Source organism: Micromonospora sp. NPDC047074, from assembly GCF_040643815.1.
Classification (GTDB): Bacteria; Actinomycetota; Actinomycetes; order Mycobacteriales; family Micromonosporaceae; genus Micromonospora.
In genome coordinates, this window is record NZ_JBEYVB010000005.1 from 1 (window position 1) to 115,343 (window position 115,343).

Genomic DNA, 115,343 nt, shown 5'->3' on the forward strand with positions numbered 1-115,343 from the left:
CTCATCCACCGCGTCAACGCCGTCAAACGGGCACAGACCCGCGAGCGGAAGATCGGCGAGTTCGTCGCCATGCTGGCCCGCCACGAGACGATCTATCCGCAGAAGGCCAAGCCCCCGAACTCGCCGCAATCGACATCTTCATGATCATGTGCACTTTCCGCCGCACCGGGGTGTCGAACCCTGAGGCTCCGTCACGCCCCGTCTGGCCGGCCATGCTTCTCGCCTGTGTAGGGCGCGACCCGGGGGCATAATCCCCACGTGTCACACGCTGACCTCACGTTGTCCGCTTGGTTGGACCTTTCCGACGGAGCCGCCGCCCGCACCGCGGCTGACATCGCGCGAAGCACCGAGGCCCATTTTGCTGGCACAGGTCTACAGAGCTACGTCGGCCGGACCGTCCGGGTCGGGTTCTTCGATCGCGACAGGGCCACCAGCCTGTTCCGCCGGGGTGACGAGTATCCCGAGGGCGAGCCCTACGGCGAGGTGCCCCTCATCCGAGAACCGAACCTGTTCGGCCTGGTCATCGGCGACGACCCGTACCGGGCCGAATCCACCACCGACCCCGCGGTCCTGTGCGGCGGCGACGGCGGTGAGGCTATGTGCGGCGGCTATGGCAGCTTTCTGAGCTGGCTCACTCTCGCCACCGCCTACCGTAATCCAGACCTGGCGGAGGCTGTCCACGACGGCGGGCTTGCCGGAGAAACTCCGGTACGTCCCGTCCCGCACATACCTTGATCAGCCAGCCGGTTCGGGCGTCGATCGGGCGTGAGGACAGGCGTCGGGCCGTCACGCAGCGCAGGTCACTTCGTTGCGGCTCAGCATCCCGGACCTGCCGATGAGCGCGCACCCCTGGCATCCGGAGCGACGTCACCCGGCCAGCACAGCGGTGAGCATCGTGAGATACGACTCGTGGGCGAGGCGCAGGCTGTCCAGGTCGGACGTCTCGAACCACGCCACCGCGTCGTGCTCGTCCGGCGCGGCGTTGACGGGGGTTCCGGTCCACCTGTCGACCAACCAGATCTGCATGGCGAACGTCGCGGTCCGGATCTCATGCATCGGCGGGCTGGACGGCTCCGTCGCCGTGATCCCCAACTCCTCCCGAAGCTCGCGGACGAGGCTCTCTTTCGGATCCTCTCCCTCCTCGACGTGACCGCCCGGCAGGTCCCACACGTCGGGATACCAACGGCGTCCGGCGCTTCGGTGACACAGCAACACCCGATCGCCGTCGCGAAGAACAGCCGTCACGATCCGGACCGGACCGGATTCGTCAGCGGAGATCGTCATCGGCACATTCTGACCCATCCGGATCTGCCGCCGACCGGGCGCTGGGAAGGGAAGCACTTCGAGATGGTCCGTCATAGCAAACGCCTGCTCCCTCACATTCTCGGATGCCTTTGCCTGACCCGGATGTCATGATGCCGCAGTGGAGGGATTCTGGTGTGCGAGCTGCGGGAACGCGCTGAGCGTCCCAGTCCGGTTGGTGGAGCTGCCGGCGGGCCCGCACTGGTCGCTCCTGGATTGCCATCACGTGAACCCGCCGCTCCTCGACCCCGGCACCTATGCGATCGACGAGGCCGCGTACGGCCGTGATCAGGTCGTCGGCACCTTCGTCCTCTCACCCGGCGACGTACGCGGGACACGTATTGTCCACAACCTTGTTCACACGGGCTGCTGGTCGTTGGTGGGGTGGAACCCGTGTGTGGCTTGCGAAGGCTGCGGCGCCTTGGTCGCCTCCCGGACAGATGACTGCAGGGTGGCTCAGGAGACGCGCTTCTACCCAGCGTCGGTCGTCCGGGAGCCGTGTGGCGATGAGCCTGATCGCGCCACGGATCCTTTTGCGCTGATCGCCGACTGGGACTGCCCTGCGCCCGACACCAGACAACATGGCTGGGTGCCCGAGCCGACCCGCCCCCGTCCCGAACTCGTTGCGACCCGCTGGGGCGGCCGAGGTGTGAAAGAGCATCTCTTTCGAGATGATCCGCCAGCCTGACCGGCCGGCCGATATTGGATCTCGACGGTCGGCGCAAGGAGCGAGGGGTCAATGTGCCGTCGGTGCCGGCCTGCGGCGAACCCGCCACCACACCTCGACGAGGATCGGTGGTAGCGCGATCGCGGCGCCGGCGAACGCAAGTGCCCGGGTACGCCGTTGCTGGATTTCTTCACGTAGTTCTTCGTAGGTGGCCTGGTGTTCAATGACGTCGCCGCGGGACCGTACGCATTCGTCGCCGGGCCCGATCAGGACATCGTGGTTGGCCGGGTTGGCCTCGAAGCAGGTGATCCTGGCCGGCTTCAGTTCCCAGTTGACGCGGTTCCAGTCGACGTCGACCCACGACTGCGACGTGCACGCGTCGCCTGAGCAGGAGACTCGCACCGGCAACTCCCAGCCGGAACGCAGCATGAGAGCGCCGACGAACAGGCCCAACAGGACGGAACTCAGGGAGACGACCGCGCGCATGTCAGATTGGACCGTCGGCAATCGTGCCTGGTTCCACCAGAGGCCCTCCAGAGGATCCTTCAGCCTCACACTTGCCGATCAACGCGGCGAGCCGGGCTTGTTGGCGGGAGTCGGTGGTAGGTTGGCGGGCATACGTTCTTGACGATCCGAGCCTGTCTGGACGTGCCCGGGCAGTTCTCGCGCGGCGGTCCCGCCGGATGCAGTGCATGGCCGCTTCCGACATCCGCTCGATGGCCGTTCTCCGCGTCAACGACCGGATCGAGGCGGCGCCCTACGATCTGGTCGAAGCGATGATCAGGTTCGAGGAGCGCTACGGGGGCCTTTGGTACCCGGTCATCGGCTCCAATGGTATGGAATACGGACTCGACGGTGATGTGGTGGCTCATCGCAGTCCGCTCGGGCTGGCCTTCACGGGCATCCTGGACGGCGACTGGACCTGGGGCGTCGACGTTCTTGCCGACGGCCGCACTGCTATGGGACCCGGCCAGTGGTCTTACCGCGTGATTGACCGCTCCGTCGATCAGCGTCTGGAGCGCCACGCCCTGCTCGTGACGGTCAGTGGCTGGTTCCACCGGACCTTCACCTGCTACACGCCGCGTGACGTCGTTCCTGTACTGGACGAGCGACGTCTACCGCAATGCGTACCCGAGGCGACCGGCCCGACCGAGCTTTGGTGGCTGGACGAGGACACCGGCGTCGCCGTCCAGGCGCAGCTAAGCGCCTGGCCACATGACCAAGACGAGTGGACCATGCGGTACTTCACTCGGACACCGGCGCAGGCCGCCGACGCAAACCCGGTCGTCTTCAGCGCAACAGTCCACGAGACGGTACCCGCACTGTGGTGCACGCTGTGTTCCCACCTGGTCGAACCGGGACGTACCTGCCACCGTGGCACCCGCAATCAACGGGTGGTTGGGGGCGGCTAGTCCGCGAACAGAAAGCGACACCGCAGACGCGCCGAGTCCACGACAGCGGCGGAGGACCGCTGGCAACGGATCTGGTACCGAGAGCCCGATGACCGACTGGCTGCGGTGGAGGGGTCACAGCCTGCTGGCATGATGGGCGAGATGTTGGCCGCCCGGCGTGCCCGCCATGACCGCATCTCCGCCTCGCTCGCGGCCCGCAGCGACGCCGAGTTGGCGGCGCTTCTCGGCATCGCGCCCGCCATCGCCGTAGGAGTGGGCGGGGGCTGCGTCACGCTTGACATCGACGGCGTGCCAGTACTCGCCAAACGGATCCCGATCACCGACCGGGAGCTGGCCCACCCCCACAGCACGGGGAACCTGTCCAACCTGCCGTCCTACTGTCAGTACGGCATCGGCGGGCCGAGTTTCGGCGTGTGGCGTGAGCTGGCGGCGAACCTGATTGTCACCGAGGGAGTCCTGGCCGGTGACACGGGCTCGTTTCCACTGCTGCACCACTGGCGGGTGCTACCCGGCCGTCCGCCGACAGCGCCCGAGCACATCGACATCGACGCGGCCGTCGCCCGGCTCGGCGGCACTCCGGCCGTCCGTAGCCGCCTCGAGGAGTTGGCCGGCGCGACCTCCAGCCTCGTGCAGTTTTTCGAGTACGTCCCCTATCCGCTGCTTGACTGGCTGAACGAAGATCCGGTCGGCAGAGCAGAGACGACCGAACAGCAGCTGTCCGAAGTCGTGGCGTTCCTGCGTGACCGCCACCTGCTGCATATGGACGGGCACTTCGGCAACATGCGCTCCGATGGTGACCGGATCTACCTCGTCGATTTCGGGCTGGCCACGTCGCCCCGATTCGACCTCTCTGACGCTGAACGCGACTTCGTCGGGTACCACGTCGACCACGATGCCGGGTACGCGGCGATGGGGCTGGTGAACTGGCTGGTCACCACCGTGTGCGGAGTGCCGGTGCCGGCCAGCGGCGGCCCCGTCGCCCGCAACGAGTACGTGCACCGATGCGCGAGCGGCAACATCCCGCACGGCGTGCCCGTGACCGTGGCGAAGATCCTCGCCCGACACGCTCCCGCAGCGGCACGGATGAACGATTTCTACTGGCGGCTGTTCGGCGGCGAGGTGCACGCCGAATATCCCGGCCCATAGCCTGGGCTCGCAACACCGCCGAGGGCGGGTGGTCGGGCGACCGAGCAGGTCACGCCAAGGCGTGCCGGTCCGCAACTTCCACAGGATTCCGTTGCTGACCTGGCGGTTGTCGCGCCCCTGCCGTTACGCCCGTCCGAGCGCGGCAGCAACGTCTCGATCACCGCCCCAGCCTTGTCTGTCAGCTCACCACGCCCGACGAGGCGGAAACTGAACCGAACCGTCCCTGGACGACAAGGCAGGCCGAGGGCGGTCCTGTCGATCATCTACTAAGCCAGGCCAGATTGCCTTCGCCGGCGTAGGTCCGGCCGTCTGGCCGTGAAAACATATCCCCTGGTCTGCCCGGAGTTTCCTTCAGGCGGACTCGAGGACGAAGAAGAGGAAACCTACGAAGGACCCGGAGCCCAAGTCGGGGGGAAGCAGCTCCGCAGGAGTGTCCGGAGAAGGGGGCGGCTCGCTGATCGTCGTGATGCGGAACCCCGCAGCAGCAAAAGCATCTGCCATGGCATGCAGCGGCCGGTGCCAGAAGGTCAGCCACACAGTCCGGCCGTCCATGACGTAGTCCTCGGAGTACTTCGTCAGCGCGAAGTAGTCGGCCTCGGGATACTCGACGAGATAGCCGGCGGGGTGGTTGACCGAGAGCAGCAGGCGACCGCCTGGCTTCAGCACGCGACGCAACTCGGCGAGGGGGCCGGACCAGTCCTCCAGGTAGTGCAGGACCAGGGATGCGACGACGTCGTCGAACTCGGCGTCTGCGAACGGCAGCGGCGCGCTCAGGTCCGCCACGTGCAGGTCGGCGTCCTCACCCAGTCTCTGGCGGGCCAGGTCGACCATGGCCGCACTTACGTCGAAGCCGGTGACCACGGCTCCCTTTGCGCGCAGCGCGGCTGACAACGGGCCGGAACCGCACCCCGCGTCGAGGATCCGGCGGCCCGAGACGTTGCCAGCGAGGCGAAGGATCGCGGGTCGCTCGTAGTAGGCGTTGAAGAGGCCGGACTCGTTTTCCGCCGCATAGGCGTCCGCGAAGTTGTCGTAGTCGCTGGTTGGCACCGTTACCCCATTCCGACGAAAAGCGAGGGTGCATTCCTACCAAGGCCGAGTGGGTGCGGCAAAACAGGACCCGGCTCATGCGCGTGGGCCAGGACCGGTCCCCACGTCCCGCCCGCCGTCGACCGCCGCAACCGGTCATGGCAGGTTTCCATGGCCCCTAGCCTTCGGGCAAATCCCGTCATGGCGCCCCAGTCCGCAGCTTCTGCGAAATCAGTGCCGGTGATCCGGCCCGGACGCCGATCCGGCGCGGGCAGCAACGGCTCAACAACCGTCCACCTGACGTGTCGACGATTTCACCGCGCGCCATGGACCGCGCAGGCGATCTCCTGCCGTAACAGCACCGCCTCCTCGTCGCGGTCGCACAGCAGCAGCACCTTGAACGGGACGCCCCTGCCGTCCGGTCTGCCGAGCGGGTCAGCCCAGTGCCGAACGACCCGGGACAGGATCCGGAACATCGTGCGCTGATCCTCGGCACTGCTCGACAGCAACCGGGGCGCGTTCTCGACGACGATCAGATAGCCGTCCGCGGGCAACCAGTTCAGATCCCGGAGACAGTCGGACAACGCGTCCCAGTTCCAGCCGAAGTAGCCAGGAAAGAGCAGCGCGTCGGAGAGCTCGTAGAAGGCGTGGTCGGCATCCGGCATCCTCGTTGCGTCAAGCCGGGCGACGACGAACCTGCCCGTTGCCGGTAGCACCGCCGCCAACTCCACCAGGGTGCTGCGCGAGCAGACCGCAAGCTGACCAGTGGAGCCGTTCCACCAGTCGTTCATCATCCAGCCCACCGGGGCCGACGTGGTTCCACGATCTCGGCGGCCCCGCGCATGCCGTGTCTCCCATGGTCTTCAAACTGCCGTGCATCACCCCGCTGGCGCCACGGTGACGTATGACTGGTGCCGCACCGGCCAATCACCTCGTTCTGGGCGCCACCGTTGCCCGCGCGGCGGTCGGTCATGTCCGGGTTACCGGCACGATCCCCGCGACCAGTGCGCGTAACGCGGCCAACGACTGGCCGATGTCGACGCGGTCGGGCGCCACCAACCACTGCTGGTGGATGCCGATCCCCGCCCCGACGATCGCGACCGCCAGCGCGTCGGTGGACAAGGCAACTGTCGGCGCGAATCGGTCCAGCCAGCGCTTGCAGTGGCCGCGCAGGGTGTCGTGGATCTCGACGTAGCGGTCGTGGATGGGCGAGTCCGGCTCCAGCGCCTCGACCAGCAGCGTGACGAACAGTTTGGTGGTGGGCTGCGCGAACAGCGTGTCGAGCCCTTTCAGCATGTGGTCCAGCCCCGTCTCCACGCCCGGGCCGGGCGCGTCGTCGAGGCTCGTGCGGACCAGGTCCACCGACCGTTCGAGCACCGCCATGAGCAGGCCTTCCTTGCTGCCGAAGTGCCATGGAATGGACCCCCGGCTGATCCCGGACCGCTCGGCCACATCGGCGAACGTCGTCTGCCGGTAGCCCTTGGTCGCGAACAGCTCTGCCGCCGCGGTGAGGATCAGCTCGCGGCTCTCTCCGCTGATCTGCTCCCGTCGTGTTGTCACGCCACCCCCTCTATGCTAGACAGCATATCCTATGCTGGCCAACACAGGAGATCATCTTGCGGGATCAGCGAGGTGACGAGAGCTTCGGGAGGACGCACCCGTGAGACTTCCCCACACTGCGCACACCGGCATTCCGTGGCGCGTCCACGAAGTCACCGCTGACTTCACTGTCGAGGACGTGTGGGCGTTCCGTACCCCCGGGGCCGGGCTTGACGACTTCCCGATCATGCTGACAGCGATGCGGACGGCCGGCGGGTTCGCGAGACAGGCCTGGCCGGTGCGGTTCCTGTTCGCCGTCCGGTGGAAGCTCGGCGCACTCCTCGGTTGGGACAACCCCACGGCCGGTGTCGGCGTACGGGTCGCCTCGCTCCGTGACCGGCTGCCCCGCGACCTCGGCGAGGCCCCCAGGGGCGAGGACAACGACAACATGCCCCTCAAAGGGGTCTACGAGCTTTCCCTGGAGTCCGCTCGGGAACTGGCGAACAAGACCGTGCACACGGTGATGCACCTCGGCTGGGTGCAGGGAATCAACGGTGACTACGAGCTACGGATGGCCGTCCTCGTCAAGCCCAACGGATGGTTCGGGCGGCTCTACATGGCCGCCATCGCGCCCTTCCGACACGTCATCGTCTACCCAGCCCTGGCCCGGCAGTGGGAACGAGCCTGGCGCGACCACAGCAGTCGCGCAACGCAGCACGGTGAACGGGGCTGACGGTGGACTCTGGTAACCGGCTGCTGCGCTGGGCGAGCGGCATCATGCTCGCACTGGGGACAGGGCACCTGGTGTTGCTGACGCTTGTCGCCTGGGAGGACATCACCGGCTGGGTGGATCGGGGGATGTGGGCAGCCGTCCCGCTCGCGGTGACCGACAGCGGCGCCGATCAGACGGTGGAGTCCCTTCAGAATGAGCTCACCTTCTGGGCCGGCCCGGGAGGCTTCGCCGTACCCCTGATACTCCTGGGCTACCTGACGTGGCACCTCGCCAGACGCGGGATGACCATGCCCGCCGGATTCGGCTGGGGCCTCGCGGCATGGTGTTTCGTCGGCGGCGTCCTGCTCGTGCCGTCCCCGTACTTCGCGGGCATCGTCTCTGGCGCACTCATCATCCTGGCAGGACGGAAAGAAGACCGGTCGCGCGCGGCGTGCGGCCGAGAGACCGATCCGGCGTGATCCACGCCCGGCCGGTCGGCCAGGGTCATGCACGCTCCCGCCGCTGGTCGGGGGTTCGTTCTGCGGAGCTGTCCCTGGGACGATGTTGCCGTGTCCGACCAACGCGCCAGTCTCGAACTGCTTGGCAACGACGTCCTGGAACAGTCGGCGGTGGTGGCCAACTGCACCATGAACCGCGAACGGCAGCTGTCCGGGGTGAACAGCTACACCCGGGAGCTGGGGTTCAACCCTGTGGACGTTCTCGTCGCCGGTCTTGCCGGCGACGGTCGGGCCGAACATTCGGCAGCCGCCGGCTGGTTGGATCTGTGCTGTGGCACTGGTCGGGCACTGATCCAGGCTGCCGGGGAGTTGCGCCTGGCAGGGCTGGCCGAGCGGACACTCCTCGTCGGGGTCGACCTGGTCGACGCCTTCGATCCCGCACCGGCACCACCCCTGAACCTGGAGCTGATCTGCGCCTCCGTCGCCACCTGGGCACCAACGCGGACGTTCGACCTGATCACCTGTCTGCACGGACTGCACTACGTCGGGGACAAACTCGCCGTCCTGACCCGGGCGGCCGGCTGGCTGACTCCCACCGGCCGGCTCGTGGCCGACCTGGACCTGTCCAGCATCCGGCTTCCTGACGGGCGACCCGCTGGGCGGCGCCTCACCGCCCGACTCCGCGCCGCCGGATTCTCCTACGACCCCCGTCGCCGCCGGATCGGCTGCACCGGCCGCCGTGAGGTCCGCCTCCCGTACAGCTACCTTGGCGCCGACGATCGCGCCGGCGCCAACTACACGGGACAACCCGCCGTGCATTCCCACTACGCCGAAGGGCACTGACCGCACCGGCGACGTCTGCGGGTCGCCCGTGGCCGCGGGCTGGTGTTGACTACGGTGCCGGCCAGTCGTGCGACCGCCCGGTTCAGCCGGCTGTCCCAGGCGTAGCCGACATACGCCGCGGCGACTTCCCGGGTGATGGCTCGCCAGGTTCGGGCACCCCGACCACCCTGCGGGCATCGCGGGCGTTACGCGAACGGCTGTGGCGGGTCCAGATCGCGACGTCGAGCAGGCGTAGCAGGCTGGGTGAGTCCACGCCTGCTGGGCGGAGCCCTTCGATCTCATCACGAAGGGCGGATTCCTTCAGCGCGGTTGCTAGCGTCACCCAGAGCTGCTCCTTCGGCGCGCCGAGCACACGAAGCACGATTCCGTCATGGACGGGCACAAGCCGCGGCCGTTTGCGGGCAAGGAATTTGCTCGCGATCACTGGACCGACCCCCGGCAGGTCGTCGAGCCACCGATGCAGTACCACTACTGGCTGAAGGTCGTGATGATCTGCGTTCCACAGATCCAGGTCGACGCGGATCGCAGCGAGCGCGGCGCTGACATGGTCGCCTTTGGCGAGGAGCGTGCGGATGGCGAGCGGGCGCCAGGAGATGTCCAGCAGTGTGGTTGCGAGCAGGTCGTCGAGGGTCAGCACGTCCCGTGGGTTCTCACCGACCAGATCGAACGACGTACCGGCGAACGGTCCGTCGTGACTGAAATAGGCGGCCACGAGCCCGTTGATGCCGGGAACGGCGAGCACATCGCGAATCCGGGCGCGAACCAGATCCTCAGTCTGCATCGCGGAAGCATGTCACGCCGGGCGTCGTGGATGCAGATCACGTCGGACCCTGGGAAGCCGATCGACCGCTCCACTGCGTTGGTCTATCCAGTTACCGGGAGCACCCGGATCTGCCGCCGACGGTGACGAACGAGAAGGGCTTGTCCATGTTGGAACTTGACGACTATTGGGTTCGGCTAAAGTTCCGCATCTACGCAAAGTTCCAAGGTTTCGATGACCAGCAGCTTCGCCGGCACTGGTGTGACGGGCCGGTCACCGAGCGATACGACTTGCTACCACCGCAGCCCAGAATTCGCGGTCGCGCCTGGTCCGGGCCGGACGGGCAGGAGCCTTGGGCGTTCACACTGATCGTCGATCGCAACGCTCGCCTGCGTGCGGACATCAACTGGCGTACGGGCACCGCAACTGCAGCGAGGTCAGCGGCGCTGGCGAATGGGCCTGCCGTCACGGAAAAGGCCCATCCGCGGATATCTCGTCGCGTGTGCTGGTGACGGCTGCCACGATGGTGCGGTGGTGGACATCAGCAAGCTGTTGCCACGCTCGCGTTCGCCGCGCGATTACCTCGATCTCATCGCGGATCCACGGGTCGACCGAGAGGTGCTGTGCACCCTGGCCGCCAGCCCGTACTCGTTCGTGCGTATGGCTGTCGCCGAACACCCGCTCGCGGACGCCCATACCCTGGCCACGCTGTCGACCGAGGATCTCGGCGGCTGGGATCGCCGCTGTCTGCTGGCGACGATCGCCCGTCATCCGAACGCCGACCGGATGGTGCTGCTACGGGTCCTGGGAGAAACGCGGGCATTGTTGCGACAACCTGGCGGCAGGCCGTATGCCGCGGCCCTCGCCCTGGCGAAACGCCCCGAGTTGGCCGCCGAGGAGATCCTCACCCTCGCTACGCAGCCCGGTGCTTCCCGCAGAATGCGCCGCGGACTCCGGCGCAACCTGGCCGCGCGGACATGCGCTTGCGGCTCAATGTCCTGCTGAACGAGCGGGTGCGTCCCGGGAGTTTCTGCCGACGGTGGACTACTCACCGAGCCACGCCAGGAACGTCGCCGGCCGTTCGTCCACGCCCCCGTCACGGACCTGCCAGCTGGCGGCCCCGCCGCGTTCGTCGGTGATCAGGAACAAGCCGGCAGGTCGATCACCGTCATCGTCGACCGGTGGCATCGCGGCCAACTCGGTGACCTGTTCTCGGAGCCAGGGCACCTCCGCCTCGCGGATGTCACCACCGTAGAAGAGGTACAGCGTCCAGTTGAACGGCGCTTCCGGGAACGCCCACCCGCCGGAGTAGAGATCGTGATGGTGCCGCCGGACGATCTCCTCAGCAGTGCTGCGCCGCTTGAAGTCGATCTGCAGCCAGCCACGGGCCGACGCGTACATCCCCATGTCGTCCCACTGTAGGGCGGCCCGGGGCTTCAGCATGGCGATGGCCCCGGATCCTCACAGTCCATGGAGGATCGAAACGGCTTACTGTGCCGTGCCGGCGAGCAGCCAGCGCCGGACGGGAATCTCGAGCAGCAGCCGGCCGTTTCCCGGACTGACCTGCGTGGAGATGTCCCAGCCGTCGTACTTGCTCGCGAACGCCTCGACAACCGTGCTCGGGAACCCGCTCCGGTGCGCCCTGGCGACGCCCTCTGCCACGACGGGAGCGTCCCCGCCTTCCAGAGCCAGGGACACCCGCGGGTCAGCCACGACGTTGCGGGCCTTGACGCTGCGGCTCTCGCAGCAGATCCACCAGGTCCCGGCGGCGTAGACGAACCAGACCGGAGTCAGGTGCGGGGAGCCGTCGCGCCGCAGCGTACACAGCCAGACGTTCCACTCCTGCGACAGCCGCGCCTCGACATCCGTCGTCGGCGCCGGGAGAGGTGGGGTCACCTGACAAGGAAACCACGATCGCAACACCCACATGCCCCGCCGACCGGGCGCCAGCCGCCGCGACCGACTCTCGCGGAGGCTGCACGTCCGATCGTGCCGATGACAGAGTGGTGGTCGTGGGCAGTGCGATCGAGGTCGGGATTCGCTGGGTCGAGTCGGCCTGGCAGCGTCGGATCACCAGGGTGCGGCGCCTCACAGGTGGTTGGACGTCCACCATGCTGGGCTTGACCGGGCACGACGGCGAACAGGCCGTGCTCCGGCTGATGGCGAAGGAGCCGTGGCGCCGACACGCTGCCGGCCTGCTTTCCAGAGAGGCCGCTGTCCAGCAGCAACTGCAACGGACATCGATCCCGGTGCCCCGGAGTATCGCCCTCGACCTGTCCGGGGACACCGCCGGGGCACCGGCCCACCTCATGTCCTGGCTGCCCGGACGGCTGTGCTTGACCTCTGCCGCGGACGGCATCCTGGAGGAAGTGGCGCAGGTTCTCGTAGGCATCCATCAGTTCGCGCCCGGGCGGGACAGGCCACGGCCGTACCAGTCGTGGGCGGCGCCGGGCAAACGATTCGTGCCGCCGTGGGCGCAGCGGCGACAGCTATGGCATCAGGCGTTCGAAGTGCTGGAGCAACCCGTGCCGGCCCATACCGGCACGTTCCTGCACCGGGACTTCCACCTGGGGAATCTGCTGTGGTCGCATGGGCGGGTCAGCGGCGTGGTGGACTGGGTCGAGACGTCGTGGGGACCGGCGACCCTGGACGTCGCGCATGCCGCGACCTATCTGGCCATGTTGCACGGCGTCGAGGCCGGGGCCAGATTCACGGACGCGTACCGGCGCCGGACCGGTGGCCGTCACGACGGGGACGAGTTCCGGTACTGGAACGTCATGGACATCGTCGGCTATCTGCCGGACCCGGCGAAGGTCGTCCAGCCATGGCGCGACTCCGGGCTGGACATCAGTGACGGCCTCGCTCGCGGCCGACTCGAACAGCGGCTCGAGCACGTCCTACGCGCTCACTGAAGACCCGACCGGTTCGACGGCACCGCTTGGTCACCTGCGCGGACGAGCGGACGCCGTCGGTCGAGAGGCCGGGGTCGGTCCCCTGGCTGCCGCGGCGTGTCTGTCGGGGTCGCTGCCTAGGGTGTGGGGATGGTTGATCCGCGTCAGGTGATGAACTTCCGCGTTCAGGCACAGCAGCTTGACCGGGTCGAGGGCACGCTCGGAGACACCGCGGTGCTTGACATCGGGGCGCAGGAGACCGGTCCTGACGGCGGCAGGTGGGCGCTGGCCATTCGCGGGGTCGATGTGGCGGCGTTGTCCGTGGCGGATGTGATCCTGCTCTGGACCGTGCGAGGTGCCCCTCACCTCTACCGTCGCGCTGACGTGGGGAAGGTGGCGGCCGCGGTCGAGCCGTTCTCGGACGCTGACGCCGGCAAGCGCATCTACGACGCCGCCAAGCCGTTGAAGGCGGCTGGCATCGGCATCCTGGCCGCCCTCGACGAGGTGGCCGCCCAGATGCGAGCCATCGTCACCGAGCCGATGGTCAAGGGGGACGTCTCCGGGCGCCTGGCCGAGGTGATGCCCGAGCCGTACCTGCGGTCCTGTCGGCCGTGCGACGCCACCCACCTCTACGAGATGCCGTTCCGGTTGGCCGCCGTTCGGGCCGGGCTGGAGCTGCGGCTGGACACGTCGCCGCCAATTTTGCAACGCATCGCGAAGTTCGAGAAGGCCGCCGCCCCGGGCGACAGGTTCGACCTCGTCCGCACGTACCTTCGCCTGCTCGGCCCGGCCACCCCCAGACACGTGGCCGACTACCTCGACGCGCCGGTCAAGGAGGTGAAGGCGCGCTGGCCCGCAGATGTGATCGAGGTGACGGTCGGTGGCGAGGCACGCTCGCTCCTGGCCGCCGACCAACCGGCGCTGGAATCGGCCGAGGCAAACGGAACCCGGCTGCTCGGCCCGTTCGACCTCTTCCTGCAGGCCAGGGACCGGGCAACGCTGGTGCCGGACCCGGCCCACGCCAAGGAGTTGTGGCCGGTGCTGGGCCGCCCCGGCGCCGTCCTGGCCGACGGTGCACTGGTCGGCACCTGGCGTCCCCGCAGGTCCGGCAGGACGTTGAAGGTCGCCGTCCAGCCGTGGCAGAAGCTGCCGGCCACCACGCGCGACAACATCGTCGAACAGGCTGAACGCCTCGCCGCGTACCGCGCTGTCCCCCTGGGCGACGTCGAATTCACCACCTGACGCATGATCGGCGACGCCCACGCCCGCCCGCTTCCCGGGCGGCTGGCCGTCAGGACGCCTGGCGGATGGACATGTCGGCCAGCCAGACTTCGGCCAGGTCGCCGAGGGGGACGTCGAGGGCCTGGCTGAGGCAGACCACAGTGCCGAACGCCGGTGCGGGAAGGCGGCCCGCCTCGATCTTGCGCAGCGTCTCGGGGGAGATGCCGGCTGACAGGGCCACCTCGACGAGGCTGCGGCCGGCCCGCGCGGCCCGGAGGGCTGCTCCGAGACGCTGGCCCGCTGCGATCTGTTCGGCGGTGAGTGGTTGGCGAACCATGCCAGCAGGATATCCCTCCGGAGCGCCGCACCCGGCGTGGTATAAAAATCCCGGTATTAAAATACCGCAACGGGAGAGGGAGGCTGTCGTGATCGAGCTCAAGTCCGCCGAGGAGATCGGCCGCATGTCGGTGACCGGCCAGTTCGTCGGCGAACTGCTCGCCGAGCTGAGCGGCGCCGCCGCGGTCGGCGTCAACCTGATGGACCTCGAACACCACGCCCGCCGCCGGATCACCGAACGCGGCGCCGAATCCTGCTACTGGGACTACGCTCCCTCGTTCGGCCGCGGCCCGTTCCGCAACGTGCTGTGCCTGTCGGTCAACGACGCGGTGCTGCACGGCCTGCCGCACGACTATGTCCTGCGGGACGGTGACCTGCTCAGCATCGACATGGCTGTCGGCATCGACGGCTGGGTCGCCGACTCCGCGCTCTCGGTCGTCGTCGGCACTCCCGACCCGGCCGACCTGAAGCTGATCGAGGCCACCGAGGTCGCACTGGAGGCCGCCATCGCCGCCGCCCAGCCCGGCGGTCGCCTCGGCGACATCTCCGCCGCGATCGGCGAGGTCGCCCGCTCCTACGGCTACGGCGTCAACGCCGAGTTCGGCGGCCACGGCATCGGTCGCACCATGCACGAGGCTCCGCACGTCTCCAACGACGGCCGCGCTCGCCGCGGCATGAAACTCGCCCCCGGCCTGACCATCGCCATCGAGCCCTGGTTCTGCCGCTCGACCGACAAGATCAAGTTCGACAAGGACGGCTGGACGATCCGCTCCGCCGACGGCTCCCGCACCGCCCACTCCGAACACACCGTCGCCATCACGGCCGCCGGCCCCCAGGTCCTGACCCGCCGGCCCACTCCCGGCGCCACCTCGGCCGCTCCCGGCAGAAGGCCCGCCGCGGCGTCCTGACCCACGGCCGACCGGGGGCGCGGCCCGGGCGCCGTTGCGGGTGTGGGCCTGCCGCGGCGTCCTGAGCTGTCTCAGCCGCCGCACCCGGCGCCTGCCGATCGGCAGGCGGCTGGCGGCGCACCACCGGATCCCTGACACGCCAGATCCCGCGATCGGTGTGGCGTCAGACCAGGCGGGCGTCGCGCAGCAGTTTCCACAGGCCGGCGCCGTCGGGCGCGGAGAGCCACTTCTGCCCCACCGGCCCCGCCGACGACTCCCCGGCCGGGGCGGGCAGGCTACCGGCCAGCACCGCCTGGGTGGGCGAGAGCCGGCGGATCGCCACCCCGGCCACGTTCTGCGGGTGGGCCGCCGCGAACTCGCGGTAGATCTCCTGGTCGTGCTGCCCGTCGTCGCCGACCAGCAGCCACTTCACGCCGGGAAACTCCCGCGCCAGCCGGGCCAGGGTGACCCGCTTGTGCTCCCGCCCGCTGCGGAACCAGCGGTCGGCGGTCGGCCCCCAGTCGGTCAGCAGCAGCGGCCCGGCCGGGTAGAGGTGCCGGGACAGGAACCGGGTCAGCGTCGGCGCCACGTTCCACGCGCCGGTGGAGAGGTAGAAGACCGGGGCGCCGGGGTGCGCGGTGACCAGCCGCTCGTAGAGCACCGCCATGCCGGGCACCGCGTTGCGGGCGTGCTCGTCGAGGACGAACGTGTTCCAGGCCGCCAGCAGCGGGCGGGGCAGCGCCGTGACCATCACCGTGTCGTCGATGTCGGAGAGGACGCCGAAGCGCACCTCCGGGTCGAGGATGCGCACCGGCGCCTCGACCGGCTCGGCGTCCGGCAGGCTGATCCGCACCGAGCCCCAACCGGGCGGCAGGTCCGCCGCCACGACGACGTCGACGAACCCGCTGCGGTCGGCCCGCGCCTCGTGAGCCACCCCGCCGGCCTCGATGTGCACGGTGACGTGCTTGGCCGGCAGCGTGGTGAAGCTGCGCCATCCGCGTACCTTCTCCAGCCGGCCCCGCTGGCGGGTGTCCAGCCGCCCGAGCAGCACCCGGCACATCACCCGTACCCAGCCGGGCGCGCCGTAACCGGTGTACGCGACGATGTTCGTCCGCCAGCCGGTGCGCCGCAGCCGACGCTCGACCAGCGAGTGCACGGCGTCCTCGATCCGCGCGGCCCGGTGCAGGTTCGGTACGGCCAGTTGGCCAGCGGGAGTGGGTGGCACGTCAGCAACCCTGCCACAACCCGGCCACCTCGGCCACGCGAGGCGATCTTCCCGGCAACGGGCTGCGCCGATCCGCCCCGCCCCGCCCCGGCCCCGTGAAACACTCCGGTCGGGACGACGACGGGGGCGTTGGTCGTGTCGCAACCAGTACGCAGGCGTGGGCGGTGGCGCCCGCAGCTCGACCGGCCGGCGCTCGTGGCGCTGCTGTTCGGGCTCGTCGGGGTCGGCTACCGGCTGGTGCTGACCCTGCACACGGTGCCCGTCTCCAACAGCGACGAGGCCACCTTCGGGCTGGCCGCGCTGCACATCGCGCAGGGCCGCGAGTGGCCCGTCTTCCTCTACGGCCAGCGCTACATGGGGGTGCTGGAGTCGTACCTGGCCGCGCCGCTGATCGCGGTGGCGGGGCCGAGCTGGCCGCTGCTGCGCCTGCCGCTGCTGCTGCTCTACGCCGTCTTCCTCTGGCTGATCCACCGGCTGACCCGGCGGATCGCCTCGCCCTGGTTCGCCACCGCGATCGTCGGCCTGCTGGCGCTCGGCGGGGAACGGGTGGTCCGGGACCAGCTCACCGTGGTCGGCGGCCGTCCGGAGGTCAAGGCGGCGGTGCTGCTGATGCTGCTGATCGCGGTGGGGCTCGCCCGGGGGGCGGTGCGGCACCGCCGGCTGGCCGTCGGGCTCTTCGGCCTGCTCGCCGGGGTGTCGGCCTGGTCGGACTGGCTGATCCTGCCCTACCTGCTGGTGGCCGCGCTGGTGCTGGTGTGGGTGGCCCGCCGGGAGCTGCTCGGTTGGGCCGGGGTGCTGCTGCTGGCCGGGTTCACCCTCGGGATCGCGCCGATGATCCGCGACAACCTGGTCGCCCCGCCCGGGGAGGACTCGCTGTCGGTGTTCCGCGAGATCAGCACCCGGGCCGGGCCGACCCCGCCGTGGTCGCGGCGGCTGGACGGCGGGCTGCTGGAGGGGGTGCCGCTGGCCGCCGGCCTCTGCCCGGTCGACGGCTGCGCCCGCTGGCAGGGCTGGTTCGGGTTGCTCTACCCGCTGCTGCTGGCGGTCGCCGCCGCGCTCGCCGTCGTCGCGTACCGCCGGGCCGCGGGTGCCGACCGCGGCGCGCGGGTCGGCCCGGTGGTGCACCTCGCGCTGGTCGGAGGCGCGGCGCTGACCCTGCTGTCGTACGTACGCAGCCCGCTGGCCGCCACCAGCCCGCTGGACAACGCCCGCTATCTGTCGGTGCTCCAGCTCTCCCTGCCGGCGGTGCTCTGGCCGCTCTGGGTGGCCGCCGTCGCCTGCTGGCGGGGCACGGTCGGGGTACTGGGCCGGCTGGCCGGAGCGCTGTCCACCGCCGTGCTCGCCGCACTGGCCGCGACCACGCTGGTGGTCACCGTGCTGTTCGCCGCGACCGGCACCGAGGCGTCCCGGGTCGAGGAGCGGCAGGCCCGCGAGCTGGCCGACACGCTGCGCGCGGGCGGCCCCCGCGAGGTGTACGGGGACTACTGGACCTGCAACCGGCTGATCTTCAACACCGGGGAGGAGGTGGTGTGCGCGGTGCTCGACGGTGACCTCACCCCCGGGCAGAACCGCTACCGGGCGTACTGGCGGCAGGTGGGTCGGGCCGCCCGGCCCGGGTACGTGGTGCGGGTCGACTCGGCGGCGGAGCGGCGGCTGCGCCGACTGCTGGGCGAACGGGCCGACGCCGAGCCGGTCACCGAGGTGGGCGGGTATCGCGTGTACCACCCACGGGAGCCGGTGCGGCCGTGGCGGTAGGGGCGGCCGTACGCTGGCCGGGCCGGCGCCCGGACGCCGCGCCGAGCCGAGCCGAGGAGTCCCGTCGATGCTCATCCTGCTGCCGCCCTCCGAGGGCAAGGCCGACGCCGGCACGGGCCGGCGGCTGGACCTCGCCCGGCTGTCCCTGCCGGAGCTGACCGGCGCCCGCGACGAGGTGTTGACGGCGCTGGTGACGCTCAGCGCCGACGGCGACGGGGAGGCGGCCCGGGCGGCGCTGGGGCTGAGCGAGGGCCAACGCGGCGAGCTGCGGCGCAACGCCCGGCTGCGGGTGGCGGCCACCGCGCCTGCCGGCAGCGTCTACACCGGCGTGCTCTACGAGGCGCTCGGCCTCGCCGTGCTGCCGGCGGCGGCGCAGCGGGCGGCCCGCCGGTCGGTGCTGATCAGCTCGGGGCTCTGGGGCGCGGTCCGGCTCACCGACCGGATCCCGCCCTACCGGTGCCCGATCGGGGCGAGGCTGCCGGTCCTCGGCGCGCTGTCGGCGTACTGGCGGCGGGCGCTCGCGCCGGCGATGGCCGCCGCGGCCGGCGACGGGCCCGTGCTCGACCTGCGCTCCGGCGCGTACGCGGCCACCTGGGCGCCCCGGGGCGAGGTGGCCGACCGCACCGTGACCGTCCGGGTGTTGCACGAACGCGAGGTCGACGGCGTGCCCGTCCGGTCGGTGGTGAGCCACTTCAACAAGGCGACCAAGGGCCGGCTGGTCCGCGACCTGTTGACCGCCGGCGCCCGGCCCCGGACCGTCGACGGGCTGCTGACCGCGCTGCGCGACCTGAAGTACGAGGTGCTGGAGCAGCCCGGGCCGCGAGGTCGACCACGCCTGGTCGACGTAATCGTCACGGAGCTGTAGGACTGCCGCAAGATTTCCTCAAGCCTGGGGCGGATCGGTTTCTTCGTCGGCGTCGAAGGGCCACGGTAGAGGGCACCCCGACGCCGACAAGGAGTGCCTGAGTTGGCTCCCGAACAGATCCTGCTCGAACGGCCGTGCCCGACCTCGCCCCCGGCCCCGCCGCCGATGGACTGGTCGACCCTGGCCGACGCGTTCGAGGCCGCCTGCCTGCTGCGCTGCACGCCCCCGCCGACCGTCGCCGGCACCCGCCGGCCGGCCGAGCACCGTCCCGCGTCGGTGGAGTTCAACCGGGAGGACGCGGCGCAGCGGATGCGGCAGCTGCTCGGCCGGCTGGACGTCCCGAACGAGCACGAGATGACCGTCGGCGGGCTGCGCCGCCGGTACGAGCTGCACCGGCTCTCCGTGCCGCGCCAGCACCGGCCCGCGTACGCCAGGTTGCTGGAGACGGGCTGGCGGCAGGGCCGGCGCGAGCTGCTGGGTGGGCCGGTCCCCGGCGCGTCGACAGTGCGGCGGGCGTGGCGCCCCCGGTTGGCCGCCGCCGCCTGGCGGGCCGCCCTGCTCGCCGGGGGGCGCCACGTCCGCCGGCACATCCTCGGCGTCCGCATCACCGACCGGGAACTGGCCGCCATCCTGGTACGCGGGGCCGCCCTGCTGGACGTTCCGGCGCTGCTGCGCCCGGGCACCGGATGTTTCCTGGTCTGCGTCGCCGACGGCCCGGACCGCCAGCGGATCCTGCACAGCACCGCCCTGGGGACCGCCCAACTGCCCGATCGGGGGTGAACCTGCTCGGTCCGCCGACCGGGCCGTAGTCCGACCGGTGGGTTGTGGGTTGCGGTGACGGCCCCGGGCGGCGCAGAGTGCTGCCCGTGAGTCGTACCCGGTTCCGCCGCGTCCGCCCGCGTTCCGCCCGCCCGCCGGCACTGCTGGCCCTGCTGCTGGCGGTGACGTTGCCCGGCCTCGCCGGCTGCCAGGACTCTCCCGATCCGCCGGTGCCGATCCGGATCGCGACCGGCAGCCCGACGGCGGTCTACCACGCCTTCGGCCAGTCACTGGCCACCATCCTCAACCGGGAGCTGCGGGGCGTCCACGCCAGCGTCGTGGTAACCGCCGCCTCGGCCGAGAACGTCCGGCTGGTCGGCGCGGGTGCGGCCGAGCTGGGATTCACCCAGGCCGACGTGCTGCCCGCCGCACCGGCAGCGCACCCGTCCGTGGTCGCGGTGGCCCGGGTGTACGACGACCTGCTGCACCTGGTGACCACGGCCGGCGGCGGCGTCCGCACGCTGGCCGACCTGCGCGGGCGGCGGGTGTCCGTGGGCGCGCCCGGCTCCGGCACCGAGATCACCGCCGTCCGGCTGTTGGAGGTGGCGCGGCTGGGCGGCGGCAAGGTGATCCAGCAGCGGCTCGGTCTCGACGACTCTGTCGCGGCGCTGCGGGCCGGCACGATCGACGCGTTCTTCTTCTCCGGTGGGCTGCCCGTCCGGGCGGTGGAGCAACTCGCGAGCGACAGCGCCACCCGGATCGTCGACCTCGGCGAGTGGACCGGGCCGCTGCGCGAGAGCAACCCGGAGGTCTACGTCACCCGGGACATCCCCCGCTCGGTGTATGGCACCGAGCCGGTGACCACTGTGGCCAATCCGAACTTCCTGATCGTCCGGGCCGACCTGCCGACGCCCTTGATCCGGGAGGTGACCCGCCTGCTGATGGAGCGCCGCCAGGAGTTGGCCGCCGCGCATCCGGCCGCCGGGCGGATGAGTCCCCGCTCGGCCATCGCCACCGCCCCGCTGCCGCTGCACCCCGGTGCCGCCGACTGGTACCGCGCCACCAAGCCCTGACCGCCCCGGCCCGGCCCGGCGGGCTCGGCTGCCGGCGGGCTCGGCTGCCGGCGGGCTCGGCTGCCGGCGAGGCGGGCGCGGGCACGCGGGGGCTCGGCTGCCGGCGGGGCTCGGGTGTCAGCCCTCGGCCGTCCCTGCCGGCTGCGGTGACCGGCCGGTCCCCGAGGGCGCGACGGAGGTCGGTGCGGCGGCACCGGCCACGTCCACCGCCGGCGCGGAGTCCCCCACCGGCGGCGGGAAGTCGTCGACGGAGGCGGGATCGGCGGCATCGGCGCGGGTGTCGGGGGTGGAATCGGCCGGGGCGGGAAACCAGAGGCCCGCGACCAGGCCACGGGGGTCGCCCCGGCGCATGGTGAGCCGCCCGTCCGAGGCGTCCACCAGCACCGCGACGATGGTGAGGCCCAGCCCGGCGCCGTCGACGTTCTGCACCTCCGGCGCCCGCCAGAAGCGCTCGGTCGCCTGGCCGAGCTGGCTCGGCGTCATCCCCGGCCCGGTGTCGCGGACCTCCAGCGCGATCCCGCCGTCGTTCCGCCGGACGGTCACCGTCACCTCCCCACCGGCGTCGCTGAACTTGACCGCGTTGTCGATCAACGCGTCGAGTGCCTGGTCGATGGCGGTCGGCACGGTCCGCGCGTACGCCGGGGCGTCCCCCGCCGCCAGCCGCAGGGCGATGCGGCCGTGCCGGGCGAGCGGCTCCCAGGCGGCGACCCGGGACGCGGCGACGGCCGCCGCGTCCACGGTGACCCGCTGGTTCTCCCGACGCTCGGCACGGGCCAGGGTCAGCAGCGCGTCCAGCACCAGGGCCAGCCGGTCGGTCTCCTCCAGGGCCAGCCGGTGCTCGGCCCGCCCGTCCGCGTCCGTCAGGCTCGGCCCCAGCTCCTCCACCCGCAGCCGCAGCGCGGTCAGCGGGTTACGCAGCTGGTGGCTGGCGTGCGCGACGAACGCCCGCTGCCGGTCCACCACGTCGGAGACGACGTCGGCCATGTGGTTGAAGCTGATCGCCAGCCGGCGCAGCTCCGGCGGCCCGAGCCGGTGCTGCACCCGGGCACCGCGGTCACCCTCGGCGATCTCGTGGGTGACCGCGTCCAGCTCGGTGACCGGGCGCAGCACCCAGCCGGCCAGCCCGAACGCGGTCAGCACGCAGGCCAGCACGGCGAGCAGACCCATCCCGGCCAGCGCCAGCCACCAGACGGTGACGGCGCGCCGGACCCCGTCGGCCGGGGTGGCGATGACCACCGCCCCGAGCACCTCGCCGCCGTCGTTGATCGGCACCGCCACCACGATCGGCCCGTCGACCCAGGGCCAGACCGAATCCGGCCCGCTGGCCTGCTGACCGGAGAGCGCGGTGTCCAGCGCCTCGCGGGTCCCCGCAGCCGGCTGCCAGCCCTCCGAGGCCGTCACCGTCCGGCGCTCCCGGTCGACCACCGCCGCGCCGATGCCGTACAGGGCGTCGTAGCTGCGCAGCTCGTTGTCGAGCGGGCCCGGGGTACCGCCGCGCAGGGCGGGGCCGGCCAGCGAGGCGAACCGGGTGGCGTCGGCGAGCCGGTCGGCCCGCACCCGGTCGGTCTCCCGGCTGGCCAGGGTGGCCGCCAGCGGGGTCTCCAGCGCGATCAACACCAGCACCATCAGCAGCAGGTAGCTGATCACCAACCGACGTCGCACGGCGTCCCCTCACTCGCCGCGCAGCCGGTAGCCGACCCCACGGACGGTCTCCACCAGGCGGGGGTGGCCCAGCTTGCCGCGCAGCGACCCGACGTGCACCTCGACGGTGTGCCCGTCCCCCCAGGTGGTGCCCCAGGCGTCGAGCAGGATCCGCTCCCGGGCCACCGCCACGCCGGGCTGCCGCGCCAGGGAGAGCAGGACGTCGAACTCCTTACGGGTCAGCGCCACCGGCCGGCCGTCGACCGTGACCGTGCGGGCCGCCACGTCGATGCGTACGGGCCCCACCTCGATCAGGTTGCGCTCCGGCACGGCGTGCGCCGCGCGCCGCAGCACCGCCTCGATGCGGGCCTGGAGCTCGGTCATGGAGAAGGGCTTGACCACGTAGTCGTCCGCGCCCAGCCGCAGGCCGAGCACCCGGTCCCGCTCCTCGCCCCGGGCGGTCACCGCGATGATGCCGAGCTGGCTGCTGCGCCGCCGCAGTTCCCGGCAGAGGTCGGTGCCGTCCCCGTCGGGCAGGGTCAGGTCCAGCAGGACCAGGTCGCAGGGGGCGGCGGAGAGGGCGGCGGTGACGGTCGCGGCGTGCTCCACCTCGTAGCCCCGGCGGGTCAGGGCGGAGGAGAGCGCGGCAGCCACCCGACGGTCGTCCTCGACCAGCAGGATGCGCACCCGGGGCCCCCATTCGTCGGCTCTTCGCCCCGAATGGTGGCAGAAGGCGGCCCACGGCGGGAGGCCGGTCCCACGCCGGCCGGCCCCCGGTGCCGGGCGCGGACGCACCGCCGGCCCGCCGACGAGGGCGGGCAGAGGGCACCGTTCAGCCGACCGGCCCGGCGGCCGGTCAGGGTCAGAGCCCGAAGACCTCGTCGGCCGTGGCGTCCCGGACCCCGTCGACGAAACCCCGGTAGCCGGGGTCGTCGTGGCTGGCGGGCACGCTCGTGACGTTCTCGCCGGTGGCCTGGGTGACCGCGTCGACCAGGGGCGGGTAGTCGGTCTCGGCGTCCGGGAGGGTGTCGTCGTCGGCCTGGCCGAGGTTGATCACGTGCTGCACGTCCTCCGTCGGCGTGTCCGGGTCGCCGGCCCACTCGCCGCCCGCCCGGTAGCACTCGTCGTACAGCGCGCGCTGGCTGTCGGTCCAGTCGTCGTCGTAGCTCTCCATCGTCCACCCCTCCCGCGACCGCTCACCCCAGAGCATGCCGGCCCCGGCGGGTGGCCGGGTCGGTACCGGGGAAAACCGGGCCGGCCGTGCGTACGCTGCCTGGATGATCTACAAGCTGCTGACGACAGTCGAGTGGGACGACGCCCGGGCCGCGGGGCATTTCGCCGGTACCGCCATGGACGTGCAGTCGGGCTTCATCCACCTCTCCGGCGCCGACCAGGTGGTCGAGACGGCGCGGCGGGTGTTCGCCGGGGCCACCGGGCTCACCCTGCTCACCGTCGACCCGGCGCGGCTGGGTGCCGCGCTGCGCTGGGAGCCCTCGCGCGGTGGCGCGCTGTTTCCGCACCTCTACGGCCCGCTGCCGGTGCCGGCGGTGGTGGCCGCCGAGGCGTTGCCGGCGGACATGCCGGTCGCCGACGCGGTGGCGGCGTTGCTGGGCTGAGCGGGTCGCTATGCTACGCCGAGTCCGCGCGCCCCGGCCTCACTCTCCGTGCCCGGGGCCGACGCGGCAGCCCGGACCCGCGCGGGCGACCGCCGCTGCCGGCGCACGCCGAACGCGGGTCACCGACGGCGCCCGGCGCGCCCCGCGACCCATGCGAGTTGAAGGATGACTGACAGCAGTTCCCCGTCCCCCTCGGTCTTCGTCCACCCGACGGCCGACGTCGAGGAGGGTGCCCAGGTCGGCGACGGCACCAAGGTCTGGCACCTGGCCCACATCCGGTCGTCCGCGCGGGTGGGTGCCGGCTGCGTCATCGGCCGCAACGTCTACGTCGACGCCGGCGTCACGGTCGGCGACCTGGTGAAGATCCAGAACAACGTCTCCGTCTACCAGGGCGTGACCCTGGAGGACGAGGTGTTCGTCGGCCCGTGCGCGGTCTTCACCAACGACTTCCGGCCGCGCGCCCAGAACCCGGACTGGAAGATCACCCCGACCGTGGTACGCCGGGGCGCGTCGATCGGTGCGAACGCGACCCTGGTCTGCGGCATCGAGGTGGGCGAGTACGCGATGATCGCGGCGGGTTCCGTGGTGACCAGGGACGTCGCGCCCTACCAGTTGGTGGCGGGCAACCCGGCGCGGCCGAAGGGCTGGGTCGACGAGCGCGGCGAGGTCGTCTCGCGGGACGTGGACACGCCGCCGCAGCGGGGCTGAACGGACACGGGGGCGGCGACCGGCACCGCCCGGACACCGCCCCCGCGTCGACACGTCAGCCGCAGAGCCGGTCGACCTCCGCCCGGAACCGGTCCATCGGGTTCGGCTCGTCCGGGCCCAGCAGGTACGTCTTCAGCTCCCGCCGCGCCTCGGTCATCGGGTCGTCACCGGCCCGGGTCACCGCGACGATCTTCGCCAGCTCGCCGCAGTCCGCCCCGAGCAGGTAGGCGGCCCGGGCCGTGGGGTAGCGGCGACGGAACTCGTCCTCGGGCAGCCCGGCCGGGTTCGCCACGACGTACGGCCGCTGGCTCTGCATGAAGTCCGAGACCACGCTGGAGATGTCGCTGACCAGCAGGTCGGTCTGGTTGAAGCAGTCGAACAGCCCCGGCGCGCGGCCGGCGACCACGAGGTGCGCGTCGCCGGCCAGCGAGGTCGCGTCGGTGTTCCCGCCGGCGGCGCGGATCCGGCGGAGGATCCGGTCGTTGGCCGACCGCGCCTTCGCCGACCGGCTGCCGGTGAGCGGGTGCGGCTTGTAGATCACCCGTACCCCGGGGGTGGCCAGCAGACCGGCGACGATCCGCTCGCCCATCAGCACCACGGAGGTGTGGTAGACCTCCTCCTCCAGCCAGCCCTCCCAGGTCGGGGCGTACAGCACGGTGAACGGTCGGCCGGTGGCCTCGGAGCCGAAGGTGTGCACGCCGGCCAACTGCGGCCGGCCGACCTCGACGATGTCGCGGTCGAGCACGCCGACGCCGCTCAGGGCGTACCGCTCCCGCCCGGCCGGACCGGCCACCCAGACCTCGTCGTACACCTTGCTGTACGGGTTGACGCTGGCCTGCTTGTCGCTGTCGCCGTGACCGACGAAGACGTGCTTCACGCCCGGCTCGCGCAGCAGGTGGATGTTGGCGCCCACGTTCGCCACGTAGAGGGCGGCCCGGAGGCTGCCCAGTTCGAGGTTCATGAAGTCGGTGCCGGCGGGTACGCAGATCACCGGCAGCCGGGTGTCGGCGAGCGCCCGGAACGCCTCCTCCTGGCGCATCAGCACCACGGCCCGGCGGCCCGTCGCCTCGACCGGGGCGAGCCACATGTTGGCCTGGTAGACGTCCTTGACCGGGCCGGCGAAGTAGAGCGCGAGGTCCGGCTGTTCCCGGGCGAGCCAGTTCTGCACCACCGGCAGCGCCGAGGTGGCCCGGCCGCGCCCGCGCAGCCAGGTCAGCGCGAGCACGGCGGCGACGAGTGCGCCCGCCACCAGGGTGACCGCCGCGGTGAGCACCACCGGCGTCACCTCGTCGATCAGCGCGGCGACCACGGCCGCGGGCACCAGCAGCAGGTTGAGCAGGGGCAGCCGGTCGCCCTCGACGGCGGCAGCCCAGGCCGGCGGTCGCTGTGCCCCGGAGGACCGCCCGAGGTCGATGTTGCGGACGAAGGCGACGGCGGCGGCGCCACGCTCGCCGAGCCGCGCCAGCACCCCCGTGCCGAGGGCGAGTGCCAGCAGCGCCGCGGGCAGCAGCAGGACCAGGACCAGTCCCGCCGGGCCGGAACGGACCGTCGTCACGATCAGCAGGACGACCGACAGGTCCCGGGCCAGGTGTCGGTGGAACTGCCCGATCCCGGCCTTCTCCAGCAGTTCCCCGCCGGTCGGGCGGCGCAGCATGGTGAGTTCGCTGGCGATCACGGCCAGACCGGCGACCGCGAAGGGGATGACCCAGCCGAGGGCTCCGGCCAGCACCATGACGGCGTACGACAGCAGCAGCGCGCCGATGAGGCCGACGTCCGGATGCCTACGCAGTTTGCTGAACAAAGACACACTCCCCTATCGATGGCCGACGAATCCGGGCAGGTGCGACCTTAACGTGGCATGTCCTGCGGGTATTGCCGGGGTGTCGCGTGGCTTGCCGGCACGCCGCGTCCGGACCCGGACGCGTCCCGGTTCACGACGGGGCCCCGACCGATCCCGGTCGGGGCCCCCGTGACGTCGGACGGCTGTCAGCCGCCGATGACCACCCTCCGTACGCCGGCCCAGCGGGCCGGGTCGGTCACCCGGCGCCCGTCCACCAGGACGGTCACGCCGGGCAGGTCGGCCGGGCTGAGGGTGCGGTACTCCGCGTGGTCCGCCTGCACCACGGCGGCGCCGAGCGACTCACCGGCGTACGGCGGCAGGCCGTGCGCGGTGAGTTCCTCGGGCGTGTACATCGGGTCGGAGACGTAGGCCCGGGCGCCCCGCCGCCGCAGCGCGTCCACGGTCGGGAAGACACCGGAGAAGGCGGTCTCCTTGACTCCGCCCCGGTAGGCGGCGCCCAGCACCAGCACGCCCACGTCGGTCAGGTCCCCGTACGCGGCGGCGAGCAGGTCCACCGCGTACTCCGGCATGGCCGCGTTGGCCTCGCGCGCCGAGCGGACGACGGTGGCTGCCGGGTCGTTCCACAGGTACATCCGGGGGTAGATCGGGATGCAGTGCCCCCCGACCGCGATGCCCGGCTGGTGGATGTGGCTGTACGGCTGGGTGTTGCACGCCGCGATGACCTTGGTGACGTCCACGCCGACAGTGTCGGCGAACCGGGCGAACTGGTTGGCCAGCCCGATGTTGACGTCGCGGTAGGTCGTCTCGGCCAGCTTGGCCAGCTCGGACGCCTCGGCGGAGCCGAGATCCCAGACGCCGTTGGGGCGGTCGAGGTCGGCCCGCTCGTCGAAGTCCAGCACCGCCTCGTAGAAGCGCACGCCGTGCTCCGCCGACGCCTCGTCGATGCCGCCGACCAGCTTCGGGTAGCGGCGCAGGTCGGCGAAGACCCGGCCGGTGAGCACCCGCTCGGGGCTGAACACCAGGTGGAAGTCCTTGCCCGCGGTCAGCCCGGAGCCCTCCTGGAGCATCGGCGCCCAGCGGCTGCGGGTGGTGCCGACCGGCAGGGTGGTCTCGTAGCTGACGAGGGTGCCCGGCTTCAGGCCGGCGGCGATGGCGCGGGTCGCGTCGTCCATCCAGCCGAAGTCCGGCACGCCCTCGGCGTCCACGAAGAGCGGCACGACCACCACGACCGCCTCGGACTCGGCGACCGCGGCGGCGGTGTCGGTGGTGGCGGTAAGCAGCCCGGCGGCGACCGTCTCCTTGAGCTTGACGTCCAGGTCGGTCTCGCCCGGGAAGGGCACCGCCCCGTCGTTGACCAGCCCCACGACCCGCTCGGAGACGTCGGCACCGATCACCCGGTGACCCTTCGTGGCGAACTGCACGGCGAGCGGCAGTCCGATCTTCCCCAGCGCGACGACGCAGATGTTCATGGAACTACTTTCCTCCTGAGGGCCAGATTCGGCGGAGACGGGCGATGAGCCGACGAGGAGTCACCGGGGTGACCGCGACGATCACCTGGCCCTTGTGGTTGACGGCGGGCGTGACGAGATACAACCGGACCCCCTGTCGGACGACGACGCGCGGCGCGGCGAGCCGCCGCTCGGCACGGACGGGAACCGGGCCGGACCCGCTGCCCTCGGCCGTGGCCCGCACCACCTGACGCCCGCTGCCCACGGCCCGCACCAGCTCACCCGCCGGGAGGTCCGCCCGAACGACGGTACCGTGCGCGCCGCCCGAAACCGCACCGTCGACGGTCAGCTCACCCACGACGACGCGCAGCGGCCCGTACGTGTCGGTGCCGGGGCCGGTCCAGGGCGGCCGGGCGGTGACGGTGAGCACCCTCTCCCCGGCGGCATCCTGCTTCCAGGTCAGGTCGGTGGCAGTGAGCCTGGCCATGATCTCGCCGACGCGGGCGGTGACGTCGTAGAGGTCGTCCGGGAGTGACAGCTGTGGATCGCGGAAGCCGACATACCGCGCGTACCACCGGCCGTCCTCGATCGTCACCGGGGGCAGTTCCTTGTCGGCCTCCTGGCGGACCAGCTCGAGCAGGTGGCTGAGGTCGCCATGCTGTGCGACGGACAGCCGCCGCAGGACGTCGACCGGAAGCCGGCCCCGGATGCCGGCGGTGAGGTGCTGGTCGGCCAGCTTGCGGATCCGCGTGTGCACCTGCTGCTGGACCTCCTCGGGCAGGTCGAGGAAGTCCTTGCGGAGCAGCTTCGCGACCTCCCACGTGAAGTGCCGCACCAGCACCGCGTCGCGCCGCTCGCCGGGTTCGATCAGGCCGGCGACGAAGTCGACGATCTCCTCCGCGCAGCGCAGCCGCTCCTCGTGCCGGCTGCGATAGGTGATGTTCTGGGCGTTCTCCCGGCGTACCGCGTAGTAGTAGTCGTAGTCGGCGAGCACCGAGATCCGCCGGGCGCGGAAACAGGCCTCCAGCGTGAACGGCTGGTCGCTGCCCATGGGCATGTCCTCGCGGAAGCGCAGCCGATGCCGCTCGACGAGGTCACGACGGAACAGCTTGGTGTTCGACAGCGACCAGGGCAGCTCGCTGTCGAACAGGTCGACGTCGGGCTCGCTGCTGGCGTAGATCGCCTGGTGGACGTACCGCTTGTTGGTGCCCACCATCCGGCCGAGCACGACGTCCGATTCCCACCGGTCCGCTGCGGTGACCAGTCGCTCCAGGGCCTCCGGCCCGAGGTGGTCGTCGGAACCGATGAAGAACACGTACCGCCCGGTGGCCCGCTCCAACGCCCGGTTGCTCGGCACCGCCGGCCCGCCCGAGTTCGCCTGGTGCAGCACGACGAAGGTCTCCGGATACCGCGCCGCGAAGCGGTCGAGCTCCTCGCCGCTGCCGTCGGTCGAGCCGTCGTCCACCGCGACGACCTGCAGCCGGTCCCGGCCGATGGTCTGCTCGACCAGAGAGGTCAGGCAGGTGGTCAGGTAGGGCATCGTGTTGTAGACCGCGACGACGACGCTGACGTCCGGCGCGCTCGTCCGGCCGCTCTCCCCGTCGAACCTCATCGTCTGCCTCTCGTGTGGCGGCGGCCCGGGCGGAACCTCGGCGAGTGTACGGCACGAGAGTGCCCGGCCGGTGACACCCGAGCACGGCCGGTCGGGCGTGCGGTCGGGGCGGCCACCAGACGGGCCTGTCGCAGCCGGTGACGGCCCCTCACGGACATTCCCGGCCGCCCGGCCCGAGCCGTCGTGTCGCTGTCGGTGCCCTCCCGCCACGCCCTGATAGTCTGCCGCGCGGGCGCAGGTCGATCACCGGAGCACCCGGGCCTCGGTTGCGACCCGCCCGGCGGTCGGCGCGGGGGGACAGCCGTCGAAAAGGCAGGTCATGAACGTCAGCACCGACCCTGATCGGAAGACCCGTGCTGCCGGCACCACCGCGACCGCCACGCTCGGTGACGGCGTCCGGCGGCTGCGAAGCGCCCTGCTCCTCGCCTGGCCCGCCCTTGCCGGCTACGCCGCGATACGTGCCGTCGGACTGGTCGTCCTGGCGGTGTGGGGAGATGCGAGGGACGCGCGGTTCGGTCAGCTCATCGGCATGAGGGCGGACGCCGGCTGGTACCTCCGGATCGCCGAGCGGGGCTACGACTCCGGCGAGCAGTTGCAGAGCGACATGGCGTTCTTCCCGCTGTACCCCTATCTGGTCTCCTGGCTGGAGCCGCTGTCGCCGCTGGCCATGCGGAACACTGCCATCGCGGTCGCCTGGATCGCGTCGCTGGCGGCCGCCTGGGGGCTGTTCGCCGTGGGCAACCACCTGTACGGGCGGCGCACGGGTGTCCTGCTCGCGGTGCTGTGGGGTCTGTTGCCACACGCGATCGTCCAGTCGATGGCGTACACCGAGTCGCTCTTCACCGCCCTCGCCGCCTGGTCGCTGTTCGCCGTGCTGACCCGACGCTGGCTGACCGCCGGCGTGCTGTGTCTGCTCGCCGGCCTGACCCGCCCGACCGCCTCCGCCCTGATCCCCGTGGTGATGCTCGCCGCGCTGATCGCCCTGGTCCGCCGGTACGGCGGATGGCGGGCCGCGACGGCCCTCGTGCTGGCCCCGCTCGGGTGGGTGGGGTACCTGGCCTGGGTGGGATGGCGCATGGGCCGGCCCGACGGGTGGTTCCACATCCAGGACGCCGGCTGGGGTTCCACCTTCGACGCCGGTGCGGCCTCACTCGAGGCGCTGGGGAAGGCACTCGACGAGGACGCGTCCCTGCAGTGGTACGTGGTGGCGACGGTGGCGTTGGTGTCCATCGCCCTGTTCGCGCTGAGCTGCCTCGATCGGCAGCCGTGGCCGCTGTTGATGTTCAGCGGCCTGTTGCTGCTGACCACCCTCGGTTCGTCCGGTTACTTCTATTCCAAGGCCCGGTTCCTGCTGCCGGCGTTCGCCCTCCTCCTGCCGGTGGCACGGGGGCTGGCCGGGACGACCCGGGCGCGGATGGCGGTCGTACTGGTCACCATGACCGTCATGTCCGTCTACTTCGGCGCCCACCTGCTGCTGATCTGGCGCTCGTCGCCCTGACCTCTCACCGGCGTCCTCGGGGATGCCCTGCTCGACCTTGCCGACCAGGTCGGCGCCGGCGGCCGGCCGGGCGCCGGCCGCCGGTGACGGTTTGCCTAGCGGGTCAGCGGTCGCACGTCCCAGACCCACACGTCCTGCACACGCCGCGCCGGGCCGAAACAGGCCTCGAGAACCGTCCGCAGCTCGGCTTCCCTCGGATGTGACGGCAGCACGACCGCGTCGGCCTTCCACCATCGCACGTCGGCCACGGCCTGCTCCCGCTCGGCGGCGGTGACCGTTGGTTGACGGGTGCCCGCCCCGACGCCGGTGAGCAGGACCGCGGTGGGGCGGGGTGCCACACCCCACCGGCCGGTGTCGTCCGTCGGCGAGGTGGGACCGAGGAAGTAACCCTGCGGCACGGCGAAGCCGGTCAGGCTCGCCGCCCCCCAGTGGACCGAGGTCATGTTGTGCACGGGCACAGGCACCAGGGTCCTGCCCTCGGCGACGTGGTCCCGCCACGCTCCCGAGGTGACGAAGGCCGGCACCTCGACACGGCCCTTCGCCTCCAGCGGCGTCGGCAGCATCGGCAGCAGCGCCGCCGACAGCGCCGCGCCTGCCAGCACCCGCAGCGGCCCGGCGGCGCGGCTGTCCGAGTCCGCGGCGATGGTCGCGACCCGGTCCACGGCGAACGCCAGCAGCAGCCCGATGACGACTGTGGTGATCAGCGCGAAGCGGGCGATCACCATCGCGTCGATGATCGGCAGACCATGGATCAGCGCGAACGGGGCGGGAATGTCGCTCTTCCGCGCGCCCCAGCTGAACGTCGATCCCAGCGCGAACAGACCGGAGGCGATGGCGACGAGGGCCAGCACCCGCACTCCCAGTTGTCGTCGGAACGCGGCGACTGCCACGGCCACCAGCACCAGGACCGGCCAGCCGTAGAAACTGGCCTCCTCGGTCGTATTGGCGGACAGGCCCTTCGCGCTGGTCGGCCCCCCACCGATGGACTCGGTGGCGTAGGCGACGAACGACCCGAGCTTGAGCGAGTAGACGTCCGGATTGCCGGGGTGGCCGACGCGGTGCTGCGGGCCGGCGAACTGCATCCACAGCGGGTAGGCGGTGACGGCGAGCACGAGCGCTCCGGCGATCCCCAGGGCGGCGAGCGCGGACGGTGCGCGTCGCAGCGCTTCGCGCGGCCGGAGCAGCACGTAGGCGATCGTCGCCATCGCGGCACCGAGCGCAACCAGGAAGAGGATCTCCAGACCGACGTAGAACTGCGCGGCGACCAGCCCGCCCAGGACCAGGCCGTTACGCACCACCGAGCCGGGCCGGGCCAGCAGGATGATCCGCCAGACGATGAACGGCACCAGCCACTGGGCGGTGATGTGCGGATGTCCGTTGCTGTGCGCCACCATCGCCGGCGCGAAGGCGCAGAACAGACCGCCGACGAACGCCGCCACCCGGGATTCGACCAGGTGCCGGGACAGCACCCAGTACCAGGCGAACCCGGTGCCGACGAGGTTCAGGGTGAGCAGCAGCAGATACGACACCGAGGGGCCACCCAGCACCGTGACCGGGGTGAGCAGGATGCCGGTCAACTGCATGCCCACGTTGGCCACGAGGTTGACGCCTTCGGGGGCATTCTGCAGCGTGGTGAAGAAGGGATTCTTCAGGTGCGTCGTCGCGTGCGCGGCATGCGCCAGCATCCACTCGTTGAAGCCCTGGTCGTCGGGCCGGGTGCCGAGCAGGCGGCCGTCCGGGTCACGCCAGCCCCGCGCGGTCAGCATGAGCGCACCGAGGAGATACACGGCCGCCGCGAGCAGGTCGGCCAGTCGCGACCGGGTCAGCCACGGGACACCGGGCCGCACAAGCCGGCTGGGCGCGGACGTACGGGCGTGCCGTTCCGCTTCCTCCTGGGCCGTGGCGTCCCGATGGCCAGCGCCGGCAAGGGTGTCCGGCTCGGCAGGCCGGCCCACTGTCGGGTCGGGCCGGGGCCCGTCGGACGTCGATATGCTGGTCGCTTCTTCCGTGGGCCCTGTGGTCACGATCGCGGATCCTAGTCGTGCCGGCCGATCGGGATCCGCACGGCGCGCGGCCGGTGGATTGGGGCCATTGGCACCCGGGCATTCGCCGCAAGCTGGGTCAGTCAGGGATTTCGGCGCTATTCGCAACAGCTGGATACACCGGGGGACGTATCGCGTCACGCACCGGTGGTTCCCGCGGACGCGGCGTAGATTTGGAACGGCCTGCTGGGCTGAGGCAGAATTCGTTGGCATCCAGGGACCGTGCCGAGGGCGCGCGGCTGCCCTTCACGAAACCACTCGGAGGAGCCACCCAAGTGAAGGTCATCAGCGTGGTCGGGGCGCGTCCCCAGCTGATCAAGCTCGCACCCATCGCCGCGGCCTTCGCCCGCACGGAACACGAACACGTCATCGTGCACACCGGGCAGCACTACGACGCCGATCTCTCCGACGTCTTCTTCTCCGGGCTCGGCATCCCCGACCCGAACGTCCACCTGGGTATCGGCTCCGCTTCTCACGGGGTGCAGACCGGCAAGGCCCTCGCCGCGCTGGACCCGGTGTTCCTGGCGGAGAAGCCCGACTGGGTCCTGGTCTACGGCGACACCAACTCGACCCTCGCCGGCGCCGTCTCCGCGGTCAAGCTGCACCTGCCCGTCGCACACCTTGAAGCCGGACTGCGCTCGTTCAACCGGCGGATGCCGGAGGAACACAACCGGATCCTCACCGACCACGCCGCGGACCTGCTCCTCGCACCGACCGAGGAGGCCATGCGGCACCTCGCCGCGGAGGGGCTCGCCGACCGGTCGGTGCTGGCCGGCGACGTGATGGTCGACGTCTGTCTCGGCGTGCGCGACGCGGTGCTGGCCGGCCGGCACCCGGCCCCCGCGCTACCGGAGGGCATCGACCCCGGCGGGCCGTACCTGCTGGCGACCGTGCACCGCGCCGAGAACACCGACTCCGCCGAGCGGCTGGCCGCCCTGGTCGACGCGCTGGCCGACCTGCCCCTGCCGGTCGCGCTGCTGGCGCATCCGCGCCTGGTGGCCAAGGCCGAGGAGCACGGCGTCAAGCTTGCCCGGGGCGCGGTGCACGTCGGGCGGCCACTGCCGTACGCGGGCATGGTCGCCGCCGTCATCGGTTCCGTCGGTGTGGTCACCGACTCCGGCGGCTTGCAGAAGGAAGCCCACCTGCTGGCCCGGCCGTGCACCACGCTGCGTCCCGAGACGGAGTGGATCGAGACCCTCGAAGGTGACTGGAACCGGCTGGTCCCCGAGCCGGACGCGCTGAGCCGGGCGGAGTGGATCGACGTGGCGACCCGGCCGGCCCCGACCGCCGACCGCGGCGCCCCGTACGGCGACGGTCGGGCCGCGGAGCGGGTCGTCTCGATCCTGGAATCGAGGTAAACATGCCGGACAACGCGAAGACGGACGTATCTCACCTGCCCGTGCTACCTTCTCCCCCCGTGTCAGCATCCTCTGGAAACGGCCATTCGTCGTACTCCGCCCGCCTGGGCCGGCGCGACGAGCGCGTCCGGCCCCACCTGATCTACCTCGCCATCGGGTTTCCTCCAGCGGCCAAGAGCTGCGCCTACCGGATGAGGGAAACCGCCAACCAGTTCCGTCGGCTCGGCTGGGATGTCACCGTCGTGACGATCGCCGCCGCGTCGTGGGAGCGGGACTCGGGGCTGGACTACACGCTCTCGGAGAACGTCGATCCGGGCATCGAGATCGTGGAGCTCCCGCTCGCCAGGGAAGACCTCGAGACCGACATCCGGAAGTTCAGCGAGGAGCGTGCGCTGCGCCCGGACAAGTGGCTGGCCAGGCTGCGCAAGCGGGAGCAGACGATATTCCCGGAGCCGGTTTTCGGCGGCTGGCGCGGCACCCTCGAGCAGGCGGTGGTCGACGTCCACCGCCGGCACCCGGCTGACCTGCTGCTCGCCAGCTGCGTCCCCTACGTCAACCTGGCCGCCGCCTGGAAGCTGTGGAAGGAGTGCGGAGTCCCCTACGCCGTCGACTTCCGCGACGGCTGGTCCATCGACGTGGTCAACGGCGGCGAGGCCTTCACCCCGGACTCCGAGGCGGGCGTCTGGGAACGCAGGATCATGGACCACTGTCTCTCGCTGTGGGTGGTGAACGACCCCATCGCCGAGCACTACCGGGCCCGCTATCCGCACGTCGCCGACCGGGTCCACGTGGTGCGCAACGGTTACGACAAGGACAGCGTCCCGGCCCGGCCGCGCAAGGCCGACCTCGACGCCGGGCTCACCTTCGGATATCTGGGCACCGTCAACTACTCCCGGCAGCAGTTGAGTGTCGTGCTGGACGCCTGGCGGGCCGCGCGGCAGCAGGAGCCGATGCTGCGCAACGCGAAACTCGACATCCGGGGCCACATCGGCGCCGGGGCGAGCCGGGAGGCGAACAGCCTCACCGAGTTGATCCGCGACGCCGAACAGGACGGCGTGTCCTTCGGCGGCCCGGTGCGCAAGGCGGAGGTGGCCGACACCTACGCCGGTTGGGACGCCCTGGTGCTGATCCTCATCGGCGGTCGCTACGTGACCTCCGGCAAGGTCTACGAGTACATGGCGACCGGCCTGCCGATCGTGTCGGTCCACGAGATCGACCACGACGCGTCCCGCGTGCTGACGGGGCACCCGCTCTGGAGCGGCGCCTTCGGGCTCGACGAGATGAAGCTGACGAACGCCTTCCGGGAGGCCGCGCGGGCGACCCTCGAGGCGACCGACACCGAACGGGCCGCGGTCCGCGCCCACGCCGACCCCTTCACCCGGGAGGGTCTGATGACCAGGGCCGTCCAGCAACTGGCCGAGTACGCGCTCAGTGACGCGCGCGACCTGCCGGTCAACAACGCCGCCGTCCATCCGTCGGACGGGGCCGCGACCGGCGGTCAGTCCGAGGCCGTCCGGGCGGGCGGTGTGAACGCATGACCGAGGTGCTGCTGGTCGCGGGCACGCCGCCCCAGCCCGGAATCCTGGCCGGCGCGGTGCGGCGGCTTCGGGAGAAGGGCGCGCGGATCTACCTGGTCGGCGCGCTCAACCAGGACGAACTCCCCGCCGACCTCGGCGTGGACGGCCTGTACGCGTTGCCCGAGGCGATCGCCAAGACCCCGCACAGCCGGTCCGGGCTGCGTGCGGCGCCCGGCGAGCGGGTGTGGGCGCGGCTTCGCCGTGAGCCGTGGTTGCGGGAGCGTTACCGCAGCGCCGACGTGCTGGTGGCGATGGACGCCCACGCCATCTACACGGTGTGGCGGCTCGCCCAGCGCAACCGCACCGCCGACGCCCGTTACGGGGTGGCGGCCGCGGTGCAGGCCATCGCCGAACGCAAGACGCGCCCCGCGCCGAGCCCGCTGCAACGGTGGACGAACGGGCTTCCGACATCCGAGATCGTCCGGCAGGGCGTGAGCCGCCTGGTGCAGGCCGCTCCCCATGTGGCGGTGTCGGCCGTCACCGCCCGGCCCCTGATGCGCAGCAAGATCGGCACGCAACTGTGGCTCACCGCCGTGCAGGCACCGCGGATGCCCGACTCCCTGCGTGCGAAGGTCGCCCACCAGGTGGCGGACAGCATGGCGTGGGCGGGCCGCCCCGACGGCGAGGCGCTGATCCTCAACGCCACGGCGCGCAAGCTCAGCCAGCCCGCCGCGCGAGCGGGGATGCTGGCTGAAGCCGCCAGCCAGCAGCTCAAGGCCGGCATCGCCCCACACGACCTCAAGCCCGCCGTGGAGGCGTTGCTCTCGGTCGCGGACCAGCGGCACCGGGTCGACGAGAACGCCGCCGCCGCCAACCTGCTCAACCGGGCCATGACGCTCGCCTTTGACCGGGTGCTGCACATCGACCAGCTCACCTCGCCGCTGGCGCAGGATCCGGAAGGCTTCATCGCGCCCTTCCGACGCTCACTGACGGCGACCACCGTGGCCGCGCCCCGTGGGCGGTTGCAGCCGGCGGCGCCGCCGCCCACCGGGCGACCGTTGCGGCTGCTCATCGCCACCAGCGCCAACGACAATTTCCTGAAGCTGATCCGGGCGCACTACGAGGCGCACCCGGGCGTCGAGGTCCGTTTCGTCGACCTCGCGGCGAACGCCGCGCTCAAGAAGGTGACCTGGGCCGCCAAGTCGATGCTCGAGCACCGGCTGTCGGCGGACGAGACGGCCTACGGCGCGAAGGTCGAGGAGCGGTTGCGCCCGCACCTCGACTGGGCCGACACCGTGTTCGTCGACTGGTGCGTCGCACCGGCCGCGTTGTTCACCATGATCGATCCGGGCACCACCCGCATCATCGCGCGGCTGCACAGCTACGAGGCGATCTCGCGCTGGCCCCACATGGTCGACTTCTCGCGGATCGACGACCTCATCTTCGTCGCCGACCACATCAAGGACCTGACCACGACCCTGGTTCCGCAGTTGCAGGCTGCCGACGCGCCCCGTACGCACGTGCTGGACAACGCGATGGACCTGCGCGGCTTCCAGATCGACAAGCCCGCCGAAGCCCGTTTCCAGCTCGGCATGGTGGGAATCAACCAGGTCGCCAAGGACCCGCGGTGGGCGATCGAGGTGCTCCGGCTCCTGCGCCGGCAGGACGACCGTTACCGGCTGCTCCTGGTCGGCGGGGAGATGAACCCCGACGTGAGCATCGCCACCCGCGAATACCTCAAAGCCTTCCACCAGGACCTCGCCGAGCTGGAGCCTTCGGGCGCGGTCCGCAGACTCGGTCCGACCAACGACGTCCCCAAGATGCTGACCGACATCGGTGTCATCATCAGCTCTTCTGTCCGTGAGGGTTGCCACTGCGGCCTGATGGAGGGGGCCGCGAGCGCCGCCGTCCCGGTCGTGCGGGACTGGCCCTTCTTCGCCGGCCGCCCCCACAGCGCCCGCACGTTGTACCCCGAGGGCTGGGTCATCGGCACCCCGGAGGAGGCGGTCGAGCGAATCCTCACCACCACGGCCACCGAGGAGGCGTGGCGGTCCGCCGGCCGTGCGGCGTCCGAGCACGCGCTGCGGGAATGGGACTGGTCCGTGGTGAAGCACCGCTTCGACCGGCTGATCCTCGGCGACGGGCAGACCAGCTGACGCTCCTGGAACAGCACGAGGCCCCACACCGGTTCCCGGTCGTGGGGCCTCGTCGCGCTGTGGCTGCTCCTGAAGGTCAGGCGGACGGCGTCAGGGCATGATCGTGAGCGGTCGCTCCGACGTCGGCGGCCGACTGCTCCTGGTCAGCGGGGCCGAGTCGGCTGTCGCGCAACTCCGCCCACTGCAACGAATGCCGGATGCCGTCCTCCAACGACAGCCGCGGCTGCCATCCGAGCAGCTTGCGGGCCCGCTCGCTACGGGTGTACGTGCCGGCCGAGTCGCCGGGGCGCCGGGGCGAGAGCCGGGTCTCGATCGGCCGGCCCAGCACGTTGGTGAACGCGGTCAGCAACTCGTGGACGGTGGTGCCGTTGCCGGTGCCCAGGTTGACGACCTCGTAGCCGGAGTTGCCCGGCGCGAGGACGGCGTCGAACTGGCGCAACGCCTCGACGTGCGCCTCGGCAAGGTCCCAGACATGCACGTAGTCCCGGATGCCGGAGCCGTCGCGGGTCGGCCAGTCGGTGCCCGTGACCTGGAACGGCACACCGGTACGCGTCGCCTCGATCATCTTGCCGAGCACGTGCGACGGGCGGGCCAGTTGCAGGCCGGTACGCATCCGGGGGTCAGCCCCGACCGGATTGAAGTAGCGCAGCGAGATGACCCGCAGCGCGTACGCACGCGCGCTGTCCTGGAGCACCTGCTCCACCATGGCCTTGCTGTGCCCGTACGGGCTGGTGCCGGCCACCGGGGACGTCTCGTCGACCGCGAAGTCGTCACCGGGCTGGTAGATGGCCGCCGAGGAGCTGAACAGGAACCGGTCGCACCCGTTGGCGACCAGCGCGTCGAGGAACTCGACCGACTTGCCGACGTTCTCCCGGTAGTAGCGCAACGGATGCGCGACCGAGTCCGGCACGACGATCAGCGCGGCACAGTGGACGGCCGCCTCGATGTCCGGGTGCTCGGCGAAGATACGGTCGACGAGCTGCCGGTCGGCGATGTCACCCCGGTAGAAGATGCGGTCCCGCACGAACTCGGCCCGGCCGGTGCTGAGGTCGTCCAGGATCACGGGTGTGAAGCCGGCGTCCAGACACGCGGAGGCGATGGTGCTGCCGATGAAGCCGGCGCCCCCGGCGATCAGGACCTTCATGCGTTGACTCTCCCGACCGAGGCGATCGGCACCGTGACGCCGTCGCTCGCGGAGCGCAGCACGGCGCCGGCCACCTCGACGGTACGCAGACCCTGGCGCAGGGTCACGATGTCGCTCTCCTTGCCCTCGACCGCGTCCCGGAAGCGCTCGTGCTCGACCAGCAGCGGCTCCCGCTTCGGGATCGCGTAGCGCACCATGTCGCCCTCGGCGACCCCCCGGAAGGCGCGCAGCGCCTCCCACTCGGTGTCGATGGCGCCGTTGGCGTAGAAGGTGAGGTCGGCGGTGAGGGTGTCGGCGACGAAGCAGCCCCGGTCACCGGTGATCACCGTGGACCGCTCCTTGAGCGGGCTCAGCCAGTTGACCAGGTGGTTGACCATGGTGCCGTCGGCGAGCTGCCCGACCACGGCGACCATGTCCTCGTGCAGCCGGCCGCTACGGGAGACCGTCCGGGCCGACACCGAGGTGTACTCCTGGCCGGTCACCCAACTCGTCAGGTCGATGTCGTGGGTGGCCAGGTCCATCACCACGCCGACGTCGGCGATGCGGTGCGGAAAGGGGCCCTGCCGGCGGGTGACGACCTGGTAGACCTCGCCCAGCTCGCCCGCCTCCAGCCGGGTGCGCAGGTTCTGCAGGGCGGGGTTGTACCGCTCGATGTGCCCTACCCCGGCCACCAGGCCGGCGGCCTCGAAGGCCTCCACGAGCCGCAGCGCCGCGTCCACGCTCTGCGCGAGGGGCTTCTCGATCAGGGCGCTGACGCCGTTGGCGGCCAGCTCCAGGCCGATCCGTTCGTGCAGCGCGGTCGGGCAGGCCACCACCGCGTAGTCGACGCCGAGGGCGAGCAGGTCGCCGAGCTCGGGCACCACCGGCGCCCGCAGCGTGCCGGTGGTGTCGCCCGCCGGGTCGACGATGCCGACGAGCTCGACGCCGTCCAGGCCGGCGAGGACGCGGGCGTGGTTGCGGCCCATCGCGCCGAGGCCGATGAGTCCGGCGCGCAGCCTGCGTCCAGCGGTCATCGGGCACCCCCGGCCAGGTTCGCGCCCTCGGCGATGCGCTCCAGCTCGGCCTCGGTCAGCGAGGGGTGGATCGGCAGGGAGACGACCTCGGCGGCGGCGCGCTCGGTCTCCGGCAGGTCCCAGGGGCCGGGCTTGCCGTCCTCGGTGAGGTAGGGCTTGAGCCGGTGGATCGGCGTCGGGTAGTAGACGGCGTTGCCGATGCCCAGCTCGGTCAGGCGCTGCTGGGCGGCGTCCCGGTTGCCCTGCACCCGCACCGTGTACTGGTGGTAGACGTGCCTGGCGGCGTCGGCGACCGGCGGGGTGACCATGCCGGTGATCTTCGAGTCGAGGAACTTGGCGTTCGCCCGGCGCTGCTCGGTCCACTCGCCGAGCTGGCCCAGCTGCACCCGGCCGATGGCGGCGGCGACGTCGGTCATCCGCATGTTCGCGCCGACGATCTCGTTGGCGTACCGCTGCTCCATGCCCTGGTTGCGCAGCAGCCGCAGGGTGCGGGCGAGCTCGGCGTCGGCGGTGCTGACCATGCCGCCCTCCAGGGCGTGCATGTTCTTGGTGGGATAGAAGCTGAAGCAGCCGGCGGTGCCGAAGGCGCCCACCGGGGTGCCGTGCAGCGCGGCGCCGTGCGCCTGGGCGGCGTCCTCGACGACGGCCAGGTTGTGCCGCTCGGCGATCGCCATGATCCGGTCCATCGCGGCGGGGTGGCCGTAGAGGTGAACCGGCATGATCGCCACGGTGCGCGGGGTGACCGCGGCGGCGACCGCCTCCGGGTCGAGGCAGAAGCTGCCCGGCTCGATGTCCACGAAGACCGGCTCGGCGCCGACCAGCCGGACGGCGTTGGCGCTGGCCGCGAAGGAGAACGACGGCACGATGACCTCGTCGCCCGGGCCGAAGCCGAGGGCCATGAGGGTGAGCTGCAGGGCGGACGTGCCCGAGTTCACCGCGACGCAGTGCCGCCCGGCGACCAGCTCGCCGAACTCCTCCTCGAAGGCCGCCACCTCGGGACCCTGCACCACCCGGCCGCTGCGGAGCACCCGGACAGCCGCCTCGATCTCGGCGTCGCCGATGATCGGCCGCGCTGGGGGAATGAACTCTGGGTGCGGCCCAGCCATGGGGCATCCTCCTGTGTCAGATGGTGCTCGGGTGGGGGTTCGGGGTGCGATACTAGCCCGTTGCGAACTGGGTCGAGACCGACGAAGTCAACGTTCACGCACCGGCCCGGCGGGGTTCAGAAGCGGTCAGGGACCGGGTGTCCCACACCGCTGGCTCGTCGAGGGACGGACCGGTACATGCTACCCGCAGGGCCGCGACGATCGCGGCGGCCATCCGAGCGATCTCCGGCGTGTCAAGTGGCGTGCGGGAGATGGCCAGCCGCCAGTAGACCGGTCCGACGATCAGGTCCGCCGCGCCGCGCCGGTCGGCCCCCGCCGGCAGCTCTCCCCGCTCGACCGCCCGACCGATGACCAGCTCACCGACCCGGTCCTGATAGCCGGCCACCGCCCGCTGGAGGGTCTCGGCGATCTGCGAGTTGCGCGCCGCCTCGGCGAGCAGGTCCGGGATGATCTGCGAGGCCAGCGGATGGCGTAGCGCCCCGGCGGCGACGAGCAGCAGCAACTCCACGTCCCCGTGCAGGCTCCCGGCATCCACCATCGGCAGCTTGCGGCCCGCGACCGCGGAGACCATGTCCAGCACCAACTCGAGCTTGGAGCGCCACCGGCGGTAGATGGCCGTCTTGCTGACCCCGGCCCGCCGGGCCACCGCCTCGATCGACAGCCGGCCATAGCCGACCGCCGCCAACTCCTGCGTGACCGCGCGGCGGATGGCCGTGGTGATGTCGTCACGGAGCACTGCCGCACCGGCCGGCACCCGCCTCTTGTCGGTCTTCACGTGCAACAATGTAGCGCAGCGACGGTACGGTTGCGTCCCGACGTGTTTTCCACTACGGTTCGCCCGGCGACGAGGCGGCGCTCCGCACCGGCCACGCTCTCCCCGTCGCCGCGCGCATCCCGTTGGCACGAAAAGAGATCGGAGCGCCTAACCATGGCCAACACCACGGTGGCCGACCCGGATTCCGGGCTCACCGGGGCCCAGCTCGCCCAGCGGTACGGGCTCCGGTTCGCCGGCGAACGGCCGTCCCTGGGCGCATACGCCGGGCAGCTCTGGCACTACCGGCACTTCATCGCCGCGTACGCCAACGCCAAGCTGGTCGCGTCGTTCAGCAACGCCCGGCTCGGGCAGCTGTGGCAGGTACTCACCCCGCTGACCAACGCGGCGGTCTACTACCTGATCTTCGGTGTGGTGCTGGAGCAGAACAGCATCCCGAACTTCATCGCCTACCTCTGCACCGGTCTGTTCATCTTCAACTTCACCCAGACCGCGGTGCAGAACGGCACGCAGTCGATCACCGGCAACCTCGGCCTGATCAGGGCGCTGCACTTTCCCCGGGCCTGCCTGCCGCTGGCCGTCACGGTGACCCAGTTCCAGCAGCTCCTCGGCTCGATGGTGGTCCTCATCGCCATCGTCCTGGTGACCGGCGAGCCGATCACCCTGAACTGGCTGATGCTGGCGCCGGCGATCCTGCTCCAGACGGTCTTCAACGCCGGGCTCAGCATGGCGATGGCCCGGATGGGCGCGAAGCTGGCGGACCTCAAGCAGGTCATGCCGTTCGTCATGCGCACCTGGATGTACGGCTCCGGGGTGCTCTACAGCGTGGCACTCTTCGAGCAGCAGCTGCCGTCCTGGGCCTCCGGGCTGGTCGAGCTCAACCCGGCGCTGGTCTACATCGAGCTGGCCCGGGTCGCGCTGCTGGAGAACGCGCCGGTGCTCAGCTCCTCCCTGCTCCAGCTCTGGGTGACGGCGGTGGGTTGGGCGATCGTGATGGGCGTCGGGGGTTTCATCTACTTCTGGCGGGGCGAACAGGAGTATGGCCGTGGTTGAGCAGTTCGAGTCGTCCAACGACGTGACCGTCACGCTGCCGCGGGTGCAGGAGCGGATCCCCACCGTGGTGGTGGACGACGCGCACGTGATCTACCGGATCCACAAGGGCGCGAGCGGGGGCGGCGGCCCGGTCGGTGCGCTCAAGCGGATGGTGAGTCGCACCTCGGCGCCGAACATCCGCGAGGTGCACGCGGTCAAGGGGGTCAGCTTCACCGCGTACCGGGGCGAGGCGGTCGGCCTGATCGGCAGCAACGGCTCGGGGAAGTCGACCATGCTGCGCGCGATCGCCGGACTGCTGCCGGTCAACCGCGGCGCGGTCTACACCCATGGTCAGCCCTCGCTGCTCGGGGTCAACGCGGCCCTGCTCAACGACCTCTCCGGCGAGCGCAACGTCGTGCTGGGCTGCCTGGCCATGGGCATGCCGCCCGAGGAGGTGCAGCGGCAGACCCCGGAGATCATCGAGTTCTCCGGGATCAACCAGCGGGGCGACTTCGCGTCGCTGCCGATGCGCACCTACTCCTCCGGCATGGCGGCCCGGCTGCGCTTCTCCATCGCCGCGGCCAAGAGGCACGACGTGCTGCTCATCGACGAGGCCCTCGCCACCGGCGACAAGATCTTCCGCAAGCGCAGCGAGCAGCGGGTCCGGGAGCTGCGGGAGGGCGCCGGCACGGTCTTCCTCGTCAGTCACCAGCTCTCCTCGATCCGCGACACCTGCGAACGGACTATCTGGCTGGAATCGGGCGTCCTGCGCATGGACGGCCCGACTGACGAGGTCGTCCGGGCGTACGAGGCGTTCACCGGCAAGTAGCGCGGCGCTCGTACGGCATCGCCCGGTGACCCGACCGACCGCGTCGCCCTGTGGGGGCGGCGCGGTCGGCGCGTTAAGGTTCATCCGGTCGCCACGAGGGCGGGACCTTCTGTTCACGCACCCTGAGAGTGAGGCTTCGGCAATGACGCAGGACCACACCACTGGCCCGGACGCCGCACCGGAGAATCCGGCACCGTGGCGGCCCTCGCGGACAGTGGCGGTGGTGCTGGCCGGCGGCACCGGGACCCGGCTGGGTCTCGGCATCCCGAAGCAGCTCCTGAAGATCGCCGGCAAGCCGATCATCGAGCACACCCTGGCGGTCTTCGAGGCGGCGCCGGAGATCGACGAGATCATCGTGCTGATGGCCGTCGGTCACGTCGCCGACGCCCAGCAGATCGTCGACAAGGCCGGCTTCCGCAAGGTCACCAAGGTCGTCGAGGGTGGCGACACCCGCAACGCGACCACCCGGATCGCGCTCGACGCCGTCGGCGAGGCCGACTGCAACATCCTCTTCCACGACGCGGTGCGACCCCTGGTCAGTAGCCGGATCGTCCGGGAGTGCGTGAACGCGCTCTGGACCTACGCCGCGGTCGACGTCGCCATCCCGTCGGCCGACACGATCATCCAGGTCGACGAGAACGACTGCATCACCGACATCCCGGTGCGCTCGTCGTTGCGCCGGGGCCAGACCCCGCAGGCGTTCCGCTCCGGGACCATCCGGGAGGCCTACCGGCTCGCCGAGGGCGACCCGCACTTCGCCGCGACCGACGACTGCGGGGTGGTGCTGCGCTACCTGCCCGGCACCCCGATCAAGGTCATCGACGGCTCCGACGAGAACATCAAGGTCACCCACCCGGTCGACGTGCACCTGGCGGACAAGCTCTTCCAGCTCGCCGCCGCGCAGGCGCCCCGGGTCACCGACGAACGCAGCTACACCGAGGAGCTGACCGGCCGGACCTTGGTGATCTTCGGCGGCAGCTACGGCATCGGCCACGACCTGGCCGAACTGGCCCGCCGCTACGGCGCGCAGGTCTTCCCGTTCAGCCGTTCCAGCACCGGCACGCACGTGGAACGCGCCGAGGACGTGGAGGCCGCGCTGCGGACCGCCTTCGAGGCCACCGGGCGGATCGACCACGTGGTGGTCACCGCCGGCATCCTGGAGAAGGGTCCCCTGTCCGAGATGGACCAGGAGACGATGGACCGGGTGCTCCAGGTCAACTTCGTCGGGCCGGTCATCGCCGCCCGCCAGTCGCTGCCCTACCTCCAGCAGACCAAGGGCCAACTGCTGCTCTACACCTCCAGCTCCTACACCCGGGGCCGGGCCGACTACGCGCTCTACTCGTCCACCAAGGCGGCCCTGGTCAACCTCACCCAGGCGCTCTCCGACGAGTGGGCGGAGTTCGGCGTACGGGTGAACTGCATCAACCCCGAGCGGACCGCGACCCCGATGCGCACCAAGGCGTTCGGCGAGGAGCCGGAGCACACGCTGCTCGCCGCGGAGACCGTCGCCCAGTCCTCGCTGGACGTGCTGGTCTCGGAGCTGACCGGTCAGGTCATCGACGTACGCCGCGCGCCGGGCGAGGTGCCGGCCCAGCCGGTGCCGGGGCAGGCCACGCGGGACGCCAGTCCGGCCAACGCCGGCTGACGCGGGTCTCGGAGCACGGCGGGAGACGGAGCCGACATGCGTGGTGATCTGGTTCGGAAGTTGCTCGCCCGCGCCCTGGCCACCGGCCTGGCGGTGCTGGCGTTCCTCGTCGTCGCGCTGACCGGCGCGACCGGCTGGGGACTGGGACTGGCGGTGGCCGCCCTCGCGGCGGCGGCCTGGGAACGGCGGGTCCGGCCCGGCGCCGACACCGCGGCGGAGACGGTGCTGGTCGCGGCGGCGGTGCTGGTCGGCTACGCCCGGCGCCTCGACGCCGGCTTCGACCCCGCGCTGGCCGCGACCGCGCTGGTCCTGCTGGGGCTGGTGCTGCTGGTGGGTCCGCTGCGGGACGCCGGCGGCCTGGAGCTGCGGGCCGCGAACCTGCCGGTGCGCGCCTGGACGCCGCTGGTCGCCGCCCGCCTCGGCGACGCGCTGTCGGGGCTGCTCGCCGTGCTCGCGCTGGCCGCCGCCGCGACCCTGCCGGCCGGTGTCGCGCTGGCCGCCGCCGTGCTGGCCGCCGCCGGGGCCGGAGCGGTCGGGCTGGACCTGGCCCGGCGCCGGTTCCGGCCGGGGGCCGGCGGCTCGGCGGTGTCCCGGGCGCTGCGCCGGCACCAGCCCGAGTTCCTGCTCTACTTCTCCGCCCCGCCCGGCTCCGAATACCAGGTCACCATGTGGCTGCCGTACCTGGAGCGGATCGGCCGGCCGTTCCTGGTCATGCTGCGGGAGCCGGAGTTCCTGTCCACCGTGGCGGCGGCCACCAGCGCGCCGGTGGTCTACTGCCCGACGCTGAAGGCGATGGACGAGGCGCTGGTGCCGAGCCTGCGGGTGGCGTTCTACGTCAACCACGGCGCGAAGAACAGCCACTGCATCCGGTTCACCCAGCTGACCCACGTCCAGCTGCACCACGGCGACAGCGACAAGGCGCCCAGCGCCAACCCGGTCTCCGCCATCTTCGACCGGATCTTCGTCGCCGGTCAGGCCGCCATCGAGCGGTACGCCCGCGCCGGCGTCGACATCCCGGCGGAGAAGTTCGTGGTGGTCGGCCGGCCGCAGGTCGAGGCGATCGAGGTCCGCCAGCAGCCGGCGAGCCGGCCCGCCCCGACGGTGCTCTACACACCGACCTGGACCGGCCACCACGCGGACGCCAACTACTGTTCCCTGCCGGTCGCCGAGACGCTGCTGCGCGGGCTGCTGGCCCGGGGCGCGACGGTGATCCTGCGGGCCCACCCGTACACGTCACAGAACCCGGCCTCGGCGCGACAGTTGGGCCGGCTCACCGAGCTGCTCGCCGCGGACCGGGCCCGCAGCGGCCGGCAGCACGTCTTCGGCGCCGCCGCGAGTCGTGAGCTGACCCTGACCGAGTGCGTGAACCGCTCTGACGCGCTGGTCTCCGACGTGTCGGGGGTGATTTCCGACTACCTCTACTCCGGCAAGCCGTACGCGGTGACGGACATGGGCGGCGAGGGTGACCGGTTCACCGAGCGGTTCCCGCTGGCCGGCTCGGGCTACGTGCTGCGGCGCGACATGTCCAACGTGGACGAGGTGCTGGCCGCGCTGCTCGACACCGATCCCCTGGCCTCGGCGCGCTGGGTCACCCGGACCCGCTACCTGGGCGACTTCCCCGCCGAGTCGTACGCCGAGGCGTTCCTGGAAGCCGCCCGGCACCAGCTCGACCGGGGCTGGAACCCGCCGACCCCGCGTGCCGCCGACGGGGCCGGCCGTCCCGTCGACCCGGACGACGCGTCGCTCTCCCCCGCCACCTGACGTACCTGCCCGGTCCCGCCGCGCGGCTTCGGTCAGCGGTACGCGTCGACGAGGTCCAGGACCGCCTCGGGGGCCTCGACGTGGGCGTTGTGCCCCAGGCCGGGCAGCGTCGCGACCGGCACGCCCAGCTCCGCGAGCTGAGCGTCGGTGACCATGGGATCGTGTTCGCCCCGGGCCAGCAGCACCGGCACGTCGGTCGCCGCCAGCAGGGCGGGCAGCTCCGGCTCGCCCACGGCGAACGCGGCCGGGTCCATCGCCAGCCGCCAGCGACCGTCGACCTGCCGCAGTCCGGCACCGACGACCGGGTGGTCCGGGGCGAAGAGCCCGGTCAGGCCGGCCACCCGCAGGTGACGGCGGGCCGCCTCGTCCCGGCTGGCGAACCAGGCCACCGGCCGGACGGCCAGTTCCCCGGCCTTCGCCAGCTCGGCCGGCGACCAGACGGCCTTGATGCCGAGCCCGACGACGGCGTCGACCGGCAGTCCGGCGCCACGGGCGGCCAGCGCCAGCCCGACCACGCCACCCAGGGAGTGCCCCAGCACGACGAGCCGGTCCCCGGGCCCGAGGCCGGTGGCGACCCGGGCGGCCAGGGCGGCGAACGAGTACTCCGGCAGCGGCGGCGACCAGCCGTGACCGGCGAGGTCCGGCGCCAGCCACCGCCCCGCCCACCGACGCTCCAGCAGCGGCGCCCAGGGCAGCCACACGTCGCCGGTCGCGCCCATGCCGTGCAGCAGCAGCAGGACCCGGCGGCCGTCCCGGTCATCCGATTCGTCGACCATGGGGCGCAGTGTGCCATCCACCGGATGCCTCGGCGAGGGCCCTGACCCGCAGCCGACAACGGGCGCCGGCCCCCGGGTGGGGGCCGACGCCCGTCGAGGTCGTCGGTCAGGCGGAGTAGCCGCGGGTGGCGGCCCAGTTCGCCAGGGCGATCGTGCTCATCCAGTACGACGCGGTCGCCGGGTTCGCCGAGTCGGCGATCTTCACGAGCCGGCCCTCGTCCTGGTAGCCGACCACCGCGATGTAGTGGCCGCCGGGGAACGAGTGCCAGCCACCGCTGTTGTCCGTGGCGCTGCCGGCGACGTTCACCACGACGCCCCGCCCACCGGTGATGGCGGCGACGACATCGTCCTGGAGCCGGTCCATCTGGGCCGGCGTCGCGGCGCCGCCCGGGATCATGCGGGTCCGGTACGGGTCACCCTTCACCGTCGCGTTCAGCACCCGGGTGGTGTCCTCGGCCGAGTCGGTGCCCATCTCGTCGGTGCCCAGCTGCGCACCGAGGGCGTCCTGGCTGCGCGCGATCCCGGCGGCGCTGAGGGCGTGCCGGACGGCGGCCGGACCGCAGTTGTAGAAGGTGGTCTGGGCCTGGTAGTCGTAGTCCAGGATCTTGGACTTCGGCGGCTTCGGCGGCTCCGGCTTGCGGGTCAGGTCCGGGTCCGGGGCGGCGGTGGTGGCCTTGGCCGACGGGGCGGCGCTGGACGTGGCCGGCGCGCCGGTGGACGGGACGGTCGCGATCCGGGCCTGGCCACGCGAGGCGGCGGTGTCGTCCCGCTGCTCGGTCGCGGACACCGGGGCCTGCGCGGCGGCGGGGTCGTCGTCGGTGCCGGCCAGCAGCGCGCCGGTGCCCGACGCCAGCACCAGCACCGCGGCGGACGCGGCGGCCACCTGGTACGGGCGCTCGGACGTGAGGCGACGCAGGTGTCGCTTCAGGTGGTGCTTCACGGTTTCCTCCACGGGCTCGGGGGGTGAGCGGCTCCGTGCCGAGGGCAGGGCGGACCGGCCGCGTGGACGGGCGTCCGTGCGGACGGTGGAGCACTCAGGGGATGCGCCCGGAATGCCGGGCGGCGGACGGTGACCGGTGGCTCAGCTCGCGGCCTGTGGCCGGACGAGTACGGGCACCACGGCCCCGTGGAGACGGCGGGCCGACCGAGGGGTGTATTGGTGCTGCACGAGGATGGAACTCCTTCCGGCACCGCCGACCGGGTTAGCTGACGGATTCGGGCGGGAAGAACGCCCTACCGCGGGCCGTAGGCTCGCGGATTCACCCCATGGAGCAGTGGGTCCCCGGTTCGTATTCACGATTAGGCGGGTCGGCGCGGCGTCGCCTCTTGCGATCGGGTACCGCACCGGACGGGCCGACACTACTGTCCGTCACGCGCCCTGCCAACCCTCCTCCACCTGCTTAAACCTTGATCCGAAGACATTTTTTGTGGTCACCTCGGCACTGACTTGACTCAATGGGACGACCGTTTTCAGAGGCGCTAAGGGGCAACAACGGGACGATTGGCGGACATCGGCGTCGAACCCCCGACGAGAATCACCCCCACCACACCGGAATGACCGTTTCTCCACCGCCGTGACCGGCGTCACCAAAACGTCGGGACCAGCCCGGCCCGCCGCCTCCCGCGATCTTGCACTTTGGGCCCGTGAATTGCGGCGAATGCCGTGTTCGCCGGGGCGGAAACTGCAAGATCGCCGATTCGGGGGGCGGGCGTCGCCGGGTGGAGACGGGAGGCTGCCGTGTATGCCTCCCGGGCCAGTGCGCGCGCCGCTTCGGCCGCCAGGTCGGCGTCGCGCCACGCCGCCCTTTCCCGCTCGGCGGCGGCCCGGTGGCCGGCCCGCTTCGCGTCGCGCACCGCGCGGGCCAGCACGATCTCCTGCTCGACCGGGTGCCGACGGGGATCCCAGCCGGCCCGGCGGCCGAACACGTCGCCGGTCTGGCGGCCGGTGAGGTCGCCACGCCAGTGGGCCGCCAGCGCGGCGTGGTGCAGCCAGCGCTCCCGGGCGGCGTACTCGGCGGGCGTGCTCGGGGTGCGCGGGACGGGCAGGCCGGCGGCCCCGGTGAACCGGCGGGCGACCGTCTCCGCCTCGTCGTACGCCCGCCAGGCCCGATCGGCCTCCTCCTGCGCGGCGAGCCAGTCGGCCCGCCGTCGCCGGGCGGTCCGGGCGGCCCGGGCCGCCGCGACGGCCACCTCCCCGGCGTAGCGACGCAGGTCGGCCGCCTCGGTGGCGGGGTCGTCGACCGGCACGACGGCCGACTCGCCGACCGGACGGGTGCCCTCCGGGCGGGCGACCAGCACGGCGAGCACGGCCAGGGCCAGCAGGAGCAGGCCGGACCAGATGGCGACGGCCCGCGGCACCTCGATCAGGAACTGGTAGAGGACGATCTCCATGGTCGGCACCTCACGGCAGCGAGTGCGGCAACGGGGCGCACGCGGCGCCCGGGCGGGCGTGGCGACGCCACGGGCCGCCGTCGGGCGGGTGCGGTGATGAGCTTCGGCGGACGCGGTCGCGGGGGCACCCCCACGGGTGGCACGGCTCAGCGGCGCGGCGGGGCCCGGGAACCGGAGGCACCTGGGGCGGCTCCGACCAGCACCCGGTCGGGGCCGGCCGCGGCCGGGCAGGTCGGGGCCGGGGCGGCGGGCGCGCCGGGTCGGGTGCCGGCCTGGGCGGCCTCGTCGTCGGCACGATCGACCCGGACCTCTCGGCCGTCGGCCCGATCGACACCGCCGGCGTAGACGGCACCGTCGGCGTGGACGACACTGCCGGCGCTAGCGACGCCGTTGGCGCTAGCGACGCCATCGGCGCAGGCGACGCCATCCGCGCGGGCGACGCCATCGGCGCGGGGGAAGGCCGGTGGCGTGGAGTCGACCGCCAGGGCGCCGGGCACCCCGAGCTGCGACGCGGCGGCGGGGAGCACCCCGGCGCCGACGGTGAACGCGACCGCGACCGCCAGGCCGGTCAGCAGCCGCACCGCCCAGCGCGCCATCCACCACAGCGGACAGGTGGAGGCGGCGGCTGGCACGCGACCAACGCTACCGTCACCGACCGCGGCCCGCAGCGTCACCGGGCGTGTCGACGCGCCGCACCGGCCAGGATGGACCGAGCCGGCCTGTCAGCGCGAGTCGACGTACGCCTGCTGGTGGTCGGTCCGCGGGTCGGCGGACCGGGGCCGCGGGACGGCGCCGCCCCGCGCTTCCGCAGGTGCGCCCGGCCCCCGATCGCCGGGCTGCTCGCCGACGGCGTCCGCGCCCGGCGGCGTCGCCCGGGCCGGCCGGCGCGGGGTGAGCAGACGCATCATCGGGGTCTCGACGTACCGGTGCACCAGCCCGGCGAGGACCAGGTTGACCAGCAGGAAGCCGAGCACCACCGCCGGCCCCCACCAGCCGGGGAAGCCGACTCCCCAGTCGCCGGTGAGCCGGAGCACGCTGATCATGACGAGGACGTGCACCAGGTAGAAGGCGAAGGAGACCTCGCCGAGCCAGACCATCGGTCGGGACCGCCACGGCGAGCGCCGCCCGCGCACGTCCGCGTCCGCCGCCGCCGCGATGATCAGGATGTACGCCACCGAGAGCAGCGCCGCCCACAGCTCGGCACGGACCCACTGGGCGGCGATCACCCAGGTGGCCACGAAGAGCAGGCTGGCCACCGGCAGGCTCGGCCCCCGCCACCGGCCGCGCCGCATCAGCTCGGCGGCGGCCACGCCCATCCAGAACTCCAGCGACCGTACGGGCGGGAAGATCTGGGTGAACCACCAGCGGCTCTCCTCGGGCACCAGGGCCTGCGCCGGCCAGAGCGCCAGGATCAGCAACGGCACCGCCACCACGACCGTCCACAGTGCCCATGGCCGGGCCCGGCGGATCAGGGGCAGCGCCAACGGCAGGCACAGGTAGAAGAAGAACTCGCAGGACAGCGACCAGCTGACCGTGTTGATGCTGTAGAAGTGGCCCGGGCGAGGGTCCCAGGCCTGGAGCAGGAACAGGTTCTCCAGCGCGACGAGCCGGTCCACGGGGTCGGCGAACCAGGCCGCCGCCGCCAGGGCCAGCGCCCACAGCAGCACGTGGCTGGGCCAGATCTTGGCGACCCGGCGACGCCAGAACGCCCGGCGGGTGTCGGTCGGCCTCGCCGACCAGACCAGCACGAAGCCACTGAGGATGAAGAAGAACTGCACGCCGGAGAGGCCGAGGGTGAAGACGAAGTCCACCACCGCCTTGTGCCCGGGCTCGGCGATGATGCCCATCGTCCCGGCGTGGAAACCGAAGACGAGCAGCGCGGCGACCCAACGCAGCCCGGTCAGCGACGGCAGGCGGCCGGCCGACCGGGTGGTCGCGGCACCCGTCGCGCCGGCCTCCCGACGATCCGCGGGATCACCCAGCACGTACGTCTCCTCCTCGGCTCCGTTGTCGGACGCCCACGAGGACGCTCCGTGGCGGCTCCGGGTCGGCACCGCCCGCCGGGCACCATACCCGCCGTCCCCGGCGATCCTTCCGTCCCGTCCGGTAGCTACCGTTCCGCCCCATCCGGGAGTGATCGAACCGTCCCGTCCCGTGGCGGGCATGACAGGTCGCTATGCCCACGTCCGCTCGTGGCCTACTATTCCGTGACCCCAGGGTGACGAGAGGTGGGCACAGATGCATCGGCGGATCCTGATGCGGGCCAAGAAGGGCCCCTTCGACAGCTACTCGCCCGAGGAGACCCACGCGCGCAACTGGATCGGCGAGAACAACGGCAACCTCGTCTTCAGTCACGCCGCGCACAAGCTGCTGCGCACCGCGACCGCCGAGATCACCTCGACCGGGTTCAAGGTGAACCCGCGCGACGCCGACATGATCAACGAGCGGTACGACGTCTACGTCGTACCGCTGGCCAACGCCTTCCGCCGCAGCTACGCCCACCGCGTCGAGACGATGACCAAGCTGATCGAGCGGCTGAAGATCCCCGTGGTGGTGCTCGGGGTCGGCGTGCAGACCAACATCCACGGCGACCGGGAGTACCTGCGCCCGATCGACGACGTGGTGACCCGGTTCGTCCGGGCGGTGCTGGACCGCTCGCACAGCATCGGCGTACGGGGCGAGATCACCGAGAGTTACCTGCGCACCCTTGGCTTCTCCGCGGTCGACGTGATCGGCTGTCCGTCGATGTTCCTGCACGGCGACAGCTTCCGGGTGGAGAAGAAGAAGGCCGCGCTGGCGCCGGAGGACCGGCTCGCGCTCACCATCTCGCCGTACGTCAAGTCGATGGCGGAGATCGTCGAGTGGCACCACAAGCGCTACCCGAACCTGCGCTACCTGCCGCAGGACCTCAAGACGCTCGGCACCCTGCTCTACGGCGACGCCCCCGAGGACCGGGGAAAGTCCAGCGCGATCCCGATCCACACCTCGCACCCGCTGTTCACCGAGGACAAGGTGCGGATGTTCGTCGACCCGTGGACCTGGATGAACTACCTCTCCGGGTTCGAGTTCGCGTTCGGCACCCGGATCCACGGCACCATCACCGCGCTGGTCGCCGGCACGCCCGGCTACCTCTTCGCGCACGACTCGCGCACCCTGGAACTCGCCCGGTACTTCGACATCCCGCACCGCGTCATGCCGGAGGTGCCGGCGGACATCGACGCCGCCCAACTCTACGACGAAGCGGACTACACGGCGCTCAACGACGGCCACAAGGCGCGCTACGAGACGATGCTGGCCTTCCTCGCCAAGCACGACCTGGGCAACGCCTTCGCCGACGGCGACAGCGCGGCCCGGTTCGACGCGCAGGTGCGGGCCACCACCTTCCCACCCGCCGTGCGCCCGGCCGGCGCGACCGATCCGCAGGTGCTGCTGGAGCGCATCCAGTGGCTGCGTGACCGCAACGCCGAGTTGCAGACGACCGTGGAGACGCTCCGCGAGCCGACCCTGCGGACCCGGGTCAAGCGGGCAGTCGGCGGCCCGGTACGCCGGATCCTGAACCGCTGACCCACCCGCCCCCTCCCCAGCCCTCTCCTCCCCCGCTCTCTTTCCCCGTCGATCTTGCACTTCCTGCCCAGACAGATAGGGCATTTGCCACACACTGCGGGCACAAAATGCAAGATCGACGGGGAGGGATCGGGGAGAGAGCGGGGAGGGATCGGGGCGAGGGCGGGAGAGAGCGGGAGAGGGGGCGGGGAGAGGGGCGGGTGGGTCTGCTAGAAATGGCTCCTGGGTCTCAGTGGTGCCCCCGTCACCTCCTGACGACGCGAAGGGCGTGCCATGACCCAGTCCCCCACCGAGCCTCGCTCCCGTTGGTCCGCCTGGTCGGTCCACGGCGACGGCCGGTCCGTCCGCCCCGGCGACGTGGTCCACCCCGACGAACGGCTCTCCTGGCCGCGCACGCTCGGCATCGGCGTGCAGCACGTCGTGGCGATGTTCGGCGCCACCTTCACGGTCCCGCTGATCACCGGCTTCCCGCCGGCCACCACGCTCTTCTTCTCCGGGCTCGGCACCCTGCTGTTCCTGTTGATCACCGGCAACCGGCTGCCCTCGTACCTCGGCTCGTCCTTCGCCTTCATCGCGCCGGTGCTGGCGGCCAAGGCCGGCGGGGACATCGGCCCGGCGCTCGGCGGCATCGTCGTCGCCGGCGTGGCGCTGGCCGCCGTCGGCCTGGTCGTCCAGCTCGCCGGGTCGCGCTGGATCGACGCGCTGATGCCGCCGGTGGTCACCGGGGCGATCGTCGCGCTGATCGGCCTGAACCTCGCCCCGGTCGCCTGGGACGGTGACGGGAGCGGCACGGGGGTGAAGGCGCAACCGCTGATCGCGGTGGTGACCCTGGCCGCGATCCTGCTCGCCACGGTGCTCTTCCGGGGCTTCCTGGCCCGGCTGTCCATCCTGCTGGGGGTGGTGGTCGGTTGGGGCCTCGCCGCCGCGCTCGGCGACCTGGACCCGAAGGCGGTCGACGGGCTACGGGACGCCGCCTGGGTGGGCCTGCCGGAGTTCCACGCGCCCAGCTTCAGCCTGCGCGCGGTCGTGCTGGTGATCCCGGTCGTCCTGGTGCTGATCGCCGAGAACGCCGGGCACGTCAAGGCGGTGGCGGCGATGACCGGCCGCAACCTGGACCGGGACATGGGCCGGGCGTTCATGGGCGACGGGCTGGCCACCGTCCTCGCCGGCTCCGGCGGCGGCTCCGGCACCACCACGTACGCGGAGAACATCGGCGTGATGGCGGCGACCAGGGTCTACTCCACCGCCGCGTACTGGGTGGCCGGGCTGACGGCGGTGCTGCTCGGCCTCAGCCCGAAGTTCGGCGCGCTGATCCTGACCGTGCCGGCCGGCGTGCTCGGCGGCGCCACCACCGCTCTCTACGGCCTGATCGCCATCCTCGGCGCCCGGATCTGGATCGAGAGCCGGGTGAACTTCCACGACCCGGTGAACCTGATGACGGCCGCCGTCGCGGTGATCGTCGGCGCGGCCAACTACACCCTCACCGCCGGCGACCTCTCGTTCAACGGCATCGCCCTGGGCACCGCCGCCGCCCTGGTCGTCTACCACGGCATGCGCCTGGTGGCCCACCTCCGCGGCACCACCACCCCCACCCCGACCCCCTGACCGCCGACCACCCTCCCCCTCTCCCCCTGCTCCCGGACCCCGTTGATCATGACGTTAGCGGCGCGAAATATCCGTTTCACGCAGGGCAACGTCATGATCAACGGGGTCGGGGGGGGTGGGGAGAACGGCAGGGAGGGCCGGCTGCAGCGCAGCCGGCCCTCCCTGCCGTTGTCAGTCGCGTTCGATCTGGTGGCCGATGACGGTGGGGCCCAGCATCACTGCGAAGCCGGAGCCGTCGCGGCGCGGGTCCGCCGCCGGCAGCTCCACCGGCTCACCGGTGGCGGTGGCGCCGACCGGGCGCGGCCCGACCCAGGCGACCGCCACGTCGGTCTCACCCTTAAGGAAGCGATGGGCGCGCACGCCGCCGGTCGCCCGCCCCTTCGCCGGGTACGCCTGGAACGGCGTGACCTTCACCGTCGCGCCGGTGGAGGTGACCACCATCGGCTCGCCGTGACCCGGGTCGTCGGTGCGGACAGCGCCGAAGAAGACCACCCTGGTGTCGGCCGGCAGGTTGATGCCCGCCATGCCGCCGCCCTTGATCCCCTGCGGACGGACCAGCCCCACGGCGAACCGCAGCAGCGACGCCTCCGAGGTGACGAAGGTGAGCGTCTCCGCGCCGTCGGTGAGCCAGGTCGCCCCGACCACCTCGTCACCGTCGCGCAGCCCGATCACCTCGAACTCGTCGGAACGGACGGGCCACTCGGGCGCGCAGACCTTGACCACGCCCTGCCGGGTGCCCAACGCCAGCCCCGGCGAGCCCTCGGCCGTCGGCCCGAGCGGCGCCAGGCCGACCACCGTCTCCCCCGGCTCCAGCGGCACCAGCTCGGCGGCGGCCATCCCGCCACGCAGCGACACCGTCCCGGCCTGCTCGGGCAGGACCGGCAGCGGCAGCACGTCGACCTTGAACGCCCGGCCGGCGCTGGTCACCAGGAGCACCCGCCCCCGGGCGGTGGAGTGCACGACGGAGCGTACGGCGTCGTGCTTGACCCGGCCGTGCCGCCGGCGCCCCTCGGAGGCCTCCTCCGACTCGGCGGCCGTCCGGGCGACCAGCCCGGTCGCGGAGAGGATCACCTGGCACGGGTCGTCGGCGACCTCCAGCGGACCGGCCGGCGCGGACGCGGCCAGCACCTCCTTGAGGTCGCCGTCGACAAGCGTGGTGCGGCGGGAAGCGCCGAACTGCTTCACCACCGCCGCCAGCTCGTCGGAGACGACCTTCTTCAGCACCTTCGGGTCGTCGAGGATCGTGGACAGCTCGGCGATTTCCTTGCGGAGCTTCTCCTGCTCGGCCTCCAGCTCGATCCGGTCGTACTTGGTCAGCCGGCGCAGCGGGGTGTCGAGGATGTAGGTGGCCTGGATCTCGGAGAGCCGGAACTTCTGCATCAGGCCGTCCTTGGCGGCCTGGGCGTCCTCGCTGGCCCGGATCAACTTGACCACCTTGTCGATGTCGAGCAGGGCGATCAGCAGGCCGTCGACCAGGTGCAGCCGCTCCTCCCGCTTGCGGCGGCGGTAGGAGCTGCGCCGGGTCACCACCTCGTAGCGGTGGGCCAGGAAGACCTCCAGCAGCGCCTTCAGCCCGAGGGTCTGCGGCTGCCCGTCGACAAGCACCAGGTTGTTGACGCCGAAGGACTGCTCCAGCGGGGTGAGCCGGTAGAGGTCGGCGAGCAGCGCCTGCGGGTTGACCCCGACCTTGCACTCGATGACCAGGCGGGTGCCGTTCTCCCGGTCGGTGAGGTCCTTGACGTCGGCGATGCCGGTGAGCCGCTTGGTCTTGTTTACCTCGTTGGTGATGGCGGCGATGACCTTCTCCGCGCCGACGCCGTAGGGCAGCTCCACGACGGTGATCGCCTGCCGGCCCCGGCTGCCCTCCAGCGGGCCGGTCTCCACCCGGCCCCGCATCCGGACCACGCCGCGCCCGGTCTCGTAGGCCCGGCGCACCTCGTCGAGCCCGAGCAGCAGGCCGCCGGTGGGCAGGTCGGGCCCGGGCACGAACTCCATGAGCCGGTCCAGCGTGGCGTCCGGGTGGTTGATCAGCCAGCGGGCGGCGGAGACGACCTCGCCGAGGTTGTGCGGGATCATGTTGGTCGCCATCCCGACCGCGATGCCGGACGCGCCGTTGACCAGCAGGTTGGGGAAGGCCGCGGGCAGCACGGTGGGCTGGGTCAGCGAGCCGTCGTAGTTGGGCTCGACGTCGACCGTGTCCTCGCCCAGCTCGCCGACGAGCAGCATCGCCTCCCGGGACATCCGGGCCTCGGTGTAGCGCGCCGCCGCCGGCCCGTCGTCCGGGCTGCCGAAGTTGCCGTGCCCGTCGATGAGGGGAACGTTCAACGAGAAGCTCTGTGCCAGCCGGACCATCGCGTCGTAGATGGCGGTGTCACCGTGCGGGTGGTACTTGCCCATGCAGTTGTGGACGACGTAGCCCTCAGCCACGAAGGCGTGCTCGGCGGAGCCGACCTGAATGTCGTAGGTGGTCGCGGAAGCCACGGCCTCGACGGAGACGACCCGCAGGAAAGACCGCCCAGCCAACGCCTCGAGTCGGCCGGCGAGGGGCGAGCCGAGACGCCGAAGCTTGCGGATCCAACCGTCCCGCTCCGCACGCCACAGCGGAAACGACCGTTCCGACAAGGGTCGGCCGTTACGGTCCTTGCCGTACCGCACCCTGCTTCCGGGGCCTGACAGGGACGCCCGGAAGGCGGTTCCGTTCTCGTCGCGGAACCACCCGCCGCCCTGATGGGCGTTGGTGAACTCCTGCATCACCGGCCGGCTCGGCAGGCGGTCGTTGCCCTGTTTGCCGCCGTATCGGTAGCCCAGCTCGACCACCCGCCGAAGGCCGTCGCTCTTGTAACCGATTCGTACCCAGGGCAGGAGCATCTCGGCGACGGCAGCAGCGTCCCGTCCGGTGACGGAGAGGCCGATGAGCGGGCGGTGGCCGTCGCGTGCGCTTCTCCAGTGGTGACCGTGCACCCCCAGGTCGGCGAGCATGGAGTAGATCTGGCGCACCAACACCTCGCTGGTGCTGACGAAGACGAGTTCGCGGAAACGCTTGCGGATGTAGCCGTCACCATCGAAGAAACCGGCGAGGAAAGGCGCCCATGCGGAACGGTTTCCGAGCACGTCGTCGGGCACGCGCTTCGCGTGACTGAGTGGCATGCCGCTCTCCAGCAGCCCCTCGTGCCTCGCGAATGTGAGGATGTGCTGGTCGCGATGGCGCGGATTGCTCGCTTCGCGCTTGCCCCGGGAGGCGTTCAACCCGTTCGCGATGGCCCACCCGTGGGCGACGTCGAGCGGTTCGACGTCGCACATGTGCAGCCGTACGCGGCCGTCCGCGTCGCGAGACCGATCGACGGCGAAGCCTTCGGCCACCACGAGCCCACGGACGTAGTCGTACAGGTCGCCGCCAGATGCGGGTGCCGCCTTCTGGCGCGTCCCGTACGCGACGGTGAGATGTCCAGTCAGGTCTCGGGCTTCCACCCACCGGACAACCAGGTCTTCATCCACCACACGGAACCGCTGCCCGGGCGTCACGACCATGGTGTGGCCGTTGTTCCACGTGACCCGGACCAGGGCCGAGTCCGGGTTCCGGTAAGTAGCGACCACCGGGATGGCAGCCCCGTCGCCGTCCCACACGAGGTCGCCGACTCCGACATCCTCGATCGGCCGCAGGCCCTCGGGCGTCGAGACCAGGGTCCCGGCGACGAAGCAGTCGCCGACGATGCGGGCGGACTTCACGTGCCCCCGGTCGGGGCGGTGCCCCTGCTCGTGCATTGACCAGAGGATGCGCCGGTGCACCGGCTTGAGGCCGTCGCGGGCGTCGGGCAGGGCCCGGGAGTGGATCACCGAGAAGGCGTACTCCAGGTAGGAGTCGGAGACCTCCGTGACCAGCGGGTTGTCGAAGACCCGCGCGCCGGCCTGGTCGAAGGCGGAGAGGTCCACCTTGGCGCGGTCGTCCTTGCGGCGTGCCATCGTTCAGCTCACTTCCCGGCGGGTGGTGGCGGGCAGGGTCATGCGTCGATCGCCTCGCGGTCGACCCGGTCGGCGGAGTCGATCAGCCAGTTGCGGCGCGGCTCGACCTTCTCCCCCATCAGCAGTTCGAGGATCCGCTCGGCGGCGTCGACGTCGTCGATGGTGATCCGGCGGACCGCCCGGGTGGCCGGGTTCATCGTGGTCTCCCACAGCTCGTCGGCGTCCATCTCGCCGAGACCCTTGAACCGCGGGATCGGGGTGACGATCTGCTTGCCGGCCTTCTCCAGCTTGCGGACCGTCGCCTCCATCTCGGCCTGCGTGTAGGTGTAGATCGTCTGCGGATTGCGCCCCCTGGTGGTGATCTTGTGCAGGGGCGGCATCGCCGCGTAGAGCCGGCCGGCCTCGATCAACGGACGCATGTAACGGGCGAAGAGCGTGATCAACAGGGTACGGATGTGCGCGCCGTCCACATCGGCGTCCGCCATGATCAGGACCCGGCCGTACCGCATCGCCGACAGGTCGAACGTGCGGCCGGAGCCGGCGCCGAGCACCTGCACGATCGCGGCGCACTCGGCGTTGTCGAGCACCTGCTGGAGGTTGGCCTTCTGCACGTTCAGGATCTTGCCCCGGATCGGGAGCAGTGCCTGGTACTCGGCGGAGCGGGCGAGCCGGCCCGTGCCCAGGGCGCTGTCGCCCTCCACGATGAACAGCTCGCTGCGCTCGATGCCGGCCGCGCGGCAGTCGACCAGCTTGGGCGGCATCGACGCGCCCTCCAGGGCGGTCTTGCGCCGGGCGGCGTCCTTCTGCTGCTTCTGGGTCAGCCGGACCCGCGCCGCATCGACGATCTTCTGCAGGACCGTGCGCGCCTCGGCCTTGGTGCGGCGGTCCTCCAGCCACGCCTTCAGGTGCTGCTCGACCAGCCCCTGGATCACCTTGGTGATGCCGGCGGTGGAGAGCTCGTCCTTGGTCTGCGAGGTGAACTGCGGCTCGGGGATCCGGACGTGCACGACCGCGGTCATGCCCTCCAGGACGTCGTCGAGCGTGGGCGGGTCCTCCTTGGCCTTGAGCAGCCCGCGGGTGTTGCGGACGGCGTCGGCGAGGGTACGCGCCAGGCCGCGCTCGAAGCCCTTGCGGTGGGTGCCGCCGTGCGCGTTGCGGATGGTGTTGGTGAAGCACTCGACCGTGCGCTCGTAGCCCGTGCCCCAGCGGAAGGCCACCTCGACCTCGGCCCGACGCTGCACGTTGGACTGCATGACCCCGTTGGCGTCGGCGGCGTTCTCCCGGTAGGTGCCCTCGCCGGTGACCATCAGCATGCCGGAGACCGGTCGGTCGCCGGACGGGGCGAGGAACTCCACCATGTCGGTCAGGCCGTTGGGATAGTGGAAGCTCTCCTCGGTCGGCTCTTCGCCGGTGCGGTCGCGCAGGGTGTAGCTCACGCCCGGCACCAGGAACGCCGTGTTGCGCAGCTTCATCCGCACGGCGTCGGCGTCCAGGCTGGCGCCGGTCTCGAAGTAGCGCGCGTCGTGCCACCAGCGGATCGAGGTGCCGGTGCGCTGGCCGCGCTTCGTCGCGCCGACGACCTGGAGCCCGGGGCCGGGGGTGAACGCCGCGTCGGGACCGTCGCCGTCGAAGATGCCCGGCACCCCGTGCCGGAACGACATCGCGTGGACCTTGCCGCCGCGCCGGACGGTGACGTCGAACCGGCGGGACAGCGCGTTGACCGCCGAGGCGCCCACGCCGTGCAGGCCGCCGGAGGTCTTGTAGCCGGAGCCGCCGAACTTGCCGCCCGCGTGCAGCCGGGTGAGCACCAGCTCGACGCCGGAGATGCCGGACTTGGCGTGCACGTCGGTCGGGATGCCCCGCCCGTCGTCGTCGACCTGGACCGAGCCGTCGGCGTGCAGCGTCACCTCGACCTTCGTGGCGTGCCCGGCGACACCCTCGTCGGTCGAGTTGTCGAGGATCTCGTTGACGAGGTGACCCACGCCACGGCTGTCGGTGGAGCCGATGTACATGCCGGGCCGCTTGCGGACGGCGTCCAGCCCCTCCAGGTGCGTGAGGTCGTCGGCCCCGTACAGGGTCTCAGGCTCTGCGGTCAACTGGTCGTACTCCCAGGTCTCGGCGGTGTGGTGCCGCGTGCGACGTCATCGGTCGGCCGGCGCGCCGCAGCGAGCCTAACCGGCAGTTGCGACAGGACGACGGCGCCCCGCAGCGGGACCCGCCCCACGTCGCGGCGCCGGCCCCGTGCGCCCTGCCCGGATCCGGCCCGTCAGTGACGCGATGACCGGTTCGCCGGGCAGCCTGCCGGCACGGGGCTCACCTGGTCAACACCGGGGCCGCCACCGGCCTTCCCGAACCGGCGGGTCCCCGGCCGCAGCAGCCGGGTGGCCGACGCCGGGATCGGGCCGGGCGCGCGGGTCGACGAGGTGTGCCGCGCAGCCGCCGGTCCCCGCCGTCCCCGCGCCGACGTGCGGATTGCCGGGCGCCCGGCGGGTGTGTCCTTCATAGAACGATTTTGTTACGGGGCATTGACGCCCGTCGCACGGGAGTGATCTGATCGCGCCCTCGGAGGATCTTTCACGTTTCGATGGACAGATGGAGGACGTCATGTCCAGGTTCCGTCGTACCGCTCTGGCGGCGGCGCTCACGGTGGTCACCGCCGCCCTGTCGACGGCGGTGGGGCTGCCCGCCCCGGCGACCGCGGCACTGCCCACCGCCGCGGTGGCGCTCGGCGACAGCTTCATCAGCGGCGAGGGTGCCGGGGCGTACACCCCGGTGACCGACGCCAACGGTGTCGCCCAGGGCTTCCCGGGGTGGACCGCCCCGAACGACAACGCGTACTTCTGCCACCGCTCGGCGAACGCCTCGGTGCACAAGGCGAACCTGCCGGGCATCCAGGACCGGTTCAACCTCGCCTGCTCCGGCGGTCAGCCGCACGACATCGCCACCGCCTCGGGCGCGCGGGCCAAGGGACGCCAGGTGGCCGCCCAGCTCGACCAGCTCCGCGCGGTCGGCCGGACCCACGACATCGACCTCGTGCTGCTCGGGCTCGGCTCGAACAACAGCTCGTTCACCTTCGGCGACGTCGCGGTGAAGTGCGCCAACCGCTTCATCGCCGACGCCTGGACCGGCTGGTGGGAGTTCTGGGCCTACCTCGGCGGCCCGGTCCCGCAGGATCCCTGCACCGACGCCGACCTGGCCACCGCCGCCCAGTGGAGCGCCGCGACCGCCGAGACCACCTCGGCCGTCCGGCAGCTCCTCGCCACGCTGCGTGAGATCGACGCCGACGGCCAGCACCGGATCGTCTTCCAGGACTACACCAACCCGCTGCCGTTCGATCTCGCCCCGGGCTTCCACGAGGAGGACAGCCGGGACGACACGCGGGACAAGTTCCGCGCGCTCGGCGCCGAGCGGTACGCGGCCGGCTGCCCGATCCACCGCGCCAGCCTGCTGCCCGGGCACCGCTTCTCGCAGGGGCTGGGCACCCTCGTGAAGTCCACCCGGGACACCGTGGCCGCCGAGTTCCCCGGCGCGGACCTCGTCTACCTCAACGTGCAGCGGGCCTTCGACGGCGCCCGGCTCTGCGAGGCGGCGACCAGCCCGACCGGCGCGCTGGCCACCCCGATCCGGCTCCAGGACAACCCGCCGAACGGCGCCTTCGTCACCAGCCTCTCCGGCAAGGACAAGATCGCCATCCAGCGGATCGCGAACACCTGTGTGACCTACTTCCAGACCTGCCAGGAGTCGTGGCACCCGAACGCCGCCGGTCACCAGGTGCTCGGGCAGTGCCTGACGGGCGCGGCCGCCACCGGCGCGCGTGCCGTGAGCTGTGTCCGCGCCGGGGACGGCTCGATCACGGTCTCCTGACCCCGACCCGACCTTCGACCGCAGTCCCGGAACCCCGCGCCGGCAGGCCGCCCGGCGCGGGGTTCCGCCGCGTCCGGGTCCAGGTTGGCCGGGTCGGTCGCGGGCAGACCGGGGTCGGTCGCGGAGAAGCCGGGTCGGTCGCGGGAAAGCCGGGTCGGTCGCGGGAAAGCCGGATCGGTCGCGGGAAAGCCGGGTCGGTCGCGGGAAAGCCGGATCGGTCGCGGGAAAGCCGGGTCGGTCGCGGGAAAGCCGGGTCGGTCGCGGGAAAGCCGGGTCGGTCGCGGGAAAGCCGGGTCGGTCGCGGGTGGGCCGGGTCGGTCGCGGGTGGGCCGGTCGGTCGCGGGGACCGGCCAGTCGCGGGTGGACCGGTCAGTCGCCGGTGAACCCGTCAGTCGCCGGTGAACCCGTCAGTCGCCGGTGGACCCGTCAGTCACGGGTGGCCGTGCCGAGCACGTGCGGCGCGGCGGGGCCGGGGAGCGGGGTGTCGGGAAAACGGAAGTGGTCCAGCTCGGCGACGGCGAACCCGGCGGCCCGAATCGCGGCCACCGTGTCGCGACCGGTGTGGCAGCCGCCGCAGAACAGCGGCCACACCGTCGCGTCGGCCAGCCGCTGGACCCGGCGCAGGCCAGGAGTCTGCGCGCGTACGTGCTCGAAGAAGCGCAACTGCCCACCGGGCCGCAGCACCCGGCGGGCCTCGCGCAGCGCGGCGGCCGGGTCGGCCACCGAGCAGAGCACCAGGGACAGCACCACCGCGTCGGCGTCGCCGGCGGGCGCCGGCAGCTTCTCGGCGAGGCCGTCGGTCACCTCCACTGGTACGGGCGCCCCAGCCGCCGCCGCTCGGGCCGCCGCCCGGAGCCGGGGTTCCGGCTCGACCGCGAGCACGCGGTCGACAGTGCGCGGGTAGTGCGCGAAGTTGCGTCCGTTGCCGGCGCCGACCTCGACCACCCGGCCCGCGAGACCGGCGACGAGCCGTCGGCGGTGGGCCGCCGCGCCGGCCCGGTCCATCGTCACGACCGCCCGCGCGAACACCCGGGCGAACACCGGGTGGGAGACCTTGCCGGCCATCGTCACTCCTCCGGTCGACGTGGTCCCGGCCGGCCCGCCGGGACCGCCGGCAGCGGGCCGCGGGACGCCGGGCGGGAGCGGGGCAGGCCGAGCGCGAGCAGTGCCGGACCGGCCGGCCCGTCCACGAGGCCACCGAGGGTCACGCCGTCCAGCACGGCGAGGAAGGCGTCCCGGGCCCGGCGCAGCTCGCCCCGCAGCCGGCAGGCCGCGCGCAGGGAGCAGGCCGGCTCGTCACACGACACCACCTCGTCGTCGCCCTCGAACGCCCGGACCACGCGCCCGACCGTGACGTCGCCGCCGCCCTCGGCGAAGGCCACCCCGCCGGATCGGCCCCGGATGGTGACCAGCACTCCGAGCCGCTGCAACCGCTGCACGACCTTCGCGACGTGGTTGCGGGGTAGGTCGAGCTGGTCGGACAGCTCGTCCACGGTCATCCGCCGCGGCTGCGCGGCGGAGAGCATGGCGATGCGCAGTGCCATGTCGGTGGACCGGTTGAGCTTCACGTACCGACCCTAGCCAGGGCGGTCGACCGCCCACCACGGCCTGATGGCGGTAAGGAAGGGCCCCTTCCTAACCCATTGGGTTAGGAAGGGGCCCTTCCTTACCGCACGGCCGCGGGTGTGACCCGGACTACTACCGACCCGGGACCTTCGGCCCTGAAGAGGTATTTGGAATGCCTGTTTTCCTGTCAGGGCAAGAGCAGTTCGCCCAGAAGGAGACAGTCGTGCTCTCGGAGTCCTCAGCAGCAACGGTGACCGCGACCCTGCCCGTCGTACAGGCACACGGCGAGGCGATCACCGGCCGGTTCTACCAGCGGATGTTCGACGCGCACCCCGAGCTGCTCGACATCTTCAACCGGAGCAACCAGGCGACCGGCACCCAGAAGGCCGCCCTCGCGTCCGCCGTGGTCGCGTACGCGGAGCACCTCACCGGCGGCAGCGGCGCGCCGTGGGGCCCGATCCTGGACCGGATCGCACACAAGCACGCCTCGCTGGGGATCACCGCCACCCAGTACACGATCGTCGGCCGGCACCTGCTCGCCGCCGTCGGCGAGGTCCTCGGCGACGCCGTCACCCCGGAGATCGCGGCGGCCTGGGACGAGGTCTACTGGCTGCTGGCCTGCGAACTGATCGCCCGGGAGGCCCGCCTCTACACCGTGGCCGGGCTCGCCGAGGGCGAGTCGGTCTGGCGCGACTGGCGGGTCACCGGCCGGATCGCCGAGGCCGTCGACGTCGTGTCGTTCACCCTGGTCCCGGCCGACGGCGGCCCGGTCCCCACCTTCGTCCCCGGCCGGTACACCTCCGTCGCGGTCGACCTGGGCGGCGGGCGCGGCCAGCAGATCCGCCAGTACAGCCTCTCCGGCCGGCCCGGGGCCGACCACTGGCGGATCACCGTCAAGCGGGTCCGCGGCACCGGCGGCGCGCCCGACGGCATGGTCTCCACGTTCCTGCACGAGCAGGTGGACGTGGGCGACGTGCTCCGGCTCAGCCCGCCCTTCGGCGAGGTCAGCGCGGTGGCCGGCGAGGGCCCGCTGCTGCTGGTCAGCGCGGGCATCGGCCTCACCCCGGCGATGGCCGCGCTGGAACACCTGGCCGCCACCGAGCCGCAGCGCCAGGTCGTGCTGGTGCACGCCGACCGGGCCGGCGCGGCGCACCCGTTCCGCGGCGAGCTGCCGCGCCTGCACGCCGCGCTGCCCAACCTGCGCACCGCGCTCTGGTACGAGGATCTCACCGACGGCGAGCTGGCCGGGGTGACCGCCGAGGTGGCCGCCGGCCGGGTCGACCCGGCGCTGATCCCGCTCTCCCCCGACGCCCACGTGCACCTCTGCGGGCCGCTGCCGTTCATGTACGCGGTGCGGGGCGGCCTGCTGAACCGGGGCGTGCCGGCGGAGCGGATCGCCTACGAGGTCTTCGGGCCGGGCATGCTGCGCGACGACCACTCTTGACGACCGGGTCCCGGAGGCGGGCCGCCGGTCGCCGGCAGCGGCACGTGACGAGCACCACCCTGCGGTTACCCGCCGGTAGCCTCGGGCCGTAGCCTGGGGCGGTGAACGCGACGGGGGATTACCAGCAGGAGTTCGTCGAGGTCGACGGGGCCCGCCTCGGGCTGCAGATCCACCCCGAGCCCGAGGGTGTCACCGACGCGCCGCTGGTGCTGATCACGCCCGCGATGGGCGTCCGGGCGCGCTACTACCGGCCGTTCGCCGCCGCACTGCGCGACGCCGGCCTGGCCGTGGCGGTGGCCGACCTGCGCGGCACCGGCGAGAGCACCCCGACGCCGAGCCGCGCCTGCCGCTACGGCTACCCCGAACTCGCCGCGGACGTGGGCGCCGTGCTGGCGGCGCTCAAGTCCCGGCGGGACGGGCGGCGCACCGTGCTCCTCGGGCACTCGCTCGGCGGGCAGGCCGCGCTGCTGCACCTCGCCACACACGACGGGCACGACGTCGACGGGCTGGCCCTGGTCGCCGTCGGCGTGCCATGGTGGCGCAGCTACCCGGGCCTGCGCGGGTACGGCGTCCTGCCGTACACCCAGGGGATCGCCGCGACGGCCCGGCTGCTCGGTGTCTGGCCCGGCTGGGGCTTCGGCGGCCGGCAGGCGCGCGGCGTGATCCGGGACTGGGCGTACACCGCGCGGACCGGGCGCTTCCCGCACCTGGACGGGGTGGACGCCGAGGCGGCCGTGCGGGCGCTGCGCACTCCCGTGCTCGCGGTCAGCGTCGACGACGACCAGTACACCCCGCACGGGACCGTCGACCACCTCTGCGCGAAGCTGGCCGCGGCGCCCGTCGCGCGCGAGCGCTACACCGCGGCCGAGGCGGGCGCGCGGATGGACCACTTCACCTGGGTACGCGCCGGCGCGCCGCTGGCGGCCCGGGTGGCCCGGTTCGCCACCGACCTGCCGGCGCGCTGACCCCACCCGGCGTCCCCGTCCCCGTCCGGGCCACGACACCACCGGTCGCCGGTGTTCCCCGATATCCGCGCCACCGTGCCGTATCGGCAGGTGACGGGCGCGATTAGCCGACCGGGCGGCGGGTATGCCGCACCGCCCGACACGGTGGAAGGGGATCAGATGTCCGAACGACACACCGCACTGCGCTCGATGCACGATCTGGGTCTGGCGGCCTGGTTCGGGGGCTCCCTGATGGGAGCGTTCGGCGTCAACGGCGCGGCGGCCCAGATGAACGACTCGACCCAGCGGTTGCCGATGGCCTCGGCCGGCTGGGCGCGCTGGACGCCGGTGAACGCGGCGGCGATCGGCGCCCACCTGGCGGGAGCCGTCGGGGAACTCGTGACCGAGAGCCCCCGGGTGGCCGCCCAGTCGGGAGTGGCCCGGGTCAGCACGCTGAAGACCGCGCTGACGGTCGGGGCGCTGGCCGTGACCGGCTACAGCCGGCTGCTCGGCATGCGGTTGGAGAAGGCCGGGGGCCCACCCGTCGAGGGAGTCACCGAACCCAACTCGCACACGCCGTCGAACGTGGCGTCGTGTCAACGGCAGATGCGGATGCTCCAGTGGGCCGTACCGGCGCTGACCGGGGCGCTCATCGTGGTGACCGCGTACATGGGCGAGCAGCAGAAGCCCGGCGAGGTGTTCCGGGGGATGCTCGGCCGCGCGGGCGGGCTGCCGAAGGGGATGGGCCCGCTCATGGCGATGGGCACGTCCGCCAGAAGGAAGCGGATGGCGATGTCGGGCCGCTGACCGGCGCGACCGGGCCGACGCCGGGGCCCGCCGGCGAGGCATGACCCGCCCCGGGACGGGCATTCGGAGCCGGTACCGGCGGACCGACCAGCGAGGTGGCCATGACGGCAGGAGACGGACGCGGCGGGGACGGACGCGAACCCGAGTCGGCTGTCCCGTGGGGGATCCGGGACGGACTGGACGCGGAGCCGCCATGGGGCACCGGCGAGGACGATCCGATGGACGAGGGCAGCGAGGAGGCCGCCGTGCCGGAGGGGCGGCGTGGGGAGCGACGCGCCGACGAGCCGGCGGGAACCTCCGGACCTGCCGGGCGGCACGGCTTCGGCCCGGTCGAGCCGACCCCGACGCGGCCGGCGGGTCCGGGGGCGCCCCCGGACCCGGCACCGGCCCGGCGGTCCTTCCCCGACGCCGCCGACGTCGAGGAACGGACGCGGGACGCGCTACAGACCCGGGGCCGGCGCTCCTGAGCCGGTCAGGCCCGACCCGACCGCCGCTCCTGGGCCGGTCAGGCCCGACCCGACCGGCGTTCCTGAGCCGGTCAGGGCCGGCCCGCGGCGCGCAGCAGCCGCAACTGCCCGATCTCGGCCACGTTCTTCATCAGCTCGGCGTTGACCCACCCCACCGTGTGCGTCACGGTGTGGGCGGGGTCGTCCTGCCACGGGAACGGCGCGATGCCGTCGAGGTCGGCGTCGGTGAGACGGTCGAGCAGCTCCAGCCACTCGGTGCGCAGGCCCCGTAGCCACGCGACGGCCGGTTCGCCCGGGCCGGGCCACTGCACGTCGGCCCGCTGCCGGGCCGGCCGGCCGCCGAGCTGGTCCATGGCCACCGTCCACCACCAGCCGACGTGCCACGTCACCCAGCCGAGGGTCGGCACCGGGATCGGGTCGGGTTCCGTGTCGGCCCAGTCCGGCGTCCAGCCGCCGGGGCCGCGCCGCATCGTCCAGCAGTGCGCGGCCGGCTCCCAGAGGAAGTCCGCCGGTTCGAGGCGGTCGAGGTGGTATTCGAACAACGACCACGTGAGGTCGAACTGCCAGCGCAGGAGGGCTCGGGACGCTGTCGACATCCGGAAATCATCTCAGCCCGCCGACCCGGCCCCGGTCCGGGCCGGCTGCGCCCGTCCCGCGGGCTCCACGCCCAGCAGACCCGCCAGCCGGGCCGCGTCGCGTTGGGCCTGGTCGCCGCAGCAGTTGTTGAACAGCACGTGCAGCTCGCCGGCCTGCCCGGCCAGTTCCACCAGCAGTTCCGCCCAGCGGCGCAGTTCCTCGTCGCCGTACGCGTAGCGGAACTTCTCCTGCTTGTCCCCCGTCTCCCAGGCGGTGCTGTGCCCGTGGAAGCGGACGACCGCCAGCTCCGCCGTGGCGAACAGGATGGGCGGCACCGACGAGGGGTGCCCCTGCGGCATGTCGACGCAGACGAACGACAACTCGTGCTCGCGCAGGAACGTGAGCGTCTCGAGCGCGGCCGCGCCGTCGAACCAGGACCCGTGGCGCAGCTCGACGGCGACCGGCCACGGCCGGCACCGCTCGGCCAGCTCGGCGACGCGCCGTTCGGCGGCGGCCCCCCGGGTCAGCCAGGGCGGAAACTGGAGCAGTACCGCGCCGAGCCGGCCGGCCGCCGCGATCGGGTCCAGCGCCGTTCGGAACCGGTCCCACAGCTCGTCGTACGCGGCCGTTGGCAGGTCCCGGCGGCGGATCCGGCTCGGGCCGCCCGCCGGACGCAGGTCGTGGGGCAGCGCCGCCACCGGTGTCGGGTGGCCGGTGAACAGGCTGAACGCCTTGACGTCGAAGGTGAAGCCCGCCGGTGTGGCGTCGACCCAGCCCTGCGTCGTCTCGGGCACGGGCACCGCGTAGTAGGACGTGTCCACCTCGACCAGCGGGAACCGCCCGGCGTAGAAGTCGAGCCGGCCGGCCGGGGTGTTCGCCGCCCGCGGATACCACCCCGACCGCAGCAGCATCCGATCCGCCCACGACGCCGTACCCACCTTGATGACACCCATGTAGTTCAGTGCACCCCACCCCGCCCGACCCAGCAACCGCACAGCCCTCCCCCGCCACACGCCGCACAGGACACCCGCACCCGCGATCTTGCACTTTCCGCCCCGGCGTACTCCACAAAAGCCGCAGAGCTCGGGCCGGAAGTGCAAGATCGACGCGGTGGAGGGGGGCAGGGGCGCACGGAAGTGGGGGTTTGGTGGGGCGGTCAGGGGGCAGGCAGGCGGGACGGGGCGGGGAGCCGGAGGAGAGGAGACGTCCGATGCGCGCGCTGCGGTTGCCGGACTGGAAGTCGGAGCCCGAGTTGGTCGAGGTCGACGAGCCGACGCCCGGCCCGGGCCAGGTGGTGGTGAAGATCGGTGGCGCCGGCGCCTGCCACTCCGACCTGCACCTGATGCACGACTTCGAGGCCGGCGCGGTCCCCTGGAACCCGCCGTTCACCCTCGGCCACGAGAACGCGGGCTGGGTGCACGCCCTCGGTGACGGGGTGACCGGGCTGACGGTGGGGCAGCCGGTGGCCGTCTACGGGCCGTGGGGCTGCGGCAACTGCGAACGCTGCCGGGTGGGCGCCGAGTCGTACTGCGAGAACGTCGCCGAGGCGCCCGTGCCCGGCGGGGGCGGCGGCCTCGGCCTGGACGGCGGCATGGCCGAGTACATGCTGGTGCCGTACGCCCGGCTCGTCGTGCCGCTGCCCGACGGGCTCGACCCGGTGCAGGCGGCACCGTTGACCGACGCCGGGCTCACCCCGTACCACGCGATCCGCCGGTCCTGGTCGAAGCTCGGCCCGACCAGCACTGCCGTGGTGATCGGTGTGGGCGGTCTCGGGCACGTCGGCGTGCAGATCCTCAAGGCCACCACCGCGACCCGGGTGATCGCCGTGGACACCCGCGCAGAGGCGCTCAAGCTCGGCGAGGAGTGCGGCGCCGACCTCACCATGCTCTCCGGCGCGGACACCGCCCAGGAGATCCGCCGGGCCACCGGCGGGCGGGGCGCCGACGTCGTGCTGGACTTCGTCGGCGTCGACACCACCCTCGCACTCGGTGCCGCCGCCGCCCGCACCGTCGGCGACCTCACCATCGTCGGCATCGGTGGCGGCACGCTGCCGGTGAGCTACTTCAGCGTGCCGTACGAGGTGAGCATCCAGACCACGTACTGGGGCAGCCGGCCGGAACTCATCGAGGTGCTCGACCTGGGTGCCCGGGGCCTGGTGCGGCCGAAGGCGAGCACGTTCTCGTTGGAGGAGGCGGTCGGCGCGTACCGGAAGATGCGGGACGGCACGCTGGAGGGCCGGGCCGTCGTCGTGCCCTGACCGACACCCCCTAGGGTGATCATGTGGTCGCGGCGCTGGAGCTCTATCTGGACACCGACGCCACCCGACGGATCCGGGTGCTCTGGGACGCCCTGGAGGCCGAGGGCGTGCAGAGCATGCGTTCGCTGCTGGCCCAGCGGCACCGGCCGCACGTCTCACTCGCCGTAGCGCCCCGCTTCGATCCGGAGCAGGTCGCGGCGGCGCTGCGCGGGACGGTGGTGGCCGCGCCGTTGCGGCTGAGCTTCCAGCACGCCGGGCAGTTCGTCGGTCGGGTGCTCTGGCTGGGCCCCACCCCCACCGCCGAGCTGCTCGCGCACCACGCGCTGGTGCACGGCAGGCTGGCCGAGGCGGGGATCGGGCTGGTCGAGCACTACCAGCCGGGGCGCTGGGTGCCGCACTGCACGCTCTCCATGCGGGTGCCGAACGCCCTGATGGCCGCCGCCGTACGACGGTGCCTGGAGGTGCTGCCGCTGGAGGCGACGGTGGTCGGCGCCGCCCTCACCGACCACGCCCGGGACATCTGCCAACCGCTGCCCTAGCCGGGGCGCGACGGGCGGCGGCGTTGTCGGTGGCGGCCCGTACCGTTCGCGGGCGTGAACGTGAAGCGCGACCCGTGGGCCCTCCTCGTCCGGGGTGACACCGCCGCCGCCGTGGCGGCGGTCACCGGCCTCGACGAGCAGCACCGCCGCCGCGTCGGCGCCGACCTGGTGGCGCACGTACGCGGGCGGCGCGACGACTGGTGGTTCGCCGACCGGGCCACGGCCCTGGCCGTCGCGGCGGTCGGCTGCCTGCCCACGGCGGCGAAGGTCGCCGAGGTGCTGGGCCGGCGGAACGTGCTCCTGCGCGAGGTCGACCCGGCTCCGGTGATCGCGGTGGCGCGGCAGCGGGAGATCACCTGGCTGGCGGAACTGGCCCACCGGCTCGCCGAGCGCGGCGACCCGACGGAGAGCTGGGGCTTCATCGCCGACCTGCTCGACGCCGAGGGCGCCCCACCGCCCACCGGCGACCGGCTGGTGGAGGGCTGGGTCGAGACGGTGGCGTGGCCGCGGGCAGGGCTGCGGTCACACAGCCTGCTGGAGCGGCTGCGCGCGGATCCGTTCCTGGACGCCATGGTGCCCCGGCTGTTCGAGGTGGACGGCATCGGCAGGCTCATGCCGTTCACCGACTTCCGGGCCCCCAAGGAACTGGGCATGCCGGGCGCGCTGGCCCGGCTGGTTGGCGAGGGCCGGCTGGCGCGCACCCCGCTGCTCGACGGCTGCGTCAGCCGGATGCTGCGCGGCGACCGGCCCGGTGCGCTGCGACCGTTCCTCGCGCTGCACGGCCTGCTCGACCCCACCGCCGCCGAGGTGGCCGAGCGACGCGCCGCCTACCTGCGGCTGCTCGCCGACGCGCCCGCGCCGGTGGCCACGCTGGCGCAGAAGGTGCTGCGCAGCCTGGACGACGTGGAGTTCGAGGCGCTCCTCGACGCCTCCCGGGCCGTGCTGGCCCGCCCGGACAGGAAGCTGGTCCGCGCGCAGCTCAGTTGGCTGGACCAGGTCGCCCGCCGGCACCCCGACCGGGCCACCGAGGTCGCCGCCGTGCTCGCGACGGGAGCCGACCATCCCGCCGGCGACATCCGCGACCGCTCCGGCGCGTTGGCCGCCCGGCACGGCCACCGAGCCGGCCCGCCCGCCACGACCGCCCGGCCCGCCACGACCGCCCCGGCGGGCGACGACCTGCCGCCGCCGGCTCCCACCGCGCCGGCACCGCCGCCGATCACCGACCCCGACGAGTTGGCGGAGGAGGTCGTCGCCGGCCCCACCCGGTCGGCGATGTCGCTGGAACGGATCCTCGACGCCGTCGTACGCCTCGCCGGGGAGGACCGGCAGCGCCTAGCCGCGGCCCTCGCCCCGGTGCTGCGCCGCGAGCCGGGCCGCTTCGGGGGCGGCGGACACGCGTGGGACCCGTGCTGCCTGTGCGGCCTCGTCGGCGACGTGCTGCACGCCGCCGCCAAGCCGCGCGCGGCCGAGGCCCGGCGGGGCAGGTGGGCCGCCCCGCTGGCGGCCTGGCCGGGCGACGACCCCGGACCCGGAGCCGCCCGGGTCGCGCCGGCCGCCGACCCCCGGGTGCCGACGCCACAGCGCCTTCTGCGCGCCCGGCTCGCCGAGATCGGCAGCCTGGTCGGCACGCCGCGCCCCGGCCTGCTCGCCGCGCCCACGCTGGCGAACGGCGCCGTCGAACCCGCCGCCCTCTACGAACGCCTGGTGCGCCTCGGCGAGGACGATCCGTGGTCGACGGAGCTGACCCAGGCGCTGCTGCGGCTGCCCGCCGTCGCCGACGAACCGCTGGCCGCCAAGGCCGCGGCGCTGCACACCCCGGCGGGCGACCGGCTCGCCGCCTGGCTGCGCGGCGGCGGGCTGCCACGTCCGGCGCACCGGGTCGTCACCGTGCGACGCCAACTGCCGCCCGACTGGCGCGTACGCGGGCTGGTGCCCCAACGCACGCACGTGGAACTCGACCCGCCGGACGGCTTCGCCGACCCGCTCGGCCTGCTCACCGTGCCGGCACCGGCGGTCGACGTGTGGAACGGCGACTGGGTGCCGTTCTGGCCGGCGGTGCTGCCGGGCCACCGGGGCCTGGTCGCCGCCCACGTGCTGCCGACCGTCGCGAGCGCCGCCCACGACGTCGCGGGCGCCGCCGCCGTCCTGCCGCTGCTGGCGGAGGGCACCGGGCACGGCGGCCCGGCCCTCGACCTCGCCCTGGCGTACGGCCTCGGCAGCCGGCACGAGGCCGACCGGGTCGCCGCCCTCGACGCCCTGCTCCTGCTGGCCGCCGCCGGTGACCTCGACGCGCCCGGGGTCGGCGCGCACCTCGGCGCCCTGGCCGCTGACGGCGTGTTCCCCGTCTCCCGGACGATCGGGCCGCTGCGGGACGCGGCGGCGGCCGGCGCCCCGCTGACCACCTGGCGTCTCATCGCCGCGGCCCTGCCCGCGGTGCTCGCCGCGTCGCCCGCGCCGCGCGGCGCGCCGGACCTGCTCACCCTGGCCGCGGAGACGGCCGGGACGATCGGCGTACGGGGCGAGGTGCCCGGCCTGGCCGACGTCGTCGCGCGGGGCGGGTCGACCCGGCTGGTCACCGAGGCGCGCCGGCTGGCCGCTGCCCTCGCCCGGTAGGACGACTGGTCCGGCTCCCGCCCCGGCAGGTGGACGGGCTGCGGCCCGCTCCGCGGCGCTGGGGCCGGCTCCGCGGCGCGACCGGCACCGACCTCGGCTCGCCGGTTGTCCGCCGCACGCCCGGGGTGGATCCTGTATGGAATCGACATGGATCCATGGAGGTTCCGGATGCGTCGTCCTGCGCTCGTCCTGCTCCTGCTCGCCGCGCTGCTGCTCGGCCTGCCGGCACCCGCCCACGCCGCCCGCGACCACGGCGGGACCGTGCCCGACCGCGACGCCGGCCTCGCCGCGGCCACGCTCGCGGCGGTCCGCACCGCCGGCACCGCCTGGGGGCTCGACCCCGCCACCGGGCGGATGACCCTGACCTTCGACGACACCGTCCCCGACCGGGAGGTCGCGGCGCTACGGGCGACCGCCGACCGGGCCGGGGCGCTGCTGCGCCGCGAGCCGGGCGAGTTGCGCGTCCTCATCGCCGGCGGGCAGGCGATCTACGGCGGCGGCGGTCGGTGCTCCCTCGGCGCCAACGTCCGCAGCGGCACCACCTACTACTTCGTCACCGCCGGGCACTGCACCGCCGCCGGCACCACCTGGTACGCCGACGGCGCGCAGACCACCGTCCTCGGCACCCGGACGGGCAGCAGCTTCCCCGGCAACGACTACGGGGTGGTCCGTTACACCAGCCGGATCGCCCACCCCAGCGCCGTCTACACCCATCCCGGCCTGCTCACCATCAACAACGCCGGCAACGCGTACGTCGGCCAGGCGGTCTGCCGCAGCGGTTCCACGACCGGGGTGCGCTGCGGCACGGTCACCGGGCTCAACATGACTGTCAACTACGCCGAGGGCAGCGTCTCGGGCCTGATCCGGACCAACATCTGCGCCGAGCCGGGCGACAGCGGCGGCCCGCTCTACGTGGCGGCCACCGGCACCATCCTCGGCATCCTCTCCGGCGGCAGTGGCAACTGCACCAGCGGCGGCACCAGCTACTACCAGCCGATCGCCGAGATCCTGGCCGCGTACGGTCTGACGATTCCCTGACCGGCCGTCCCCGCTCGCCCCGGCCCCCGCCAGGGGCCGGGGCCCGGCGGCACGTTCAGGCGGCCCGTGGGGTGAGCAGGTAGTCGTCGGCCTCGGGGCTCCACCGCAGGTCGACCACGCCGCTGGTGGCGGCCGCCTTGCAGAACTGGAGGAAGCTGCGGTAACCCAGCTTCTTCTCGCTGAAGTCGGGCCGCGCCCGGCGCAGTTGGTTCTTCAGGCCGGAGAGCGCCACCGCCCCCTCGTCGCCGGCCACGTCCGCCACCACCGAGCCGAGCAGCCCGAACGCCACCTCCCGGTCGCCGTGCTCGGGCAGCGAGACCTCCGGGTCGCCCTTGGCGGGCCCCTGCGCCAACTCGACCACGTTGTGCCCGGCGAGGTGCCGCAGCAGTTCCCCGAAGGTGCGGAAGCCGTAGTCGGACTCGCTGAACGTCGGGTCCTTGCGCAGCAGGGTGCGCTTCAGGGTCGAGGCGGTCACCTCGCCGCTGGAACTGCCCTGGAGGCCGGCGACGGTCTGCGCCACCAGCACGGCGAGCGTGTCGACGTCCCGGGCGGCCTCCTCGGCCACCGGCTGTGCCTCGGGCTCCCGCTCCACCTGCTGCGCGTCCGGCTCGGGCAGCCGGGCCGGGCGACCGCGCCGACCCCGCGCGGGCGGGATGTCGACGCCCTCCAACCGGTCGTAGTAGAGGAACTCGTCGCAGGCGGGCGGCAGCAGCGCCGAGGTCGACTTCTCCACCCCGACGCCGATGACCCGCTTGTTCAGCTCGCGGAGCTTGTGGACCAGCGGGGTGAAGTCGCTGTCGCCGGTGCAGATCACGAACGTGGAGATGTACGCGCGCTCGAAGGCCAGCTCCACCGCGTCGACGGCCATCTTGATGTCGGCGGCGTTCTTGCGCGAGGCGCCCATCCGCTGGGGAATCTCGATCAGCTCGACGTGGGACCGGGTGAGCATCCGCCGGTCCTCGTCGAAGTACGACCAGTCCGCGTACGCCCGGCGCACCACGACCCGGCCGCGCTCGGCCAGGGCGTCGGCGATCGGGCGGAAGTCGAAGGCCACCCCGCCGAGATGGTCGCGCGCGCCCAGCGCGAGGTTCTCGTAGTCGAGGAACAGGGCGATGCGGTCTTCTTGATCCACGCAGGTCACCCTACGCCGCCGCCCGCGCGCCCGCCCGGAGGTAGTGCTGGGTATACCCAGGGTGTATGTCCAGCCGGCTGGGGCGGTGCCCACGCCCCGATTAGCGTCGGCGGCATGGCGACGAACCCACCCACGCACCTGGCCGAGGCGCTGCGCCGGCCCGGCTACCTGCTCGGCCCGTGGCCCTGGCGCGCGCTGGCCTACCTGGTCAGCACGGTCCCGGTCGCCGGGGTGCTCTCCGTCGGGTTGCTCGTCGTCGGAGCGCCCCTGCTGGCGGCCGTCAACGCCGTACGGCAGGGCCGCCCGGTCGAGCTTCCCCTCGTGCTGTTCCTGGCCGTCGGCGCGCTGCTGATCCTGGCGTCGGCCCCGGTCGTGAGCATCGCGGCGACCGCCGTCGAACGGCAGCGGCTCAACCTCGTGGACCCCCGCCCGCTGGGCGCGTACCGCTGGCGCGGCCTGGCCGCGCGATACACCGGCGCCGACGCGTGGCGGGAGGTCGCCCACGCCTTCTGGCTGGGCGGCATCGTGCCGCTCGGGTACGCCGTGTGCACGCTGCTCGTGCTGCTCGACCTCACGCTGGTGGCCAGCCCCTGGCTGACCGCCGACGCCGACGAGGTCATCGTGGTCTGGACCGTCGTCGACACCCCCCGCGAGGCCGTCCCGTACGCCGTACTCGGGGTCCTGCTCCTCCCGGTGCTCTGGTACGGGCTCGGCGCGCTCGCCGCGGCCCAGGGGGCGGTGGCCCGGTGGCTGCTCGGCCGGCCCGCCGAACCGGCGGCGCTGCGGGAGGTCAACCGCTCGCGGGCCCGGTTGGTGGACGCGTACGAGGCCGAACGCCGCCGCATCGAACGCGACATGCACGACGGCGTCCAGCCCCGGCTGACCAGCCTCACCCTCCAGTTGGGCCTGGCCCGGCTGGACGTGCCCGGGGACTCCCCCGCCGCCGGGCCGCTCGCCGTCGCGCACGACCAGGCGAAGGGCCTGATGGTCCTGCTCCGGCAGATCGTGCACGGCATCCGCCCGCAGAGCCTCACCGACCTCGGCCTGGCCGGCGCGGTCCGGGAACTGGCCAACGGGGCCACCGTCCCGGTCACCGTCCACGCCGACCTCGGGCGCCCGCTGCCCGAACTCGTGGAGAGCACCGCCTACTTCGTGGTGTCGGAGTCGCTGGGCAACGTCGTGCGGCACGCCGGGGCGACGCACGCCGAGATCCGGCTCACCCACGTCGGCGGCGAACTCGTCGTGGAGGTCCGCGACGACGGCCGTGGCGGTGCCGACCCGGCGCGGGGCACCGGCCTGACGGGCCTCGCCGACCGGGTGGCCGCGGCCGACGGCCGGCTGCTGCTCGCCAGCCCGCCCGGAGGCCCTACGCTCGTCCGGGTGGAGCTGCCGTGCCGGCGCTGACGCGGGTCGTGCTCGCCGAGGACGAGGTCCTCCTGCGCGAGGGCCTCGCCAGCCTGCTGGCCAGGTTCGACTTCGAGGTGGTCGCCGCGGTCGGCACGGCACCGGCGCTGCGGGACGCGGTCCGGGCGCACGAGCCGGACCTGCTGGTGACCGACATCCGGATGCCGCCGGGGCTGCGCGACGACGGGCTGCGGACGGCCGTCGCGCTACGCGCCGAACAGCCGCGGCTCGCCGTCATGGTGCTGAGCCAGCACGTCCGGGCCGAGTACGCCTCGACGCTGCTGGCCAGCGGTGACGGCCGAGGCGTCGGCTACCTGCTCAAGGACCGCGTCGCGGAGGTCGCCGAGTTCGCCGGACAGCTACGCACGGTCACCGGCGGCGGCACGGTCGTCGACCCCGACGTGGTGCGGCAGCTGTTGCACCGCCCGCGCGACCCGCTCGCGGCGCTGTCCCCGCGCGAGCGGGAGGTGCTCGTGCTGCTCGCCGAGGGCCGCTCCAACGCGGCGATCGCCGCGCGGCTGCACGTCAGCGACGCGGCGGTCGGCAAGCACGTCGGCAACATCCTGGCCAAGCTCGGCCTGCTGCCCAGTGACGACACCAACCGTCGCGTGCTCGCGGCCATCACCTACCTGGCCGCCGACGCCGGTGCGGGCGGGAGTGCCGGCCCGGGATCGTAGGCCGGTCGCGCGAGAAGTTGCGCTCCTGATCTCCCGACGTTCACGCCCGCACCGCTAGCATCGCTGCTCATGAATACGAGGAGCAGTACCCGCTCGGGGCCCAGAAGGCTGGCGTTGGCGTTCGCGCTGGCCGCCGTTCTGGTGGCGCCCATCGCGGTGACGGCGGCGGCGTCGGCCGCCACCACATTGACGGTCGCCCAGGCGCTCGCCGCCCAGGACGGCCGGACGGCGGCCGTGACCGGCTACGTCGTCGGCCAGCCGACCAGTACCACGACGGTGCTCAGGTCCGGCTTCACCGCGGACACGGCGATCGCGATCGCCGACACGGCCGCCGAGACCGGGACGACCAGGATGCTCTACGTCCAGGTCACCGCCGCCTACCGGAGCACGTTCGGGCTGCTCACCAACCCGGGCCTGCGGGGCCAGCGGATCACCGCCACCGGCACGCTGACCGCCTACTTCAGCCACGGCGGTCTGAAGAGCCCGACGGCGATGACCCTCGGCGGCACCACGCCCTCGCCGAGCCAGTCGCCGACGCCGGCCCCCACCACCACCCCGGCACCCGGCGGTGACTACGACTCCACCTACTACGCCGGCGCGATCGGCAAGACCGGCACGGCGCTGCGCGGTGCGCTGCACTCGATCATCAAGGTGCACACGAAGATCTCCTACGACCAGGTGTGGGAGGCGCTGCGGGACACCGACCAGGACCCGGCCAACAGCAACAACGTCATCCTGCTCAACACCGGCCGGTCGCAGAGCAAGACCAGCAACGGCGGCGGCGTCAACGACTGGAACCGCGAGCACGTCTGGGCCAAGTCCCACGGCGACTTCGGCACCGCGACCGGCCCGGGCACCGACGTGCATCACCTGCGGCCGGAGGACGTCTCGGTCAACTCGACGCGCGGCAACAAGGACTTCGACAACGGGGGCAGCCCTGTCGCCGAGGCGCCGGGCTGCTACACCGACGCCGACTCGTGGGAGCCGCGCAACGCGGTCAAGGGCGACATCGCCCGCATGATCATGTACATGGCGATCCGGTACGAGGGCACCGACGGCTGGCCCAACCTGGAGCTGAACCAGTCGGTCAGCAACGGCACCGCCCCGTACCACGGCCGGTTGTCGGTGCTGCTCCAGTGGAACCAGGCCGATCCGCCGGACGCGTTCGAGAAGCGCCGCAACCAGCGGATCTACGAGCGCTGGCAGGGCAACCGGAACCCGTTCGTCGACCACCCGGAGTGGGCGACCGCCATCTGGGGCTGATCCGCCACCCGAGGCGCCGCGGCCGGTCCTCCGTGCGGGGACCGGCCGACCGGGCAGGCGTCCGCCGCCACGCGTCCGCGCGCACCGGCCCAGCCTGGTCGTAGGTCGAACTGCCGAGACCGCACAGAGGCCTCGTTCGCGAGTTCGGCATCCTGTGAGCTGGATCATGGTTGAGGTTGACCTTGGGTCAGGGCGGAAGCTCGTCGCAGCGGCACGACGCCGACCGGACACAGCAGTTCTTGAAGGAGCAGATCACCATGTCCAGCGCCCTTTCCGACCAGTCCGAGAGCACCCTGCGGACCGCCGCGTCGCTGGTGGCCGCCACCACCGGTTCGTCTCAGAAGGCCGCCACTGCGGACAGCGGGGCTCCGCCAGCGGCTGCTGCCGGGCAGGATCGCCCGGAACTGCAGAAGGCGATCGAGAAGATCATCGACTCCGGTTTCGTAGGGGTGTCGCTGCGGGTGCACGACGAGCGGGGCGAGTGGGTCGGCAGCGCCGGGGTGGCCGAGTTGGGCGGGGCCGAGAAGCCGCCCACGAATGGGCACCACCGGATCGGCAGCAACACCAAGACCTTCACCGCGACCCTGGTGCTGCAACTGGTGGCCGAGGACAAGCTGGGGCTGAACGACCTGGTCGCCAAGCACCTGCCCGGGTTCGGGCTGGACGACCGGATCACGGTGCGGATGCTGCTGCAACACACCAGCGGGTTGTTCAACTTCACCGGCGAGGTCCACGACGACGGGACGATCGTGCCGGGGATCCCCATCCCCTACGGCACCACGGGCAAAGAGTGGCTGGACAACCGGTTCAAGGCATACCGGCCGCAGGAGTTGGTGGAGCTGGCGTTGGCCAGGCCGGCGCGGTTCGAGCCGGGCACGGGCTGGAGCTACTCCAACACCAACTACGTCCTCGCTCGGCTACTGATCGAGAAGGTCACCGGCCGCTCGTACGCCGAAGAGCTGCAGCGGCTGATCCTGGGACCGCTCGGGCTGTCCGGCACCGTGGTGCCCGACGCCTCGCCGGAGCTCCCCGAACCGCACGCCCGCGCCTACTACCGCTACGACGACACGACCGTCGACGTCACCCGCCAGAACCCGTCCTGGATCTCCACCGGCGGTGACATGATCTCCACCACCCAGGACCTGCACACGTTCATCTCCGCGCTACTGGGCGGCAAGCTCCTGCCGGCGCCGCTGCTGGCCGAGATGTGCACCCCCCACCCGACAGGCATCCCGAACATGGACTACGGCCTCGGAGTGTTCGTGGTGACCACGGACGGCGGCGGCACCGTCATCACCCACAACGGCGCCGCAGTGGGCCACGCGGCGCTGATGTACAGCACACCCGACGGCAGCAGGACCCTGACCGCTGCGCTGAACTGCGTGGACGACGCCGGGCTGTCCATCGCGGCGGCATTCCAGAACGCCCAACAGGGGCTCCTCAAGGAGGTGTTCGGCGGCGGGCAGGCCGATCCGGCCCAGCCGACGGCCTGAACACCTGGGACGACCTGCACGCCTCAAGTGGCGGCCCTTCCCACCGTCGTGCATCAGGTACGACCCGAACCGGGGCCACGCCGACCTGGTCGAGTTCGGCGTGGCCCGCCTCATGCCCGGCCATGACGTGCGTCGTCGCCGAGCCCAAGCACAAGGCAGGCTGAGCACATGACGAACGGAGTCACGATCGGGCAGGCGGCGGCATTCGTCGGCGTCACCGTCAAGACGGTGCGGCACTACCACAAGCTCGGCCTGATCGAGGAGCCGGAGCGCGACAGCTCCGGCTACCGGCGGTACGGATCGGCCGACCTGTTGCGACTGGTGCAGACCCGGACACTGGCCGCCGCCGGGGTGCCGTTGGCCGAGATCGGGCCCCTGCTCGACACCGATGCCGAGCGGTTCGCCGCCGCACTCGCCGACGTCGGGCGGCAACTCACCGAACGGATCGAGGAGTTGATCACGCGACGTGACACACTGCATCGGCTCGCCGATGGTGACCGGGCCCTGCTGCCCGACCGCGCGGTGGCGCTGCTGGAACGGATGCCCGGCCTCGGCTTCACGGCGGACGAGGTGGCGGCCACCAGGGAGGGCTGGGTGCTGGCCAAGGCACTGGTCCCAGATGGCTTCGACGACTACCTCACCCACTTCGCGCACGCCCTCGAAGACACCCAGCTCGTCGCCTTGACCAGACGGGCAGCCGAAGCCGCGGCCTGGGAGCCGGACGACTCCCGCATCGCCGAGCTCGCCACTGCCGCGGCCAACCACTATCTCGCCAACCCGGCACTGCTGAAGACCGTGACCGGCCTGCAGGCCCGCACCGAGGCGGCGACCCGGTACACGCTGATCGCCCACCACGGCGAAGAGCAGACGCCGGCCGCGGCGCGGCTGACCGCGCTCTTCGAGACAAGGCTCCGCGCCGCCGGTACCCATTTCCCCAGACCAGAATTCCGCTGAGCACGCGATGCCCTCCGGTCGCCCTGCCCGGCGGGTCACGGTGCCGCTGGCGACCGCAGGCGAACGTCGGTAAGCGCGATGAACGCTGTCGTCCCGCGCAGTTGGGTGGCGATGGTGGGCGGGCGCGGGGTTTTACGGTCGGGCAGGTCCGGCGGCACGGGACGGATCAGCTTCCAGGCGCCCAGATTCCAGACGAGGTAGGTGTACCGGCGCCTGGACCGGGTATCCCGCGCGGCCCGGTTCCGTCAGCCAGGAGGGTCACGGTGGAGAGTCGAGCCAAGGCGTTGGGCCACGGGATCCATCCCATGATGATCGTTTTCCCGCTGGGGCTGTTCGCCACGGCGGTCATCTTCGACATCCTCTACCTGATCACGGACCGCGCCGGATTCCAGATCTCCGCCGCGTACACCATCGGCGCCGGCGTCATCGGCGGCCTTCTCGCCGCGGTCTTCGGCTTCACGGACTGGCGGGCCATCCCGTCCGGCACCCGCGCCAAGCGGGTGGGCGCGGTCCACGGCATCGGCAACGTCGTCGTCGTGCTGCTGTTCGCGGTGAGCTGGTTGCTGCGCGCGTCCGCGACGAACTGGGAGCCGAACGCCCTGGCCCTGATCTGCAGCTTCGCGGGCATCATCCTCTCCGGGATGACGGCCTGGCTCGGCGGCGAACTGGTCGAGCGGTTGGGGATCGGGGTCAGCGACGGCGCCGGCGTCAACGCGCCGAGTTCCCTGTCCCGCCGTTCCGCGGGCCGCGCCTGACCGGTCCGTCCGTACCCCGGCCGCACCCGGACCGGCGGGACGGCCGGCCCGGGTGCGGCCGCGGGCGGTCAGCAGGGCAGGCTGGCCAGCCGGTCGGCGCGGCGCCGGGCCGGCCACGCCACCGAGGGCGGGTTCGTCACCGGGCGCCGACCGGGGTCGGGACGAACGGCAGGTGGCTCGGCTCCACGGGCTGGGTGTCGCCCGCCGGGTGCCGCCACAGCCCCCGCGCGCGCAGGATCGGCAGCACGCCCTCGCCGAACCAGTACGCCTCCTCCAGGTGCGGGTGGCCGGAGAGGATGAACTCGTCCAGGCCGAGCGCGTGGTACTCGGCGATCCGGTCGGCCACCTCCGTGTGGCTGCCCACCAGGGCGGTGCCGGCGCCGCCCCGGACCAGCCCGAACCCGGCCCAGAGGTTGGGCGCGACCTCCAGCCCGTCGCGGGAGCCGCCGTGCAGGTCGAGCATCCGGCGCTGTCCCTCGGACTCGCTGCCACGCAGCCCCGCCTGGGCCGCCCGGAGGTCGTCCTCGGCGATGCCGTCGAGCAGGCGGCGGGCCTGCGCCCAGGCCTCCTCGGCGGTGTCCCGGGTGATGACGTGCAGCCGGATGCCGAAGCGCAGCTCGCGGCCGGCGTCGGCGGCGAGCGCCCGCACCCGGTCCAGTTTGCCGGCCACCTGGGCCGGCGGCTCACCCCAGGTCAGGTAGACGTCGCTGTGCCGCACCGCCACCGGCAGGGCGGCGGCGGAGGAGCCACCGAAGTAGATCGGCGGGACCGGGTCGGGCAGCCGGTTCAGCCGGCCCTGCTCGACCCGCAGGTGTTCGCCGGCGTGGTCGACGGTCTCGCCGCGCCACAGCGCCCGCACGATGTGCAGGAACTCGTCGGTGCGCGCGTACCGGGCGTCCTTGTCCAGGAAGTCGCCGTAGGCGCGCTGCTCCTGCGACTCGCCGCCGGTGACGATGTTGACCATCAGCCGGCCGCCGGAGAGCCGCTGGAACGTCGAGGCCATCTGCGCCGCGAGGGCGGGCGAGAGCAGGCCGGGCCGGAAGGCGACCAGGAACTTCAGCCGCTCGGTCACCTCGGTGAGCATGGCGGTGCTCAGCCAGGCATCCTCGCACCAGGCGCCGGTCGGCGTCAGCGCACCGACGAAGCCGAGCTGCTCGGCACTCCGCGCGATCTGCCCGAGATAGCCGACCGTCGCCGGACGGGCACCACCGGCGGTGCCGATCGGCACGCCGTGGCCCCCGCCCACGATGTCCCGGCTGTCGCCGTAGGTGGGCAGGAACCAGTGGAAGTTGAGGGCCATCTCGGTCTTTCCTCCAGTGCGCGGCGCGACGGGTGGCGGTGGGGCGCACGGCGGCGGCCGGGCACCTCCTGAGGGGTGGGACGATTCCGCCGACAGACTACCCATAAAACCTACCGGGTTAGTAGGCTACTGCCCCGTCGATGCCTGTCGAAGCGATCACATCCCCTGGTCCACCCCGTAGGAGTTGTCATGCGTACCCCGAAAACGGCCCTCCCCCGCCGACGCCGCCTGGCGACGGCCCTGCTCACCGCCGTGGCACTGGTCGCGGCCGGCGGCGTCAGCGCCTGCGGCGACGGATCCGCGACGGCCGGCGACGGCGAGAAGCGTCCACTCCGGATCGGCTACCAGCGCTTCGGCGGGTTGAGCCTGGTGAAGGCGCGCAACGCCGCCCCCGACGTCGAGTGGTCGCTGTTCGAGAGCGGCCCGGCGCTGACCGAGGCGCTCAAGGCCGGCTCCATCGACATCGGGCAGGTCGGCGAGGCACCGCCCGTCTTCGCGGCGGCGGGCAAGATCCCGTTCTCCGTCATCGGCACCTCCGCGCCCGTCCCCCAGGGCGAGGCGGTGCTGGTCAAGGACGACAGCGGCTACCGCAGCTTCGCCGACCTGCGGGGCAGGACGGTCGCCCTCAACAAGGGCTCCAACGTGCACTGGCTGCTCGTCCGGCTGCTGGAGGCGAACAAGATGACGTTGAAGGACATCAACGTCAAGTACCTCAAGCCCGCCGAGGGGCGGCCCGCGTTCGACAACGGACAGGTCGACGCCTGGATCATCTGGGACCCGTACTTCGCCCTGGCCGAGCAGCCCGGGGTCCGGGTGCTCGCCGACGCCACCGGCCTCGCCAGCAACCGGGAGTACGTCCTGGCCGCTCCGGACGCCGTGCAGAACCGCGCGGACGACATCCGGGCCTTCCTTCGCACGTACCGGACGGTGACGGACTGGGGCATCGCCAACCCCGCCGAGCGGGCGCGCACGCTCGCGCCGGAACTGAAGATCGCGGAGGACATCACCAGCCGCGCCCTGGATCGCAGCGCCAAGCCGCTCGCCCCGGTCACCCCCGCCGTCGGCGACGAACTCCAGGCGATCGCGGACGGCTTCGTCGCGCTGGAACTCGTCCCCGGGCCGGTCGACATCCGGGCCCGCGTCGACAGCCGGTTCAACGAGGTGTTCCAGTGAGTCGTACGACGCTGGCCGACGCCCCGGACCCGGTCACGGCGACCGCCCCGGCGCGGCCCCGGCGGCCCGCACGGCCGGCCCGGCGGTGGCGCCGGCTCGCCAGCCCGGTGCTGCTGGTGCTCTGCTGGGAGCTGGCCGCCCGGACCGGGCTGCTCGCGCCGGAGAAGCTGCCGGCGCCCAGCGACGTGCTGGCCACCGGATGGCGGCTGGCCCGCGACGGGACACTGGCCGTCCACCTGGTCGACTCGCTCACCCGCGCCGGCGTCGGCCTGCTCGTCGGCGGCGGCCTCGCCCTGTTCCTCGGCACCGTGGCGGGGCTGCTCCGCCTCGGCGACGACCTCGTCGACCCCCCGGTGCAGATGGCCCGGATGCTCCCGCACCTGGGCCTGGTGCCGCTGCTGATCATCTGGGTCGGCATCGGCGAGTCGCTCAAGATCAGCCTGGTGGCCCTCGGCGCGTTCTTCCCGATCTACTTCAACACCTACGCCGGCATCCGGGACATCGACGAACGCCTCGTCGAGGCGGCCCGGACCTGCGGGCTCGGGCAGGCGGCCCGGCTGCGCCACGTGGTGCTGCCCGGCGCGCTGCCCGCCCTCTTCCTCGGCCTGCGGCTGGCGATCGGGGCGGCCTGGCTCAGCCTGGTCGTCGGCGAGCAGGTCAACGCCCAGACCGGGATCGGCTTCCTGATGATGGAGGCCCGCGAGTTCAGCCAGACGGACGTGGTCGTGCTCGGCCTGCTGATCTACGCGCTGCTCGGGCTGGCGTCCGACCTCGCGCTGCGCGTCGTGGAGAGGAGGACGCTGACATGGCGTCGCGGACTGCGGGCGACCTGACCGGCACGGCGCCGGTGCTGACCGCCCGCGCGGTACACCGGGCGTTCGGCCCGACGGTCGTGCTGGCCGGCGTGGACCTGACCATCTCACCCGGCGAGGTGGTGGCCCTGCTCGGCGGCAGCGGCTCCGGCAAGAGCACGCTGCTGCGGATCCTCGCCGGGCTGGACGGCGAGGCCACCGGCGAGACCGCCGTACGCGGCCCGGCCGCCGTGGTGTTCCAGGAGCACCGGCTGCTGCCCTGGAAGCGGGTCGCGGAGAACGTCGGGCTCGGCCTGTCCGGCGCCGACACCGACCAGCGGATCGATCGGGCCCTGACCGAGGTGGGGCTGGCCGACCGGCGCCGGGCGTGGCCGGCCGAGTTGTCCGGCGGCCAGGCCCAACGGGTCGCCGTCGCCCGCGCGCTGGTCCGCGAGCCCGACCTGCTGCTGCTCGACGAGCCGTTCGGTGCCCTCGACGCGCTCACCCGGCTGCGGATGCAGGGGCTGCTGCGCCGGTTGCGGGCCGAGCACGGCTTCGCCGCCCTGCTGGTCACCCACGACGTGGACGAGGCGCTGCTGCTCGCCGACCGGATCCTGCTTCTCGATGCGGGCGTCATCGCCGAGGAACTCCCCGTCGACCTGGGCAACGGCCGTACGCCGGACGATCCGGCCTTCGGCACGCTGCGCCGGCACCTGCTCGACCGCCTGGGCGTCCCCACCACCTGAGCGTCCCGGGGGCGGCGCGCCGCGCCGCTCCCGGCCCGACCGCCCCCGCCCGGATCCCCCGTTGATCATGGAGTTAGCGGCAGTGGAGGTGATCATCTTCACCGCCAACCTCATGATCGACGAAGGTCCGGGCGGCGATGGAGCGAGCCCGGCGGGGCGGTCGGTCAGGCCGTCGGACGCGGGCCCGGACAGAGCTGCGAGGCGACCCGCATCAGGTCGACGACCCGACGCGAGGTGAGCAGCTGACCGGGCGACATGACGACAAATCTCCTACTGGATAGATAGGAATACAAGACCCCTGCCCCGCGCCCGACCGGGGGTTGTCGGTGGGCTGCGCTACCGTGCCGTGCATGGTGACCGTGGCCGATGTCCGCGCGCTGGCCCGGACGCTGCCCCGCAGCAGCGAGCACCTCGTCCGCGACCGGGTGAAGTTCCGGGTCGGCTCCATCGTCTACGTCGCCTTCTCCCGCGACGAGCAGACGATGGGCTTCGGCTACCCGAAGGAGCAGCGGGCCGGGCTGGTCGCCGCCGAGCCGGAGCTGTTCTTCCTGCCCGGCGCGTCCGACCTGCGGTTCAACTGGGTGTGCTGCCACCTGGCCCGGCTCGACGCCGAGCAGATGACCGAGCTGGTGACGGAGGCGTGGCGGATGGTGGTGCCGAAGTTCCTGGCCCGGCAGCGGCTGGGCGACTGACGGCCACCCGCCGCGGCAACCTCAGACCGGCCGGGCGTACGCCAGCGGCAGCGGTGCCGGCTGGCCGTCCCACGTGCCGGTCAGCGTCGCGCCGGTCGCCCGGTGGCCGCCGTCGAGGCAACGGACGACGGCCAGTTCCACGGTGTCCGTGACGATGAGCGTGGGGTCGTCCTGCACCACACGACGGACGGCGCCGACCGCCGGCACGCTGGTGCCCCGGGCGCCGCTGCCGGTGACGGTCATCGACGGCTCGCGGTGTTCCCGTCGGCCGTCGACCTCGAAGAACACCTCCGCCTGCCCGGCGTCGGCGAGCACGGCGGCGGCGAGCGCCGCGGCGTAGACGGGGTCCCCGCACGCGTCGTACACCCAGCGCCGGCCGAGGACGGAGTGCTCGCTGGTGCCGACGAGCCAGTCGTCGGCGCCGTCGAGGGGCGCACCACGGTAGGTCAGCGGCACCTGGTGGACGGGCCCGTCACCGGCCCGCACGAGCATCGTCTCCACGCCGACGGCGCCGGCCGGATCGTCGAACCGGTAGGCCGCCACGCTCTCGACGTCGGCATTCGCCGGCCCCCGGTACCACGGCCGGCCGGGCAGCCAGGCCGCCAGGAGCTCGAACTTCGTGGGGTGCAGTTTCGCCCGGTGCAACAACGCCATACGCCGCATCGTAGGCGGCCGGCCCGCCGCGCTCACCACCCGACTGCCGGAGCCGACCGCAGACGACGCAAAGACGCTGGTCACGCGGTGGCGTAGCAGCGCAGCCCGTCGACGTCGGTGCGGGTCAGGCGGCCCTGCGCGGCCAGCAGGTCCAGGTGCGCCGCCGTCTCGGTGACGGCGAGCATCGTGTTGAACGGGTCGAGTTCGCCCAGCCGACGTTCCCGCCGGGTCCAGCGCAACTGCCCGGCGACCTCGTACGCCGACCGGGCACCACGGGCGACGGCGGCCTCCGTCTGGTCGAGCCGTGCCCCGTGGTGCGCGACGAGTTCGTCCACGCGCGCGTGGACGCTCTCGGTCACCGCCCCGTGCGCCGGCAGCAGCCGCGCGTCCGGCCGCTGCCGGACCAGCGCGAGCGACCCGAGGAAGTCGCCCAGCGGGTTCGCCGAGAGGGTGGCCTCGAAGCCGATCGAGGGCGTGATGGTGGGCAGCACGTGGTCACCGGCGAAGAGCAGGCGCTCGGCCGTGTCGTGGAAGACGACGTGGCCCCGGGTGTGGCCCGGCGTCTCGACGACGTCCAGGACGCGGTCTCCGTGCCGGACCCGCTGGCCGTCCTGGAACCAGTCGTCGGGCAGTTCCCAGTAGTCGGCGGGCCGCCGCGCCCCGATCAGGCCGGCCAGCGTGTCGGCCAGGTCACCGGCGCCCAGCAGCCGCAGGTGGCCGAGCTGCTCGGCGAGCGGGTTGCGGTCCGGCGCCATGGACGCCTCCAGGCTCGCGCGCTCGCCGGCGCCGAGGCTGACGCGCATGCCGAACTCCCGGCGCAGGTGCACGGCCTGCGTGTAGTGGTCGCGGTGGACGTGCGTCACGAGGAAGCGGCGCACGTCGGAGACCGAGGCGTCCAGCTCCTTCAGGGCCGCGTCGAGCGTGGCCCGCGCCTCGGCGATCGCCCAGCCCGAGTCGACGAGCACGAGACCGTCGTCGGCACGCAGGACGTACACGTTCACGGCCCGCAGGCCGTCGTTGGGCAACGGCAACGGCACGCGGTGGACGCCGGGGGCGACCTCGAACGCTCCGGGTGCGGTCCAGTCGTCGCGGCTGCCGGCGTCCGAGGTCATGGCCCGACCATAGTTCCTGCTCATCTCCGCCCCGCCGGCCCCGCCGGGTGGCTTCCGTCACGCCGGCGCGGCGGACCGGGCCCCGTCAGCCGGCCGCCCGGCCCGGCTCTGCGTCGGTGGCCGCGGCGAGGATGGCCACGAACCGGTCGCACCAGGCCGCCACCGTCGCCTCGTCGAACAGGTCCGTGGCGTACTCCACCACGCCGCGCAGGCCGCCCTCGTACGGGGTGACGACCGTGGAGTAGTCCCGGCGGGCGCAGCCGAGCCCCTGGTCGGTGGTGTGCGTCACGAGCCCCGGCAGCCGCACCTGGGGCACCGCGGGGTTCCAGCCGAACAGCGTCGTGGCGACCGGTGGTGGCCGGCCGACCCGCCAGCCCGGGTCGAGGGCCGCGTACACGTCCGCCAGGGCTGCCGGCTGGTGCCGGATCGCGTCGAGGAACGCCTGGTCCAGAGCGGCCGCCAGCTCCGGCAGGGGCACCGCCGGGTCCACCGGGAAGCGCAGCAGCAGAGGGCTGGTGAACAGGCCCACGACCGACTCGTACTTCCGGTCGTCGCGGTGGGCGTACGGGCAGGCCAGCACGATGTCGCGGATGCCGGTGAGTTCGTTGACGAGCAGCGCGTACCCGCTGGCCAGCAGCGGGAAGAGCGTCGTGCCGCAGCGCTCGGCGAGGCCGGCCAGGCGGTCGGTCAGCTCGCCGGGGATGTCGAAGGTGAACTCGCTGCCCCGACGGGACGGTCGCGCCGGCCGGGGGCGGTCGGTCGGGAGCGGCACCGATCGGGGCGCTCCGGCGAGGTGCTCCCGCCAGTACCGTTCGACGGCCGGCGTCATGGCGGCCGCCCGTTGCCGGCGCGCGTGGTCGACGTAGCGTGCCGTGGGCGCGGCGGGCGGGGTGCCCGCTCCCGCCTCGGCGGCGTAGCCACGCCCCAGCTCGTCGAGCAGTTGCAGCATCGACCAGCCGTCACCGCACAGGTGGTGCACGACGAGCATCAGCACCCACGAGTCGTCGCCCAGGCGCGCCAGCCGGGCCCGCAGCCAGGGGCCGGTGTCGTCCGGGAAGGGCTCGCGGCCGGTCCGCACACACCACCGCTCGACCTCGTCGGCGGCGAGATCGCACACCGGCAGCGTCCCCGGCCGGTCCGCGAGCACCTCCTGGACCAGTTCCCCGTCCCGCTCCACCAGGCGGGTGCGTACCGCCTCGTGCCGGGTGACCAGACCACCCACGGCCCGTTCCAGGGCCGGCACGTCGAGCCGGCCGGCGAGGGTCAGCCGTACCGCCATGTGCACCGACGGCGGATCGGGCGCCTGCCGCTGGCGATGCCACATCAGCTCCTGCTGGTGGGTCGCCGGCGCCCGGTCCACGACCTCGGCGCCGCCGCCGACGACCAGGTCCTGGGCCATCGCCCGGATGCCCGGGCTGCGCAGCACCCGGTGCGCCCCGACCCGCACGCCGAGCACGTCCGTCAGCCGGTTGGCCAGGCGTACGGCCGCCAGGGAGTGACCGCCCGCGGCGAAGAACCCGACGTCCACGGGAAGGCGGGCCACCCCGATCTCGGCGCACCAGGCGTCGTGGACGAGTTGCTCCGCCGGGGTGCGGGGCCGCTCGTCCGCGTCGGGCGCGGCGGGCGCGGGCAGCCGCGCCGGGTCCACCTTGCCGTTGTCCGTGGTGGGCAGGGCCTCCAGGAACACCCAGGCGCGCGGCACGAGGTGGGCGGGCAGGCGGTCGGCCAGCATGGCGGCCAGCCGTTCGGCGCGGCCCGCGGCCGGCCCGCCGTCGTCGTGCGCCACGACGTACGCGGCGAGGTAGGGCTCGTCGCCCCGGTCGTGCCGGGCGACGACGGTGGCCTGGCGCACCCCGGGCAGCAGGGCGAGTGCCGCCGCCGACTCCCCCGGCTCGGTCCGCTGACCGGCGATCTTGACCTGGTCGTCCACCCGGCCGACGAACTCGAGGGTGCCGTCGCCGCGTTCCCGGACCAGGTCCCCGGTGCGGTAGACGCGCGCGCCCGGCAGGTCCGGGTCGGGCAGGAAGGCGGCGGCCGTCGCGGCGGGCTGGCCGAGGTAGCCGCGGGCCACGCCGGCCCCACCGACGTACAGCTCCCCGACCGCGCCCCGGGGTACCGGCACGCCCGCGCCGTCCAGCAGGCGCAGCCGGCGGTTGTCGACCGGGGTGCCGATGTCGATCGGCCCGGCGGCGTCGACCCGCACCGGGCCCGCCGTGGTGACGATGCTGCCCTCGGTCGGACCGTAGGCGTTGATCACCTCGGCCGGGAACCCGACGGGTGGCCGGCGCCGGAGCTGGCTGCCGCCCACGACGAGGGTGCGCGGGGCGCGGGCGGGCAGCGCGGTCGCGAAGACCAGCTCGGCGAGCGGTGCCGGCAGGAAGGCCACCGTGACGCCGGCGCGGGACCACTCCGCGACGAGGGCCGCGGGGTCGGCCCGCGCCTCCTCGGGTACGAGATGCACCGTCGCGCCGGCGGCGAGCGCCGGATGGATCTCGGCGAGGTTCGCGTCGAAGCCGAGGCCGAGCGCGTGGCCGACGGTGTCGGCCCCGGTGAGCGCGAGGGCCCGCACGTGCCAGCTCACGGCGTCGACGGCGGCCCGGTGCGGCACCAGGACACCCTTCGGGCGGCCGGTCGAGCCGGACGTGTGGACGCACCACGCCACCTGTTCCGCCGTCGGCACCCGGGTCGGTGCCGGCAGGTCCGCCTCGGCCGGGTCCTCGACCCACAGGCATGCCGCTCCCGCCGGTGCGTCGACGTCCCGCGCGGTGACCAGCAGCCGGGCGTCGCTGTCGGCGAGCAGGGCGGCCAGCCGGGCGGCGGGAAGCCGCGGATCGAGGGGGAGGAACCCGGCGCCCGCGATCAGCACGGCGAGCTGCGCGGCGACCAGTTCCGGCCGGCGCGGCAGGAGCACCGCGACGAGGTCGTCGGGCCCGACGCCGGCGGCGGCGATCCGGCGGGCGAGCAGGTCGGCCCGCTCCCGCAGCTCCCGGTACGTCCACCGGGTCGTCCCGCCCACCACCGCGACGGCGTCCGGCGTGCGGGCCGCCTGCCGCAGGAACAGCTCGTGCAGCCGGTCGTCGCCGGTGGCCGTCCGGGGCCCGTCCAGGCGACCGGCCTGGTCGTCGACCTGTGCCGCCAGGCGGGACAGCGGCTCGTCGGGCCGCCGGGTGGCCCGGTCCAGCAGCCGCCCGACGTGGTCCAGGAAGCGGCTCACCGCCGCCCGGTCGAACACGTCGGTGCGGTACTCGACGTGGCAGCGCACGGTGTCGCCGTGCGACAGGTGGACGACCAGGTCGACGGGCGACCTGGCCAGCCCCACCGGGAGCGGCTCGGCGGTGACCCCCGGCAGGTCGAACCGGAACGCCGGGTCACCGCGCTCGTACTCCACCACCACGTCGAAGAGCGGGTGGCGGCCGGCCTCCCGGTTCGGGGTGAGCGCGCCGACGAGGTCGTCGAAGGCGACCGCGTGTTCGTACGCGTCCACCGCGCCCCGCTGGATCCGGGCCAGCAGGTCCCGGAAGCTCGGGTCGCCGGTGAGGTCCAGCCGCAGCGGCACGGTGTCGACGAAGAACCCGATCAGCTCCTCGGAATCCTCGTCGCGGCCGCTCATGCCGGTGCCGACCACCAGGTCCGGTTGGCCGCTCAGCCGGGACAGCGCCAGCCCGATCGCCCCGAGCAGGACGGTGAACGAGGTGACGCGCTCGGCGCGACCGAGCTGCCCGACGCGTTCGGTCAGCTCCGCCGGGAACTCCGTGAGGACGCTCTCGCCGGCCGCCGACACGGTGGCCGGCCGGGGCCGGTCCGAGGGCAGGACGAGGGTCGGCGGCAGCGGATCGAGCAGGTCGAGCCAGTACCCCAGGCGCCTGTCGACGTCCTCGCGGGCGGCCCGGGCCCGCGCCCTGGCCAGCTCCGGGTAGGTGACCGCCAGCGGGGGCAGCTCGGCCGACGTGCCGGTGCACCGTGCCCGGTAGTACGCGCCCACCTCGCGGGTCAGGACCCCGTACGAGCCGCCGTCGGTGGCCAGGTGGTGGAACGACATCACCAGGACGTGGTGGGTCGGGGAGAAGCGCAGCAGCTCGAAGGCGAAGACCGGGCCCTCGGCGAGGTCGAACACCCGGCTGCTCTCCCGGGCCATCGCCGCCCGCACCACGGCGTCCTCGTCGCCCCCGGGGTGGTCCCGGACCGGCAGGTCCACCGCCGTCGTCGGGTGGACGACCTGGCAGGGTTCCCCGTCGACCTCGCGGTAGGTCGTCCGCAGGGGCGCGTGCCGGTCGACGACGTCCCGCAACGCCCCGCGCAGCGCCACCGGGTCGAGCACGCCGCGCAGCCGCACGGAGATTCCCTCCGTGTAGGCGGGAGTCCCCGGGTACGCCTGCTCGACCAGCCACAGCCGCCGCTGGCCGGGCGTCAGCGGCGCGGTCTCGCTCACCGTCGCCGCGGCGGCCTCGACGGCTCCCGGTGCGGGCGTCCCGGCGGCCCCCGGTGCGGGCGTCCCGGCGGCCCCCGGCTCCGGTGCCCCGGTGGCCTTCGCGGCGGGCGTCCCGGCGGCCGCCGGTGCGACGGTCCGGGCCGGCCGACGGGGCGTCGCGCGCCGCAGCGCGTCGATGACCGGCAGACCGTCCCGGACGGCCTGTGCCGGCAGGCCGAAGTCGACGAAACAGGCGATCTCGTCGGCGCCGGCGGCGAGCACCGCGTCGAGCACCGGCCGGCAGCTCTCCGGCGAGCCGATCAGGGCGCGCTGCGCGCAGTACCGCTCGTAGGCGCGGGACAGCACGAAGCGGACGTCCTCGTCGGGGGTGTCGGCGAGGTCGATGTTCATGCCCAGGCTGTTGACGACCTGGCCGAGCAGGCTGAACGAGGAACGCAGGTAGGCGCAGAACGGCTCGAACGCCGTGGCCCGCGCCTGCGCGGCGTCGTCGCCGAGGTACGTGTGCAGCAGCACCACCACCCGCCCACCGGCGGGATCGAGGCCGTGTTCGGCACGGGTACGCCGGTACAGCGCGACGTTCTCGGCCAGCCGGTCGACGTCCTGCGTCATCAGGTTCGTCACCACTCCGAGGCCACGGCGGGCGGCCTCGACGTAGCTGTCCGGGTTGCCGACGATGGCCGTGAAGGTCGGCGGTTCCGCCTGCACCGGGCGGGGGAACAGGCGGACGTCGACGTCCTCCCCGCTGCCCGACCGCGCGGTGACCGCCTCGCCGCGCCACAGCCGCCGTACGGTCTCCAGGTTGTCGTACATCACCTGCTTGCGCTGGCCGTAGTTGTCCGGGTGGAAGACGAAGTCGTTGGCGTGCCAGCCGGGCGCGCACCCGAGCCCGACCCGGCCACCGGAGAGGTTGTCCACCATGGACCATTCCTCGGCGACCCGGACGGGATGGTGCAGCGGCAGCACCACCGAGCCGGCGTTGAGCCGCAGCCGGCGGGTCCGGGTCGCGAGGGCGGCGGCGAGCACGGACGGGTTGGGAAAGAGCCCGCCGAACGAGTGGAAGTGCCGCTCGGGCAGCCACACCGCGTGGAAGCCGTGGGCGTCGGCGAACTCGGCGGCCTCGATGATGGCCCCGTAGGCGTCGTCCCGGGCCCGGTCCGGGTAGTCGCCGAAGAAGTACAGACTGAAGTCGACGGTCTCCGGGGTGCTGGCGACCAGCGCGGCCGGTGCCGCTGGTGCGACCGGCCCCGGCCGCACCGCCGGAGCGGAGCCGGCCGGCACGCCGGTGCCGGCGCCGGTGCTGACGGTGCCGGTGCTGACGGCGGTGGTGCCGGTGGTGGTGCCGGTGGTGGTGCCGGTGGTGGCGGTGCCGGTGCCGGCGAGGAGCGCGAGCTGCTCCCGCATCAGGTCGAGCTGGCGGTGCACGATCGTGACGAGGTCGGCCGGCACGTCCCGGGCGGCACCGGCCGGGTCGACCGGTGCCGGCGGACTGGACGTGACGGGGACCGTCGCGGACCCGCCGGGGGCCGCCACAGGCGGGACGGGCACCGCTGCGGGCGGAACGGAGGGCGACGCGGGCGGGACGGGGGCCGCCGCGACCGGCACGGCGGCGGGCGGCTCGGCCGAGGCGACGTCACCGGCCGGGGCGCCGCGGGTCACCAGCTCGGCGAGCCGGCGGGGGGTGTCGACGGCGGCGAACAGGTCCCGGACCGGCACCCGTACCCCGAACTCGTGGTCGACCTGCCGGGACATGCTGATCAGCAGCAGCGAGTCGGCACCGAGGCCGAGAAACGTCTCGTCCGGCTCGACCTCTGCCACGGCCAGGCCGAGCCGGTCGGCGGTGAGGGCTCGGATGCGCGCCAGCACCGGTCCGGCCTCCGTGGCGTCCCGGGACGCCGCCGACGCGGCAGGCACCACCGACGCGGCAGGCAACACCGACGCGGCAGGCAACACCGACGCGGCGGGCAGCACCGGCGCGGCAGGCACGGCGGGCGCAGTCGGCACAGCGAGCGCCACCGGCGCGGCGGGCGCGGCGGGCGCGGCAGCCCAGAAGCGACGGCGCTGGAACGGGTAGGCCGGCAGCGGTACCGCCCGTCCGGCGCAGTCGGCGGTGAGCGCGGCCCAGTCGACCGGGACGCCCGCCACGTGCAGCTCGGCGACGGCCCGCCAGAGCCCGTCGACCGGTCGGGTGTCACGGCGCCGCGACGGCACCCAGCGCAGGCCGGCCGGGCCGGTGCGGGCGATGCCGGTCAGCGTCCCGTCCGCGCCCGCCTCGACGACCGATCGGATCCCCCGCGCGGCGAGGGTGTCCACGGCCGTGGCCCAGGCGACCGGCTCCCGCGCCTGCCGGCACAGGTGGTCGGCGTCCGGCAGCCAGCCGGGCGGGCGTACCCGGCCGTCCAGGGTGCTGACCAGGGGCAGTCGGGTGGGCATGAACCGCACGTCGCCGGTCGCCTGGCGGAGCCGGTCGAGCACCGCGTCCACCGCCGCCGAGTGGAACGCCCGGTCGACCGGGACCGGGCGGGTCGCCACGCCGCACCGTCCGGCGACCCGGGCGAGGGCCGCCACGGCCTCGGGAGAGCCGGCGACCACGTGGTGTTCCACCCCGTTGCGGGCGGCGATCTCCACCGTCGACCCGCTCGTCAGGTCCTCGACGGTCTCCTCGTCGGCCAGCACCGCGAGCATCGCGCCCGGGGGCAGCGTGTCCCGCAGGAGCCGACCCCGGTGCGCGGCCAGCCCGACCGCGTCGGTCAGCGACAGCGCGCCGGCCACCACCAGGGCGGCGTACTCCCCGACGCTGTGCCCGAGGACCACGTCCGGCGTGAGCCCCCACGACCGCCACAACTCGGCGTACGCCATCGCGGTGACCACCAGCGCCGGCTGGGCCACGTCCGTCGGGCGGACCCCGGGCTGCTCCCGCAGTCGGGCGACGAGGTCGCCGCCGGTCGCCCTGCGGTACGCGGCGGCTCCCTCGTCCAGCACGGCCCGCGCGACCGGGAACCGGTCGGCGAGATCGAGGATGACGCACTCCCGGCCGCCCTGCCCGGGAAAGGCCAGGGCGACCGGGGTGACCTCCGCCGACCCCACCCGGCCGGCCAGGACGTCGCGCGCCGCGCCCGACGTGACGTACTGGTCGAGGCTGTCGGCCAGGGCGGCGGCGGAGGTGCCGAGCGCGACCAGGCGGTGCCGGAGGTGTCGCCTGCGCCGCCCGGCGCTCGTGACCAGGTCGGCGAGCGGGAGTGCGTGGTCCTTGCGGAGCAGGTCGCGGTAGGCGGTCGCCAGTTCCAGCAGCGCCGACGGGTCGGCCGCCGACAGGGGCAGCAGCCCCGGCGCGGGGCGCGCCGACGCTGCGGGCGCTGACGGCTCCGGCGGCTCCTCGACGATCACGTGGGCGTTGGTGCCACCCACGCCGAGCGCACTGACCGCCGCCCGACGCGGCCGCAGCCCGGCCGGCCAGTCCGTGCTCCGGGTGGCCACGGTGAAGGGCCCTTCGGCGAGGTCGGTCGCCGGATTCGGTCGGGTGAAGTTGATCTGTGGGGTGACCTGGCCGGAGCGCACGGTCAGGATCGCCTTGACCAGGCCGGCCATGCCCGCACAGCTGTCCAGGTGCCCGATGTTCGCCTTGACCGAGCCGAGGAAGGGCCGGCCGGCGGCGTACACCTCGGCGAGGGCGTGGTGCTCCACCGGGTCGCCCAGGGCCGTGCCCGTGCCGTGCGCCTCGACGTACCCGACCGACCCGGCCGGGATCCGCGCGGCGGCCAGCGCCCGCCGGGCGACGTCGACCTGGCCGGCCACCCCGGGCGCGGTGAAGCCCACCTTGCCGGCGCCGTCGTTGTTCACGGCCGAGCCGAGGATCACCGCGTGGACGTGGTCGCCGTCGGCGAGGGCCCGGTCGAGCGGCTTGAGCACCACGGCGGCGACGCCGTTGCCGCCCACCGTGCCGTCCGCGTCGGCGTCGAACGGCCGGCACCGCCCGCTCGCCGACAGGATCGATCCCGGGGTGTACCGGTAGCCCGTCACCTGCGGCACGTGCACCGCCACGGCGCCGGCGACGGCCTGGTCGACCTCGCCGTCGAGGAGGGCGCGCACCGCCAGGTGCACCGCCACCAGCGAGGTCGAGCAGGCGTTCTGCACGTTGATCGCCGGCCCGGTCAGTCCCAGCCGGTACGCCACCCGGGTGGCCAGGAAGTCCGGTTGGTTGCCGAGCGCGACGCCGATGGACTCGGCCGGGTCGGCGGAGCCGGCCGCCGGGCGGAGGTGGTGGCGGAGGTAGGTGTGCTCCGGGTACAGGTTCATGCCGCTGCCGGCGTACAGGCCGGTCCGCAGGCCCGGGCCGTCGCCCGGGTGCCCGGCGTCCTCCAACGCGTGGTGGCAGGTTTCCAGGAACAGCCGGTGCTGCGGGTCGAGAAGCTCCGCCTCCCGGGCGCTGATCGAGAAGAAGCCGGCGTCGAAGGCGGCGATGTCGTCGTCCAGGACGCCACTGGCCGCGACGAAGTCGGGGGCGTCGACCCTGTCCTGCGGGGTTCCCGCCGCGAGGAGTTCGGCCGGCGTGAAGGAGCGGACGCTCTCCACCCCGGCCGACAGGTTCGCCCAGTAGTCCTCGACGGTGCGCGCGCCGGGGAACCGGACCGCCATGCCGATCACCGCGATCCGCCGGTCCCGGGCCGGTCCGCCGGTGGGCTCCGCTGCCGGCGCGGCCGCCGGGGCCGCGAGGTGTGCGCTGAGCGCGTCGACCGTCGGGTGGGCGAACAGCGCCGGCTGCGGAATGCGGCGGCCCAGCGCCCGCTCCAGGCCGGCCCGGAGGCGGACGATCTCGACCGAGCCGACGCCGAGTTCGTAGAACGGCCGCGCCGGATCGACGGGACCGCCGGTCAGGTCGGTGAGCAGCGCCGTCAGCAGGGCACGCACCTCGGCCCTGCCAGGTGGACCCGACTGGGCCGGCAGAGCCGACGAGGCCGGGGCGTCGGCCGTCCCCCGACCGCCGCGCGGCGGTCGCGACGACCGGTCGGCCAGGAACCGGCGGACCAGCTCCGCGCGCTGGATCTTCCCGCCGGTGGTACGCGGGAACTCCTCCTCGGCGACCGCCAGCACCCGCGCGGGCGCGACCTGCCAGCGGCGGGCCACCACGGCGCCGACGGCCGTGGCCACCTCGTCCGGTGCCGCGTCGGCCTCGCCGTCGGGCACGTAGTAGATCACCAGCGACTCGGTGCCGGTGCGGTCGTCCGGTACGCCCACGGCGGCCACCAGCCCGCGCCGCACCCCGGTCACCTCACCCGCGGCCTGCTCGACCTCGTGGCAGGGCAGGTTGTGCCCGTTGAGGATGATCATCTCCTTGGCGCGGCCGGTGATGGTCGTCCGGCCGTCCCGCATGAAGGCGAGGTCGCCGGTCTCCAGCCAGCCGTCGCCGTCGGGAAAGGCCAGCCGGGTCGCCTCCGGCTCGGCGAGGTACCCGGGCGTGACCCGCGCGGAGCGCACCTGGAGCCGGCCGACCCGCCCTTCGGGGAGCAGCGCTCCGGCGGCGTCGACGATCCGCAGGGTGGCGCCGGGCGCGGGTGGTCCCACGGAGAGGAACTCGGTGACGTCGTCCGGGTCGTCGTCGTCCGTGGCGTACGCCAGCTCGCCGGCCAGGCTGGCCGTCCGGATCCGCAGCCGGGTGCCGGGCTCGGTGAACGAGGCGAAGGTGATCCCGGTGCAGGTCTCCGACATGCCCCAGGCCGGCGTCATGGCCTCCGCCGGCACCCCGGTGGCCGCGACGAACGCCTCGAAGGTCTCCGGCAGGCACTGCTCCCCGCCGCTGACCATGCGGCGCACCCCGCCGAGGTCCCACCGCCGCCCGGGGTCGCGGGCGACCGCGTCGGCCACCAGCCGCAGGCCGAAGTTCGGTGCCCAGCTGTGCGTGACCCGGTGCCGCCGCATCAGCTCCAGCCACCGCGGCGGGTCGTCGAGCACCCGCTCGGTGGCGACGTGGACGGAGGTGGCGCCCAGGAAGACGCCGCCGAGGTGGTAGAGGAGCAGCCCGGCGGAGTGGTCCAGCGGCAGCCAGTTGAGCAGGACGTCCGCCGGGCCGATGTCGAGCATCTCCCGCGCGCCGACGGCGTACTCCGAGAGCCCCCGGTGCGTCAACGGGATCACCTTCGGCCGGCCCGTGCTGCCCGAGGAGAGTTGCAGCAGCGCCACCGCCGCCGGATCGGTGACCGACGGGTCGTCCGCCGCGGCCGGATCGACGTCGGGACCGGCGGGCCGGCCCGCACCGGCCGGTTCGGTCAGCTCCGGCACCGCGACCACCCAGTCCCGCAGCTCCAACCGAGCCAGTGCGTCGAGATCCTCCGGTCCGGCCAGGACCACGGGCTCGCCCAGCACCCGCCAGGCGTGCACGAGGGCGGCGTCGGTGGGGTTGTCCGCGTCGTATCCGGTGGGCGCGGCGGCGGTGAGCGGCACGATCCCGCCGAGTACGCAGCCCCAGAACGTCGGCCAGTACCGCTCGCCGGAGGTGATCCGCAGGATGACGTACGAACCCCGGCGCAGGCCGTGCGCCCGCAGCCCGGACAGCACCGCGCGGGCCCGGGCGAGCAGTTCCGGGTGGGCGAGGAACGTCTCGTGGCCGTCGGGATCCACGACCCGGATGCCCGCGTGCGGAAAGTCCCGGGCCGCCCGCACCAGCGCCTCGTCCAGGGTGCGGGGATGGTCGGCGGCACCGGGGAGGTCCCCGCCGTAGCTCAGGGCGGGACGTTCGGCGGACGGAGCGGCCTTCACGGTGCCACCTCGGCTTCCTGCGTGGACTGTCGGGACGGGCGGTGCGCCGGTGGCCGGGCGTGGCGGACGAGGAAGGCACCGGCGGCGACGAGCGCCAGGCCGTGCGCCAGGGCGACCACCGCGAGAGGCGCCAGACGGTCGAGCGCGAAGGCGCTGAGGATCATGCCGATGCCGAACCCGGCGTTCTGCGCCGCGCTGGCCAGGCCGGCGAGCTGCGGCAGTCGGGACGGCTCCACCGCCTGCAACCGGGTGGTGTAGCTGATCTCGGCGTAGCCGTCCGCCATGCCGGCGCCCAGCGCCAGGAGGACCAGCAGCCAGATCGGCGGCCCGGTGAAGGCGAGCACGAACAGCAGCGACATCGCGCAGGTGGCGACGCCGAAGGCCGCCGGCGACCCCGGGTGGCCAGCCGTGGCGGCCCGGCGGGCGTACCACCGGCCGGCGGCGAGACTACCGATCGCCCAGGGCGTGGTGAACAGGGCGGCGAACGCGGCGGGGGTGTCCGGCCAGGCCAGGCTCGCGTACACCGGGAGCCCCACGTTGTGCGAGGCGGACCCGAACGCGTCGACGGACCGCACCGCGACCATGGCCAGCACCAGCGCGCCGACCGGTGGCAGGAGGCGGCCCAGCCCGGCCCCGCGCGGCCGAGGGCCCTGCGCCCCCTGGCCGGCGGGGCGGGTCACCGCACGCCAGCCGCGGACGGCGCACAGCAGCAGGGCGGAGACGGCGTACGAGGTCGCGTCGAGCAGGAACGCGGTGTGGTAGCCGAACAGGGTCACGAGGATCCCCGCGCTGCCGAAGCCCAGCAGCATGGCCACCGACCGGGCCGCCACCAGGTTCGCGTTGGCCCGCGCCAGGTTCTCCGGCCCGACCAGGTGGGGCAGGCCGCTGCGCAGCGCGACCGTCCACAGGGTCTGGCTGCCGCCGAGGACCACGGCGAGCGCGTGCAGCACCGTCGGCTGCGCGGCGGAGGGCGTCGCGACCAGCAGCACGAGCGAGCCGGCCGCCAGCAGGTCGCCGCCGACCATGAGCCGGACCCGCGCGTACCGGCCGACCAGCATGCCGGCGACCGGCCCCATCACGAAACCGGCGCACAGGCGGACCGCCATGAAGATCCCGGTGTACGCGGCGGAGCCCGTGATCTCCAACGTGAACAGCCCCAACGCCACCATGTTCAGGAAGCTGCCGTACGTCGAGACGGCGTGCGCGGCGATGACGAGGCGGAGCGGACGTGCCGAGGATCCCTCAGTTGATCGCACGTCTCGAGATCCGCTCCCGGTCACGGTCGTTAGTGGACGGCCGATCATGCCATCGCGGCGCAAGGCATTCCAACATCTCGAACCGTCGCGGCACCGCACCCGGGGCTCCCTGCCGCCGCTTCCGGGCGCCCGCAGGTCCCGTCGGCGCAGGCCGAAGGTCCCGCCGGGTGTGGTCCGCCGGCACTGCTGCCACCGGCCGCCAGCGGAGTGCAATGGAGTCGGAAAGAGAAGTGAAGGGAGAGGCGAGATGACCGCCATGGCCGAGCGTCCGACCGTCAACCGCATCGACAGCACCACCCGCCGGGAGGCCGTCGCCCCGGTCGAGACCCGACGGGAGAAGGCCACCCGCTACACCCTCGCCGGCCTGCGTCTCGCCCTCGGCTGGACGTTCCTCTGGGCCTTCCTCGACAAGCTGTTCGGCCTGGGCCACGAGACCGAGGCCGCGAAGGCCTGGGTCAACGGGGGCAGCCCCACCAAGGGCTTCCTCGGCAACGCGGTCGCCGGCCCCTTCGCCGACGTCTACAAGTCGTTCGCCGGTGCCGCCTGGGCCGACTGGCTCTTCATGATCGGCCTTGCCGCCATCGGCACCGCCCTCATCCTGGGTGTCGGCATGCGGATCGCGGCGGCGGCGGGTGCGCTGCTCCTCGTGCTGATGTGGACCGCCGTGCTGCCTCCGGAGAACAACCCCTTCATGGACGACCACCTCATCTACGCCGGCATCCTCGCGGTCCTCGCCTTCACCGCAGCGGGCGACACGCTCGGCCTCGGCAGGTGGTGGGCGCGTCTGCCGCTCGTGCGGCGCCTCCCCTTCCTCAGGTAACCGGAACGTGAGATGTAAGGAAGGGTCCCTTCCTATCGCGTACGCGATAGGAAGGGACCCTTCCTTACATCTCGACCCCGCCGTTGCCGGCCGGGTCGGCGTGTGATTGGTTCGGGGCAGGCCAGATCAGCAGCACACCGAGGAGACATGCGTGGACGACCCGGTTCTCGTGGAGCGGGACGGTCCCGTCGAGACGTGGACGATCAACCTGCCGGAGGCCCGCAACCCGATCTCGGGCGACGACGTGATCGACGCGTTGGTCGCCCGGGTCGACGCGGTCAACGCCGACCGGGCGGTCCGGGCGGTCATCCTCACCGGCGCCGGCAGCGCCTTCTCGGCAGGCGGCAACGTCAAGGACATGGCGGACCGGGTCGGCCTCTTCGGCGGCGCCCCGCACGAGCTGCGCGACGGCTACCGGCGCGGCATCCAGCGCATCCCCCGGGCCATGTACGCGTGCGACGTACCGCTGATCGCGGCCGTGAACGGGGCGGCGGTCGGCGCCGGCTGCGACCTGGCGCTCATGTGCGACCTGCGGATCGCCTCGGAGCGGGCGTTCTTCGCGGAGAGCTTCGTCAAGCTCGGCATCATCCCCGGCGACGGCGGCGCCTGGCTGCTGCCCCGCGCCGTCGGTGCCGCCCGGGCCGCCGAGATGGCGCTGACCGGGGACCGGGTGGACGCCGCGACCGCCCTGGAGTGGGGGCTGGTCTCCAGGGTCGTGCCGCACGACGAGTTGCTGGCCGAGGCGCGCCGGCTGGCCGACCGGGTGGCGGCCAACCCGCCGCACGCCGTACGGATGGCCAAGAAGCTGCTGCGCGAGGCCCAGCACCAGAGCCTCGACAGCATCCTGGAGCTGTCCGCCGCGATGCAGGCACTGGCGCACCAGACCCGGGACCACGACGAGGCCGTACGGGCCTTCCTCGACCGGCGCGATCCGCACTTCACCGGGGAGTGACCGCGATGGGCAGCCGGTTGGTGCCGCCGGTGACAGCGCCGCCGCCGGAGCTGGCGGCCCTGCGGACGCAGGTGCGCGACTTCCTCCACCAGCAGATCGCGCAGGGCGTGTTCACCCCGGGCGTGGACACCTGGCTGACCCGCTGGGACGAGGACTTCACCCGCGCCCTCGCCGCCCAAGGCTGGGTCGGCATGACGATCCCCACGGAGTACGGCGGGCACGGCCGGACCTTCCTGCACCGCTTCGTCGTCACCGAGGAACTGCTCGCGGTCGGCGCCCCCGTGGCCGCGCACTGGGTCGCCGACCGGCAGATCGCGCCCACGCTGCTGAGGTTCGGCACCGAGGCGCAGAAGCGGCGGTTCCTGCCGGCGATCGCCCGGGGCGAGTGCTACTTCGGGATCGGGATGAGCGAGCCGGACTCCGGGTCCGACCTGGCCAGCGTCCGTACCCGGGCGGTCCGGGTGGACGGCGGCTGGCGGCTCACCGGCACGAAGGTGTGGACGTCGGGCGCGCACCGGGCGCACGCGTTCTTCGCGCTGGCCCGGTCCGCGCCGCTGGACACCGCCGACCGGCACGCCGGGCTGAGCCAGTTCATCGTCGACCTGCGCGGCCCCGGTGTCACCGTACGCCCGATCACCTCGATGAACGGCGCCCACCACTTCAACGAGGTCTTCCTGGACGACGTCTTCGTCCCCGACGACCTGGTCCTCGGCGAGGTCGGCGCCGGCTGGCGGCAGGTCAACTCCGAGCTGGGCTACGAACGCAGCGGGCCCGAGCGGTTCCTCTCCACGGTGCCGCTGCTCGCCGAGACGGTGGCGGGGATGCGCGCGGGCCTCCTGCCCCGGCACACCGACGCCGGGCGGTACGTGGCCCGGCTGGCCGGCCTGCACCAGATGTCGCTGGCGGTCTCCGGGGCCCTGGAGCGCGGCGAGCCGGCGGACACCGCCGCCGCGCTGGTCAAGCTGCTGGGCACGGCGACCGAGGGCGACATCGCCGAGTACGCCGACCAGCTCTCCGGCGACGGTACGGAGCTGCCGGAGCGGTTCACCGCCCTGCTCGCCGCCGGCCTGCTCCAACGGCCCGGCTTCACGCTGCGGGGCGGCACCAACGAGATCCTGCGCGGCGTCATCGCGCGGGGGCTGGGGATGCGCCGATGACCGGGCCGGAGCGGGTCGACCCCGCACTCGTCGACATGCTGGAATCGGTGTTCGCGGCGCACCGGCCGGCGCGGACCGAGGTCACCGCGACGCTCGACGTCGAGCTGTGGGGCCTGCTGGAGTCGCTGGGTCTGACCCGGCTCACCGGCGCCGAGCCGTACGGCGCGGGGGCCGGCTGGCCCGAGGCGGCGGCGTTGCTGGCCACGGCGGCCCGGCACGCGGTGCCGCTGCCGCTGGCCGAGCACGACCTGCTCGCGGGGTGGCTGCTGGAGCGGGCGGGGCTGCCGGCCGACGGCGCCCTGCGTACCGCCTGCGTGCTGGACGCGGACGGACGGGCCCGGGCGGTGCCGTGGGCGCGCGCCGCGACCCGCGTCGTCGTGCTGTTCCCCGACGGGGCCGGCTGGCGGGTCGCCGACGTGCCGGCCACGGCGGTCGCGGTGACCGAGGCGGACAGCATCGCGGGCGAGCCCCGCGACACCGTGGCGGTCGACCTCGCCCTGCTCGACGGGGTGCCGGTCGACGCGGACGTCGCCGACCGGCTGCTGCTGCGGGGGGCGCTCGCCCGGGCGGTGCAGATGTGCGGCGCGATGGAGCGGATCGTGGAGCTCTGCGTCGCGCACGCCACCGCCCGGACGCAGTTCGGCCGTCCGCTGGCGGCGTTCCAGGCCGTGCAGGCCCTGGTGGCGGACATCGCCGCCGAGTCGTCCCTGGCGCGCGTCGCCACGGACGCGGCGGTGGCCCGCGCGGCGGAGGACGACGACGGCCTGGCCTTCGCGGTCGCGGTGGCCCGGTCCTGCGCCGGTCACGCGGCGACGGTGGTGGTCCGCAACGCCCACCAGGTGCACGGCGCCATCGGCACCACGCTCGAACACGAGTTGCACGGGCTCACCCGGCCGGTGCTCGCCTGGCGCTCCGAGTTCGGCTCCGTCCAGCACTGGGACGACCTGCTGACCCGGGCCGCCCTCGACGCCGCCGGCGCCGACGGCCTCTGGCCCCTGATCACCCGCGCCGCGATGTAAGGAAGGGCACCTTCCTATCGCTTTTTGCATAGGAAGGTGCCCTTCCTTACCAGCGAGGGCGTCAGCGCTGGACGCGGGCGCCGGCACCCTTGACGAGCGCCTCGACCTCGCGGAGGTTGGCCATCGACGTGTCACCGGGGGTGGTCATCGCCAGCGCGCCGTGCGCCGCGCCGTACTCGACGGCCGTGGCGAGGTCGCCCTTCTCCAGCAGGCCGTAGATCAGGCCGGAGGCGAAGCTGTCGCCCCCGCCGACCCGGTCCATGATCTCCAGGCCGGGCCGGTGGGTCGCCTCGACGAACCGCCCGTCGGCCCAGGCGATCGCCCCCCAGTCGTTGACGGTGGCCGTGCGGACGGTACGCAGGGTGGTGGCGACGACCTTGAAGTTGTCGTACTCCTTGGTGGCCGCCTCGATCATCCGCTGGAAGTTGGCCACCTCCAGCTCGGACAGCGAGGCGTCCGTGTCGGGCACCTCGAAGCCCAGCGAGGCGGTGAAGTCCTCCTCGTTGCCGATCATCACGTCGACGTACCGGGCCAGCCGGCGGTTCACCTCCTGCGCGCGGGCCTGCCCGCCGACGGCCTTCCAGAGGCTCGGCCGGTAGTTCAGGTCGTACGAGACGACGGTGCCGTGCCGGGCGGCGGCGGCCATCGCGGCCTCCATCGTCTCCGGGGTGGTCTCGGACAGGGCGGCGTAGATGCCGCCGGTGTGCAGCCACCGCACGCCCAGCGTGCCGAACAGGTGGTCCCAGTCCACCTGGTCGGGCCGGAGCTGGCTGGCGGCGCTGTGGCCACGGTCGGAGGTGCCGACGGCACCCCGGACGCCGAAGCCGCGCTCGGTGAAGTTGAGCCCGTTGCGCACGGCGCGGCCGACCCCGTCGTAGGGCAGCCAGGTCACCAGCGACGTGTCCACCCCGCCCTGGAGCACGAGGTCCTCCAGCAGCCGGCCCACCTCGTTGTCGGCGAACGCGGTGACCACGGCGGTCCGCAGCCCGAAGCAGCGGCGCAGGCCGCGGGCCACGTTGTACTCGCCGCCGCCCTCCCAGGCCCGGAAGGTGCGGGCGGTGCGGACCCGGCCCTCGCCCGGGTCGAGCCGCAGCATGATCTCGCCGAGGGAGACCAGGTCGTACCGGCACTCGCCGGCCGGACGGATGGACAGCATGGGTCAGGCCTCCACGGCGGGTCGGGCGGCCTCGACGGCCGCGGCGGTGCGGGTGGCGACCTCGTCCCAGCGCCCGGCAGCGAGCAGGTCCGGGGCCACCATCCAGGTGCCACCGACCGCCAGCACGGCGGGCAGGGCGAGGTAGTCGGAGAGGTTGCCGGTGTTGACCCCGCCGGTCGGGATGAACCGCACCGAGCGGTACGGCGCGGCGAGCGCCTTGATCATCGCGACGCCGCCGAGCTGCTCGGCGGGGAAGAACTTGACCGTGTCGAGCCCGGCGTCGAGGGCCATCTGGATCTCGGTGCCGGTGGCGACGCCGGGGAACACGGGCACACCCGCCTCCTGGCAGCGCCGGACCACCGCCGGGGAGAACCCGGGGGTGACGACGAACCGGGCGCCGGCCTCCACGGCCCGGTCGACCTGGGCCGGGGTCAGCACGGTGCCGGCGCCGACGAGCAGGTCGGGTCGCTCGGACATGACGCGGATCGCCTCGGCCGCGGCGTCGGTGCGGAAGGTCACCTCGGCACAGCGCAGCCCGCCCCGCAGCAGCGCGTCGGCCAACGGGGCGCCGTCGCGGGCGTCGTCGAGCACGACGACCGGCAGGATCCGGGCCGCGCCGACGGCCGCGACGACCGCCTGCCTCTGTTCATCATTCTGTACGCCAGTCACATATGTGACCCTAGCGCTGCCGCCGGGCCTGTCAACCCCGCTAGAGTGGCGCCCATGACGCTGCCCGGCGGGTTCCAACCCGTGAAGTCCTCCACCCGGACGCTGGAGGTGTTGGAGGCACTGGCCGCCTCGCCGCAGCGGCGCTCCCTGGTCGACCTGGCCCGCGCGCTGGACATCCCGAAGAGCAGCCTGCACGGCATCCTGCGCACCATGGCCCAGCGCGGCTGGGTGGAGAGCGACCCGACCGGCACCCGGTTCGGGCTGGGGGTGCGGGCGCTCCAGGTCGGGGCCGCGTACCTCACCAGCGACGACACCGTGGGACTGCTCGGCGGGGTGCTCGACGACCTGTCCCGGCAGTTCGGCGAGACCGTGCACCTCGGGCGCCTCGACGGCGCGCACATCGTCTACCTCGCCAAGCGCGAGTCGGTGCACCCGCTGCGGCTCTACAGCGCGATCGGCCGGCAACTGCCGGCCCACGCCACCGCCCTGGGCAAGGCGCTGCTCGCCGAGCGCCCCGACGAGGCGCTCGACGGGCTGCTGACCTGGCCGCTGCCCGCCCTCACCCCGCACACCGTCACCGACCCCGACGCGCTGCGCGCCGAGCTCACCGCCGTCCGCGACCGGGGGTACGCGGTGGACCGCGAGGAGAACACCGAGGGCATCGTCTGCTTCGCGACGGCGGTGCCCCTCGGGTCGCCGGCGACCGACGCGATCAGCCTGTCGGTGCCGGTGGCCCGGCTGGACGCCGCCGGCGAGGACCGGATCGTGGCCGCGCTGCGCCGGGCCGTCGACCAGGTCGAGGCCGCGCGCGGCCTGCTCTCCACCGCCTGACCGGCACCGCTCCCCCGCCACCCGGCACACGGGCGCGCGGGGTGTGCGACGTCAGGGCCCTGACCCGGCACGAGATGCCGGATCAGAGCCCTGACCGCTTCGGAACCCGGTCGTCTCAGCCCAGGACGCCGGCCCTGCCCTGGGTCACTGCTGCCGCCAGGGTTCGACGTAGGCGACGGTGGTGAAGTCGACCTCCGGGGACCAGGGCAGCTGCCCGCCGGTCACACTCGACCCGGTGACGAAGACGCGGACCCCGGATTTGGGGGTGGCGTCCACGACGACACCGTACGAGTTGTCCGCGGCGCCGCCGGGCAGGCCGTCGTACCGGCCGGTCCACGTCGCCTTCCCGCTCGCGGCGTCGTACGCGATCGTCACGTAGTCGTCGTCGGGCATTTCCATGCCGTCGCGCACGGTCTTGTCGTCGGCGCTGCCGCCGGTGACGACGACCCTGCTCCCGTCCGGGGTCACGGCGAGATCCCAGGCGATGTCCGCGCCGTCGATCAGCCCGTTGTGGCGCTGCACCCACGACCGCTCGCCGGTGGCGGTGTCGTAGGCGATCGTGGTGAAGTCGTCGCCCGTCCCCTCCCCGGTGCTGTTGCCGGTCACGAACAACCTGCCGCCGTCCGGGGCGAGGGCGAGGGCGCGTGGGGCGTCCGTGCTGCGCCCGGGGCCGTCGTACCGGTCCGTCCAGAGCTCCTTGCCCGTGGCGGGGTCGTAGGCGATGGTGACGAGATCGCTGCCCGCCTCCGCCGTGTCGCTGCTGCCCGTGACGAAGACCGCGGTGGAGGACGCCACGAGGTCCGCCGAGATGTCGATTCCGTTCGACGTGCCGTTGTGCGTGGCCGTCCAGAGCTGCGCGCCGGTGCCGGCGTCGTACGCCACGGTGCCCCAGTCGGCCAGTCCCGTGTCCACTCCGCTGCTCTGGCCGGTGACGAAGACCCTGGCGCCGTCCGGGCTCACCCCGATCGCCCTGGCGTCGTCGGCGAACGGCCCCGGCCCGTCGTACGTGGTCAACCACTTCTGTGCGCCGGTGCCGGCGTCGTACGCGATCGTGAGGTAGTCGAGCTGGTGGTCGGGCAGCGCCGTGTAGCCGGCCACGTAGACGCTCTTCCCGTCCGGGCTGACCGTGAGCGCGTTGCCGAAGTCCGTCCCGCCGGCCTCCTTCCCGGTGTACCGCGCCTCCCAGAGCCGCCTACCCGTGGCGGCGTCGTAGGCGAGCGTGACGACGTCGCCGCCCGAGCCCTCCGCCTCGCTCATGCCGGTGATGAAGAGCGTGGAACCGTCCGGGCTCACCTTGATCGCCATCGGCTCGTCGTGCGTGGCCGCGGGCCCGGTGTAACCCGCGCTCCAGAGCCGGGCTCCGGTGGCCGGGTCGTAGGCGACGAGGGCGAAGCGCGGCCGGGGCGTGCCCCAGAGATCCTGGTTGCTCGCGCCCGCCACGTAGAGGCGCTTCCCCTTGGGGTCCAGGGCGACGTGCTGCGCGGTGTCGTCCAGGCCCGCCGCCCCGTAGCTGGCGGCCCACGTCTCGGGCACCGGGCGCACGACGACCGGGACGCGTACCCGGTGCTTGCCGTCGGTCCAGGTCAGCTGCCCGCCCTGGAAGCTGCTCACCGGTGCCGTGGTCCGGGCGAACGTGACCGTGAACGACTTCGTCTGTCCCGACTTCAGCGTGAGCCGCTTCGGGCTGACGGTGGCCGTGATCCCCTTCAGCCCGGAGACGGCGGCGGTGTAGGTCGCGGTCGAGCGGCCGACGTTCGTCACCTCGCGGGTCACCGTCCGGGTACCGGACAGCCTGCCGACCGAGATCGAGGGGCCATTCAGGTCGCTCGGGTCGAGCGACCGCCCCGAGCGGGACAGCCCGTCGCAGGTCTCGGCGGAGACGCCCTCGGTCGTGCCGCAGAGGAAGGCGAGCCAGTCGTCGACACCGCTGTCGTAGACCAGACCGGGGTCGGCGGCGCTGTTCGGCGTGACGTGTCCCGCCCCCTGCTTGAAGATCACTGACGGGTCGGTGCTGGGCCCGTCCCGGACGTCGGAACCGCTCGTCATCAGGGCCGACTTGATGGCCATCGGCGACCAGTCGGGGTGGATGTCCTTCAGCAGTGCCGCGAGTCCGGCGACGTGCGGGGCCGCCATCGACGTGCCGCTCATCATGCCGAAGTCGGCCCCGTTGCTGGCGGGCGGCGCCGTGGCCGCCAGGATGTCCTGCCCGGGGGCGATCAGGTCGGGCTTGAGCAGGTTGCCGCCGCCGGCGTACAGCGGCCCGCGCGAGGAGAACTCGGCGACGTACGGAGCCGGAGCGTCGTACCTGAGCGTCGCCTGGTCGATCGTCGCCGTCGCACCGGCGCTGGCGGCGTGGTCCTTGACGGCCTTGCGGTCCGAGTCGGCGAGGTGCACGGTGGGCACCGCGTGCAGGTCGGCGTTGAGCGAGCCCGCGTCCACGTTGGTCAGGACCATGCCCACGCCGCCCGCCTCGGCGACGGCCAGACTCTTGTTGCCCCGGGCCGTCTCGCCCCGGTCGCAGATGACGATCCTGCCCTTGACCTTCTCCGGGTCGAGCACCGGCTTGCCGCCGTTGTCCCTGGCCGCACGGCACTGCGCCGCGGCGACCGGGTCGGCGCCGGGAAGTCCCGCGGTCGCGGCGTCGACGAGGGGCGCGGGGCCGGCCTTCGCCGTCGCCAGCGAGGCGCCGCGGTAGGCGGCACCGTTGCCGAGCGTCACCGACGTCTCCCCGGTGCGGTTGTGGGTGCCGGCCGCGACCGTGGTCACCCACGGGGACGGGTGCGCCACGGTGGCGGCGGCGGGGCCGTCGTTGCCGGCCGAGGCCGCCACGAAGATGCCCGCCTGCGCGGCGGACAGGAACGCCACCTCCGCCGGGTCGAGGAAGTCACTGGTGGTCCCGGACACCGAGTAGTTGATGACGTCCACGCCGTCCGCCACCGCCTGGTCGATGGCGGCGACCAGGTCGGAGTTGTAGCCGTTGGCGGTGGACCCGTCCTGGGTCGACCAGAGCGCCTTGTAGGCGGCGATCCGGGCCCCCGGCGCCACCCCGCTGACCGTCCCGAACATCTGCGCCGCCCCGGTCGCGGCGACGTCGTGGTTACCCGCGGCCGTGGCGGCGGTGTGCGTGCCGTGCCCGTTGTAGTCACGCGGCGACAGGAACTCCCACGGCAGTTCCTTCTTCAGCGCGTCGTCGCCGCCCCATCCGGCGGTGAAGTGTCGCGCCCCGACCAGTTTCCCGGTGCACATCGTGGGATCCCAGGAACCGTCCGGGGCCTTCGCCTCGCAGGCGCCCTCGAAACCCCTGACCGGCGGCAGCGGCCTGCCCCGGCCGTCGCGGTCGGCGAAGCTCGCGCTCGTCGGCCAGATGCCGCTGTCGATCACGCCGATGACGATGCCGTCACCCGCGCCCGCGCTCTTTCCCCGCCCGTCGGGGCCGCCGAGCTGGTCCCAGACGCCGCCACGCGCGTCCAGGCCGAGGAAGGACGGCGTCGAGGACGTCTGCGTCGACACCTTCCTGTCCTCGGTCACCGAGACGACATCGGGCATCGTCCGCAGCCGCGCGACCTGGGACCCGGTCAGCTCCGCAGCGAACCCGTCGTAGGAGTAGACGTACTCGTAGAGCTTCCGGCCGCCGCCCACCTTGCCGAGCGCGGTGTCGTGCTGGCGCCGCAGGTGCTCGGCGTACCTGGTCACGGCGGCGGACCTGCGATCGACCTTCTGGCCCGGCTGCGGTTTCGTCCGGGGCAGCCCGGCCACCTCGCCCTCGTACGTCGCGACCGGGTCCAGCTTCATCTGCACGACGTAGGCCTTCCGCTCCTCCGAGCGGCCTTCCGCCGGGGCCGCGCCGGCCCGCGCCACCGAGCCGGGCCACACACCCCCGGCCAGCGTCAACGCGGCCACCGCCGTCGCCGCCGTCAGTCGTCTCTGTCTCAGGTCCATCCCCGCCCCTTACTGCACCGATGCTTCGGCCGTCGACGCTAGAGACAGTGGGCCGGACCGAGCCTCCGTACCGGATACCGATTTTTGACCGGCCGGTGCGGCTGCCCGTAACAGAAGATCCAGTAGCCTGAACCCGCAGCTAGATCGGGGTGACGCGAGCGGAGGGGACTGGCCCGATGCCTTTCAGACCGCCGCACGTCGCCTCCGCGGGAGCCCGGTCGGCGGTGCTCGTCGGCCGCCGGGCCGAGCTGGCGACGCTGCGCGCGGCCGTCGCCGCCCCGCCGTCCCTCGTCCTGGTGGAAGGCGAGGCGGGGATCGGCAAGAGCCGCCTGGTGGCGGAGGCGTTCGCGGCGCCCGACCTGGCCGGAACGCGCCGGCTGGTCGGCCAGTGCGAGCTGCTCCAGGAGCCCCTGCCACTGTCTCCTCTGCTCGACGCCTTCCGCCTCGCCGGCCCCGACCTCGCCCTGTCCCCGCCGAGCAACCCGGTGATCGGGGCGCTCGCGGCGCTCCTTCCCGAGATCGCCGAGCACCTGCCCGCGCCCCCGCCCGCGCTCGCCGACCAGATGGCGGAGCGGCACCGGGTGTTCCGGGCCGCCGTCGCGCTGCTCGACCACCTGAGCCCGCTGGTCCTCGTCCTGGAGGACGTGCACTGGGCCGACGGCGGCACGCAGGACTTCCTCGCCTTCCTGGCCGCGTACCAGCCGACGGAACTCTCGGTGGTCCTCACCGTCCGGAGCGGGGCGGGTCCGCTGCCGATCCGGGAGGCCTTCGCCCGGGCGCCGGCCGGACCGGCGCGGTCGATCAGCCTCGCCCCGCTGAGCCTGCCCGAGGTGGCGCAGTTCGCGAGCGGCATCCTGCGGGCGGACGTGCCGGCCGCCTTCGCCACCTCCCTGTACGAGAAGACCGGCGGCATCCCCTTCGTGGTGGAGGAGGTGCTCCGCACGCTCCCGGAGCACCTGCCGGCCGGCGAGATCCCCGGCCGGCCCGACGCGCTGGCCGATCTCGCCGTCCCGACGGTGCTGCGGGACGTGTTGTTGCAGCGCCTCGCCGCGCTCGACCACGAGGCACAGGAGATCCTCCGGGCCGCCGCCGTCATCGGCATGACACCCGACGAGAAGATCCTCGCCGAGGTCGCCGGCCACGGTCCGGCGGAGGTAGCCGCCGCCCTCGCGCAGGCGCAGGCTGCCGGCCTGCTGCACGAGCACGACGGTGGGTGCCGGTTCCGGCACCGGCTGGCCTGGCAGATCGTGTACGAGTCGGTGGCCACGCCCAGCCGGCGCTGGCTGCACCTGAAGACCGCTCGGGCCCTCCAGGCGACGGCCGGGCCCAGGCCGGTGGCCCGGCTCGCCCACCATTTCCGGCTGGCCGGGAGTGCCGTGGAGTTCGTGACCAACGCGGAGGCGGCGGCGGACACGGCACTCGCGCACGGCAACGACGCCACGGCGGCCCGGTTTCTGCTCCAGGCCCTGCAGAGCGGCGAGCCGGCCGGTGAGGTGCGGGTCAGGCTGGCCGTCAAGCTCGGCAAGGCGGCGGTCGACGGGCTGGCGCACACGCAGGCCGTGCCGATCCTCGAACGCCTCCTGGCGACCGAGCCGCTCCCCGCCCACCTGCGCGGCGAGCTGCGCTTCGCACTCGGGCGCCTGCTGCGCCAGCACGGTGAGGCCCGGGCGGGCTACCTCCAGATCGAGGACGCCGTCCACGACCTGGCCGACCGGCCCGGACTGCTCGGCCGGGCGCTCGCCGTGCTCGCCGCGCCGGACACGGTGGTGGACCGGCACTTCAGCCAGCACGCCGTACGGTGTGACCAGGCCGAGGAGGCCGCGCGCCGCAGCGGCGAGCGGGACGTCCACGTCGCCGTACGCATCACCAGGGCCTCGCTCCTGCTGGAGCAGGGCGACCCGGCGAGCTGGCGGCTGATCGACGACCTGCTGCGTGACGACGCCCTGCGGTCCGTGCCGAGGGAACATGCCCGCGCCTGCCTCAACTGGGCCCAGGCCGCTCTCCACATCGGGCAGTTGAGGCGTGCGGAAGCCCTGCTGGACGAGGGACGCCGGACGGTTCACCAGGCCGAGTACCTCCGGGTGGCGGAGGTCGTCGAGTTCCTGACGGCCGCCGTCGACCACGCCGCCGGGCGGTGGCAGGGGCTGGCGGAACGCCTGCACGGCCTCCACCCCGCACTCGAGTCGCCGCCCCAGGGCACGCTCCACTTCGCCGCCGCCTCCTTCGACACTC

At 73.0% G+C, this 115,343-nt stretch carries 94 protein-coding genes, 5 pseudogenes and 1 riboswitch (1 of these 100 running past the window's edge); of the genes and pseudogenes, 54 read left to right on the forward strand and 45 right to left on the reverse strand.

From position 1 onward, the window contains the following. The coding region (locus tag ABZ809_RS09935) for a YdeI/OmpD-associated family protein (protein WP_357562358.1) at positions 1-144 on the forward strand (144 nt) is incomplete at its 5' end. 114 nt (positions 145-258) lie between these two features. After that, positions 259-735 carry a hypothetical protein gene (locus tag ABZ809_RS09940; RefSeq protein ID WP_357562094.1) on the forward strand — a complete coding sequence of 159 codons (477 nt, stop codon included), beginning with the start codon at positions 259-261 and terminating at the stop codon, positions 733-735. A 132-nt stretch (positions 736-867) separates the two neighbouring features. On the opposite strand, the gene ABZ809_RS09945 is transcribed toward ABZ809_RS09940, so the two are convergent. Beyond that, complete coding sequence (locus ABZ809_RS09945; RefSeq protein WP_357562095.1) at positions 868-1,284, reverse strand: NUDIX domain-containing protein; 417 nt, start codon at positions 1,282-1,284, stop codon at positions 868-870. Between the two features lie 196 nt (positions 1,285-1,480). On the opposite strand from ABZ809_RS09945, the gene ABZ809_RS09950 reads away from it, so the two are divergent. Then, positions 1,481-1,990: a hypothetical protein gene (locus tag ABZ809_RS09950; protein WP_357562096.1), complete on the forward strand. Its 510-nt coding sequence runs from the start codon at positions 1,481-1,483 to the stop codon at positions 1,988-1,990. Between the two features lie 48 nt (positions 1,991-2,038). Here ABZ809_RS09950 and ABZ809_RS09955 read toward each other — a convergent pair whose 3' ends face one another. Then, a complete protein-coding gene (locus tag ABZ809_RS09955; RefSeq protein WP_357562097.1) occupies positions 2,039-2,455 on the reverse strand; it encodes a hypothetical protein in 417 nt (138 codons plus the stop codon). Between the two features lie 206 nt (positions 2,456-2,661). Here ABZ809_RS09955 and ABZ809_RS09960 point away from each other — a divergent pair, with 206 nt between their 5' ends. Further along, positions 2,662-3,381, forward strand: coding sequence for a hypothetical protein (locus ABZ809_RS09960; RefSeq protein ID WP_357562098.1), 720 nt, complete (start codon positions 2,662-2,664; stop codon positions 3,379-3,381). 129 nt (positions 3,382-3,510) lie between these two features. After that, complete coding sequence (locus tag ABZ809_RS09965; RefSeq protein WP_357562099.1) at positions 3,511-4,527, forward strand: serine/threonine protein phosphatase; 1,017 nt, start codon at positions 3,511-3,513, stop codon at positions 4,525-4,527. A gap of 45 nt (positions 4,528-4,572) precedes the next feature. Here the strand turns inward: ABZ809_RS09965 and ABZ809_RS09970 are convergent. The 5 genes and pseudogenes from ABZ809_RS09970 to ABZ809_RS09990 form a co-directional block, all read right to left on the reverse strand. Beyond that, positions 4,573-4,766 (reverse strand): annotated as a pseudogene (locus ABZ809_RS09970) (transposase); the annotation flags it as partial. A 112-nt stretch (positions 4,767-4,878) separates the two neighbouring features. Further along, a complete protein-coding gene (locus tag ABZ809_RS09975) occupies positions 4,879-5,574 on the reverse strand; it encodes a class I SAM-dependent methyltransferase (protein WP_357562100.1) in 696 nt (231 codons plus the stop codon). A 68-nt stretch (positions 5,575-5,642) separates the two neighbouring features. Continuing rightward, positions 5,643-5,881, reverse strand: a pseudogene (locus tag ABZ809_RS09980) (transposase); the annotation flags it as partial. Next, entirely contained in the window at positions 5,868-6,347 is a 480-nt protein-coding gene (locus ABZ809_RS09985; RefSeq protein WP_357562101.1) for a barstar family protein, read from the reverse strand. The pseudogene ABZ809_RS09980 and the gene ABZ809_RS09985, both read right to left, overlap by 14 nt. 175 nt (positions 6,348-6,522) lie before the next feature. Further along, positions 6,523-7,113, reverse strand: coding sequence for a TetR/AcrR family transcriptional regulator (locus tag ABZ809_RS09990; protein WP_357562102.1), 591 nt, complete (start codon positions 7,111-7,113; stop codon positions 6,523-6,525). 100 nt (positions 7,114-7,213) lie between these two features. Between ABZ809_RS09990 and ABZ809_RS09995 the strand changes: the two genes are divergently transcribed. The 3 genes from ABZ809_RS09995 to ABZ809_RS10005 all read left to right on the forward strand — a co-directional run bounded on the left by ABZ809_RS09995 (position 7,214) and on the right by ABZ809_RS10005 (position 9,105). Continuing rightward, the gene (locus ABZ809_RS09995; RefSeq protein ID WP_357562103.1) at positions 7,214-7,825 is read left to right on the forward strand and encodes a DUF2867 domain-containing protein; all 612 of its coding nucleotides are present in this window, start codon (positions 7,214-7,216) and stop codon (positions 7,823-7,825) included. 2 nt (positions 7,826-7,827) lie between these two features. After that, entirely contained in the window at positions 7,828-8,283 is a 456-nt protein-coding gene (locus tag ABZ809_RS10000) for a DUF6463 family protein (RefSeq protein ID WP_357562104.1), read from the forward strand. A gap of 90 nt (positions 8,284-8,373) precedes the next feature. Further along, positions 8,374-9,105, forward strand: coding sequence for a class I SAM-dependent methyltransferase (locus tag ABZ809_RS10005; RefSeq protein ID WP_357562105.1), 732 nt, complete (start codon positions 8,374-8,376; stop codon positions 9,103-9,105). Positions 9,106-9,187: 82 nt separating this feature from the next. Here the strand turns inward: ABZ809_RS10005 and ABZ809_RS10010 are convergent, their stop codons facing one another. After that, on the reverse strand, positions 9,188-9,886 hold the full coding sequence (locus tag ABZ809_RS10010) for a DUF6308 family protein (protein ID WP_357562106.1): 699 nt from the start codon (positions 9,884-9,886) through the stop codon (positions 9,188-9,190). Positions 9,887-10,008: 122 nt separating this feature from the next. On the opposite strand from ABZ809_RS10010, the gene ABZ809_RS10015 reads away from it, so the two are divergent. Both ABZ809_RS10015 and ABZ809_RS10020 read left to right on the forward strand, forming a co-directional pair. Beyond that, positions 10,009-10,377: a hypothetical protein gene (locus ABZ809_RS10015; protein ID WP_357562107.1), complete on the forward strand. Its 369-nt coding sequence runs from the start codon at positions 10,009-10,011 to the stop codon at positions 10,375-10,377. Between the two features lie 19 nt (positions 10,378-10,396). Further along, positions 10,397-10,870 (forward strand): hypothetical protein, encoded by a 474-nt coding sequence (locus ABZ809_RS10020; protein ID WP_357562108.1) that lies wholly within the window; start codon positions 10,397-10,399, stop codon positions 10,868-10,870. A gap of 39 nt (positions 10,871-10,909) precedes the next feature. On the opposite strand, the gene ABZ809_RS10025 is transcribed toward ABZ809_RS10020, so the two are convergent. Both ABZ809_RS10025 and ABZ809_RS10030 read right to left on the reverse strand, forming a co-directional pair. Beyond that, entirely contained in the window at positions 10,910-11,272 is a 363-nt protein-coding gene (locus ABZ809_RS10025; protein WP_357562109.1) for a hypothetical protein, read from the reverse strand. An 81-nt stretch (positions 11,273-11,353) separates the two neighbouring features. Further along, positions 11,354-11,761: a pyridoxamine 5'-phosphate oxidase family protein gene (locus ABZ809_RS10030; RefSeq protein WP_357562110.1), complete on the reverse strand. Its 408-nt coding sequence runs from the start codon at positions 11,759-11,761 to the stop codon at positions 11,354-11,356. Between the two features lie 116 nt (positions 11,762-11,877). On the opposite strand from ABZ809_RS10030, the gene ABZ809_RS10035 reads away from it, so the two are divergent. Beyond that, positions 11,878-12,777: an aminoglycoside phosphotransferase family protein gene (locus ABZ809_RS10035; protein ID WP_357562111.1), complete on the forward strand. Its 900-nt coding sequence runs from the start codon at positions 11,878-11,880 to the stop codon at positions 12,775-12,777. Positions 12,778-12,906: 129 nt separating this feature from the next. Continuing rightward, the gene (locus ABZ809_RS10040; RefSeq protein WP_357562112.1) at positions 12,907-13,998 is read left to right on the forward strand and encodes a winged helix DNA-binding domain-containing protein; all 1,092 of its coding nucleotides are present in this window, start codon (positions 12,907-12,909) and stop codon (positions 13,996-13,998) included. Positions 13,999-14,047: 49 nt separating this feature from the next. Here ABZ809_RS10040 and ABZ809_RS10045 read toward each other — a convergent pair whose 3' ends face one another. Further along, positions 14,048-14,314 (reverse strand): helix-turn-helix transcriptional regulator, encoded by a 267-nt coding sequence (locus tag ABZ809_RS10045; RefSeq protein WP_357562113.1) that lies wholly within the window; start codon positions 14,312-14,314, stop codon positions 14,048-14,050. 88 nt (positions 14,315-14,402) lie between these two features. Between ABZ809_RS10045 and map the strand changes: the two genes are divergently transcribed. Beyond that, on the forward strand, positions 14,403-15,221 hold the full coding sequence (gene map / locus ABZ809_RS10050) for a type I methionyl aminopeptidase (protein ID WP_357562114.1): 819 nt from the start codon (positions 14,403-14,405) through the stop codon (positions 15,219-15,221). 163 nt (positions 15,222-15,384) lie between these two features. Here the strand turns inward: map and ABZ809_RS10055 are convergent, their stop codons facing one another. After that, the gene (locus tag ABZ809_RS10055) at positions 15,385-16,425 is read right to left on the reverse strand and encodes a phosphatase domain-containing protein (RefSeq protein ID WP_357562115.1); all 1,041 of its coding nucleotides are present in this window, start codon (positions 16,423-16,425) and stop codon (positions 15,385-15,387) included. A gap of 135 nt (positions 16,426-16,560) precedes the next feature. Between ABZ809_RS10055 and ABZ809_RS10060 the strand changes: the two genes are divergently transcribed. The 4 genes from ABZ809_RS10060 to ABZ809_RS10075 all read left to right on the forward strand — a co-directional run bounded on the left by ABZ809_RS10060 (position 16,561) and on the right by ABZ809_RS10075 (position 20,877). Beyond that, on the forward strand, positions 16,561-18,180 hold the full coding sequence (locus ABZ809_RS10060) for a hypothetical protein (RefSeq protein ID WP_357562116.1): 1,620 nt from the start codon (positions 16,561-16,563) through the stop codon (positions 18,178-18,180). Positions 18,181-18,247: 67 nt separating this feature from the next. Next, positions 18,248-19,045 carry a peroxide stress protein YaaA gene (yaaA, locus tag ABZ809_RS10065; protein ID WP_357562117.1) on the forward strand — a complete coding sequence of 266 codons (798 nt, stop codon included), beginning with the start codon at positions 18,248-18,250 and terminating at the stop codon, positions 19,043-19,045. Positions 19,046-19,210: 165 nt separating this feature from the next. After that, complete coding sequence (locus ABZ809_RS10070) at positions 19,211-19,825, forward strand: hypothetical protein (RefSeq protein ID WP_357562359.1); 615 nt, start codon at positions 19,211-19,213, stop codon at positions 19,823-19,825. Positions 19,826-19,911: 86 nt separating this feature from the next. Further along, entirely contained in the window at positions 19,912-20,877 is a 966-nt protein-coding gene (locus tag ABZ809_RS10075) for a TAXI family TRAP transporter solute-binding subunit (protein ID WP_357562118.1), read from the forward strand. A 300-nt stretch (positions 20,878-21,177) separates the two neighbouring features. Here ABZ809_RS10075 and ABZ809_RS10080 read toward each other — a convergent pair. The 3 genes and pseudogenes from ABZ809_RS10080 to ABZ809_RS10090 form a co-directional block, all read right to left on the reverse strand. Further along, positions 21,178-22,539: pseudogene (locus ABZ809_RS10080) on the reverse strand (ATP-binding protein); the annotation flags it as partial. A gap of 9 nt (positions 22,540-22,548) precedes the next feature. Then, the gene (locus ABZ809_RS10085) at positions 22,549-23,205 is read right to left on the reverse strand and encodes a response regulator transcription factor (protein ID WP_357562119.1); all 657 of its coding nucleotides are present in this window, start codon (positions 23,203-23,205) and stop codon (positions 22,549-22,551) included. A 175-nt stretch (positions 23,206-23,380) separates the two neighbouring features. After that, positions 23,381-23,692 carry a hypothetical protein gene (locus ABZ809_RS10090; RefSeq protein ID WP_357562120.1) on the reverse strand — a complete coding sequence of 104 codons (312 nt, stop codon included), beginning with the start codon at positions 23,690-23,692 and terminating at the stop codon, positions 23,381-23,383. Between the two features lie 103 nt (positions 23,693-23,795). Between ABZ809_RS10090 and ABZ809_RS10095 the strand changes: the two genes are divergently transcribed. Both ABZ809_RS10095 and ABZ809_RS10100 read left to right on the forward strand, forming a co-directional pair. Further along, entirely contained in the window at positions 23,796-24,134 is a 339-nt protein-coding gene (locus ABZ809_RS10095) for a DUF952 domain-containing protein (protein ID WP_357562121.1), read from the forward strand. A gap of 165 nt (positions 24,135-24,299) precedes the next feature. After that, a complete protein-coding gene (locus tag ABZ809_RS10100) occupies positions 24,300-24,842 on the forward strand; it encodes an acyltransferase (protein ID WP_357562122.1) in 543 nt (180 codons plus the stop codon). Between the two features lie 55 nt (positions 24,843-24,897). Here the strand turns inward: ABZ809_RS10100 and ABZ809_RS10105 are convergent, their stop codons facing one another. The 3 genes from ABZ809_RS10105 to ABZ809_RS10115 all read right to left on the reverse strand — a co-directional run bounded on the left by ABZ809_RS10105 (position 24,898) and on the right by ABZ809_RS10115 (position 29,703). Continuing rightward, positions 24,898-26,643, reverse strand: a complete 1,746-nt coding sequence (locus ABZ809_RS10105; protein WP_357562123.1) for a CDP-glycerol glycerophosphotransferase family protein — start codon at positions 26,641-26,643, stop codon at positions 24,898-24,900. A 185-nt stretch (positions 26,644-26,828) separates the two neighbouring features. Next, on the reverse strand, positions 26,829-28,112 hold the full coding sequence (locus ABZ809_RS10110; protein ID WP_357562124.1) for a nucleotide sugar dehydrogenase: 1,284 nt from the start codon (positions 28,110-28,112) through the stop codon (positions 26,829-26,831). A 4-nt stretch (positions 28,113-28,116) separates the two neighbouring features. Next, positions 28,117-29,703, reverse strand: a complete 1,587-nt coding sequence (locus tag ABZ809_RS10115; RefSeq protein WP_357562125.1) for a glycosyltransferase — start codon at positions 29,701-29,703, stop codon at positions 28,117-28,119. Positions 29,704-30,022: 319 nt separating this feature from the next. On the opposite strand from ABZ809_RS10115, the gene ABZ809_RS10120 reads away from it, so the two are divergent. Continuing rightward, entirely contained in the window at positions 30,023-31,201 is a 1,179-nt protein-coding gene (locus ABZ809_RS10120; RefSeq protein ID WP_357562126.1) for a hypothetical protein, read from the forward strand. A 95-nt stretch (positions 31,202-31,296) separates the two neighbouring features. Here the strand turns inward: ABZ809_RS10120 and ABZ809_RS10125 are convergent, their stop codons facing one another. Next, positions 31,297-33,225, reverse strand: a complete 1,929-nt coding sequence (locus tag ABZ809_RS10125) for a hypothetical protein (protein WP_357562127.1) — start codon at positions 33,223-33,225, stop codon at positions 31,297-31,299. A 293-nt stretch (positions 33,226-33,518) separates the two neighbouring features. Between ABZ809_RS10125 and wecB the strand changes: the two genes are divergently transcribed. Genes wecB through ABZ809_RS10140 form a run of 3 tightly spaced genes read left to right on the forward strand, consistent with a single transcriptional unit; the run spans position 33,519 to position 38,274 of the window. Beyond that, positions 33,519-34,601 carry a UDP-N-acetylglucosamine 2-epimerase (non-hydrolyzing) gene (gene wecB / locus ABZ809_RS10130; RefSeq protein ID WP_357562128.1) on the forward strand — a complete coding sequence of 361 codons (1,083 nt, stop codon included), beginning with the start codon at positions 33,519-33,521 and terminating at the stop codon, positions 34,599-34,601. 59 nt (positions 34,602-34,660) lie between these two features. Then, on the forward strand, positions 34,661-36,139 hold the full coding sequence (locus tag ABZ809_RS10135) for a glycosyltransferase (protein ID WP_357562129.1): 1,479 nt from the start codon (positions 34,661-34,663) through the stop codon (positions 36,137-36,139). Next, positions 36,136-38,274 (forward strand): glycosyltransferase family 1 protein, encoded by a 2,139-nt coding sequence (locus ABZ809_RS10140; RefSeq protein ID WP_357562130.1) that lies wholly within the window; start codon positions 36,136-36,138, stop codon positions 38,272-38,274. The genes ABZ809_RS10135 and ABZ809_RS10140 overlap by 4 nt, the downstream gene beginning before the upstream one ends. Before the next feature lie 76 nt (positions 38,275-38,350). Here ABZ809_RS10140 and galE read toward each other — a convergent pair whose 3' ends face one another. From galE to ABZ809_RS10160, 4 genes are all read right to left on the reverse strand, one after another. Further along, entirely contained in the window at positions 38,351-39,418 is a 1,068-nt protein-coding gene (galE, locus tag ABZ809_RS10145; protein ID WP_357562131.1) for a UDP-glucose 4-epimerase GalE, read from the reverse strand. Beyond that, positions 39,415-40,431, reverse strand: a complete 1,017-nt coding sequence (locus ABZ809_RS10150; RefSeq protein WP_357562132.1) for a Gfo/Idh/MocA family oxidoreductase — start codon at positions 40,429-40,431, stop codon at positions 39,415-39,417. Before ABZ809_RS10150 ends, galE begins: the two co-directional genes overlap by 4 nt. Further along, positions 40,428-41,537 (reverse strand): DegT/DnrJ/EryC1/StrS family aminotransferase, encoded by a 1,110-nt coding sequence (locus tag ABZ809_RS10155; protein ID WP_357562133.1) that lies wholly within the window; start codon positions 41,535-41,537, stop codon positions 40,428-40,430. The genes ABZ809_RS10150 and ABZ809_RS10155 overlap by 4 nt, the downstream gene beginning before the upstream one ends. Positions 41,538-41,631: 94 nt before the next feature. Beyond that, the gene (locus ABZ809_RS10160; RefSeq protein ID WP_357562134.1) at positions 41,632-42,312 is read right to left on the reverse strand and encodes a TetR/AcrR family transcriptional regulator; all 681 of its coding nucleotides are present in this window, start codon (positions 42,310-42,312) and stop codon (positions 41,632-41,634) included. A gap of 153 nt (positions 42,313-42,465) precedes the next feature. On the opposite strand from ABZ809_RS10160, the gene ABZ809_RS10165 reads away from it, so the two are divergent. From ABZ809_RS10165 to ABZ809_RS10180, 4 genes are all read left to right on the forward strand, one after another. After that, positions 42,466-43,362, forward strand: coding sequence for an ABC transporter permease (locus ABZ809_RS10165; protein WP_357562135.1), 897 nt, complete (start codon positions 42,466-42,468; stop codon positions 43,360-43,362). Then, the gene (locus tag ABZ809_RS10170) at positions 43,349-44,170 is read left to right on the forward strand and encodes an ABC transporter ATP-binding protein (protein WP_357562136.1); all 822 of its coding nucleotides are present in this window, start codon (positions 43,349-43,351) and stop codon (positions 44,168-44,170) included. The genes ABZ809_RS10165 and ABZ809_RS10170 overlap by 14 nt, the downstream gene beginning before the upstream one ends. Positions 44,171-44,312: 142 nt before the next feature. Beyond that, on the forward strand, positions 44,313-45,815 hold the full coding sequence (locus tag ABZ809_RS10175) for a bifunctional cytidylyltransferase/SDR family oxidoreductase (RefSeq protein WP_357562137.1): 1,503 nt from the start codon (positions 44,313-44,315) through the stop codon (positions 45,813-45,815). 36 nt (positions 45,816-45,851) lie between these two features. Next, positions 45,852-47,576: a CDP-glycerol glycerophosphotransferase family protein gene (locus tag ABZ809_RS10180; RefSeq protein ID WP_357562138.1), complete on the forward strand. Its 1,725-nt coding sequence runs from the start codon at positions 45,852-45,854 to the stop codon at positions 47,574-47,576. A gap of 32 nt (positions 47,577-47,608) precedes the next feature. Here the strand turns inward: ABZ809_RS10180 and ABZ809_RS10185 are convergent, their stop codons facing one another. The 5 genes from ABZ809_RS10185 to ABZ809_RS10205 all read right to left on the reverse strand — a co-directional run bounded on the left by ABZ809_RS10185 (position 47,609) and on the right by ABZ809_RS10205 (position 52,728). Beyond that, the gene (locus ABZ809_RS10185) at positions 47,609-48,352 is read right to left on the reverse strand and encodes an alpha/beta fold hydrolase (protein ID WP_357562139.1); all 744 of its coding nucleotides are present in this window, start codon (positions 48,350-48,352) and stop codon (positions 47,609-47,611) included. Positions 48,353-48,458: 106 nt separating this feature from the next. Beyond that, complete coding sequence (locus ABZ809_RS10190; RefSeq protein ID WP_357562140.1) at positions 48,459-49,304, reverse strand: C39 family peptidase; 846 nt, start codon at positions 49,302-49,304, stop codon at positions 48,459-48,461. 224 nt (positions 49,305-49,528) lie between these two features. Further along, positions 49,529-49,668: riboswitch (cyclic di-AMP (ydaO/yuaA leader) on the reverse strand. A 268-nt stretch (positions 49,669-49,936) separates the two neighbouring features. After that, the gene (locus ABZ809_RS10195) at positions 49,937-50,743 is read right to left on the reverse strand and encodes a hypothetical protein (RefSeq protein ID WP_357562141.1); all 807 of its coding nucleotides are present in this window, start codon (positions 50,741-50,743) and stop codon (positions 49,937-49,939) included. Positions 50,744-50,889: 146 nt separating this feature from the next. Then, a complete protein-coding gene (locus ABZ809_RS10200; protein ID WP_357562142.1) occupies positions 50,890-51,375 on the reverse strand; it encodes a hypothetical protein in 486 nt (161 codons plus the stop codon). Between the two features lie 90 nt (positions 51,376-51,465). Further along, a complete protein-coding gene (locus ABZ809_RS10205; RefSeq protein ID WP_357562143.1) occupies positions 51,466-52,728 on the reverse strand; it encodes an acyltransferase in 1,263 nt (420 codons plus the stop codon). Positions 52,729-52,981: 253 nt separating this feature from the next. On the opposite strand from ABZ809_RS10205, the gene ABZ809_RS10210 reads away from it, so the two are divergent. Together ABZ809_RS10210 and ABZ809_RS10215 are read left to right on the forward strand one after the other, a co-directional pair. Then, positions 52,982-54,307, forward strand: coding sequence for a polysaccharide pyruvyl transferase family protein (locus tag ABZ809_RS10210; RefSeq protein WP_357562144.1), 1,326 nt, complete (start codon positions 52,982-52,984; stop codon positions 54,305-54,307). Between the two features lie 273 nt (positions 54,308-54,580). Beyond that, complete coding sequence (locus tag ABZ809_RS10215) at positions 54,581-55,912, forward strand: solute carrier family 23 protein (protein WP_357562145.1); 1,332 nt, start codon at positions 54,581-54,583, stop codon at positions 55,910-55,912. 171 nt (positions 55,913-56,083) lie between these two features. On the opposite strand, the gene ABZ809_RS10220 is transcribed toward ABZ809_RS10215, so the two are convergent. The 4 genes and pseudogenes from ABZ809_RS10220 to ABZ809_RS10235 form a co-directional block, all read right to left on the reverse strand. Beyond that, positions 56,084-58,780: a DNA topoisomerase (ATP-hydrolyzing) gene (locus ABZ809_RS10220; protein WP_357562360.1), complete on the reverse strand. Its 2,697-nt coding sequence runs from the start codon at positions 58,778-58,780 to the stop codon at positions 56,084-56,086. A 27-nt stretch (positions 58,781-58,807) separates the two neighbouring features. After that, positions 58,808-59,440 (reverse strand): annotated as a pseudogene (locus ABZ809_RS10225) (LAGLIDADG family homing endonuclease); the annotation flags it as partial. A gap of 171 nt (positions 59,441-59,611) precedes the next feature. Beyond that, a pseudogene (locus ABZ809_RS10230) lies at positions 59,612-59,872 on the reverse strand (DNA gyrase subunit A); the annotation flags it as partial. Between the two features lie 38 nt (positions 59,873-59,910). After that, complete coding sequence (locus tag ABZ809_RS10235) at positions 59,911-61,968, reverse strand: DNA topoisomerase IV subunit B (protein WP_357562146.1); 2,058 nt, start codon at positions 61,966-61,968, stop codon at positions 59,911-59,913. A gap of 508 nt (positions 61,969-62,476) precedes the next feature. Between ABZ809_RS10235 and ABZ809_RS10240 the strand changes: the two genes are divergently transcribed. After that, on the forward strand, positions 62,477-63,736 hold the full coding sequence (locus ABZ809_RS10240; protein WP_357562147.1) for a hypothetical protein: 1,260 nt from the start codon (positions 62,477-62,479) through the stop codon (positions 63,734-63,736). A gap of 426 nt (positions 63,737-64,162) precedes the next feature. Here the strand turns inward: ABZ809_RS10240 and ABZ809_RS10245 are convergent, their stop codons facing one another. After that, the gene (locus ABZ809_RS10245; RefSeq protein WP_357562148.1) at positions 64,163-64,801 is read right to left on the reverse strand and encodes a class I SAM-dependent methyltransferase; all 639 of its coding nucleotides are present in this window, start codon (positions 64,799-64,801) and stop codon (positions 64,163-64,165) included. A gap of 2 nt (positions 64,802-64,803) precedes the next feature. Then, positions 64,804-65,304, reverse strand: coding sequence for an Rrf2 family transcriptional regulator (locus ABZ809_RS10250; protein ID WP_357562149.1), 501 nt, complete (start codon positions 65,302-65,304; stop codon positions 64,804-64,806). Between the two features lie 170 nt (positions 65,305-65,474). On the opposite strand from ABZ809_RS10250, the gene ABZ809_RS10255 reads away from it, so the two are divergent. The 4 genes from ABZ809_RS10255 to ABZ809_RS10270 all read left to right on the forward strand — a co-directional run bounded on the left by ABZ809_RS10255 (position 65,475) and on the right by ABZ809_RS10270 (position 68,964). Beyond that, positions 65,475-66,746, forward strand: coding sequence for a globin domain-containing protein (locus ABZ809_RS10255; protein WP_357562150.1), 1,272 nt, complete (start codon positions 65,475-65,477; stop codon positions 66,744-66,746). 101 nt (positions 66,747-66,847) lie between these two features. Next, entirely contained in the window at positions 66,848-67,711 is an 864-nt protein-coding gene (locus ABZ809_RS10260; RefSeq protein ID WP_357562151.1) for an alpha/beta fold hydrolase, read from the forward strand. A 159-nt stretch (positions 67,712-67,870) separates the two neighbouring features. Continuing rightward, the gene (locus ABZ809_RS10265) at positions 67,871-68,497 is read left to right on the forward strand and encodes a hypothetical protein (RefSeq protein ID WP_357562152.1); all 627 of its coding nucleotides are present in this window, start codon (positions 67,871-67,873) and stop codon (positions 68,495-68,497) included. A gap of 218 nt (positions 68,498-68,715) precedes the next feature. Further along, positions 68,716-68,964: a hypothetical protein gene (locus ABZ809_RS10270; RefSeq protein ID WP_357562153.1), complete on the forward strand. Its 249-nt coding sequence runs from the start codon at positions 68,716-68,718 to the stop codon at positions 68,962-68,964. Between the two features lie 71 nt (positions 68,965-69,035). Here the strand turns inward: ABZ809_RS10270 and ABZ809_RS10275 are convergent, their stop codons facing one another. Together ABZ809_RS10275 and ABZ809_RS10280 are read right to left on the reverse strand one after the other, a co-directional pair. Continuing rightward, positions 69,036-69,560: a DinB family protein gene (locus tag ABZ809_RS10275; protein WP_357562154.1), complete on the reverse strand. Its 525-nt coding sequence runs from the start codon at positions 69,558-69,560 to the stop codon at positions 69,036-69,038. Positions 69,561-69,572: 12 nt separating this feature from the next. Then, positions 69,573-70,493, reverse strand: a complete 921-nt coding sequence (locus ABZ809_RS10280) for a DUF72 domain-containing protein (protein WP_357562155.1) — start codon at positions 70,491-70,493, stop codon at positions 69,573-69,575. Positions 70,494-70,750: 257 nt separating this feature from the next. On the opposite strand from ABZ809_RS10280, the gene ABZ809_RS10285 reads away from it, so the two are divergent. The 4 genes from ABZ809_RS10285 to ABZ809_RS10300 all read left to right on the forward strand — a co-directional run bounded on the left by ABZ809_RS10285 (position 70,751) and on the right by ABZ809_RS10300 (position 75,987). After that, positions 70,751-71,797 carry an NAD(P)-dependent alcohol dehydrogenase gene (locus ABZ809_RS10285; RefSeq protein ID WP_357562156.1) on the forward strand — a complete coding sequence of 349 codons (1,047 nt, stop codon included), beginning with the start codon at positions 70,751-70,753 and terminating at the stop codon, positions 71,795-71,797. Positions 71,798-71,820: 23 nt separating this feature from the next. Beyond that, entirely contained in the window at positions 71,821-72,336 is a 516-nt protein-coding gene (locus ABZ809_RS10290) for a 2'-5' RNA ligase family protein (RefSeq protein WP_357562157.1), read from the forward strand. Between the two features lie 54 nt (positions 72,337-72,390). Further along, entirely contained in the window at positions 72,391-74,949 is a 2,559-nt protein-coding gene (locus ABZ809_RS10295; protein WP_357562158.1) for a hypothetical protein, read from the forward strand. 168 nt (positions 74,950-75,117) lie between these two features. Continuing rightward, positions 75,118-75,987: a S1 family peptidase gene (locus ABZ809_RS10300; protein WP_357562159.1), complete on the forward strand. Its 870-nt coding sequence runs from the start codon at positions 75,118-75,120 to the stop codon at positions 75,985-75,987. Between the two features lie 55 nt (positions 75,988-76,042). Here the strand turns inward: ABZ809_RS10300 and ABZ809_RS10305 are convergent, their stop codons facing one another. Continuing rightward, positions 76,043-77,119, reverse strand: a complete 1,077-nt coding sequence (locus tag ABZ809_RS10305) for a PIN domain-containing protein (protein ID WP_357562160.1) — start codon at positions 77,117-77,119, stop codon at positions 76,043-76,045. A gap of 114 nt (positions 77,120-77,233) precedes the next feature. On the opposite strand from ABZ809_RS10305, the gene ABZ809_RS10310 reads away from it, so the two are divergent. From ABZ809_RS10310 to ABZ809_RS10335, 6 genes are all read left to right on the forward strand, one after another. Then, a complete protein-coding gene (locus ABZ809_RS10310; protein ID WP_357562161.1) occupies positions 77,234-78,523 on the forward strand; it encodes a sensor histidine kinase in 1,290 nt (429 codons plus the stop codon). Next, a complete protein-coding gene (locus ABZ809_RS10315) occupies positions 78,511-79,200 on the forward strand; it encodes a response regulator transcription factor (RefSeq protein WP_357562162.1) in 690 nt (229 codons plus the stop codon). The genes ABZ809_RS10310 and ABZ809_RS10315 overlap by 13 nt, the downstream gene beginning before the upstream one ends. 69 nt (positions 79,201-79,269) lie before the next feature. Next, complete coding sequence (locus tag ABZ809_RS10320) at positions 79,270-80,463, forward strand: endonuclease (protein WP_357562163.1); 1,194 nt, start codon at positions 79,270-79,272, stop codon at positions 80,461-80,463. 257 nt (positions 80,464-80,720) lie between these two features. Beyond that, positions 80,721-81,956, forward strand: coding sequence for a serine hydrolase domain-containing protein (locus tag ABZ809_RS10325; protein WP_357562164.1), 1,236 nt, complete (start codon positions 80,721-80,723; stop codon positions 81,954-81,956). A 168-nt stretch (positions 81,957-82,124) separates the two neighbouring features. Then, entirely contained in the window at positions 82,125-82,910 is a 786-nt protein-coding gene (locus ABZ809_RS10330) for a MerR family transcriptional regulator (RefSeq protein WP_357562165.1), read from the forward strand. 263 nt (positions 82,911-83,173) lie between these two features. Beyond that, positions 83,174-83,665, forward strand: a complete 492-nt coding sequence (locus tag ABZ809_RS10335; protein ID WP_357562166.1) for a DUF2231 domain-containing protein — start codon at positions 83,174-83,176, stop codon at positions 83,663-83,665. A 136-nt stretch (positions 83,666-83,801) separates the two neighbouring features. Here ABZ809_RS10335 and ABZ809_RS10340 read toward each other — a convergent pair whose 3' ends face one another. Continuing rightward, complete coding sequence (locus ABZ809_RS10340; protein ID WP_357562167.1) at positions 83,802-84,965, reverse strand: LLM class flavin-dependent oxidoreductase; 1,164 nt, start codon at positions 84,963-84,965, stop codon at positions 83,802-83,804. 189 nt (positions 84,966-85,154) lie between these two features. Between ABZ809_RS10340 and ABZ809_RS10345 the strand changes: the two genes are divergently transcribed. The 4 genes from ABZ809_RS10345 to ABZ809_RS10360 all read left to right on the forward strand — a co-directional run bounded on the left by ABZ809_RS10345 (position 85,155) and on the right by ABZ809_RS10360 (position 88,367). Beyond that, positions 85,155-86,138: an aliphatic sulfonate ABC transporter substrate-binding protein gene (locus ABZ809_RS10345; RefSeq protein WP_357562168.1), complete on the forward strand. Its 984-nt coding sequence runs from the start codon at positions 85,155-85,157 to the stop codon at positions 86,136-86,138. Then, positions 86,135-86,971: an ABC transporter permease subunit gene (locus ABZ809_RS10350; RefSeq protein ID WP_357562169.1), complete on the forward strand. Its 837-nt coding sequence runs from the start codon at positions 86,135-86,137 to the stop codon at positions 86,969-86,971. Before ABZ809_RS10345 ends, ABZ809_RS10350 begins: the two co-directional genes overlap by 4 nt. After that, complete coding sequence (locus ABZ809_RS10355) at positions 86,944-87,675, forward strand: ABC transporter ATP-binding protein (protein ID WP_357562170.1); 732 nt, start codon at positions 86,944-86,946, stop codon at positions 87,673-87,675. The genes ABZ809_RS10350 and ABZ809_RS10355 overlap by 28 nt, the downstream gene beginning before the upstream one ends. Before the next feature lie 350 nt (positions 87,676-88,025). Continuing rightward, positions 88,026-88,367, forward strand: a complete 342-nt coding sequence (locus ABZ809_RS10360) for an MmcQ/YjbR family DNA-binding protein (protein WP_357562171.1) — start codon at positions 88,026-88,028, stop codon at positions 88,365-88,367. 21 nt (positions 88,368-88,388) lie between these two features. On the opposite strand, the gene ABZ809_RS10365 is transcribed toward ABZ809_RS10360, so the two are convergent. From ABZ809_RS10365 to ABZ809_RS10380, 4 genes are all read right to left on the reverse strand, one after another. Beyond that, on the reverse strand, positions 88,389-89,021 hold the full coding sequence (locus ABZ809_RS10365) for a hypothetical protein (protein WP_357562172.1): 633 nt from the start codon (positions 89,019-89,021) through the stop codon (positions 88,389-88,391). 80 nt (positions 89,022-89,101) lie between these two features. After that, positions 89,102-90,133 (reverse strand): MBL fold metallo-hydrolase, encoded by a 1,032-nt coding sequence (locus tag ABZ809_RS10370; protein WP_357562173.1) that lies wholly within the window; start codon positions 90,131-90,133, stop codon positions 89,102-89,104. 85 nt (positions 90,134-90,218) lie between these two features. Further along, on the reverse strand, positions 90,219-101,312 hold the full coding sequence (locus ABZ809_RS10375) for a MupA/Atu3671 family FMN-dependent luciferase-like monooxygenase (RefSeq protein WP_357562174.1): 11,094 nt from the start codon (positions 101,310-101,312) through the stop codon (positions 90,219-90,221). Continuing rightward, positions 101,309-102,568 carry an MFS transporter gene (locus ABZ809_RS10380; RefSeq protein WP_357562175.1) on the reverse strand — a complete coding sequence of 420 codons (1,260 nt, stop codon included), beginning with the start codon at positions 102,566-102,568 and terminating at the stop codon, positions 101,309-101,311. The genes ABZ809_RS10375 and ABZ809_RS10380 overlap by 4 nt, the downstream gene beginning before the upstream one ends. Before the next feature lie 247 nt (positions 102,569-102,815). Here ABZ809_RS10380 and ABZ809_RS10385 point away from each other — a divergent pair, with 247 nt between their 5' ends. From ABZ809_RS10385 to ABZ809_RS10400, 4 genes are all read left to right on the forward strand, one after another. Then, complete coding sequence (locus ABZ809_RS10385) at positions 102,816-103,388, forward strand: hypothetical protein (protein WP_357562176.1); 573 nt, start codon at positions 102,816-102,818, stop codon at positions 103,386-103,388. 151 nt (positions 103,389-103,539) lie between these two features. Then, a complete protein-coding gene (locus tag ABZ809_RS10390; RefSeq protein ID WP_357562177.1) occupies positions 103,540-104,340 on the forward strand; it encodes a crotonase/enoyl-CoA hydratase family protein in 801 nt (266 codons plus the stop codon). Between the two features lie 5 nt (positions 104,341-104,345). Further along, positions 104,346-105,497, forward strand: coding sequence for an acyl-CoA dehydrogenase family protein (locus tag ABZ809_RS10395; RefSeq protein WP_357562178.1), 1,152 nt, complete (start codon positions 104,346-104,348; stop codon positions 105,495-105,497). Beyond that, positions 105,494-106,516: an acyl-CoA dehydrogenase family protein gene (locus ABZ809_RS10400; RefSeq protein ID WP_357562179.1), complete on the forward strand. Its 1,023-nt coding sequence runs from the start codon at positions 105,494-105,496 to the stop codon at positions 106,514-106,516. The genes ABZ809_RS10395 and ABZ809_RS10400 overlap by 4 nt, the downstream gene beginning before the upstream one ends. Before the next feature lie 61 nt (positions 106,517-106,577). On the opposite strand, the gene ABZ809_RS10405 is transcribed toward ABZ809_RS10400, so the two are convergent. After that, positions 106,578-107,672 (reverse strand): sugar kinase, encoded by a 1,095-nt coding sequence (locus ABZ809_RS10405; protein WP_357562180.1) that lies wholly within the window; start codon positions 107,670-107,672, stop codon positions 106,578-106,580. 3 nt (positions 107,673-107,675) lie between these two features. Beyond that, on the reverse strand, positions 107,676-108,341 hold the full coding sequence (eda, locus tag ABZ809_RS10410; RefSeq protein WP_357562181.1) for a bifunctional 4-hydroxy-2-oxoglutarate aldolase/2-dehydro-3-deoxy-phosphogluconate aldolase: 666 nt from the start codon (positions 108,339-108,341) through the stop codon (positions 107,676-107,678). Between the two features lie 54 nt (positions 108,342-108,395). Here eda and ABZ809_RS10415 point away from each other — a divergent pair, with 54 nt between their 5' ends. Continuing rightward, a complete protein-coding gene (locus tag ABZ809_RS10415) occupies positions 108,396-109,172 on the forward strand; it encodes an IclR family transcriptional regulator (RefSeq protein WP_357562182.1) in 777 nt (258 codons plus the stop codon). Between the two features lie 144 nt (positions 109,173-109,316). Here the strand turns inward: ABZ809_RS10415 and ABZ809_RS10420 are convergent, their stop codons facing one another. Beyond that, a complete protein-coding gene (locus ABZ809_RS10420) occupies positions 109,317-113,111 on the reverse strand; it encodes a S8 family serine peptidase (protein WP_357562183.1) in 3,795 nt (1,264 codons plus the stop codon). A 176-nt stretch (positions 113,112-113,287) separates the two neighbouring features. Here ABZ809_RS10420 and ABZ809_RS10425 point away from each other — a divergent pair, with 176 nt between their 5' ends. Continuing rightward, positions 113,288-115,343: the 5' portion of an AAA family ATPase gene (locus tag ABZ809_RS10425; protein ID WP_357562184.1), read on the forward strand. The gene runs 890 nt beyond the window's last position; 2,056 of the gene's 2,946 nt are visible here — the first part of the coding sequence; its start codon is at positions 113,288-113,290; its stop codon lies off the right edge, out of view.

Bases quoted from the DNA above. Each gene is read 5' to 3' on its own strand.
- ABZ809_RS09945 (WP_357562095.1), bottom strand. From the start codon at position 1,284: ATGACGATCTCCGCTGACGAATCCGGTCCGGTCCGGATCGTGACGGCT.
- ABZ809_RS09955 (WP_357562097.1), bottom strand. From the start codon at position 2,455: ATGCGCGCGGTCGTCTCCCTGAGTTCCGTCCTGTTGGGCCTGTTCGTC.
- ABZ809_RS09960 (WP_357562098.1), top strand. From the start codon at position 2,662: ATGGCCGCTTCCGACATCCGCTCGATGGCCGTTCTCCGCGTCAACGAC.
- ABZ809_RS09965 (WP_357562099.1), top strand. From the start codon at position 3,511: ATGATGGGCGAGATGTTGGCCGCCCGGCGTGCCCGCCATGACCGCATC.
- ABZ809_RS09985 (WP_357562101.1), bottom strand. From the start codon at position 6,347: ATGATGAACGACTGGTGGAACGGCTCCACTGGTCAGCTTGCGGTCTGC.
- ABZ809_RS10010 (WP_357562106.1), bottom strand. From the start codon at position 9,886: ATGCAGACTGAGGATCTGGTTCGCGCCCGGATTCGCGATGTGCTCGCC.
- ABZ809_RS10025 (WP_357562109.1), bottom strand. From the start codon at position 11,272: ATGGGGATGTACGCGTCGGCCCGTGGCTGGCTGCAGATCGACTTCAAG.
- ABZ809_RS10040 (WP_357562112.1), top strand. From the start codon at position 12,907: ATGGTTGATCCGCGTCAGGTGATGAACTTCCGCGTTCAGGCACAGCAG.
- ABZ809_RS10045 (WP_357562113.1), bottom strand. From the start codon at position 14,314: ATGGTTCGCCAACCACTCACCGCCGAACAGATCGCAGCGGGCCAGCGT.
- yaaA (WP_357562117.1), top strand. From the start codon at position 18,248: ATGCTCATCCTGCTGCCGCCCTCCGAGGGCAAGGCCGACGCCGGCACG.
- ABZ809_RS10070 (WP_357562359.1), top strand. From the start codon at position 19,211: ATGGACTGGTCGACCCTGGCCGACGCGTTCGAGGCCGCCTGCCTGCTG.
- ABZ809_RS10090 (WP_357562120.1), bottom strand. From the start codon at position 23,692: ATGGAGAGCTACGACGACGACTGGACCGACAGCCAGCGCGCGCTGTAC.
- ABZ809_RS10095 (WP_357562121.1), top strand. From the start codon at position 23,796: ATGATCTACAAGCTGCTGACGACAGTCGAGTGGGACGACGCCCGGGCC.
- ABZ809_RS10100 (WP_357562122.1), top strand. From the start codon at position 24,300: ATGACTGACAGCAGTTCCCCGTCCCCCTCGGTCTTCGTCCACCCGACG.
- ABZ809_RS10110 (WP_357562124.1), bottom strand. From the start codon at position 28,112: ATGAACATCTGCGTCGTCGCGCTGGGGAAGATCGGACTGCCGCTCGCC.
- ABZ809_RS10115 (WP_357562125.1), bottom strand. From the start codon at position 29,703: ATGAGGTTCGACGGGGAGAGCGGCCGGACGAGCGCGCCGGACGTCAGC.
- ABZ809_RS10120 (WP_357562126.1), top strand. From the start codon at position 30,023: ATGAACGTCAGCACCGACCCTGATCGGAAGACCCGTGCTGCCGGCACC.
- ABZ809_RS10140 (WP_357562130.1), top strand. From the start codon at position 36,136: ATGACCGAGGTGCTGCTGGTCGCGGGCACGCCGCCCCAGCCCGGAATC.
- galE (WP_357562131.1), bottom strand. From the start codon at position 39,418: ATGAAGGTCCTGATCGCCGGGGGCGCCGGCTTCATCGGCAGCACCATC.
- ABZ809_RS10150 (WP_357562132.1), bottom strand. From the start codon at position 40,431: ATGACCGCTGGACGCAGGCTGCGCGCCGGACTCATCGGCCTCGGCGCG.
- ABZ809_RS10155 (WP_357562133.1), bottom strand. From the start codon at position 41,537: ATGGCTGGGCCGCACCCAGAGTTCATTCCCCCAGCGCGGCCGATCATC.
- ABZ809_RS10165 (WP_357562135.1), top strand. From the start codon at position 42,466: ATGGCCAACACCACGGTGGCCGACCCGGATTCCGGGCTCACCGGGGCC.
- ABZ809_RS10170 (WP_357562136.1), top strand. From the start codon at position 43,349: ATGGCCGTGGTTGAGCAGTTCGAGTCGTCCAACGACGTGACCGTCACG.
- ABZ809_RS10175 (WP_357562137.1), top strand. From the start codon at position 44,313: ATGACGCAGGACCACACCACTGGCCCGGACGCCGCACCGGAGAATCCG.
- ABZ809_RS10180 (WP_357562138.1), top strand. From the start codon at position 45,852: ATGCGTGGTGATCTGGTTCGGAAGTTGCTCGCCCGCGCCCTGGCCACC.
- ABZ809_RS10185 (WP_357562139.1), bottom strand. From the start codon at position 48,352: ATGGTCGACGAATCGGATGACCGGGACGGCCGCCGGGTCCTGCTGCTG.
- ABZ809_RS10195 (WP_357562141.1), bottom strand. From the start codon at position 50,743: ATGGAGATCGTCCTCTACCAGTTCCTGATCGAGGTGCCGCGGGCCGTC.
- ABZ809_RS10210 (WP_357562144.1), top strand. From the start codon at position 52,982: ATGCATCGGCGGATCCTGATGCGGGCCAAGAAGGGCCCCTTCGACAGC.
- ABZ809_RS10215 (WP_357562145.1), top strand. From the start codon at position 54,581: ATGACCCAGTCCCCCACCGAGCCTCGCTCCCGTTGGTCCGCCTGGTCG.
- ABZ809_RS10220 (WP_357562360.1), bottom strand. From the start codon at position 58,780: ATGCTCCTGCCCTGGGTACGAATCGGTTACAAGAGCGACGGCCTTCGG.
- ABZ809_RS10240 (WP_357562147.1), top strand. From the start codon at position 62,477: ATGTCCAGGTTCCGTCGTACCGCTCTGGCGGCGGCGCTCACGGTGGTC.
- ABZ809_RS10245 (WP_357562148.1), bottom strand. From the start codon at position 64,801: ATGGCCGGCAAGGTCTCCCACCCGGTGTTCGCCCGGGTGTTCGCGCGG.
- ABZ809_RS10255 (WP_357562150.1), top strand. From the start codon at position 65,475: ATGCCTGTTTTCCTGTCAGGGCAAGAGCAGTTCGCCCAGAAGGAGACA.
- ABZ809_RS10265 (WP_357562152.1), top strand. From the start codon at position 67,871: ATGTCCGAACGACACACCGCACTGCGCTCGATGCACGATCTGGGTCTG.
- ABZ809_RS10270 (WP_357562153.1), top strand. From the start codon at position 68,716: ATGGACGAGGGCAGCGAGGAGGCCGCCGTGCCGGAGGGGCGGCGTGGG.
- ABZ809_RS10275 (WP_357562154.1), bottom strand. From the start codon at position 69,560: ATGTCGACAGCGTCCCGAGCCCTCCTGCGCTGGCAGTTCGACCTCACG.
- ABZ809_RS10280 (WP_357562155.1), bottom strand. From the start codon at position 70,493: ATGGGTGTCATCAAGGTGGGTACGGCGTCGTGGGCGGATCGGATGCTG.
- ABZ809_RS10285 (WP_357562156.1), top strand. From the start codon at position 70,751: ATGCGCGCGCTGCGGTTGCCGGACTGGAAGTCGGAGCCCGAGTTGGTC.
- ABZ809_RS10300 (WP_357562159.1), top strand. From the start codon at position 75,118: ATGCGTCGTCCTGCGCTCGTCCTGCTCCTGCTCGCCGCGCTGCTGCTC.
- ABZ809_RS10310 (WP_357562161.1), top strand. From the start codon at position 77,234: ATGGCGACGAACCCACCCACGCACCTGGCCGAGGCGCTGCGCCGGCCC.
- ABZ809_RS10320 (WP_357562163.1), top strand. From the start codon at position 79,270: ATGAATACGAGGAGCAGTACCCGCTCGGGGCCCAGAAGGCTGGCGTTG.
- ABZ809_RS10325 (WP_357562164.1), top strand. From the start codon at position 80,721: ATGTCCAGCGCCCTTTCCGACCAGTCCGAGAGCACCCTGCGGACCGCC.
- ABZ809_RS10330 (WP_357562165.1), top strand. From the start codon at position 82,125: ATGACGAACGGAGTCACGATCGGGCAGGCGGCGGCATTCGTCGGCGTC.
- ABZ809_RS10340 (WP_357562167.1), bottom strand. From the start codon at position 84,965: ATGGCCCTCAACTTCCACTGGTTCCTGCCCACCTACGGCGACAGCCGG.
- ABZ809_RS10345 (WP_357562168.1), top strand. From the start codon at position 85,155: ATGCGTACCCCGAAAACGGCCCTCCCCCGCCGACGCCGCCTGGCGACG.
- ABZ809_RS10355 (WP_357562170.1), top strand. From the start codon at position 86,944: ATGGCGTCGCGGACTGCGGGCGACCTGACCGGCACGGCGCCGGTGCTG.
- ABZ809_RS10360 (WP_357562171.1), top strand. From the start codon at position 88,026: ATGGTGACCGTGGCCGATGTCCGCGCGCTGGCCCGGACGCTGCCCCGC.
- ABZ809_RS10365 (WP_357562172.1), bottom strand. From the start codon at position 89,021: ATGGCGTTGTTGCACCGGGCGAAACTGCACCCCACGAAGTTCGAGCTC.
- ABZ809_RS10370 (WP_357562173.1), bottom strand. From the start codon at position 90,133: ATGACCTCGGACGCCGGCAGCCGCGACGACTGGACCGCACCCGGAGCG.
- ABZ809_RS10385 (WP_357562176.1), top strand. From the start codon at position 102,816: ATGACCGCCATGGCCGAGCGTCCGACCGTCAACCGCATCGACAGCACC.
- ABZ809_RS10395 (WP_357562178.1), top strand. From the start codon at position 104,346: ATGGGCAGCCGGTTGGTGCCGCCGGTGACAGCGCCGCCGCCGGAGCTG.
- ABZ809_RS10400 (WP_357562179.1), top strand. From the start codon at position 105,494: ATGACCGGGCCGGAGCGGGTCGACCCCGCACTCGTCGACATGCTGGAA.
- ABZ809_RS10405 (WP_357562180.1), bottom strand. From the start codon at position 107,672: ATGCTGTCCATCCGTCCGGCCGGCGAGTGCCGGTACGACCTGGTCTCC.
- ABZ809_RS10415 (WP_357562182.1), top strand. From the start codon at position 108,396: ATGACGCTGCCCGGCGGGTTCCAACCCGTGAAGTCCTCCACCCGGACG.
- ABZ809_RS10420 (WP_357562183.1), bottom strand. From the start codon at position 113,111: ATGGACCTGAGACAGAGACGACTGACGGCGGCGACGGCGGTGGCCGCG.